The organism is Neobacillus sp. SM06 (genome assembly GCF_050496765.1).
Taxonomy (GTDB): Bacteria; Bacillota; Bacilli; order Bacillales; family Cytobacillaceae; genus JAEVLT01.
On sequence record NZ_JBNWEO010000014.1, the window covers coordinates 1 to 115343 of the forward strand.

Below are 115343 nucleotides of genomic sequence, written 5' to 3' on the forward strand. Positions count from 1 at the left end.
TTCAGCAAACGGGATCTCCAGCACCGGATCTACCCCTACCTACTTCGAGGGCTAAACATTACTCAGCCCGACCAGGTTTGGAGTGTGGATATCACGTATATCCGGATGAAGCAAGGCTGGATGTACCTCTACGCCATCATGGATTGGTATTCTCGCTTCATTGTGGATTGGCAATTGGATCAAAGCCTTGAAATCGGGTTCGTATTAGAGACTATGAGAAGGGCGCTAGCCAAACGCAAACCCGCCATTATTAACAGTGATCAAGGGAGCCACTTTACCAGCCCACAGTACACAGATTTGCTAAAGGAGAACGAAATCCGCATCAGCATGGATGGCAAAGGCCGTGCAAAGGACAACATCGTTATAGAACGGTTCTGGCGTAGCCTGAAGTACAATGAGATTTATATCAACGACTATACTAGCCCGCGAGAAACGAGGCAAGGTGTGGAACGCTATATCCATCTACACAACCACTACTTACCACACCAGTCATTGGATAACCATACACCAGCTGCTGTGTATAACCGGGATGTTGTACTGTTATCCACATGTGAATAACAGTAGCGGTGTTCGTCAAGAAAGTTGTCTTATATTTATATCTAAACTTAAAAAATCCTACCGCGCTTCGCTTGCTGCCCTCTTCATAAAAGATTCGTTCTAACGAACCAATCTTTTATGAAGAGGATGAAATTTTACCAACATTTCAGCGCTTTGGGGTGATCTTGGGTGTAGGAGGAAACCATTTCTCCCACGCCTTCGCTTATACTATGTCCTCCACCTGTGGACAATATCTAATTGGCGCTATTCCCCTCAATTTCCATACAGGAAGAGGAGATCAAGACCCTTGTATTATAGAAATATCTAAGTAATTTAATCTTGTATACACCTTAATTTTTCAAAAAAACTGTCTTGACTTCTTGTAGCACCATATAATGCCTTTTCGCTTATTCACTGAAGAATCCATCTATTACCACCTCGATTGTTTAAGAAAGATAAGAGGAGGAGTTTTGTTCCTCCTCCTATTCTTTATTGATTTGCCATCTTATCATTGACAGTTTGCTGAATTTTCTTCAATTGATCTTTAATAGCTACTTTACCTTGAATCATATCCCATAACGAGTTATCGATTTCACCAAAAATGTAGGAATATCCAGGGTCTGTTACAATTGTAATCGCTTTTTGGCCTTTGTCCGTTTTTAATAAGAAAGATTGTGGCATTTTTGTGTATTCAGTATTATTCAGCATGTCAAGAGCTGTTGGGTTTGCACCTGATTTAATCCATTCTGTTTGGTTGTTACGTAACCAGTCAATGAATTTAACAGTAGCTTTAACTTTGGCATCGTTACGATCTTTGCTCTTAAATAAGGCAAATTGGTCAGCACCGCTTCCTTGAATAATTTTGTTCGCATCCCATTGAGGTGTGAACGTTTCTCCCCAAGTAAAATCTTTAATTTCTTGCATTGTGCTTAACATCCAAGTTCCTTCAGGCATGAAAATGATTTTACCGGTTTTAAATAATTTGGTTGTGTCTTCACCTTTTTTATTCATATAGCCTTGGTCAAGCAATTTCTTAAATTCTTCAACTGTTGCTACAGATGTTTCGTTGTCAATGGTTGGTTTTCCGTTTTCAGAGAATTTTCCGCCCATTTGCAAATAAAGATTACTAAAGTTTTGCATTCCCCAGCTAAAGCCCATCGCAAGAATGCCGTCTTTTTTAGCAGCAGCGCCTGCTTTTTCGATTTCCTCATAAGTAATGACACCATCATCAGCTGCTCCCGGCACATACTTGTCAACTAAATTTTTGTTGTAATACATAACCCATGAGCCTAAGGTAGCCGGTATCCCATACTGTTTGCCTTTAACAGTACCAACATCCCATGCAGCCTTAACATATTTATCCGCAGAAATACCTGTTCCTTTTAAATATGGATCCCATGAATCAAGAACCCCTTGGCTGTTATATGTAGCGACATTTTCGGATGCAATTAGGGCAACGTCAGGTACACCTTGGCGAGAACGTGCGACAGTTGCTAATTTATTATTAAATGCATTGCCCTCTATCCGAACCATTTTTACTTTGTACTCTGGGTTTGTTGCATTGTATTGATCAATGTTTTTCTGAACTAAGTCCCCATCAGGACCGGTCATACTTGTCCATAATAATATTTCTTTTTTGCCAGTATCTTTTGAAGTAGTGCTCTTACCGCCATTGCTGCAAGCCATTAAAACAACGGATAATACGATGATCACCGACAATAGCATAGAAAATTTAAATTTCTTCACAATTGATTCCCCCAATTGATTTTTGGTATAAAACGCTTTCATATTACTTTAAATCTATTTTTCTCTCATTATAGGATGGGCCATCTACTTTTAATTTGCCATCTTCAAAATATAATCGATCAATATTCATTTGTCGGTCACCACTAGGTGCCTGTGGGTCAGTATGTGTGTGATAGATAATATATAGGCTTTTACCGTCAGGGCCCATCGTTACGCTATTATGTCCAGGACCCGAAATTCCATGTTTTAAATCTTTTGCAAGAATTGGATTTTCTTTTGCTTTTTTAAACGGTCCCATTGGACGATCTGAAACAGCATAACCAACAGCATAATCCGAGCTGGCATAATAGTTTGCCGAATACATTAGATAATATTTTTTATCATATTTTAACAGAAACGGTCCTTCATTCCATTGAAAGTCTCCCGCTAAGCCTTCCCACTTTTGATCAGGCTGAAGCAGCAACTTTGGTTTTCCTAGGACTTTGGTTAAATCTTGACTCATTTTCTGAACGTAGATCTGGCTCACATGAATATTATTAATGATATTTTCGGAGTTATCTTTTACATAATATAAATATGGCGTTCCGTCGTCATCAATAAAAATATCACCATCAATAAAGGAACCTTCTTGTTTGATGATTTGAGTACTGATATCTTTAAAAGGTCCTAATGCATTTTGGCTTGTAGCAATCGATATCTGCAGGTGGCCATTATTATCGCGAGCACTGTAGACCATATAGTATTTCCCATTATGTTTTACTACTTCTGGTGCCCAGAAATCCCCTGTTGCCCATTCACTCGATTGTTGAGTGCGATCATATGCAAGGCCTTTTTCCTCCCAATCTACTAAATTGGGAGATTGCCAAACCCTAAAACCGATGGTGGCTGCAGAGGTAGCATACATATAATAGGTATTCCCATCTTTCAAGACAAAAGGATCTCCAATATTGGTGATACCGCCAACAGGATTTTTATATACAATTGTTTTGCCCTTTTGCATAAAATTCCACACTCCGACTCCAATGACTAGCAATAAGATAATCAAAGCGATTATACTTACCATCTGTTTTTTTGATTTTATGCTGCCCATTTCCCTCCTCCTGCGATTTAAAAATAGAGCTTACTTTTCACGAAAGATTATTGGAGAGCTTCTTAACCAATATCCAACTTTCCTTTCTGCAAAAAGTAAGAAGGTTACCTCACTAAACCCAGTCGCATGACAAGATCGGTCTCGTAATTGCCAAATTTTCGCCCGAATAGATTGATTCCTCCGTCATTCACCGCATCCGGCTTGACACCAATTCTTACCGAAATAAACGGGACTTGTTCAATTGAAAGTTCACCTATTGAAACATCTGAAATCGAGCGCCCATCAATAAAGGAACCATGATCTGTAACACGCCAAGTTTTTAAAAGACCGAATTGCGTATTTACTTCACCCCACCAAGATGGTGTTAACACACCCCGTTCTCCGCCAAAATCACCTGGACTCGGCCCATGTCCCTACCTCAATTCCATTAACCCAAAGTGTAATGTCCGATGGCCAATCGAGATTGTGCAAAGGGGCTTCGGAACAAATCTCCATTGATAACTCAAGATTATTCACCTTTGCGCCACGCGGCGTCCTGTTTGGAAAACGGTATTCAACATATCCCTGCCGAAACCAAAGTAATTGGGCGTCTGTTCTCTCTGGTTCCAGGAATGATCCTGGATCATCAAATTCTCCAATAATCTTGGTTTCACTCAAAAGTCCGCAAGTGGGAGTCACATGAAAGTCAAAAAAATGTCCGATTGGCATTGGAATTTCGATAAAATCCTTCTGCTTTTCTTGTTCTACTGCAATTGTTTCAATAATTATTCGACTAAATACTGCAGCACAGACCTTTTGCGTTCCTCTTGTTCCGGGTACCATCTCCGTTCGGATCAATTCGGCATCTTCCAGCTTCTTAATATTTACAGCAGCCGTAGATGGCGGGATGTTAAACATTTCAGCGATTTCGATCACATTCATAGGTTTTTCCAACAACTTTTTAAAAATTGCCACGCGTAAATCCGTTGATAATGCTTTGGCAATCTCCACAAAGTTATCCAGATTTGTTGTAAGAACTCTTGTTGCAGTTTCAGTATTAGTTGGATCGATTTGAAGTTTTGACATAAAATCACTCACCTACGAAGAATTGAAATACTTGAATTGTTTACGCTTTCATCTTAACAAATATCAAAATGTCTGTCTAGAGTTTCAAACAACTTTTTTTAAATGATTAGTAGTTTTTTGTTTTTATTACATGATTCTCCCTATAAATCAGCTATTTTCACATAAATTACTCGTTTTTTGAGATATCACTATGAAAACAAACAAATATTATTGTTCGAAAACAATCTACTTTTTAGAAGTTTACTATGAAATACAATTAGATCAATGGATTTTACACCAAGAACCTTTTGTGGAAAATAAAGAGGAGTGCGGGATCGTGCTAAAAAATCACTTTGTTGCCATTGGGATTTGACTAAAGACACAAAAAACATGCTCAGAAACAAACGTTCTGAGCATGTTTAGTCATTTCAAACAACTTTTATTATTCTATTACTCTTCACTTAGCATGTAACCAACACCACGAATCGTTTTAATATCTGTATGGTACCCGAAAGGCTCCAGTTTTTTGCGTAAGTGATGCATAAATACTTCGACAATGGCAATCGTTGTGTCCGAATCAAAGCCCCAGACCCGATCGTATATTTGTTCTTTTGTTAATATGGCACCTTTATTTTGAATTAAAAACTCGAGCAGCTCATATTGTTTGGCAGTTAGTTTGATTGGCTGCTGGTCGACCAAAATGTCACGTTCTTTTCCCAAAAGTTCAATTCCGCGGTATTGAATTGTTTGATTGGTTGTCAGACTGCCACTTCTTCTTAGTAATGCACGGATCCGCGCTTTTAACTCAGCTGCCTGAAAAGGTTTCGTTAAATAATCATCCCCTCCGGTGTCAAGCCCCTTTACCCGGTCCTCCAATGAATCTCTGGCCGTTAAAAATAGCACCGGTATTTTGGAGCCTCCTTCGCGAAGCGTTGACAATACCTCAAAACCGTCAATTTCAGGTAGCATAACATCTAAAACCATTGCATCATGGATATTTTGCTGGGCTAAAAATAAGCCGTCTTCCCCGTTTGTCGCCTGGTCGACCTCAAATTCATCGGATAACAGCTGAATAATCGATTCAAGTAATGGTTTATTGTCTTCAACAACTAAAAGTCGCATCTATATCGCCCCTTTAAAAGCAATTATATCGAAAACAAAGCGGCCGCCGCTAGGCGATCGCTTTGTTTTTTTATTCGTAACGCAGCGCTTGGATTGGGTTTAATTTTGATGCTTTATTGGCTGGAAACACGCCAAAAACAACTCCGACAACAAGCGAAAATAAAAATGCCAGCAAGATGACGGAGGATGAGAAAGCAACTGTTACACTTAATGCCGATCCAAGAACTTGGCCTAAACCAATCCCAAACAATACTCCGATTAAACCGCCCATCGAACTTAACACTATGGACTCAATTAAAAATTGCAGCAGAATATCGCGACGTTTTGCCCCGATTGCTTTGCGAATTCCGATTTCTCTCGTTCGCTCTGATACAGAGACAAGCATAATATTCATGATGCCAATACCACCGACTAATAAGGAAATACCAGCAATTCCACCTAGCATCATTGTCATTGTCTGCGTTACCGAACTCATTGTATTCATTAAATCCTGCTGATTAAACACGCTATAGGAATCCGTTTTATTAGGAAAAAGAGTGGCCATTTCCCGCTCAACTTCTGCCATGACCATATCCATTTGCTGTTCGTTTTTCGCCTGCAGATAGACTTGATTGATGCTTGTTGTTTTCACTAATCGCTCAGCCGTACTTAACGGCACAATGACAACATCGTCACCGCTTTGTCCTAATGATCCACCCTTTGAAGCCAATACGCCGACAATTTTAAAAGAAACTCCGTTTAGCTGGACTGATTTGCCAACTGGATCCTCGCCAGGGAAAAAAGTTTGAGCGGTTGTTGAGCCGATAATGGCAATTTTTTGCCTGTACTCAAGATCGATATCCGATAAAAATCTTCCGGAACTGACTTGCGTATTTCTGACAGTCTCGTAGTCGGCGTTTGTTCCCATCAACGATACTTGTGCAGTTGTTTTATTTTCTTTCACGCTGACTCGTCCGGAAACAACCGGCGAAACGGCTTTTACGCCCGCTAATTTACTGATTTTTTCAAGCTTTGCTTCCGTTAAGGAGAGATCGGTTCCAAATGTATTAATCGTGAGTAAATTAGTGCCTAAATTAGTAATTTGGCTTGTTACATTCTTCGTGGAGCCTTGGGCAATGGAGACAAGCACAATGACGGAAGATACGCCGATAATAATACCGAGCATAGTTAAAACAGCTCGCAACTTATTGCTTCGAATGCTGCGCAACGCCATTTTAATCGATTGGAAGATTGCCAATTGGTTCACCTTCATTCTCGAACAGCTGCCCATCCTGGATGCGAACCATTCGTTTTGCTTGTTTGGCAATCGCCAAATCATGGGTGATTAAGATAATGGTATGGCCTTGTTCATTCAAGCCTTGCATGACTTCAAGAATTTCAAGACTCGTTTTACTGTCCAAAGCCCCAGTTGGTTCGTCAGCAAGAAGAATCGACGGCTTGCTGACAAGGGCTCGGGCAATGGCTACCCGCTGCTGTTGACCCCCTGACAACTGTGTTGGCAAATGGGCTGACCGATCTTTTAGTCCTACCTTTTCGAGCGATTCCATTGCCAATTTGCGCCTTTCCCTTCCGGACATACCGCTATAGATCAGCGGCAGTTCCACATTTTCAAGGGCAGTAAGCTTCGTGAGCAAATTGAAGTTTTGAAAAATAAATCCGATTTTTCGGTTGCGAATCGTTGCCAACTCATTATCATTCATCCTGCCTATTTCTTTTCCATCCAATAAATACTCACCAGAATCCGGACGGTCAAGACAGCCGATCATATTCATCAAAGTAGATTTCCCAGAGCCCGACGGACCGATAATGGCGAGAAATTCCCCTTGGTCAATCGTGATGGAAACGTCGTTTAATGCATGCACAGTTTCGCCGCCAAGACGATATGACTTCATTAAGTGATTAATGTGAATCATCGACGTGGTCATCCGTTTCCACCTCTTCCACTAATACCGGTTTTATTTCCGCCACCGCCGCCAAGCCGATTTAACCGATTGACACCACCGCCAAATCCGCCTTGGTTGAACCTCCCTTGAGCACCATTCACAGTTGAATTTGTTGCCAGCTGAGGTAAACGAACCGTTTCCCCTTCGGTTAAACCTTCCGTTATTTCCACATAATCTTCATTGGCAAGCCCTGTTTTGATAATTTTCCGTTGCTGCATTGCACCGGTCTGTTCAGTAGTTCCCGCGGATGCTAACAAGACAAACTTTTGGTTGTTTGCTGTGTGAACGGCCTCAAGTGGAATATAAAGTGCGTTGTCTTTGCTTGCTGTAAGAATACTTGCCTCTGTACTCATACCTACTTTTAAGTTTTGAGATTGATCCAAGCCAATTGTAACATCAAAAGTTGACACACCGTTTGTTGTCGTGCCTTCATTAGCAATGGCCGTCACTTTGCCGGTATAAGATTGGTCGGGATAGGCATTCACTTTAAGCGTGGCAGTTTGGTTTAATTGAATTTTTGGAATGTCAAGCTCATCAATTTGAACGACTGCTTTCAAATCACTATAGTTCGTTAAATGGGCAACGACTTGCCCTGCGGTTACTCGCTCTCCAGCTGAAACGGTGATTGTTGTAATGACACCATCGGCAGGGGCGGTGATCGGACTACTTCCATCTGTAAAAGTAATCAGCTCGTCCCCTTTTTTTACAGAGTCACCCGATGAGACAAGTACTTCAGCGATAGAGTTATTGTTGAGGGGCGATTTAATGTCCTCACTTGTGATGGGCTGAATCGTCCCCGAACCGCTAACTTTCACCTCTAATTTTCCTTTTTGGACAGTTGCTGTTCGAATTTGGACAGGGACCTGCTTTGCACTTGATTTCGAAGTATACCATTGATAGCCGCCAAACCCAATTACCATAACTGCAATAATGGTAATGATCCACTTCTTCATTCTCCTTTTCTCCTTTTCCATCCATGGTGAACCCACAGAACTTTTGTTTTTCATAAGATAAACAGATTATGAAGGAGAATTCTTAATTTTTCCTTAAGGAAATGCACACCAAAAGGTTGAAGGGTTTTCTAAAAAATTTTTCGACACACACCGAATGAACGGTCACTATTTTGCTTTTTCACAAAAATATTTACTAAAAAAGTCCATATTCCGATAATTTAAATTTTTTAAAAATTAGTTATATTTAGAGGAATTCTTGTCCATATTGATGGTAACGGTTACTTACTTCGCGGCAAAATATGCTGGGACGATTACGGTGGAATCAAAGTTTACAGATATAAATTTACGAAAAACGGAGGAATTTTATTTCCATATGAGATACGCTAAACTAGTTCAATTCTTAATGATTTTTTGTTTATTGCCGATTTTCACTTTTTTCCCTCAAGAGCAGCAAACAGCCTATGCAAATGCAAATTTATCCAAGGTCACAGTTATTGCGGCTAATCTTAATGTACGGGAAGATGCAGGTCTTTCAGGCAAAATCCTTGGGCTCGTTCACCTGGGAGATACATTTGAAGTCATGCAAGAAAAGAACGGGTGGGATCAAATTAAACTTACAGATAATCAAACAGGTTGGGTGAGCAATCGATATGTCACTTCGGCTAAAAATATTGAAGCAACAGTTGAAGCCAATGCTTTAAATGTCCGTGAAAAACCGACTGTTTTAAGCAAAGCGATTGGTCAATTAAAGCAGGAAGAAAAACTAACGGTCGTGTTTGAATATGGAGGCTGGGCAAAAATGGAATCCGCTTCCGGCATCCAAGGATGGGTAAACACATCTTACATTAAAAAAAACGGTGAAAAACAACTGACTTCCGGCACTTCAGCAACCAATGTAACGATCGAACATCCAGCACCAGCCGAAAATATGGCAGTGCTCAATAGCGAAAAGTCACTTAAGGGAAAAACCTTTGTATTGGATCCGGGTCATGGCGGTGTGGATGGTGGAACAAAAAGTGTTGCGGGAACATCCGAAAAAACTTTAACCTTGGCAACCGCCCAAGCAGTTAAGCAAAAACTGCAAAATGCCGGCGCTAATGTCATTCTTACCCGGACATCAGATTCTTTTGTGCCATTGCAACAACGGCCGTCCATTTCAAAGGAAAACCATGCAGATGCATTTATTAGTTTTCATTATAATTGGGTAGATGATCCTACAGTGAATGGAGTGCTTGGTTTTTACTACCGACAAACAAAAGATAGTCTTTTAGCTTCGACTATTTTAAACGAAGTTGCCAAATCGACAGGGTTAAACAATGATGGGTCAAAATTCGGCAACTTGGAAGTTTTGCGTAATAATTCGCAGCCCAGCACGTTGATCGAACTAGGATTTCTTTCAAATCAACAGGAAGATGCGATTGTCGAAAGTGATGCTTTCCGCGAAAACGTTGCTCAAGGGGTATATCATGGATTACTTGAGTATTTCCAGTCAAAAAACAACTAAAAAAGATAGAAAATCCCCTTCTTCCGTTTAAAACGGAAGAAGGGATCGAGTGTGTTAGTATTGCCAAACTCTTTTGTTGTCTTTTCTCTTTGTCCATCCGAGAGCATCCAGTTTTTCTAAAAATGGAATCATGTATTTTCTTGATAGGCCGAGAATTTCTTTGGCAGATCCTACTTCAAACTCGGCATCTGTCTTATTGCGCAGCGTTTCAACAGCATGCCGAAAATGATCACCAAAATAGGCGAACTGATCATCCAGTGGAACGATCTCTTCTTGGTTTTCGAAATATCGCTTTAAGTCACCAGCGATCGTCTCTGGTATCCCGGCTTTGTCCAAGTAGTCCTGAAAAGGTCGAACCTGCAATCCGTCCTTTTTCAAATCCGCCAGCATATTTTCCGCCCGCTTCTTCCAATTATTTGGGATATGAGGTTCGAAGCTTGCCAGTGATACAAATTGGCCATTTCGATTAAACTTGCCGGTTGTTATCCCATTTTCGACAACATAGTCAAGCAGTGGACGTGGGAAACTTTTTTGCAATACCTGCAACAATTCAGCTTTATTGATCCCTAATTTCATCGGACTCATATGATGAAAACTATGTAGCCGATCTACTAGATCCTCTTTGATGGAGAAAACCAATGTTTTTAAGGTATATTCTTTGGCATTGTAGCAAACGAAATCATCATCCTTCAATGCAGCTCGTAATGTTGGCTCATCTAGGGAGGTTTGCTTCATTAAATCGCCAATGGCAAGTGATTTCTCCTCATAGAGGGCAGCCGTTATTCGTTCTTTTGGAGAACCTTCTTTCTTTTTTTCTAATTCTTCAATTGTTTTATTTCCAAATCGGTATTTTGAACCATTTGGATCAATCACCCATCCGCCGCCGATTGTTTCTTGCGGACTCGGCCTGCGAATAATAAATCGATCGCCGCGCTTTGTTAAAATCTCATCTTCAAGGCGAAACTGACAAAGAATTTCGCCGCTTTCCTCCTTCAATTCATTTCGGTCAAAGAAAACGATTCGGCCCATTACTTCAGCTGTTCCTATATGCAGCTTGATCGGCATCCGCTGCTTCACCATATAATCTAGATCTTCCACTATACGAATAGCAACATCAATTGTTCTCGTAACCACAAAATTTTCAGAAGAAACGAGGACATCGCCCCTTTCTAAATCCTCTTTGGAAACTCCTGAAAGATTGAGAGCAGCTCGCTGACCGGCGAAAGCTTTTTGGGCGGGAAGATGATGCACCTGAATTTGCCTTACCTTAACTTCCCTTCCTTTTGGCATTACGAACAACGTTTGGCCTTCTGTTACGGCTCCTTCGTAAACTGTTCCGCGCACTACTGTCCCTTGCCCCTTTACAATGAATACTTGATCAATGGGCAGACGAAAATCTCCTTTTGCATCCCGCATTTCCTGACCTTTTAATGTTTGGATAATCCTTGTTTTCAATTCATTGATGCCCCTGTTGGAAAGGCTGTCAACGAGGACAACCGGTGATTGTTCAAAAACTGTCCCTTTCAGTTCATCTAAAATATCTTCTTGAACGAGTTCGATTAATTCTTCTTCTACGCGATCGATTTTTGTAATCGCAATGAATCCGTTTTTAATTCCTAAAAATCCGAGAATTTCAAGATGCTCTTTTGTTTGCGGCATGACCCCTTCATCAGCAGCAACAACAAGCACCACGAGATCGATTCCTGCGACACCGGCTATCATCTGCCGGATAAAACGTTCATGTCCGGGAACATCGATCACCGATATTTGAATGTCCTCATCTTCATAGAGAGGGGCAAACCCAAGTTCAATCGAGATTTGCCGTTCCTTTTCTTCCTTTAAACGATCGGTGTCCACATGTGTAAGCGCCTTTGTTAAAGACGTTTTTCCATGGTCAATATGACCCGCCATGCCAATCGTAAAATATCTTTTATCCAAATTTGCCACCTGCTTCATCCTTGTTTCTTTTTTACTGTAGCTTGAACATGGCTAATATTCAAGCAAACGAATTTCCATTCGGAAAACAGCATCCAAGCGATCGACTTTGTCATTACTTTTAACCTAGCTCAGGCGATAGTTTTTGCCATTTTTTCCGCTGTTTGTGATCTGTAACTACCGGGAATAATTCAATTAGACAAGCCAGATTTCAAAATTTCTTCTTACTCAAAATTATTTTTTTGAGCAAAAACATACACAAACAACTCAAAATTTAATATAATGGTTTTAGAAAGTTGCACTAGGGAAACAAATATTGACTAACGAACAAACCTTGCAACAACGAAAATCAAAGAAAGGATGGTGTCCCAAATGGGCCAAACCGATTCGATTGCAATTAAACGAGCCCGAAATGCCGAAAACAGAACCATCTCGGCCGCACGAGATGCCATTAATGGCAAAGTTAAAGGTTTCCGCGCTCTTCTGCCTTTTCTTGGACCAGCGTTTATTGCTTCAATTGCTTATATAGATCCAGGAAACTTTGCAACCAATATCCAAGGCGGCGCCAGCTTCGGCTATAAATTGCTTTGGGTAATCATCCTTGCCAATCTGATGGCTATGCTTTTGCAAAATATGTCCGCTAAACTTGGAATTGCAACAGGGAAAAACCTTCCGGAAATTTGCCGGGAACATTTGCCAAAACCGCTGACCTATTTAATGTGGCTTGTTTCCGAATTAGCAGCAATGGCCACCGACCTAGCTGAATTTTTGGGTGCAACCCTTGCATTAAATCTGCTATTTGGAATTCCGATGATATATGCAGTTATGATTACAGGGATCGTCACCTATCTGATTTTAATGCTGGAAAGGTACGGTTTCAGACCGCTGGAAAAGTTCATTGCAGCGTTTGCCATGTTGATCGGCCTTAGTTATTTAGTTGAAACGATATTGTCGAAACCAAGTTTTACTCAAGTTGCTTATCACAGCGTTGTTCCTTGGCTTGGGAATAATCAAAGCATCATGCTTGCTGTTGGGATTATCGGTGCAACCGTCATGCCGCATGCCATCTATTTGCACTCTAGCCTGACTCAAGGCAGGATCATCCCAAGGAATGATGAAGAAAAATTAAAAATTCAAAAATTCAGTACAAAAGAAATTTTAATCGCAATGACACTTGCGGGATTTGTCAATTTATCAATGATGTATATGGCAGCATCAGTGTTTAATGCGACTGGCAATGAAAACATTGCAGACTTGAAAACAGCTTACCATACATTAACACCGCTTCTAGGTTCCGCCGCAGCCAGTGTATTTTTGATTTCCCTGCTTGCATCCGGTATCTCGAGCTCTGTCGTAGGTACAATGGCTGGTCAAGTAATCATGCAAGGCTTTGTCGGATTTACCATTCCTATATGGGTGCGGAGACTAGTCACAATGCTGCCGACAGTTGTCATTGTGGCTATGGGTACCGATCCAACGCTAACGCTTGTCATTAGTCAAGTAGTTCTAAGCATTGTGCTTCCATTCCCGATTATTGCCCTAATTTACTTTACCCAGAAAAAAGATTTAATGGGCGTATTAACAAATAAGAGGCATGTAACGATTTTATCATCTGTGTTTGCTGCTGTGATTCTAAGTTTGAATGTCTGGTTAATTATTCAAACATTTCTTGGCTGATTGATAGTTAAATAGACTTTTGAACAGGAAGCGAGTCAAGCAATTGATACGCTTCCTGTTTTTTTATTTTACTTTCGAAAACATGCGGATAAACAAACCGGGTTCAACTTCTACATCCCCTACAGCTTGATAGCCATTTTTCAAATACAGCTTGATCGCAGGGATGTTGTCTCTACCCGTTGCCACATTTATTGCAGTTGAATCAGCAAACTGGCGATCTATATAACGAAGTAATTGCTGACCGACACCTTTGCGGAAGTGGTTTGGATGCACAACCAGCCTGCATATGGTTAAGGATTTTTCTTCCTGTATAATTGAAATGGCAGCTGCCAATTTTTCTCCCACAAAGTAACCAAAAAATAGTTCGCCACAAGCTTGAAACTGATCGAACGATTCGTTTAGCGGCGGTATGTTCTTCGTGCTAAGATATTCCGCCTCAACCAAATAGGCCGCACGCTGCAATTCGTATAATTCTCGAACTAATTTGTTATCATGCCGTTCGATCAACCGAATCACGTAACATTTCCACCTCTTTTCCTTTCCTTGAACATACTTATTTGTTTATTAATTGGAAAAAACAAACTGTGTGCGGCTTCCGGTTTGTCCTGCAATGACTTCCAGCCGGGCATCAATTCGTTCCTTTAGTTCGGGGACATGTGAAATAATACCTACCAAACGGCCGCTGCTTTGGATATCCATTAACGTTTCAATCGCTTGATCAAGTGACTCTGGATCTAGAGTTCCAAATCCCTCATCAATAAACATTGTTTCAAGTGAAACCCCGCCAGCATAATTTTGTACGACATCAGCAAGACCCAGCGCAAGTGCTAATGCCGCCTTAAAGCTCTCACCGCCCGATAATGTCTTAACATGGCGCTCCTGTCCAGTATATTGGTCAAACACCAGCAACTCTAATCCACTTTGCACATTTCCTTTTGAACGGTCTTTTTTCCGCAGCAGGAAATAGCGCCCAGATGTCATTTTTTTCAGCCGCCCATTTGCTTCCATCAAGATATCGTCTAAAAAGGCAGCCAACACAAAACGTTCGAACGTCATCCGATACGTATTTTGACCTTTTGCCATCTCATATAGATGGCCGATTAGCTGGTACCGTTCCTCCAGTTTTTTCAACCTGGCATTTATGGTTTCGATCTGCTTATAGATTGATTCATTCGCTTGTTTTTTGATGAGCAGATCGGTTCGTTTATTGCTGAGTGATTCCACTGCCAGTTTCTGTTCTTCTATAGATTTTTTTAGCCCCTCAACATCTGGCACCTCAATATTTTGCAAAAGGTCGGTTAATTCGATAAGGCGATCGGAAACAGAACGTAATTCTTCACGAAAAGCTTGAATTTCGCTTTCAAGCTTTTCCACCTCCTGCTCACTCCGTTTTGACTGCTCGTAGCTCGCAAAATTGGCAAAACCTTGTTCATCCAGTTGGTTTTTAAACACTTGTCTTTCTGTATCGAGCTCGGATTGTTTTGCCATTAAGCGATTTTGGGCATCTGCCAGCCGCGCTGTTTCGGCTGCTTGTTGCTCTTTTACCGTCTGCCACTGTCTCTGGGCTGTTTCAAGTTGTCTTACAAGGGTTTCATGAACCGATTTGGCAGCGGCTAGCGCCGTTTCAAAAGCAGGCACTGATCGCAATCTTTCCGGAATTTGCTCTCTCATTCGCAATAAATCGGTTCGTTTTTCAGTGTATTGAACCGTTAATTCCGTTACTTTCTCAGAAAACTTATGAATCGATTGCTGTAGCTCGGTTTTCATTTCGTCCAGACTCGACAATTCGGCCTTTATCTTGTCTAGCTGTTTCAATTGCTGTTGTAACCGTGCTTGCTCTTTCTCTAACTCTGAAATGAAAGCTGTTCGTCGTTCCTTTTCTTCCTTTAAATATTCCGGTTCAAAACCGGGATTTTGCAAACGAATTTCCATTAGAAGGTCGGTTGCTGCTTCCCTTGCGCTTTTTTCTTCTGATTGGCATTCGTAAAGAGTTGATTGTGCCTGCGCCTTTTCTGTTTCAAAGCGCTGTACTTGAGCTTTGGCGGCTTGTAAATCTTCTTCTGCCGGAACAATTCCATCATGAACTAAATTTGGAGATGGATGGTGCACAGAACCGCATACGGGACATTCTTTTCCTTTTTCAAGCCTTTGAGCTAGCAGTGCGGCCTGACCGGAAATCCAAGAATGCTCCATATCTTCCATCAGGATTTTGGCATCGTAGAAGGAGGATTCAGCCTTCTCAAATCGGCCAGCAGCATGCTTCAAATCGGTTTCCTTTTGATGATGACGTATTTTTACCTTTTCAAATCGGGTCAATTTTTCTAATTCCGTAGCCAACTTCTCTATTTTTCGCTCATTTTCAAAAAATACAAGCTGCCCCTGTTCCATTTCCACTTTCTGCGCTTGCTTTATTTTTTGATTTTCCTCCATTTGACGAAGCTGATCTTCTGCCATTTTATACTTCTCTTTTGCTTTTTCAAGCAATTGGGCTACTTGATTGGCAGCTTGTTCAAACGCGGCAAAGGAATAAACACCTTCCTTTATATTTTGCAGCCGAATAATTTCAGCAGCTGCTTCCTGACGCTCATTCTCCTTTTTTTGCTCCTGTTGCAGCTTTGAATGGGACTCGATTGAACGCTCTTCTAATGATTTAACCTTTGAAGAAATCGCTGCAGTTGATTGCGCGAGGTGGTCGGATTCTTTTTTCAGGCGGTGGCAAAGCTCTTCCTGTCGACCCAAAATCGCTGCTTTTTGGGCAAACCGAACCTGTTGCTCCTTCTCAGCAAAGGCCTCTTTCTGTTGCTCAAGCTTACGTTTTTTTAAAGTTAGCTCTTCTTTTGTCTGAATTTGCTTTAAAATTGCCTCTGCTTTAAAAAGTTGCTGGTTAAGCTGATCCTGCTGCGTTTGTTTTTCCTCTAGCTCAGATGTCAATTTAACAATCACAGCAGCCATCTCATCAATTTCTTCGTTTAAAAGTGGCAAAATGATTCCATCATTTACACTGCCTGCTTTCAAATAATCTTGAAGCTCATTACAAAAAATGGCCTGAATGCGGTGGATGGCTTCGTTTCGGGAGTTTAGCTGGTCTTCAACAGCTCTTTTTAATTCTCCAGCTTCTTCTTTTAATTTTTCCTCAATCAGCTTAAAAATCTGTGTATGAAAAAGGCGTTGGAGAATGCCTTCCTTATCCTTGCTGTCAGATGTGAGCAGCTTGCGGAACTCTCCTTGGGGAATCATTAGAATCTGGCGAAACTGATTGCTGTCAATCAACATTATTTCCTTTATTTTTTCATCGACTTCATTGATTTTTGTAGCAAGCAATTTTTTACTGCCCGAATCATCCCAGATATATAGTTCAGCCTTTGCGCCAGTCGTTGTATAACCTTCACCCTTTTCTTTTTTCCTTAGCTGCTGCGGTGCTCTCTTGATCGAATAGATCTTGCCACGCAGGGAAAAGTCAAGGGAAACTTCGGTTGCCAGGTCATCATTTGCAAATTGGCTCCGCAGCTCAGGTCCGTTGCGATCCTCACCGCTAGCTTTTCCGTAAATTGCGTAGCTGATGGCATCAAATATCGTTGTTTTTCCCGAGCCTGTTTTTCCTGAGATGACAAACATCGTTCGATTTCCAAGTGTTGTGAAATTAATCGTCTCCACTCCAGCATAGGGTCCGAACGCCTGGATCATTAATTTTATGGGCTTCATTTCACTTCCCCCTCTTTTAAGGCTTTTTCAATCACTTCCACCATCACTGCCTTTTTTTCTTCCGTGAACGTTGCAGTCGTCATTTCTGTATAAAACTGCTCAAATAATTCAAGTTCGGACTTTTTTTCGGAGCGGCCCGACGAAACGGATTGTTTCTTTTTTAAATCGATTGTTTCGATTTTCCGCTCAAGATGAAGAACGTTTGGGTATACTTGGCGTAGCTTATTAATCGGATCAAGCAGGGCGCCTTCGTCAAGCAGGTTAATTTTCAAAAAGTCATGCGTTTGTTGCTTTTCGTAAAAAGAGGGATCAAGCAGTTCTTCAAGATATCCTTCGATTTCCCTCATGTCGTGGGTTGGCTTTAGTGAGCGGCAACGGTGCTGAAAGCTGCCATTCTCATTCATTTCAATTATGGAAATAGATTTCTTCTGCTTCGCTTCTGAAAAAGAATACTTTAATAAAGAACCGGAATATTTCACTGTTTCATGACGAATCGCATCCGGGCTGTGAAGATGACCGAGTGCCGTATAGGAAAAAGGTGAAAATAGGTCTGCGCTGACACAGCCGGAACCGCCAACAGCAAGCGTGCGTTCTGAATCTGAGGTGGAGCCGCCAAGAACGAAAGCATGTCCAACAAGGACATTCGGTTCATGCGGGTTCAAGTTTTGCTCGATTTTGCCAATGATCGCTTTCATTGCATCTTGATGGGTGTGGATCGAGTCATCGTTGAGTATATCCCGGACAATTCCCGGTTCAGCGTAGGGAATGAGGTAAAAATTTACACCGTTCAGTTGAACTGGGGTTGGAATTTGTTCAAGCTTGCCGGTTAAATAAAACTGGCTGTGTCTATACCAGGAGCTGCCAAATGATAATCGCTCGGCGCTATCATGATTGCCCGCAATCGCTACAATTGGTGTCTCTAACTCAACATTGATTTTAAAAAGGATTTCATCCAGCAGGTTGACCGCATCTATCGGCGGTACGGAACGGTCATATAAATCACCAGCAATAATGACAGCATCCGGTTTCTCTTCTGCAACGACTTCGATAAACTGGTTCAACACCTCGCGCTGGTGCTCCGTCATATAAACTCCGTGCACCAATTTTCCTAAATGCCAATCTGCAGTATGAATAAATTTCATGCTTCCACCTCAATTTTCTTCATTGCTTATCCAATGTTACTATTATAGCAAAATTGTATTTTAAGGAGTTCTTGAAAATGAAGGGATTTCAGTTTTAGGAACATTTGTTCTATTAAATTGTAGCATAGAAGAGGATCTATTGGTAAGAAATTTGTGAAGTATTTGTGAATTACAAAATTCAAAATAAAACAACCCGGCCTAATTGACCGGGTTGTTATTCACTGGTTTCACAACCATTATTATTTCTTCGTTACGTTAGCAGCTTGTGGTCCACGAGCTCCTTCAACAACTTCGAAAGAAACTTCTTGGCCTTCTTCTAATGTTTTGAAACCTTCAGTTTGGATTGCAGAATAATGAACGAATACGTCGTTTCCGTCTTCAGCTTCGATGAATCCGAAACCTTTTTCAGAATTGAACCATTTTACTTTACCGTTTTTCATGTGAAAACTTCCTCCTATTGGCTTACGTCAAAGCCATGTGTAAAATTCACCAAATTACAACGTATATAGCTTTACTTTTCATTACCTCATCCAAACGTCGGTTAAACATTGAACAAGCTTGTTACATAAATCTAACACGTGCAACGGCTTCTTAAAATTTAACATTTTTTAGTTGGATTGTCAAGAAAGGATCATGACAAATTCTCATTTGTTCATTCTTCCGTTCCGATAGACGTTGAATGGATGACAACTCAAATCCTTGCTTCGAATTGATGGAAAAAGTGTGTCGTGAATTATTTTCCGACAAATTGAAGGAATAGAAGTGCAAGAAAATTGGAAAGTTAGCAGTAGGAAAAATTGAAGGGGGAAATAGACTTGACTGGAAGTCAACCTTTTCGGTGGAAACGTGCCCATTTGTCCACTTTAACTACTTCTCAGCTACATTTACGAAATCCGTGGATTCCTGCGTTCTTCTCCTTTTCATTTCCCGGCTTTGGCAATTTGATGCAGCAGCGTTTGCTAAAAGGCTTTATTTTAATTGGATGGGAAGTCTTTATTAATACAAAAGCAAAAGTAAACTTAGGTATTTTTTATTCACTCTTAGGTGAATTTGACAAAGCGAAGGAAGTCTTAGATGAAAGATGGCTGATTTTGTATTGCGGAATATATATGTATGCCATTTGGGACAGTTACCGGGCAACCGTTGATCTGAACAAGTTTTATCTTCTTGCCGACCGTGAAGATGCGCCAATCGAACCACTAAAACTCTCAACTTTTGACTTTAATTTTCTTGATAAAAGACAACCTGTAACTGCTTTGTGCTGGTCAATCATTGCCCCTGGGCTTGGTCATCTATACGTTCACAAAGTGTTAACAGGGCTGTTTATTTTCGCCTTCACCATTTTCCTTGTTTATCATTCACATTTGACAGAAGGAATTCATTATATGATGCTGGGGAATTTCACAAAGTCACGGGCTGTGATTGATATGCAATGGATGCTCTACATCCCCTCCATTTATGCCTTTATTTTTTACGATGCTTATGTAACGGTAATTGAAAACAATAAGCTATTCGAAAAAGCTCTATCCAACTATTTACGCCAGCATTACCAAGATTTACGGTTCAAATTTCCAATTTAGTCAGGTGGAATTTTATGCTTGCCATTGCAACGTTTGAAAACTCCCTTTTTATTGAATTAGCGATTTCGTCGATTGAACAAAATGGAATTCCAAAAGACCAGATTTCCGCTGTCCCGCTCGATAAACGAACAGAATCCAGGCAGCTTTTCGATACGATTCACCGGGCGGATGGCTTTAGTATGTTTGATGTTGCTGCCATTTTAGGAACTTGCTTTATGTTGCTTGGTGCCATATATGGGTATGTGCTGAAATGGGGACCGATTATTTGGAGCATTATCGGTGCTGTTGTTGGTGTGTTGCTTGGTTTCATCATTAAGCTTTTATTCATTAAAAAAAGACTGACTGGATCAAAACAGATTACTTCTGAAGTGATTCTGATGATTCGCTGTGATACCCATCAATGGGAAACCGTTGAAAAAATACTGTGGGATCATTTGGCTTTAGGTGTGGCGAAAGTGAAGCAATAAAATAATCTGTGAGCTTTTTCCTAATAGAATATTTTAAATGGAAGAAAGATCATAAAAGGCAGCAGAAATCCTGCCGCCTTTTTCGGTTGTTTTTATATTTATTCTTGTAATTTGTCTAGCATCGAAATGGTGTCGACAAGATGGTTATTGAAAATTTGCTTTGCAACCTCAAGCAATTCAACAATCATCGGATCTCTTAACGTATAGATGACCTTATTCCCATCTTTTGTTCCGGAAACAATATTTTTGGCCCGTAAAACAGTTAACTGCTGAGAAACAGCAGATCCTTCACTGCCAATTAATGTCTGAAGTTCATTTACGTTTTTATCTCCCTCAGCCAATAGCTCGAGGATTCGAATTCTTAGCGGATGTGCAAGGGCTTTAAAAAATTCCGCCTTAAAGCGCTGCATTTCAAGATTCAATCCATCATCTCCTTTACACTCTAATATGTTGGTGTCAGTTTCCTTGAGGTTTCAATCCCTTCTGATTGGGAGAGCTCCTCACATTCATGAAAAGCAAAATGCTTGCAGCCAATGCATCGACTCTTCTCTATTTTGGCAAGAGCAAAATCAAGCGCCTCGCCCGTATGGTCAAAGAAATGGTCTTCTCCGATTTTTTCGTATAAACCCGTTTTTTTCAATACCGTTTTCGGCTGCGAATTAACTCCAGATAAGAGTACTGTACCATTTTTTGAAAAATGTTTCACAATGCTTGCAAGATTTGCCTCGCCCGTTGTGTCCATCAAGGGTACTTTGCTCATTCGCAGTAAGAGGATTTTCGGCCGATAGTCGATGGCGCTCATAATCGTTTTCTCAAACGTCTGTGCTGCACCAAAAAACAGCGGTCCTTCAACATTAAAAATACTAATTTGAGGACAATCATGCGTATCTGTAACCATCTTAGTTTGCATCTTCTTATGTCTGTGTTCATGGTTTGGCAACGCTTTTTCCGTTATCATGACATCGCTCATCCGCTTTGCAAACAGGACAACAGACAAGGCTAAGCCTACCTCTACTGCGACAGTCAGCGTAACAAATACAGTTAATAAAAACGTCACTAATAAAACCAAAGAATCACTCGTCTTTGTTTTTAAAATATGAGAAAAAACATGGTGTTCGCTCATGTTCCATGCAACCACCATTAAGATTGGTGCCATGCTCGCTAACGGAATATACGATGCGTAAGAGGCAAAAAAAATCAAGACAAGCAGAACGACGATGCTGTGAATAACCCCAGATACAGGAGAAACAGCGCCATTTTTGATGTTTGTTGCCGTTCTTGCAATTGCGCCTGTCGCAGGAATCCCCCCAAACAATGGCGCAATCATGTTGGCAATCCCCTGACCAATCAATTCTTTGTTGCTATTATGTTTGCTGTTTGTCATTCCGTCAGCCACTACTGCGGACAGGAGTGATTCGATCCCCCCCAGCATTGCAATCACGAAGGCAGACGGCAAAAGCTTACTAATTAACCCAATATCGACTGTTGGCATGTGGAAATTCGGAAGAGAATTTGGAATTTCTCCATAACTCGTTCCGATGGTTGCCACTTGCCCCGGATAGAAAATTGTCGCAATCACAGTTGAAAGCACTAGTCCGATCAGCGGCCCCGGGATTTTCGGTGCGATTTTGGGTGTAATCAATACGATAACTAAGCAGAGGATGGCTGTTAACACACTATAGAAATTGATCGTTCCAACATGGAGGAAGATTTCCTTCATATTCAAAAAGAAATCTTCCTGTTTCTTTAAACCACTCAAGCCGAGAAAACTAGCGATCTGTCCGGTAAATATGGTGACAGCAATCCCCGCGGTAAAACCGATCGTCACTGGACGGGGAATAAATTTAATCAAGGTCCCCAACTTAAATAATCCCATTAACAGCAACAGGATTCCTGCTAAAAAACCGGCAATTAACAGATTTTCATACCCATAGGTCATAACGATTCCAAATAAAATGGGAATGAACGCACCCGTTGGTCCACCGATTTGATACCTCGATCCTCCGAACAGCGAAATCAAAATTCCGGCAACAATGGTGGTGTAAATTCCATACTCTGGCTTAACACCCGAAGCAATTGAAAATGCCATCCCTAAAGGGATCGCAATCACTCCAACAATCAAGCCTGAAAGAACATCCTTTCGAAAACTGCTTAAAGAATAATGACTGAACCTTCTGTCAAAGAACATAAGCACCCTTCTTACTCTGTATATTTGATTATTTGAATATATAGGATTATAAGTAAAGATGCAATATTTTTTTACAAAAATGTGAACAAAAATATTTTGTCTTTATCCCTCTAGCAAATGTGAAAAAAAGGATTTTTTACAACCTTGCTTTTAGCTAAGCAGCCATGGTATAGTATTTGAGCGATGAGCTGATTGTGTAAGCCGAATAACATTCCTTTTTGGAACACACAATGTGGAGTGTGGTTATTCGCCTCAATTTCGTAAAAAGCCGCTTGTTTTTCGAAACAAGCGGCTTTTCACTTGATCAATCCTATACAAATATAAGGTAGAGATTGCAAAATCCTAAATTAAAGTTAGCACTTTTTTAGCTAATCTTTTAAAATAGGTATGAAAGGAGTGGACAGGAATGAACAATCACGAAATTGATTACAAAATTTTTGGCGATGATATGCAGTTTGTCGAAGTTGAACTTGACCCACAGGAAACTGTTGTGGCTGAAGCAGGCAGCTTTATGATGATGGAAAATGACATACATATGGAAACGATTTTTGGTGATGGTTCTACTGGCGGCGGATTGATGGGAAAGTTATTCAGCGCCGGCAAGCGGATTCTTACGGGAGAAAGCTTGTTTATGACAACATTCACAAACCAGGGAAATGGTAAACGACATGTTTCATTTGCAGCGCCCTATCCCGGGAAAATTCTTCCAATGGACTTAAGTGAGCTTGGCGGCAAAATTATTTGCCAAAAGGATGCCTTCCTTGCTGCCGCGAAAGGTGTTTCAGTTGGAATTGAATTCCAGCGCAAACTGGGTACTGGATTCTTCGGCGGTGAAGGTTTTATCATGCAAAAGCTTGAAGGTGACGGCCTCGCGTTTGTTCATGCCGGTGGAACGATTATCCGCAAAGAGCTGCTACCCGGTCAGCAGCTTCGGGTGGATACTGGCTGTTTAGTGGCAATGACCAGCAGCGTAAGCTACGATATCGAGTTTGTGCGCGGTGTAAAAACAGCATTATTTGGCGGTGAAGGTTTGTTTTTTGCTACTTTAAGAGGGCCTGGTTCTGTTTGGATTCAGTCGCTTCCATTCAGCCGGCTTGCCAGCAGAGTGTTTGCAGCAGCAAGCCCTGGCGGAGCGAAAGACGAGGGCAGCCTGGCCCGCGGCATTTTCGATGTATTTGGCGGTGATTAACAAAAATCGTAAAGTTGAAAAGTAAGACTTTGAAAAGTCTTACTTTTTATGTTCTAGGATTTTAGTCCCTTCGAGAAGGCCGTGCTGCTTTTATGGCATTTTGCGCGTCATGGTGGCCCTCCTCTTGTCACCCGCTTGCTTTTAACGGAACGTATGCAGTTTAGTCTGTTAATTTTTTAAGTGCTGCACTCGCTTCTTGGTGCTTCAAGTTAGCCGATTGCCAAGTTCGGTTCTCCCATGTAACCTCCCTTTTCCTTTCTCGTAAAATTTCTTTTAACCCTGGTAAATCCGGATTTTTTTCATATAGCTGAATGAGCCCTAGTACCCCTGTATACGATAGATGGTTCAAATACTGAAGATCGATTTTTCCCGTTTGTTCATAGCGAACAAGATTTTGCTGGACAACAAGGCGATCCAAATCAACCACATTGATACCTGTATAATAGAGGAGTGCACTAATAAAGTAAAAATGAAAGAGCGATAGTTTTTCAAACCAAATTTTTACCAAGGTATACGCAAAAATAACCACAAGAAATATCATGAAAGAATGGGCCAACACCCGAGTGAAGGTAAAACCATAAGCTTTTTCGTATAGATACATTCGTAAAAAAGCAGAGACAAGAATGACACCGCTCGTTAAAATTAACAAGCTTAACGAGATTTGCAGCCATTTTTTCAACAAGGCACCAGTCTGTTTCACTCCCGAAAGAATGCTGACGGTCAAAGACAAATTAATGATCGAGACAGCCAGCAATTCGAAAAAACCTTTGCGGGCATATTGAGCGTATGTGTACGATTCTTGCAAAATACCGCCAAAAAAATATTGAAATTGAACAATAGTAAAAAGGAGATAGACAGCATTCATTAGCACTAACACAGTCAACGCAATCACCCCGTCAAGCGGGATGGAAAAAGAATTGTTCTTTTCGATGACTGTCATTTTCTTTTGTCCCAGCACGTACAATACACCGAAAAAGGCAAACGTATAGCCGATAATTACAAAAAAGCGAAAAACGGTCTCCGGCTTTACTTGATGAATCCATTCAGGCAAATTTCCGACAATTTGCTTAAAATTGTCGTCTGCAGTGCTTAGTAAATATAGAACGATTCCAAGAACAGGGAGTGAGAGAATGATTCCAATCAATACCTTTTTCCAAACCATGATTTTCTGATTATCTCCCTTAAAAACCTTTAGAAAAGAAGCGGAGAAACGAAAATCGAATCGAATCGCTTCGATCATCCGCCCAAAAGCATACTTTACAAATGAAAAACTGGTCCAAGGCAGCAATTTTGGACGAGTGATTAACAAAAAATGAAAAAGGACTAATACAGGAACAACCATTATATTCAAAACGTAAAAGAACATGTTGTTGCTTATATAAAAACTGATGGACAACAGCCAAATACAAATAGCGACAAGATATCCAAGACGCTGGTTCGCAAAGGGAAAGCCATAGAATCGCCAGAAAAACACTCCATACATCACAACGATAAAAACAATAGTGGAAATACCAATTTGACCGCGAAAAAAGGATTCTTCCGCTAAAATTCCCAGTACGAAACAAACAATGAAAAACAGAACATCCGATTGCTGCAAATCTTTTTTCATAAAAACCCTCCATACATCAACTTTCTATATACATTGTTTATCTATGTATATAGGTAAAAAAAATGAATCATATCGACACTTTCTTTCCCCACCGAAAACCAAGTAAGCTCACAGGGTAAAGAATAATTGTAAAAAAGATACAAATAAGAATAAACTGTTTCGTTAATAGCGGTGCAAACCAATTATGCGGAATAATTTGAAAAACGATTAGCAGCATTAATAACAGATTAGGGAAAAGTGATATGATAAATGTTTTTTTCAAAACTTTCCTACCGCCATGACCAAATCCCTTGCCAATTTCATAGCCCAATAGCATCCAGAAAACCATGTAAACTAGCGCAATTAAAGTTGGAAGCGCAGTCAAACTCCGCCAAACGTTCGTAAGCCATATCCATTCAAAAAGATTGTGAGCCAGCGTCAGTAAGCTGCCTCCTGCAAAAAAGACTAAGTTCACGAGGATAAATAGCCATTTCATCCGGCTAGGTGTCACAGCTAATTCTTCAAGCCACATCCCGGCAATTTCTTGCGGCGTACCAAGCCGCTGAACAATTTTCTCCATGATAGCGGCTTCGTTTTCCATCGTAAAATGTTCAAGTAAGATCTCATCAATATGGGTCTCGTATTCAAGCAGGATTGCTTCTTTTTCAGGATGATTCCCTAGTCTGCCTGCCAATTCTTTTAGAAACTTAGTCTTCGATTGGTCCATGCTTTGATCTCCCAATTACTTTATTCATTACCTGGACAAAATCGCGCCATTCCCGCGTTTTTTCTGCGAGCATTTCCTTTCCTGGTCCGGTTATTCGATAATATTTCCTTGCCGGACCTTTTTCCTGCTCAAGCCAGTAGCATTCGATGTACTCCTGCTTTTCAAGCTTGTGCAGTGCCGGATACAAGGTTCCTTCTTTTACACTAAATCCATTGTCGCTGCGCTGCTCAAGCTCTTTAACTAACTCGTAACCGTACATATCCCGTTCATTTAACAACTGAAGCAAAATGAGCGATGTACTACCCTTTACCAATTCACGGTTAAACACCTTTTTCACCTACCTAGAATTTTTAGGTACATAGAAATTCTATAGTAAATAATATCCGTTGTAAACCCTATTTTTAAAAAAATTCAACTTTTCTCAGGTAACCATTTTTGAACTCTTGCCAACATGTGAACGACCATGCTGATTAAGGAGCCGATAATCGCACTTCCAACAATATCAGATGGATAATGATGCCCCACCCAAATTCGGGACAAACCTGTAAGAAAAGACAATACAGACATGATCGAGCCGAGGAAACGCCTATAAAAAATGAGCGTAGTTGAAAAGGCAAAAACGAGTATAGTATGTTTACTTGGAAAGGAGGAATCTGTTTTAGAGGGAATGAGGATTCCAACTTTTCTTTTTAAAAAAGGTCTCGGTTTGAAATAAACTAACTTAATAAGAAAATGGCTGATACAAGCGAATATTACAGATACTCCTGATTCAAACGAAATTTTCTTGCAACTTTTTTTGAACCACATCACAATAAAAACAAAGAAAAAGACATATCGCATTTTCGTTGAAAGAATGATCATTAAGCGATCGAGTATGAATGATCTGCTTGAAGGGAAATTTATATCACGAAATAATTTCGTACCCATCAAAATTCACTCCTGTTTTTTTTAATAAACTGACTAATCCATTGATTGCATTCCTTCCAAGCTTTTGTTGGAATCTGATGGCTAACGTTTTCAATGAATAGCAATTGGTTTGATGGTAAATTCTCATGTAATATCTGGGCATAGTTATAAAATTGCTTATCTTTTTTACCATAGATAAGCATGCACGGAAGATGAATGTTGTTCAGTTGAGCTGTACAATTATAGTTTAAACTGTAGTCATAATATTGCTGTATATTTCTGTGGTCTCCATCTTTTGCATCATTAAACATTTTTTCGAACAGTATTTTTGTATCGGAATTGCTCTTTGCAATCGACCATGCCAAAAAAGTCACTGTCCCCATTTTCGCGAGCCTTTTTGCAAAAAAAACCCTATTTTTTAATCGCCATGTATTTATTTCCGATATTCCGCTAATAAGGATTCCGCCTAATGAACGTTCTTTCACGTTTAACAAAAATTCCAAGGCGATCGATGCCCCTGTTGAGTAGCCGCATATAAAGGCCTTTTCGATTTTCAAATGATCAAAAATTTGTTTTATGTCATTCACGATCAAAGGATAGTTGATTGATTTTGTGGAATACGAACTTTTTCCGTGTCCACGTATATCGAAAGTGATGACTTGAAAAGAATGCGATAACTCCTCCATTTGGTATTCAAAATTTACAGAAGTAAGTACTGGAGGATGTATCAAAACAATCGGGATTCCCTTTCCTTTTACAGAGAAATAAATATGATCTCCGTCCACATTCAACATTGGCATGTAACTCTTCACCTCAGGTTTAACATAAAAGACTTATTTATCTTGATCCACTGTTCTGTTTCTATTCAAAATGCGGCGATCCTTTTGACCGCCGCTTTTGCTTACTTCTTTTTACGTGCTTGAAGTTTGATATTTTGATCGCGCTCGCCGCCGTCTGCCAGTTCTTCAGAAAAAGCATGGTTGCCAATTAGTTTGGAAGTGCGAATCGTTTGGGCTGGCAAATTATTATTCGGTGCAGACTGTTCATTCCATTTTCCCACTTAACTCATTCCTTTGCTTTTTTCTTAGTATAAGATAAATTCGCCAAACTATGCTGACTGTTATAAAGGGCTTGGCACGGTTTTTGTCGAAATGCATATGCTAATCAGAGGAGAACGCTTACACTAAACTTTTCTTTTCTTCTGAAACCCGAAAGAATAATTTTCCAATTTTTAGAGATACTAAAACTAGTTCAGAAGCTACATGATCGAGGTGATCACAATGGGATTGCTAAATTCCTATAACCAATGGAAAGAAACCCGGCAGCAAAACTATGTAAACAAAATGAAAGAACAAGGCAAATGTCCGGATTGTCACGGGAAAGGCTATACTGTCTATCCATATAATGAATTTGCCTATTTCAATTCCTTCGAGTGTCCCGGCTGCCAGGGAAGCGGTCTTTACAGCGATTGGGAACAGTTGAGGTAAAACATTAATCAAAAAAAAAGCGTCATAAACAGCTGCACCTCCGTTTATGACGCTTTTTTTATCTTTTTAAATACAAAGCTAGATATTCCTGATTCTTTTATAGTCCTTCTGACATCATATTTATCCGCTACATCGGCAATTTTACGTAAATCTTCCGAAGTGGTTATTAAAAGAATTGCGAATATTGTTTATAGTCACATACTTTTCTGTTTCTGAACATTTTTGTGTTAGAAAAGCTTACATCTTTTTTTATGTTTAATGTATTGGAAATATTGAAATGGTGATCAGAAATCGTTCTTGTTTAAGGGTAAATCAAATACATCCAAAACAAAAAAAACGCACGGCAACATCTTTCTTTACCGTGCGTTTTTGTTAAGATGGAGGTATTTGGTTGTCAAGATTTAATGCCTGTTGGATGACTAGCTCCTGAACTATACGATGGCTGCCAAGCGAACCTGTGTAAACAATATCCTGCTCCTGGTTTTTTCTTTTTTTGATTTTCTGAATGATGACATTTAACAACACACCAGAAAAAAGCAAATAAGGGACAACAATCACCCTTCCATCCGTTTGTTGTGAAATCATTTCGAGTCCCTGCTCCAAGTCAGGTTTTGCGGCGGCGAGAAAGCAGGCAGACACATGTTCTGTTCCAAGCCTTTTGCGAATTCCTTCGACAATCTGATCATACGCCGAATAAATCGTTGGATCGCTTCCGCCCGTACCGACAATCAAGATCGAGTCATCCTTGTTCACGTCCACCACTGTATTCCGAACTAGTTCCACAACACCATCAAGAATTTCACTTTGGACACCGAATGGATTCCTTATATCCACCTTGATGGCAGGATGCTTCTTTTTCAGGGAAGTAATGATTCGGGGGATGTCTCTTTTTATATGGCCTGCTGCGAGCAAAAACAGCGGAACGACGGTGATTTCGGCGGCCCCCTTTTCAACACAGCGGAAAAAACCTTGTTCGATTGAAGGCTCAGTAAATTCAAGAAAACTCATTTCCTGTATCGGTGCCTTCACTTTCTCCATCACCTGTTGCATGAACGCTTTTGCTTCTTCAGCTCCTTTTTTTGCTTTTGTGCCATGACCGATATATAGAATCGCTTTCATCCTATCCCCTCTTTTTATCAATTCTACATTTTAAATTGTTCAAAGTGTCTTTGAGTCTTGTTTCCAGACCCACCACTTTCCGCAAGCGTTCGAAAATTTCCGATCTCCATACTGCCGCCTTTTGCAACCAATTTGCTGCATTTGAATTATTTTCTGGTTACAGCACCTTACTCCCTTGCTCGGCAAGCGCATGGTATATGCCATGCTGCAAGTTGGAAAAGCAGTGCAAACTGGACAACTTGTAATCGGATTCTGTGATTTTAATGGCTAGTTCCGGGGTAATCCCCACCGGCATAAACACCGCTTGTACCGCTTTGATCCAAACCATTATACCAATCTTCTGTTAATTGACAGAATTTTTCGCAAAAAAAGTATACAGATCTTGATTAATGTGCATTTGTCCTCTCCTTATCTTCCAACGATTGATCAAGGTGTCAGTATTTTCATTTTACCTCAAAGGATCAAACCGTGTCGATTCGGAAGGTTGTTTGCCTTTCAATCCCGCTTTATCGGCAGTGTGATTATCCCTACCCATTGCTGTTGCAGAACAAAAGGCGATCATCTTGATCGCCTTTTTTATTGACTTTTTTGTTGATTGTTCATGACTTCGTTTACTAAATTCTGGGTTGCATCCGGCGTAGGTTGCTTTCCTTTTTCAATGGCCGTTTGCGTATAGTTCAAAACTGATTGCTCCATATTAGGAAAAATGTGCATTTTGTTCTCGACAACATTGTTAGGGGTATTGATCATTTTCTGCCATCCTTAAACCCTCTCTGTTTTTTAAAAATCAATCCTCATCTTTTTCATAAGCGATTACAACTAGTTTTTTATTGGTTTGCTCAGCTAATTTGTTTTCAAACAATTTTAGTTCATTCACTGCGTTCGGTGAAAGTTGTGCAGCAACATATTGATTCTCTTCACCCATTCCCATCGCTCCTCTTAGCTGTTTTTAAAAATTTCTCATGCACATCTCTTATAATTTGCCTGTTTTCGTTTGCCCTATGCATTGTTTCCTCGAAGCTTTTTAAAGAAATGAATGAGTTTCAACAGAACTCGGCCTCTTTTCCATTTTTCATAAAAAATTAGTGAATTCCGCATGCTTCTGCCAAAATTTCAACTAAATGCATACTTTTCATTTGGTTGGAATGCCCCCTTCGCTGAATACCGAGATTCATTTGCAATTGGCAGCCCGGGTTGGAGGTGACAACAACGGTTGCTTCTGTTTGATTAACTTTTTCCATTTTTAGATCAAGGATTTTCATTGATTCCTCAAAATGTAGCAGGTTGTATATTCCCCCCGAAGCACAGCAATGAGCCGCATCCTCCAGTTCGACGTAAGTTATTCCGGGGATCGACTGCAAAATCTTCCTCGGTTCATTGACGACGTTTTGCACATTCCTTAAATGACAGGAATCTTGGTAAACGACAATGCCGTGCCATGGCTGTTTAAAAGGGAGGGGACCATACTCCATTAAAAGCTGGCTAATATCCAGTGATTTCTCCACGAATGCTTTCGCAGCTTCTTTCCACTCCCCTTCTTCTGCTAACAGTTCGTCGTATTCATGTAGGGCAGCTCCACAGCCGCCGGCATTATTGATATAAAAGTCAGCCTCAGTTGCTTGGAATGCCAAAATATTCCTTTTTGCCAATTGTTTCGCCATTTCCCTTTCTCCCTGATGGGCATGTAAGGCACCGCAGCATGCCTGGTTTACCGGAACCACCACTTCAAAACCAATCTCTCTCAACAGTTCCACTGTTAAACGATTGATTCGCGACATGAACGCATCCATAATACAGCCCGCAAAAAAAGCGACTTTTCCTTTTTTCTCGCCTTTTGCTGGATAAATTTTACCTTGTTTGATTCTTTTATCCGGGATTTCAATTAGTGGCAAGGTTCGTTCGAATTGTGCGAGTGGTTCTGATGCCTTTGAAAGCCAATTTGTTTTCCGGACAAATTGATGCAAGCCGGTTTTTTGATAAAGTCGTATCAGATTACCCGCTAATTTCATCCTGTTTGAATGGGGTATCAACTTATTTAATGCCGATTTTTTCAATTGATCTGCTAAAGAGAGATGTTGTTTGGATTCCGCGATGATTTCTTTAGTAGCTTCAAGCAGGCGGCCATATGGGACACCAACCGGACAGGCTGTTTCACATGCCCGGCAACCGAGACACAGGTCAATCGGTTCTGCCAGATGCTCTTGAATCCCGATCCGCCCTTCTGCAGCCATTTTGACAAGATTGATCCGCCCCCTCGGGGAGGCTGATTCTTTTCCCATCGATTCATAGGTCGGGCAGGCTGGCAAACAATAGCCGCATTGCACGCATTGATTGGTCCATTCATACGTCTGTTCAAACAATTTTTTTGCAAGCGGATTGATTGCTTCTTGCTGCTTGATCACCGTTTTCATCATTCACACAAGCGCCACCTTTGTCTTCCCTGGTACAGGAAAAATTTTTCCTGGGTTTAAAATATTGTTCGGATCCCATGCCTCTTTGATTTTTTTCATCATTAACAAGCCTATTTCTCCCAGCTCCATTTCCATATAAGGCGACTTCATTAAACCGATGCCATGTTCCCCGGAAAGGGTACCTCCAAGCTGGACAGCTGCTTGAAAAATTTCACTGACTGCATTTTCTACCTTTTTCATTTCCGCTGTGTTGCGCTGATCGGTAATAATATTGGGATGAAGATTCCCATCGCCGGCATGGCCGAAAACAACCAAATTTAATTCATATTTTTCACGAATTTCTTTGAGCTTTTTCATCATCTCGGGGATCATGCTTCGCGGGACGGTGGCATCTTCGGATATTTTCGTCGGACCCATGCGGGTGATTGCCGGAGAAACCAATCTTCTCGCTTTCCAGATTGCAGCCCGCTCTTCTTCTGAATTTGCAATCTTCACTTGGCTTGCGCCTGTTTCCAGACAGAGATGCTGGCATTTTCTTATTTCTTCATCCACAGCGGATAGATGACCATCCACTTCGATAATCAGGAGTGCTTCAGCCTCAAGCGGCAGCCCGCTCGGACGATAATTTTCAACGGCGTGAATGCACGCCTGGTCCATTAATTCCATTGCGGAAGGCAAAATGCCTGATGACAATATTTTGGTGATTGTCTGACCGGAATCAATTAATTTTGGGAAAGTTGCGAGTAAAGTTTTTCGTGCCCCGGGCTTTGGAATTAACCTTAATATGGCTTCTGTAATAATTCCTAACGTACCTTCAGAGCCGACAATCAATCGGGTTAAATCGTATCCGGTTACATTTTTAACCGTTTTACCGCCGGTACGAATGATCTCTCCTGTTGGCGTTACCACTTCTAGTCCGATAACGTATTCTTTTGTTGTTCCATACTTCAATCCTTTTGGCCCGCTTGAATTTTCTGCTAAATTTCCGCCAATCGTCGCCACAAGGGAACTACTTGGATCAGGCGGATAAAAAAGACCTGCTTCTTCTGCTTTTTGGTGAATTTTTGCGGTCACGACACCCGGTGAAACGATTGCAAGCATGTTTTCGCGATCGATGATCAGTTTTTCATTCAAGCAGGACAAATCAAGAACCATGCCGCCATGGACAGGCAATGGCCCTCCACTTAAAGAAGTAGCTGCTCCTCTTGGATAGATCGGGATTAAATGGCGGTTTGCCAGTTTGACCAATTCACTGATATCGCTTGTGCTCTGCGGCTGAACCACAATGTCGGGAAGGTATTGACCAAAGGAAGCATCATAACTATAAGAATACCTTTCTGCCAAATCGAGAAAAATTCGCTCTTTTGGAAGAATCGCCTCGATTTGTTGGATGATTTCTTTATCCACCCCCAAAAACCTCCTCATTTTATCAAATCACCAGCCGGTAAGATGCCAGCCGATCAACGACTTCTTTTCCAATTTCGATCGAAGCGGTTGCTGCAGGTGATGGGGCATTGCATATATGAATGGAGCGGCTTCCGTTTAGAATATAGAAATCCTCTACTAATGAGCCGTCCGCTTTTAATGCCTGTGCCCGAACCCCTGCCGGCCCGGGCATTAAATCCTTTTCCCCGACATTCGGAATCAGGTTTTGTACGCCTTCAACAAATTTCTTTTTAAAAAAGGAGCGAATGATTTCTTCCGTCCCTTCTTTACGATACGCTCTTGCCAGCTTCCAAAAACCGGAATAGGTTAAAACTTCAGCTGTATCCCTGAGGCTAAACGACGTTTTTTTGTATCCTTCTCGTTTCAGACTAAGTACCGCATTTGGCCCTACATCAATCGTGCCGTCGATCATTCTTGTAAAGTGAACGCCTAAAAAAGGGAAGTTCGGATTGGGAACGGGGTAGATCAAGTTTTTTACGAGATAGCGTTTTTCTGGCGCCAGCTGAAAGTACTCCCCCCTGAACGGGACAATTTTTATATTCAACTGACAGCCTGCCATTTTGGCAATCCGGTCACTGTGGAGGCCGCCGCAATTGATAAGCATTTTCCCGCGGAGGGACTGGAAGTTGCTTTCTGCGACGACTTCTGTTGCCAGTTCTTGAATATTGACTACCTCAGTATTTAATAAAATGTCTCCACCCCTTTCACGAATGATCCGGGCCATGGTTTCACACACTTCTTTATAGTTTACGATTCCAGCCATAGGAACATGGATGGCTTCTTCCCCATTCACAAATGGTTCGATTTCCAGTAATCTTTCTTTGGTCAGTTTGCTGATTTTCAACCCATTTCGCAGCCCCCGCTGAAAAAGGTCATTTAGTAATGGCACCTCTGTTTTCGATGTAGCGACAATTACCTTTCCGCATTCTTCATAATCGAGATGATAGTTTTTGCAAAAGGTTTTCATCGAACGATTTCCTTCTCTTGCTAAACGTGCTTTTAAACTGCCTGGTTTGTAATAGATTCCTGAATGGATGACACCGCTATTATGTCCGGTTTGATGGGAAGCAAGTTCGTTTTCTTTTTCCAAAATAGCGATTTTGGAATGAGAAAACTTTTCTGTTAAAGCCATTCCAACTGACAGACCAATAATTCCGCCGCCAATAATGATATAATCATACATACTCATTTCTCCCCCCTTTTTGCAAAAATTGTTAAACGATTTTTCTGCTTTCTTGCTGACTGTTCTTACTGAGTTCTCTTCTCTACGCGTTTTTCTAACTATCAGGATCCTTGCAATTCATCCCCTGTTCAATGAGAACCGCCAAATACCTTTCCAACTCCCTGTAATTTTTCCAACACAAGAATTAAAATAACGGAAATGAAGATGACAACAGTAGAAATCGATGCAACAAGCGGATCGTAGGCATCCTGCATATGCGAAAAAATTTCAATCGGAAGTGTCCGCATATCTGGTGAAATCATAAATAAGGAAACCGTAACATTATCAAAGGATGTCAAAAAAGCGAAAAGGCCACCTGAGATCATTGCCGGACGAATTAACGGCAACGTCACTCTCCAAAAAACAACAAGAGGGTTTGCACCAAGGATTGCGGCCGCGCGTTCAAGATTGTAATCAAATCCACTTAATCCTGTCAAAACAAGGCGGATGACATAAGGAATACAAATAATGATATGGGCAATTAAGAACCCAATCGCAGTGCCCGCAAGCATCATCGGCGTAAAATAAATCAAGAGGGCTATTCCGAGGACGAGCTGCGGCACACTTAACGGTGCTGTTAACACCGATGTAATAAAGGTTTTCCCAGGGATATCATACTTAGCAAGCGCCAGGGCTCCAAGCGTTCCAAATATGACGGAAAAGAATGCCGCCAAAAAGGCGAACTTTGCGCTATTCATCATTCCTGCCAAAAATTCTGGTCGGTCAAGGAGCTTTGTATACCATTGAAATGAAAAGCCGACAGCCGGAAAACTCGGGTAGTTTTGGCTTGTAAACGAAGCCGGAATGACAACGATCAATGGAATGAGAATATAAATAATGGATACAAAGGCTAATAGGATGCGCAGCCAACCCAATCCCTTGTTCATCGGAACACCTCCCGGAATTTACTTACTTCAAATGTACGTGTAAACACAAAAACAATGACCAAGGTTGTTAGTAATAAAACGTATGAAAGTGCAGAGCCAAAAGTCCAGTGCAATAAATTCGTAATCTGATCATAGGCTACCACCGGCATGACCGGTACATTGGCACCACCCATTAGAGCCGGGGTTACATAGGCGCTCATCGAAAGGCTAAACACAAGCACACAACCTGAGATTACCCCTGGCAGACTGAGTGGAAGGGTGATCGAGTAAAAATTGCGAAGCGGACTGGCTCCGAGGATGGCGCTTGCTTTTTCCAAAGATGGGTCAATAGTGTATAAACTGGTTGCAATCGCCAAAACCATAAATGGCAAATACGCGTTTGAAAGCCCTATGACTACACCAAGTTCAGAAAACAGCAATTTCAACGGCGTTTTTATGATTCCAACGGAGAGCAATAAATGATTGATTGTTCCGTTCGGCAAAAGCAAGAGATACCAGCCAAAATTGCGAACAACAATACTGATTAATAACGGTGATGTAACCAATAAAGCTATATAGCCTCGTACTTTTGGGGAACTCTTTGCCATCGTAAGGGCGACAGGATAGGCAAGTATAAGAGAAACCAAGACTGTGTATAAACTGATTTTGACGGTTAGCCATAGAGACGATAAATAATATCGATCTGTAAAAAATTGCGCATAATTTTTCAGGCTGAATACTGCCTGTGAACCATTTAGCTGATCGGTATTGATAAAGCTTAAATAAAGAATGTAGAGCATCGGAACAATAAAAAATCCAAAAATAAAGAGGAGAATGGGCAAAAGCAGAAGCAGTCCCCTGCCCCATTTTCTCCCCCTTTTCCTTGTTACCTTAGGTTCTGGTAAAACGGATGCATTTCCCGTGGTCAACTTTATTTCTTGATCATCATCAAATCGGACGGATTCCATCCAACCAACACCTCGCTTCCCGGACACCAGTTTGCATCGTATTGCGGTGTCAAAATTTGAATTGATTGATTTAACAACTGAACTTCTACTTCCCATGTTGTCCCTAAATAGTTCAACTGCGAGATTTTCGCCTTGTGAAGATCCCATAAAGGTTCAGGTTCTTCATCCGTTGAAAAAATCCGTACTTTTTCCGGACGTATATACAACTTCACAATCTCGCCTATTTTGCAATCAGAACATCCACCCATAACATTGCCTCTATCTACATAGGTAATCCCATCATTCATTTCCACTGTAACTTTACGTTGATCAACAGCGGCAACTTTGCCTTCAAAGGAATTGGATTTGCCGATAAACTGAAAGACGAACTCTGTCTCTGGATGTTTATAAATCGATGTTGGTGTGCTGATTTGCTCGATTTTTCCTTGATTCATGACAACAACACGATCAGAAAGCGAAAGTGCTTCTTCCTGGTCATGGGTAACAAAGATCGTTGTTACACCAATTTCCTTTTGCAGCCGTTTGATTTCAGCGCGCAATTCATGACGCAATTTCGCATCCAAGTTGGAAAGCGGTTCATCTAGCAAAAGCAGTTCTGGTTCCACCACAAGCGCCCTGGCAATGGCAACACGCTGCCGCTGTCCGCCTGATAATTCACGGGGATATCTTTTTTCAAGTCCGGCCATTTTTACGAGCTCAAGTGCCCTGGCAATCCGCTTGTCTTTTTCCGGGTTTGCCACTTTGCGCAATTTCAGTCCAAAGTTCAAATTTTCATAGACAGTCATATGCGGGAATAGCGAATAAGTCTGAAAAACCATCCCAAGATCACGTTTGTAAGGAGGTATTTTCGTCACATTTCTTCCTTTAATATATACGGCGCCTTCATCTGCCTCAAGGAACCCGGCAATCAGATTTAAGGTAGTCGTTTTCCCGCAGCCAGAAGGACCAAGCAGGGTGAGCAATTCACCCTGTTTGACATCAAGATTTATTCCATTTAACACTACATTGGTTCCATATCGTTTATATGCGCCCTTAATTTCTACATCATTGGCGATTTGCATAAATGGAATCCCTCCTTCAGTTCTCTATTTAACTAGCTTTCCAAGCTCAGGTGTTACTTCTTTTGACCATTTGTCGGACATCTCAGCACGTATTGCAGCAAACTTGGCAAAATCCGGCTTAAAGGTTTTATCTGTGTCCTTTAATCCAATTGAATCTTCATATTTCTTGGCAATTTTCATACCTTTTGCAACCGGGTAGAAACCCTTGTCAGCAATCAATGCTTGTGCTTCTTTGCTGATAATGTAGTTGATAAACTTCGCTGCAGCTTCCTTGCGCGGATCATTTTTGACGAGCGCAGCACTGAATGCTTGAAGCGGGACGCCCTCTTTTGGAACTGTCATTTTAAGCGGAACTCCCGATGCAGCAAGTTCAGCAATAGCGTAGCTGCCCATGACCGTAACATCAGCTGCACCTTGTTGAATGGCCGGCATCATTTGGGTAGAATTTTTATAAAAGGTGCTGGAATAACCCGCTAATTCTTTTGCTTTCTTTAATCCAGGAGCCATGTTGTCGATGCTGCCGCCGTTTGCAAGTGCGAGCGCATACAAAGTATTAAATCCCCAATCATTATTTATATCTGAAAATGCCGTTTTTCCTTTGTAATCAGGGCGAGCCAGATCATTCCAAGATTCAATTGGCTTAATCTGATTTTTCTTAAAGGTTTCTGTATTGTAAGCTGGTGCAATGACAAGACCAAAGACAGGCGCCGCTGCTTTATCAACAGCCACAAACCGAGGGTCAACATCCTTCATGTTCGCAATCGTCGTTTCATCAATCGGCTCTGTTAAGCCTTTGTCAAAGGCTCGTTGCACATCAACTGGCACGAAGAAGGCGACATCAATTTGTGGTGCATTTTTTTGCAATTCCACTTTTGATAAAATCTCCCCGGAAAGCCCGGCAATAAAATTAACTTGGATCCCTGTTTTCTCTTTAAATTTTGGTGCGAGGACATCGCGGATCGTCTTTTCAATTACCCCGCCGTTTCCGGCAACGGTAATTTCTTTCACATCGCTGCCGCTTGCAGTATTTGCTTTTGCCGCCTCGCCCGGTTTTTTTGGAGTTGGATTGGCACAGGCCGCCAGTGCAAACAACATCATAATCGTGATCAAACTCATTATTTTTTTCATTATTTGAAAAACCCCCTGTTATTCATTTTTCACCACTAAACCTTTCTCTTTAAAAAATTTTCTTGCTCCCGGATGAAATGGCAAAGGAATTCCTTTAACAGCTTCTGACATGGGCATGGTTTTAACAGCCGGATGTATTTGCTGCAATTCATCGATATGTTCATAAAGCGTTTTCACAAGTTCATATCCTTCATTGGTGGAAAGCGTTTTATTGATAAGCAATACGTTTTTTACGGATAGAGTTGGAATGATTTCCTGCTGTGCTGTGTATGTTTCTTGAGGTATTTGATTGTGTTCATAAAATCCGTATTTTTGCTGAAGACGATTAACAACTTGTTCGGAAATCGGCACAAAAGTAAGCGGTATTTGGTTTGAAAGAGACAAGATCTCCGGATTCGGAAGCCCTGATGAAAAAAAGGCCGCGTCAATTGTTCCGTTTACAAGGGCATCGGCAGACTGCGAGAAGGATAGATAGTGTTTTGCCATCGGGACATTTGTCAGGCCGGCAGCCTCTAATGTCCGTTCAGCCATAATTTTCGTTCCGCTTCCGCTTGTTCCAAGACTGACTCTTTTTCCTGCCAAATCGGCAATTGAATGAATGCCACTTTTTTTCGTTGCAATGACTTGCAGAAAATTGGCATATAGTCCTGTCAATGCTTGAAGATTTCTTTGCTCAATCTTATTGCCCATCTGCAAAACGTCCACCGTCGAGAAGCCGAGATCCGCCTTTTTTTCGCTAACCAGCTTCATATTTTGAATGGAAGCATGGGTTACCTGAGTGCCACTTGCTGCCCCATCATACATTTCAAACAATTGAGCTAGTGCCTGCCCTAGCGGAAAATAAACGCCTGACATATCACCGGTTGCAATAATCACCGTTCGCTCAAAACGAACGTTTTTTTGAATGGTCGTATTTGCAGGAGAAGAGATTTCCTGCCGGCTATTCGCAGCGTTACATCCATTCAAGGTCAAAGTGAAAAGAGCAGTTAGCGCGAATAGCAACTTGATTTTCATTCTTGATCCTCCTTCCCTATCTTTTTTAATGCAAGAAGTGTGCCAAATTTCAAATTAAACACAATGTATGCGTTTACAATTTTGTGAACATTTTTTCAAACAAAGAATCGGCAATTTTTTCCCGGTGTTGCCGGCAAAAATTGCCGATTCTTTTTCTTATCTTTGCGCACTTTGAGGATTGATGGCATAAAGCTTAATTTTATCCCGTAAATTTCTTTCTGAAATTTGCAAGATCTCGGCCGTTTTTTGACGGTGGCCATTGCACTCTTCAAGTGTGGCCTGGATTATCACCTTTTCAACGTCCTTTAACGAGAGGCCGATGGGGATTTGCACGGATCGCTTTACCTCATCCGATTGTTTCAAATGTAAAAATTGAAGACTTTGCTCACGAACATTCTTCGGCAAGTCCTCCTCCGTTATTTCATCTTTCATTGAAAGTGCTACTGTGTATTCGATAATGTTGCCGAGTTCCCTAACATTTCCGGGGTAAAGGTATTCAAGCAGCAGACTTCGAGCATGTGGCGAAAAGGTTAAAGGGCTGCGACTCATAAGATGACAATATTTTTTCACAAAAAAATCGATTAACAGCGGCAAATCTTCTTTCCTTTCTCGAAGAGGTGGAACTGATATGGGTATGACATTTAGGCGAAAATATAAATCTTCACGAAAAGTCCCTTCCAGCACCATTTGTTCGAGATTTTTGTTCGTTGCGCTCAATATTCGGACATCCAAAGCAATTTTCGCATTTGATCCTAGCGGTGTGATTTCACGCTCCTGTAATACGCGCAACAGCTTTGCTTGGAGTGGAAGCGGCATTTCACTAATTTCATCCAAAAATAATGTTCCGCCATTTGCTGCAGCCCATTTTCCAAGCTTACGCTGGGTTGCTCCAGTAAAAGCCCCTTTCTCATAACCAAATAATTCCGACTCAAGCAATGCTTCCGGAATGGCCGCGCAATTCACCACTTCAAACGGGCCATTTTTTCTTTTCCCGCTTGAATGGATGCTTCGCGCGACAAGCTCTTTGCCAGTCCCACTTTCACCCATGATCAAGACGCTTGAATCAATGTTCTTAATTCGCTCAATCATTGAAAAAACCCGCTGCATTGATTTGCTTCTTCCGATAAAGCTTTCAAAACCCCTTCTTTGCTCCAACTCTTCATTTAGCGTTTCCAGCCTTGAAGATATGGAGCGGAATTCCATTGCCCGCATCATTAAGACATGGAGTTCATCAATATTGATTGGTTTTTCAATATAATAGTAGGCTCCTCTTTTAATGGCCTCAATCGATGATTCAATTGAAGCATAGGCTGTCATAATAATGACAGTGACCGATGGCGAAATTCGTTTTATTTTTTGCAAAAGATCGAGGCCGCTTTTGCCTCCCAGTCTCAAATCAAGCAGGATCATATCAATGCTTCTCCGCTCAACGATGGTCAATGCCTCATCTGCGTCAGATGAAGTTGTGATTTGATAATCATCTTCGAGGGCAAATTGTAAGGATATGCAAATGGACTGTTCATCATCAATCACGAGAACATGTGGTTTCATTCTAAACTTCCCTCCCTTTATACAAAGGTAAGAGAACCGTAAACGTGGTTCCAATCCCCGCTTCACTTTGAACCACTATTTCGCCGTTATTTTCCTTCACCAATTTATAAGATAAAGTAAGTCCCAATCCGACACCTCTTTCCTTGTTTGTGTAAAATGGTTCGAAGATTTTTTGCAGATGATCCTGGCTAATCCCTTTTCCAGAATCGCTTACAACCACTTTGCCTTCAAAATCGGTTTCTTTTTCTATCTTGACAAGTATTTTCTTGATCGGTTTCGTTTCCACCGCATCCATCGCATTGAGCAAAATATTCAACAGGACTTGACGAATTTGTTGTGGATCAAGAAAGAAGACGATGTTGTCATCTTTTTGTTCTTCAAACACGATTTCTTTCTTTTGCATCGTTATTTTGAGAAAATTGAAAAAAGAAGTCAGTTCTGCAACAGAACATTTCTGTTTAATCGGCTGGCGCGGCCGGGCAAAATCAACGAGATCCGTTACGATCGTATTTAAGCGATTGACTTCTGCCGGCAAATGCTCAAGCAGCATCTCACGAAATTGCGGCCGATCATACTTGGCAGGCAGTAAATCAATGAATGTTTTAATGGAAGTCAATGGATTGCGGATCTCATGAGCGACACCGGCAACAAGCTGTCCAAGGGCATGCAGTTTTTCTTGAGTTATCAACTTTTGTTCCAATTTCATTTTTTGCGTCACATCATTGGCCGAAAGGAGGTACCCTGTTTTTATTTCTTGAGAATCATAGAGTTCCAAAAACCGATAGTGAATGACTTTTTTGGTACCGTTTTCATTTGTTTCATAAATGTGTGGAACAAGGAGAGGTTCCTGTTCCGCCGGCTGCTTAAAATAATCCTCTAGTAATTGGTTTAAAAGCTGCGATGGATCACAGTCTCCATTCTCTTTGGGGTGTAAATTCAGAATTTCAATCGCACTTACATTACAGCTTGTCAGTCTATAATTTAAGTCAAAGGTAACAATTCCTGTATCGACATTGTTTAAAATTGATTCTTTAAAAGCGTTGCTATCAGCAATTTTCTGCTGTTGCCAAATCAGGCTTTTATTTAAATGCCAAAGCTGGTTTGTTTGATGATAAACTGCCTTCTTTAGCCGCTGATTCCATATGTAAATAAATAATAGTATGGCCGCAACAGCAATCAGAATACCGGAAAGTATGCGGATAAATTGTTCAAGGCGGATGACTTCGGCATTCTGTTCTGGCATAATCCAGCGGTCAACCAACGAGTTAAGTTCTCCTTTTGCCTTTAAATTGGTCAGCGTTTTATTGATGACGTTGAGAAACGTTCCATCACCTTCACGGACAGCAATTGCATAGTCGGCTGGTTCAATCACTTCTTCTAAAATAGTAAATTCTTTTTCCTTGTCTAGCCGTTTTAAAAAATAAGAAGACGTCCATTTGTTGCCGATAAAGGCATCTGCCCGTCCCTCGATTAACGTGAGCAAGCCTGAATATTGATTAGTAGCAAATGTTAAATTGGTGTTACGCATATTGAGCAAGTCTGCCACAATCGTTGTGCGATTTTCAAGGACAACATGTTTGTTGCGAAGGTCGGTTATTTTTTGAATCGAATTTTTGGATTGACTTGGTATGATGATGGAGTAGGACATTGTAAAATAAGGTACCGAAAAATCAAATTGCCTGTCTCTCTCTGTACTGTAGGTGATACCGCCAATGGCATCAACCGTTCCATTATGTAAAGCTTTTTCTGCCTCCCTTTCTGTCATCGGTAAAAACGTGAAATGCAAGGCATTTTCCCGAGCAATTTTACGCATCAGTTCCACACTGAACCCGGATAATTTTCCTTTTTCGTCGATAAAAGAAAAAGGAGGAAGTGACCTATTAATCGCAATCTTGTACATCTTTTTTTCGGCCATTGCCCTCGGGACAAAAAGGCTGAATCCTATACTAGCGATGAGAGCGAAAACAAACATTATTTTTATCGGCATTTTTTTGATCCATAGTCCTCCCCTCTGCTTCCATGCATTTTATTTTATTATAACCCATAGATTGAATAATTTGAATTTTCATTAACTAAAAGACAATTCTGACAATATAATAAATGCAGCTGATCATTCAGCTGCATGGGCAAGTATTTAAGTATGAGCATCAACTATAAATGTACGTTTATGCTTGAAATTGCTCTTTTTCATAGATTGGTACCCATCCGGCAGTAGTAACAAAGATTCGGATGGCAACCACTTGACGGTCTTCTTGAAGGGTGAAATAGTGACGGACATTTTCCGGAACAGAAATGAGATCACCAGGATTTAATTCGACATCAAACCATGTTCCATTCTCCCCTTCAATCGCAAAAATACCGTGCCCGCTGACAATAAAGCGAACTTCATCATCGGAATGATGGTGCTCACGCTTAAAATTGACAAGAAGTTCATCCAGATTCGGGGTTGCTTCCGTTAAAGAAATGACATCTTGTGCTTTGTAGCCGCGGCGGGCAGAAATATCGGAAATTTCTGATCCGAAAGTTTCTAAAATTTGTTCCTTTTCTTCATCAGATAACAAATATTTCTCTTTTAGTTCTTCTGGCAGTTTGGTGATGTCCCATTTTTCAAAAATAACCCCTTGCGAATTTAAAAATGCTTCAACTTCAGTTTCTTTTTCAATTCTCTCATTTGTTGCGTGAAAACGAATTTGTGCCATTTTGCTAGCCTCCTATAATTTATTAGCGGTTAATGATCGCTGTACGAATAACGAATAAGTTTTTTGCCTTGCATATGTCAAAATGATTATTCTTTTAAATGCACTTTTGCTTCTTTTAAATATTGATAACCTTTCTCAGTGACCCATTACGGCTTTTTTTCGCTCTGACGGGTCTTGACAGCCTCTCTCGGTGACGTGCTCCCTCGCTTTTTGACCACCATACGTCATGACCTCTCTTCTCATGACACGTCAACTGTATTTTTGACCCACCAAGCGTCATGGAGGCTCTTTTAAAAAACGATTTTCCAAATTAAGCTTAACATAGTCGGTTTCCAGCCTATTTGGCTAGAACGACACTTCGCAATGACAATAGTTTCAAATGGTATTGAAACAAAAATTCACATGCTTCCAAATATTTTTTCGCGCTGAACGCATCTTCACCCCAGACCGTGATGCCATGGTTTCGGATCAAGACAGCGCCCTTATCAGCTTTGACATGCTCCCTAAACGCCAAAGCCAATCGCGGGATATCAGCATGATTTGGAATTATCGGAATCGTTAACGAAGCGTCGTCCTCCCAGTAGCCAAACGCTTTAATCAGCTCCTGGCCGGTAAAAACGATTTCGCCGCTATCCCCGTAGAGCTCGGAGACAACATTGTTGTCCACTGTATGAACATGCAAGCTGCAGCCAGCATTCGACCGATTGTACACTTCTACATGTAGCAGCGTTTCGGCTGAGGGTTTTAACGAAGTCGGTTCCGCAGGTGTACCGCTCGCATCGACTAATAAAAAATCTTCCGGAGTGTGTTTTCGCTTATCCTTTCCGCTTGCAGTAACAAGAAACGTGATTGGATCCTCCTCTACTTTGATCGAAAGATTTCCACTTGTCCCGGGAAACCAATCCCGCTCGGCCAGCTCCCGCTTAACATCTGCAAGCTCATCCCAGCGCGACTGCAAAAGGCTCATATACCCACCTCCGCTTTCTTTTCCAGAAACTCCATTACATCATGAAAAGTCACAAATTCTTTATGCGGAAAACCCAGTTCACGGCATTTTTCCAAAAGAAAATCTCGTGCGATGACTTGATCGGCCAATTGACTAATCGCTAAATCCGTAACAGAATCGCCTATGACGAGCTTGTAATCTTCCTTGGACGTCAATTTCCGTAACAATGAAGGCTTGCAGCATCCACAGCCATTATCACACTGTTCATCACATTCATGCGGCCAAAGAATTTTAATTGTCTCCCCGCTAAAATCAGCACCATTGCAATAAATTCGCTCAGGCGGAACCAAACCTTCCAATAATGGATAGACAAAAAAATCAATTCCGCCGCTCACGATGAATAGTTCATAGCCATTTCCTTCTGCATACCGGACAAATTCCTGGAAGCCAGATCGAATGCTGGCAGTTTCTTTCAGAAATCGGATGATCTCTTCTTTCAGCGAAGAAGGCAGCAGGGCAAACATCTTGCCCACCCCTTCTTGAACAGAAATTTGCTGGCTTAAAACACCGTCTTTCAACGCAAGCCACTCAGGTGGAGCGAATTTTTTCATAATTGCAATAATGTTGTCATTGTTGGTGATCGTCCCATCAAAATCGCAAAAAATCACGTTCTTTGTCATACCTTCACCTCTTGTACGCCCCAAAGATCAAGGGCCTGTTTTAATTCGGAACAGTTTTCAGCGGCCTCTTGCAAATTTTTCCCTTCAAGGCTTGCGGAAATTGCTGCACGGAAAGCCTTCCCGCCGCCCACTGCACCGCCAGGATGTCCATGGACACCGCCGCCAGCATTGACGATATGGTCAATGCCAAAATCCTGAACTAGCAATGGGACTAAACCGGGATGAATTCCGGCGGAAGGTACCGGAAAGGCCCGATTCAAGCCGTGTTCTCCCTTCGTTGCCACATCCGCAATCCTGATTGTCTTTTTCCTTGGAATCGCTACACTGCCATAAGGAGAAGGGAATAAAATCAGATCCGCCCCAGCATAGCGTAGCAGTTTTCCCAACAACAGGTGATGACTGAAGCCATAAAACGCCGATGAAGTCAACGCCCCGCTTACAGCCGGGTGAGCCATAATTGGCAAGCCTATTTCATCCGCTTCCCGTAATGACTGCAAAACATCCAATCCATAGGCAAATCCATTCAATAGCAGCATGTCTGCGCCAAGTTCTCCTGCCCGCTTCGCTTTTTCCTTTAACTCAAACGTTCTGCCTGTTAGATTCACTGCATAAAGCGTGCGGTGACCGGTTTCAGCAAATACCTCATCAAGAATCTTCCTGCCTGCTCGGATCCTCTCTTCAAACGGTGTCAACGGATTGTCAAACAAGATTTCATCGTCTTTCACAATATCAATACCGCCTAATGCCTGTGCCCGCAATTGATTTTCCAAAAAGGCAAGATCCCGGCCGATCACTCCTTTAAAAATACTCATCAAGAGTGGACGATCGTGCACCCCTAGTTTTGCGCGAATGCCCTCAATCCCAAAGCGGGGACCTGGAAACGCCGCTGCAAGTTCGGCTGAAAATTTCAAATCAAGCAACTTAATTTCTCCATCCAATGAAAGTTTACCAAAGACCGTTGTTAAAATCGCCGGCAAGTCCGAAGAAAAATTAGCAGCTGGATAAGCGATCCGGATCAATCCTTTTGTCAGTTTCTTACCAAAATAAGCGTTTGCCGATTCATCGTCCGCCAGCCGATCGATACGGACGACCGTTCCTTTATGCTTTTTCAACTGTTCTTGTTCAAGATGCGGCAAATCGGTCCAGGAACCAACCGTTAACCCAAGTGCGATTCCCTCTGCTTTCTTTTCCAACTGCCCGTTTGCATCGTGCACCAAATAGGTAGCTGTGATTTGTGACATTTATACTTCCCCCTGCCTTACATAAAACCAAATTTTTCCCAAAAATAAAACCCCTTCAACAAGAAGAGGTTAGACGAAACGCTAGCATCTTCTTATCTCTCAGCGAATGCTGCAAGAATTAGCACCGTGCTTTTAACGAAAAGTCAAAGTCGGTTGCCGGGCTTCATCGGGCTCGTCCCTCCACCTGCTCTTAATAAGAAAAATCTTTTAAGAATCTATTAAATTGTCATAGTTTTTCAGTAAATTCATTTGGATTATGACAGGTTTTTACCATAATGTCAATGAAAAACTAGAAAATATTTAATCCTTTGATTCTTTCAGCTGCTTCGAGTAACCGGCATTCATCTGTTAACAGTCCTACCCGAACATAGCCCTCGCCATATGAACCAAAACCAATTCCCGGCGCCACAGCAACTCCGGATTTTTCAAGCAACAAATCGGCAAATTGCTCAGAAGTATAGCCATCCGGAATTTTTAGCCAGGCAAAAAATGATCCTGCCGGCGCATTCACTTTCCAGCCAATTTCTCTCAATGCGTGGATAAACGCATTTCGGCGCGATTCATAAAGAGCCGTTACTTCATGAACACATTCCTGCGATGATAATAGCGCGGTTACGGCCGCTTCCTGTACCGCACCAAACAGGCTGACATACAAATGATCCTGAAGCAGATTAATCGCTGCAATTACACTTGGATTTCCAACTGCAAAGCCAACGCGCCATCCGGCCATATTATACGTTTTCGATAATGTATAAATTTCAATGCCAATATCCTTTGCCCCATCTGCCTGCAAAAAACTGATCGGTTTTTTTCCATCAAAACCAATCGCACCGTAAGCAAAATCGTGGACAACACAAAGATCATGCCGCTTGGCAAGGGCAACGGTTTCTGCAAAAAATTCCTCCGTCGCAATTGCACCTGTCGGATTATTCGGATAATTCAAGAACATCAGCTTTGCTTTCTCAAGCGCCAGATCCGAAAGTTCACGGTAATCGGGAAGAAAGCCGTTTTCTTCCTTTAGAGCCATCCATTCCATTTTCGCCCCGGCAAGCTCAATCCCCGACCAATAATCCGGATACCCCGGATCGGGAACCAATACCAAATCCCCAGGATTCAGTAAACATTGCGGAATTTCAACCAACCCTGCCTTACCGCCAAAAAGAATCGCAACTTCTGTTTCTGGGTTAATCGTCACGCCATACTCCCGATTATAAAATTCAGCGGTAGCCTGTTTAAAATAAGCAAACCCTTGAAATGGAGAATAGCGATGGTTCACCGGGTTGAGTGCTGCCTGTTGCAATGATTCCACAATATGTGGCGGGGTAGGCTGATCAGGATTTCCCTGACCAAGATTAATAACATCTGTTCCGGAGGCAATGACCTCTTGCACTTTTGCAACAAGTGAGGCAAAAAACTGCTTCGGCAGCCGTTTTAACAGTTCCGATTGCTCAAATTGTTTCATTTTCTCCACCTACTTAAAAAATTCTTGAAATTCTAGTCATCAATCATATATCGTTAAAAGCAAGATGTAAAGATAATTTTTAAAGGGAGGGTTTAGGCATGCCCTTACGTGTTGCCTGTTTGCAAATCGACATTGCTTTTGGCGATCCAAAAGCAAATTTTAAAAATGTGGAAAAACAATTTCAAGCGCTTGAAGCTCATAATCTCGATGTGGTAGTGCTGCCGGAATTATGGACAACGGGTTACGATTTAACCCGGCTTGAGGAAATTGCCGACCGGAACGGAAGCGAATCAATCCATTTTCTTAGCCGACTCGCGAAAACGCATCAGGTGAATATCGTGGGAGGTTCCATTGCAAAGCAAACCGATCAAGGAGTGACCAACACGATGTTTTTCTTTGATCGGACTGGTACCGTTGTCGGCGAATACAGCAAACTTCATCTATTTCAACTGATGGATGAACACTTGTATTTGCAGCATGGCGAAAAAACCGGCCTTTTTCATCTTGAGGGCACGGCAGCAGCCGGTGTGATTTGCTATGACATCCGCTTCCCGGAGTGGATCCGTACCCATACAACCAAGGGTGCAGAAATTTTGTTTGTCGTCGCCGAATGGCCTCTGCCGCGTTTGGCGCACTGGCGCTCGTTGCTGATAGCAAGAGCAATTGAAAACCAATGTTATGTGGTTGCCGCAAACCGCGCAGGCTCTGATCCAAACAATGTCTTTGCCGGCCACTCGCTTGTGATTGATCCATGGGGGGAAATCGTTGCCGAAACAGGTGAAGATCCCGCAGTGCTTAGAGCCGTTATCGATTTGGAATTGGTGCAAAAAGTCAGAAAGCAAATCCCGATTTTCACCGACCGCAAACCGGAGTATTATTCATAGTAACGACCGAAACATGCAGTAAAGTTGAATTCACCACATTGACACTATGAAAATTTTTAAAAAAGCTATTGACAGATTACCAGAAACCTTGCTATCATCGTCATCAAGAAAAGTTACAAGCTTTTGAAAATTTTAAAATCAACTATAATCATTCTCTTATCAAGAGTAGGCTGAGGGAAATGGCCCAATGAAGCCCAGCAACCGACCGTAATACCTTCGTGAGAAGGGGCGCGCCCAATGCGCCAAAACATCCCTGTTTTGCAAGGCACGGTGCTAATTCCACAGAAAGCAATTTGACTTTCTGGCAGATAAGAGGTACGGAGCCTTGTTCTCATGCCTCTTTCTGCGGAAAGAGGCTTTTTATTTTTTCACAAAGGAGACAGAAACGATGACAGTAACGGTAAAACAAGCATATGAACCATTAACAGAATCAACGGCAATTGCTTTGGCAAAAAATCTTGAGCTGTTTCCGCAAGAAACTGAACTTACCTGCAAAGAAATCGGTGATGGAAATCTCAATCTCGTCTTTCATATCATTGATCAACATACCGAAAAAGGAATCATCATCAAACAAGCATTGCCCTATGCAAAGGTAGTGGGAGAATCCTGGCCGCTGACGATCCACCGTGCAAAAATTGAAAGCGACGCCTTAAAAAAGTTTGCTCAGTATGTGCCGCAGCTCGTCCCGGAAATCTATCATACTGATGAAACGCTGGCCATCACGGTCATGGAGGATCTCTCCCGCTTAACGATTGCCCGTAAAGGCTTAATCGACGGTGAAAGCTACCCGCTTATTTCGGAACATATTGGCACCTTTTTAGCGAATACGCTTTTTTATACTTCTGATTTTTACTTAACAGGAAAAGAAAAAAAGAATTTGGTCAAACAATTTTTCAATCCTGAGCTTTGCAACATTACCGAAGACCTTGTGTTCACGGATCCGTTCTTCGATATTGACACAAACGATTTTGAGCCAGAATTGCGGACAGATGTTGAAAAACTATGGAATGACCAGGAACTCAAATTGGAAGCGGCAAAGTTTAAGCATAAATTTTTAACGGAAGCCGATGCCCTGCTGCACGGCGACTTACATACCGGCAGCCTGTTCGCAAGCACGACCGAGACAAAGATTATTGATCCCGAATTTGCAGTTGTCGGGCCATTCGGATTTGATCTTGGCCAATTTATTGCCAACCTACTGCTGAATGCAATTGGGCGTGAAGACAGCCAGGCTGTTTTGTTCAAACATATCAACCGTACATGGACGGTGTTTGAAACGACCTTCCGAAAACTTTGGGAATCTGAAGGAAAAGATCCTTATACAAAGGTTAACGGCTATGTTGATGTTGTTCTGAACAATTTGTTTGAGGATGCCCTCGGATTTGCCGGCTGTGAAATCATCCGCCGCACAATCGGTCTTGCCCATGTAGCTGATTTGGATGGAATTGCGGACAAAGAAAAGAAGTTGGCAGCAAAGAAGCATGCACTACGATTAGGGCGCGCCCTGCTAATTGAACGAATTTCCATTCTCAATACGATCCATATCCAAGAAATTTTTGAAACAACGAAGGAGTGAATACCATGCCGATCACCGAAACAGTCCCCCACTCTGTTGAGTGGAACGAAACTTATATCACTGTACTTGATCAAAGAAAGCTACCGCTCGAGACCATATTTGTCGAGCTGCATTCCATAAAAGATGTATGGGATGCGATTGTTACGTTAAAAGTTCGAGGCGCTCCAGTGATTGGCATAACAGCTGCCTATGGACTTGCATTAGCAGCATCCCGCTACGAAGCCGAGTCGATTGAGGAGTTTCAGCAATTGCTGGAAAAAGATCGGGAGTATTTGGCCAGTTCACGCCCAACCGCTGTAAACTTGTTTTGGGCGCTCAACCGTTTAAGTACTAGTGTCAAAGGAGTCACCTCCGTGAATGAGGCGAAAACCACTCTTATTCACGAAGCGATTTGCATCCAAGTGGAAGATGAAGATACATGCCGGCAAATCGGTGAGCATGGCCTGTCTCTTTTTTCAAGCGGCGATAAGGTATTGACGATTTGCAATGCCGGCTCGATTGCGACCGCCCGCTACGGGACAGCGCTTGCCCCTTTTTATCTGGCAAAAGAACGGAATATTCCGTTAAAGGTTTTTGCATCAGAAACGCGACCAGTACTGCAGGGGGCGCGGCTAACAACATGGGAGCTGCTACAGGCGGGCATCGATGTCACCTTAATTACCGATAATATGGCCGCCCATACGATAAAGGCAAAAGAAATCAGTGCGATTATTGCCGGTGCCGACAGGATTGCCGCAAATGGCGACACCGCCAATAAAATCGGCACCTTCGGCCTCGCTGTTTTAGCCAAGCATTTCGATATTCCTTTCTATGTGGCAGCCCCGCTTTCGACTTTTGACCCTTCCCTGCCAAATGGGGAAGCCATTCCGATTGAGGAGCGTAAAGCGGAAGAAGTGACTAGGTTAAACGGCATACAAATCGCTCCGCCCGACGTTCACGTCTTCAATCCGGCCTTCGATGTCACGCCGAATGAACTCATCACCGCCATTATTACCGAAAAAGGCATTCTGAGAGAAAATTATTCGGAAGAAATTCAGCAATTATTTCGTTAAAAAACAGGAGAGAATTTTTCTCTCCTGTTTTCAATAAAAGACTCTGTTGAAAAATACATGATAAAGTTTTTTAGACTGCTGCAATGTTATTCTGTGCATCCAATGATTGATAAGGAAAATCCAAGTAAGTGGAAAGCTTTTCCTTGACGTGATGGCTCCATTTAGATGTATCAATTCCAGCTTGAGTTAAAATGGCATACGAGTACGTCCACGCTTTCATTTCCACATTCAGTCGGTAAGCCGAGTCGTTCCTCCATAAATCATAATCCAATTCCTGATCCAGATGATCTTTCAGGTGACCAATTTCATGCGCCAATCCATAAAGATCTTCCAACTCCCATTTATATGGTGCTTTTATGATAAAAGTCTCACTATTGAAACTCAGTTTGTCCGAAGTGAAATGCACTCGGCCGCCCAGCGCATTTGCTAGTTCACAAAGCTTACCTAATTGTTCTAGACTCATTTCCATCGCCCTTTCCGTTCAAAAAAAGCATAGTCTATTCTACTTGAATTCCACCGAATTTACAAGCCTTGTTATTGCAAACCGTTGTGAGTGACTACAGATTCCACTTTCATCATTTGCCTAAATTTTTTGAAAAAAAAGTGGATGTTCCGAAAGTTGTGTTATATAATATAAACAAACAATAATATCTGTTATATAATAATATCGAAAGGATGTTAAGCGAATGAACAAAACGGAATCCATTGCACGGAAAATTTTCGGTTGGAGTCTTAATCGCTGGGATCGCTGGTATGATTATGAAAAAGGTATTTTTATCAAGGATGAAGATTTTCAGCCAGAGAAAAACTTACAGCACGCTATGCTCATCGTTGAAAGATTAGAGGAGTTTGGGTATCACTACGATACCGATGGAATTTCAGTGGCAAGTTTTAATCATATACGGGCTAAAGGTGAAACATTGGCACAAGCTATCACAAATGCTGCCTACACCCTTATCGAGCAAAACGCAATGTTCGGCAGCTCCAAACTATGGCGGAAACTTTGCTAAAAAAAGAGAGCACTGGGTAAAGTTCCTAGTGCTCTCTATTCATAATGGAGCGCGTCAATCGGATTTAGTTTAGCAGCCTTATAAGCTGGTACTATCCCAAACACTAAACCAATCATAATCGAAAATAGAAGCGAAACCCATAGAACAGCCATGGAAATAACCGCTTCAATACCAGCAACGGACTTCACGGTGAAAGAACCTGAAATGCCAAGCAAAATGCCGATTAATCCTGCAATAACGGTAATCAATACTGCTTCGGTTAAAAACTGAAAAAGAATATCTCTTCTTTTCGCGCCAAGCGCCTTGCGAATTCCAATTTCCCTCGTCCGTTCTGTAACCGAAACAAGCATAATATTCATAATGCCGATCCCGCCAACCACCAGGGAAATAGCAGCAATTCCGGTAAGCATATACGTCATTAAATTGGAAACTGAGTTCGCCGTATCGAGCATATCCTGCTGATTCAGCAGCTTATAACTATTGGTATCATTGCGGAACAACGCCTTTAACTTTTTATCAAGATTTTTTAAAACCGGTTGAACCATTTTGCTGTTCTGTGCTTGTATAAAAATTGATTTGATCCCTTGGGCGTAAAACGTTCTTTCCGTGGTGCTTGCCGGAAGCAGAACACGATCGTCATCAGAACCGGCAATCGAATTGCCCTTTGGCTTTAATACACCAATTACCCGAAAGGTAACTCCGTTAATTTGAATCGTTTCTCCAATCGGATTTATAAAACCAAAGAAGTTTTGCGCAATGTTGGAACCTAATACCGCCACACGCGTTCGGTAGTCAAAATCAAGCGGTGAAATAAACCTTCCTTTTTTTAACGACAACGCTCTGATAGCTTGATAGCTAGAGTTAATCCCAGAAATTTCAATCCCATCTGCAAGCTTTTCACTTCGCTTAACGGTTGCTGTTTCGCTGATTACCGGCGAGATTGCTTGAATGCCTCTCAATTGGGCAAGATTCATCGTTTCCTCATAGCTTACTGTATTTTTGCTGCCCCGGCCGATGATGTTCACATAAATCAAATTGGTGCCAAGGTTTTGGATTTTCCCTTGAACCTGTTGTTTTGTTCCATTACCAAGCGATACCAAAATAATCACGGAGGAAATGCCGATAACAATTCCAAGCATTGTCAAAAAGGTTCTCAATTTATATGAAATAATGGTCTGAAACGCTGTTTTCACAGCTTCGCGAGCATTCAACCGCACCCCTCCTTCCGTTTTTTTTCGCATTCTTAAAAAAAGCAGCTGGTTTACTTTTGTTTTCCTTGCTTATTGCCACCGCCAAACATTTTCTTTAAAGCATTATTGTTCTTTTTCTTGTTGTTTTTATCAAGGGTGTAGCTTTTCGGAATGACGACTTTTTCTCCTTCCTGAACGCCTGAAACAATTTCAACAAATTGGTCATCGTGAATGCCTGTCTTTACTTTAGTCAGTTGCTGTTTGCCATCAGTTGATTGCACCATTACAAACGGATGACCGTTTTTTTCTTGAATGGCTTCAAGCGGGAGCAAAAGAATATCCTTCTTTTCAGAGGTGGTAATATACGCTTCCCCTGTCATTCCCGGTTTTACATCTGTCACTGTGTTTAATTTGACAGCAACCGAAAAAGTAGACACGCCATTTAGAACTTCCCCGATATTGGAGATAGAAGCAACCACACCCGTTAGCGAAGAAGTTGGCATTGCATTTAAGCGCACTTCTACGTTCTGTCCGTTTTTTATTTTTAGAATATCAAGTTCATCGACAGAAAGGGTCATTTGCATGTTGGTTAAATCGGCCACTTCAACTAGCGGATCTCCTTTCTGAACGGTGTCGCCCGGCTGCACCTTCACATCCACAACCGTCCCCGAAAATGGCGATTTTAAGGAAGGTATTTGTTCATTGGCCTGAAGCTGATTCAGCTTTGCTTTCGCCTGCTGCAGCTGGATTTCTGCTTTGGCCGCTTTATCTTGAAGGCTTTGATCTTTTTCCAAGGTAGCAAGAACGGCTCCCTGCTGAACTTCTGCACCTTGTGTCAGGGAAAGACTGGCTATTTTTCCAGAAGCTTTGGCTTGGACCTCTACTTTGTTGCCGATGCTATCCTGAATAGTAGCCAGAACGGTATTGTCCTGAACATCTTCGCCAATCGCTCCACTTATCTCAAGCACTTTGCCTGATACCGGACTGTTTATACTCCGATTTGCATTGCTTGTGGCAAGATCCCTCTGGGCACTTTCAGCATCAATTTCAGCCGCTTGCACATTGCTTTTTGCATCCAAAATACTTCCACTTAGATCATTTCCTTTAAAGGTAATGAAGTCTTGACCCGCTTTCACTTGTTCCCCAATTTGAGCCTTGACATCTTGAATGGTTTCCGCTGCATCTGCCTTAAATAGTTTCATTTCTGCAGAGCCGACCGTTCCTAGAGCATGTACCTTTTCCTGAATCGACCCTTTTTTGACTTCAACCGTTTTGGCCGGTTGGGAACCTGCACTTGCTGTTGTTTGCTTTTTATTTAAATAAAATGCGGCAACGCCAACAAGCAATACGAGCAAAGTCGTGAGCAAGAGCCATTTTTTCGGTCGTTTTTCCACCGTTACGCCCCTTTCTTGTTCTCAATTTGTTTCGTGATCGCTTTGGTCCATGCCTGTTTTTTCTGATTCAGCACATCTTGGGTAGCGTTTGGATGACTCTTTTTGAAACTTGCCTCGCGTTTTTGCAGCAAATAATCGATTACCTGCTGCTCTGTCTTATTTTTTTCCTGAGCAATCTCAACAATGCTTTTCCCGTTTTTCCGCTCTGCATTAAAGTCCTTCCTGGTCATGTCTAGAAAGTTTACTAGACTGCGGGTTATCCCTTTCTTCTTTTTCTGCTGCTTTGCTTTTTGTTTTTGACCTGTTTGTTTCGTCTGCGCCTGGTTCGGTTTGCTGCTGCTTTGAGTGTTTGAACAACCGAAAACCAGAACTGCAGAGAGAGCAATGACCATGCTGATGACAATGAATTTCCATTTCATCGTTTATACCTCCAAAAATTCATTTTCCAACGAGGAGTATACATCCCGATTGTTTCAGAAATATTTCAACCTAGGCATTACTCATAAAAAAACCTGCTCTATAGGAGAATCGGGCATTCGGGAAGCTAGTAGTGACCGGTTTACACACGATCGACACCTCTTTCGACCTGGTTTTCCCCATTTATTAGTCTGGATAATTAAGTTGTGACAAAAATTCTGATATTATAAAGAAAACTCGCCGATTGGCGAGCCTTTAGCGAAGACAGAGGCATAGTTGCCCTTATGCGTTCAGAATTTATGGATATAAATTAACCAAAAAAGTACGCATCCAGTAAGATGCGCACCTGGTAATATTTTATCCTTTTTTATAACTGTACAATGTTTGAAAACAATCCAAACAAAACGATTTGTGGTGATACAGAACCATTTCATTTTCAGCGAGTTCGTGGCTGCATTTTGTGCATCGGGACTTGCCATCGTGAAAAGGACCAATTGATTGCGCGTTATCCTCTACGAAAGTTTCATTATCCAATTCTTCACCCCAGAGGGTTTTCTTAAATTCCCTGCGCACTTGGTCGAATTTCATTTTATCGCCTCCCCGATTCATACCTATGCACCAGGTCGCTATTCATGCCAATAAACCATTAAAAAATACACGGAGAGCATCCCCGTGTATCGACTCTTTTTAATTTTTGGTTTCTTCAATTTGTTACTCCACTTTTTCAATATAAGGAGTCAAATCTTTAACAATTGAACTCCTAAAACGGTCAATTGAAAGTCTAATCGATCTTGACCAGTTTTAATGTCTTGGAGTTCCCCAATATCTGTCCCAATATTTTCTCCACATTGAAACCTCCTCCATACTCCTTTTCTATTAGGCATCAAATGAAAGTTTCGGTGGAACTTTTATCGTATTTCTCCTTTTTTCAGAATGATAGGAGAAGATGATTCAGATTGTCATTTAAACCATAATTTTGCAAATATCATTTGTAAATTCAACTGGGTCTTCAATCGGCAGCCCCTCAATTAACAATGCCTGATGATAAAGAAGGTTTGTGTAAAGAGCCAGTTTTTCCTTATCTGTTTCAAAAGCAGTTTTCAAGGCATTAAAGACTTCGTGGTTAACATTGATTTCCAAGACGCGATCCGCTTTCACATCTTGGCTGCCTGGCATTGCTTGCAACACTTTTTCCATTTCTAATGAAATTTCACCGTCAGCCGTGATGACAACCGGATGCGACTTAAGCCGTTTGGAAACACGCACATCCTTCACCTTGTCCTTTAAAACATCTTTCATGTACGCAAACAGTTCTTTATGTTCCGTTTCTTCCTCAGCTGACTTGGTATCGTTGTCTGCATCAATTCCTAAATCACCGCTTGAGACCGATTTGAATTCTTTATCTTTGTAATTCATCAACATACGGATCGCAAATTCATCAACATCATCGGTGAAGTATAAAATTTCATAGCCTTTTTCGGCCACCAATTCTGTCTGCGGCAACTTGTCAATTCGCTCAACCGACTCCCCGGCCGCATAATAAATGTATTTTTGCTCGTCCGTCATTCTGGAGACATATTCATCCAGGGTGACAAGCTTTTTCTCTTTTGAAGAATAGAACAGCAGCAGGTCCTGCAATGTTTCTTTATTGGCGCCAAAGTCACTGTACACACCAAATTTCAACTGACGGCCAAACGCTTTGTAAAATGTTTCGTATTTTTCGCGGTCATCTTTTAGCAAGCTGAGCAATTCACTTTTAATCTTCTTATTAATATTTTTGGCAATGAGTTTTAGCTGACGGTCGTGCTGGAGAATCTCCCGTGAAATATTGAGCGATAAATCTTCCGAATCCACCATTCCTTTGACAAAGCTGAAATAGTCCGGAAGCAAATCAGCGCACTTGTCCATGATCAGAACGCCATTGGAGTAGAGCTCGAGCCCTTTTTCAAACTCTTTTGTATAGTAATCAAACGGCATTTTTTCCGGTATAAACAAGATTGCGTTATAGCGAACAGCACCGTCCACGCTGATATGAATGTGTTTTAACGGCTTGTCAAACCCATAGCGCTTTTCCGCATAAAAGTTATGGTAATCCTCGTCGGTCAGTTCTTTTTTGTTTTTCCGCCAAATCGGCACCATGCTGTTGATAACTTCTTCTTCTTTGTATTGCTCGTAATCATTTTCGCTGCCTTCTTTTAACCGGCTTTTCGTCACATCCATTTTGATCGGGTAACGGATGAAATCGGAATATTTTTTAATAATCGCCTTTAAGCGGTATTCCTCCAAATATTCATCAAAGTCTTCCTCTTCGGTGTTTTCTTTGATTTTTAAATGTATCTCCGTACCGGCTTCATCTTTTTCACACGGTTCAATCGTATAACCGTCGGCACCGCTCGATTCCCATTTGTATGCTTCATTGCTGCCAAATGCTTTGCTGATTACGGTCACGACATCCGCCACCATAAAAGCGGAATAAAAGCCGACACCAAACTGACCGATGATATCATAGCCGTCTTTTAATTCTGTTTCTTTTTTAAAAGCAAGGGAACCACTTTTTGCGATCGTTCCAAGGTTTGTTTCAAGTTCTTCTTTCGTCATTCCAATACCTGTATCGGAAATCGTTAAAATGCGTTTTTCTTTGTCAGCTGTTACTTTTATGTAGTAGCTGTTTTGATCAAAATTCACGTTTTCATCTGCTAAGGCCTTATAATAAATTTTATCAATTGCATCACTCGCATTGGAAATTAGCTCGCGCAGAAAGATTTCCTTGTGAGAATAAATTGAATTAATCATCATTTCCAACAGCCTTTTTGATTCGGCTTGAAACTCTTTCACTGCCATGAAACATTCTCCTTTCAATCTCTTTTTTTCTTATAAATTAGCACTCATTGAAGAAGAGTGCTAACATTATTTTAATATCACATCCTATCCTTGATGTCAAATAACTTTTTTCTATATAAAAATGACTTATGGTGCTACTAATTCATGATTTTACTAACAAAAAAAGCTTACGAAAAAGAAGATTTCTCCTTTTTCATAAGCTTTCGTTTCGTTAGATTCCTTTAAATGCCTTGCGGTAGATTTCAGCAAGCTCAGTCACAAGTGGAAGTTTTGGATTGGCGGTGGTGCACTGATCTTCAAATGCACGGTCTGCCAGTTCATCCACTTTGCTTTCAAACACTTCTTTTGTCACTCCATTTGCTTCGATGCTCATCGGAATATTGAGTTCTTTTGCCAAATCAATAATTGCATGGACTAAGCTTTCAACACCTTCCTCCGTTGTCCGGGCCGGCAAACCGAGGATCCGGGCAATTTCCGCATACCGTGCATCGGCAATAAAGCTTTCATACTTCGGAAATGCGGTGAACTTTTTCGGTTTTGTCGCATTGTAGCGGATTACATGCGGTAGCAAGATCGTATTGGCACGGCCATGGGCAATGTGGAATTCGGATCCAAGCTTATGGGCAAGGCTATGGTTAATTCCTAAGAAAGCATTGGCAAACGCCATGCCGGCAATTGTTGAAGCATTGTGCATTTTCTCCCGTGCTTTTTCATCGCTGCCATCCCGGTATGCCCTTGGCAAATATTCAAACACTAGTTGAATCGCTTTAATTGCCAGACCATCCGTATAATCATTGGCCATGACCGAAACATATGCCTCAATGGCATGGGTTAGGACATCCATCCCGGTATCAGCAGTAATATGCTTCGGCACTGTCATCACAAATTGTGGATCAATGATTGCGACGTCCGGTGTTAACTCATAATCTGCAAGCGGGTATTTGACATTGTTTTCTTTGTCGGTAATAACCGAGAACGAAGTAACTTCTGAACCTGTACCGGAAGTAGTTGGTATCGCAACCATCTGTGCTTTGCTGCCAAGCTTCGGAAACTTAAAGACTCGTTTGCGGATATCTAGGAATTTTTGCTTCAAGCCATTGAAATCCGTATCCGGATATTCATAGAACAGCCACATTCCTTTTGCCGCATCCATTGCCGACCCGCCGCCAAGAGCAATAATCACATCCGGCTGGAATTTTTTCATCGCCTCAACGCCTTTTGCAACTGTATCGGTTGACGGATCCGGTTCAACATCGGCAAAAATTTCACAGTGCACATAATCCGGACGCTTCCGCAAATAGTACAGGATTTTATCGACATAGCCAAGTTTCACCATTCCTGGATCTGTGACAATAAAAGCTTTTGAAATGTTTGGCATTTTCGATAAATATTGTGTTGAATTTTTTTCAAAATAAACTTTAGGCGGAACTTTAAACCACTGCATATTCACATTCCTCTTCGCCAATTTTTTAACATTGATTAAATTAATTGCTCCGACGTTTTGTGAAACCGAATTGCCGCCGTAAGTTCCGCATCCAAGCGTTAATGACGGCATATACGCATTGTAAATATCGCCGATTGCTCCTTGAGATGATGGCGCATTGACAATTAACCGCCCTGCTTTCATTCGGTTCCCAAACGCGCTAATGACAGCCTCATCTTCTGAATGGATTACCGCCGAGTGGCCAAGACCGCCAAATGCCAGCATTTCTTCCGCGCGCGTCAGCCCTTCATCTGTATTCTCTACCCTGTAGCAAGCAAGCACAGGACTTAATTTTTCTCGGGAAAGAGGGTATTGCGGCCCAACGCCTTCAAGCTCAGCAACAAGAATTTTCGTATCGGCCGGGACATCAATTCCTGCCATCCGGGCAATTTCAAATGCCGGTTTACCGACGATATCTGCATTAACCGCGCAAGTATGTTCATTGATGACAAGCTTTTCTGCCATCTCTCTTTCTTCTTCTGTTAAAAAGTAGCAGCCATTAGCAATCATTTCGGCTTTCACTGTTTCGTAGATTGGTTCATCAATAATGACAGCCTGTTCCGATGCACAAATCATACCATTATCGAACGTTTTTGATAAAATTAAATCATTCACTGCACGTTTTATATTGGCTGATTTTTCAATATAGCACGGTACATTTCCAGGCCCTACTCCCAATGCAGGTTTTCCTGAGCTGTAAGCTGATTTCACCATCCCTGCGCCGCCTGTTGCCAAAATCAGCGCAATACCTGGATGGTTCATCAGTTGCCGGGTTGCTTCTAATGAAGGCGTCTCAATCCATTGCACACAATTTTCCGGTGCCCCTGCTTTGACGGCAGCCTCTAGTAAAATTTTTGCCGCTTCGCTGCTGCATTTTTGTGCTGATGGGTGGAAGGCAAAAATGATAGGATTTCGTGTTTTAATAGAGATAATCGTTTTAAACATTGTCGTCGATGTTGGATTGGTTACTGGTGTAACACCTGCGATAATCCCAACAGGCTCAGCGATTTCGACTACGCCTTCGTGTTCGTTTTCCCGGATAATGCCAACGGTTTTATCGTATTTAATATTATGATAGATATACTCAGTTGCAAAAAGGTTTTTGATGATCTTGTCTTCATAGACGCCTCGTTTTGTTTCTTCAACAGCCAACTTAGCGAGCGGCATATGCTGATCAAGTCCTGCCAAGGCCATTTCTTTCACGATCGTATCAATCTGTTCTTGATTAAAGTTTTTCATTTCTTTAAGAGCTTTTTCTGCGTTTTTTACTAAAGTGTCAACCATTTCAGCGACTGATTGCGTTTCATTCAACACTTTTTCTTCGACCGCCATAATCCAAACCTCCTAAAAGTATGTTTGTGAAATAATTCACTTACCTTGTTTACACCTTTAGTATAATCGACGATTCAAAGATAGTGTTTGTCTAGTTTGTGAACTATTGAGCATTTTATTCAAAAAATATTCACTTTTCTCCGGTGTAGTTTTGAAAACGTTTACAATTTATAGGATTTAATATGCATGTGTTTGAATTTTTATTCACACAGCTGTATTGTATTGTATTTCATTTAATAGAATAAACTAATTGAAGGGATCTTATGAATAGATCATTTGATTTAATAGGAGTGTTTCGTGTGCCCATATATGTGTATCAGACGTTTGTATTAAAACAGGAAAAGTTTAAAGAAGGAATTGAAAATTTACGGGAGATCAAGAAATTTCGCAATGATCACTACAGCCATCATGTAGAAATTCTCACACCTGTTTCGGGAGAGCACGATAAATATGCCCTTTTAACTACATATGATGGTTTGGCTGAAATGGAATTACAAAGCAAAAAAATGTTTGATGATGAAGACTATTTAAAGCTGATTGGAGACTTTTTTCTTGAAAATATTGTTCAGGGCAGCATGTATACACAAATCTACCGTTCAATAAATGAAAAAAATCCCGATAAAAAGCAAGCTAAATAGTACCAGGATAATCGAGAAAGCATCATGATACCACAAGATTTCACCAACAGGGGTCTTGATCTGGACAAGCTTAATCATTTTCAATCATTTCTTCAAAAAGAGCAAAGGGTCACAGGATTTTTCGCTGTGACCCTTGTGCTGCCCTGATTAATGCAAATTCCGCAATTCCACTCGGCGGATTTTTCCCGAGTCTGTTTTCGGAAGATCTTCGACAAACTGGATAGCTCTTGGATATTTATATGGAGCTGTCAGTTTTTTTACAAATTGCTGCAGTTCTGTAATCAATTCTTTTGTGCCAATAACGTTTTCTTTTAACACAACAAATGCTTTAACAATGTTTCCTCTAACTGGATCCGGCGCCGCAACAACCGCACATTCTTTGACAGTGTGGTGCTTCATTAAAGCATCTTCAACTTCAAACGGCCCAATCGTATAGCCTGAACTAATAATGACATCATCATTTCTGCCCTGGAACCAAAAGTAATTCTCAGCATCTTTGATTGCCCGATCTCCCGTCAAAAAATAATTGCCCCGGTATGAGCGTTCAGTCGTGGCCTCATCTTTATAATATTGTTGAAAAAGTGCTGGAAAATCCCGTTTTATCGCGATTGTTCCAACTTGATTAACCGCTAGCGGCTCACCTGCTTCATCCACTACTTCCAAAAACTCCGGCAACAGCGGCTGACCCATTGACCCTATTTTCTCTCGATCCATATTTAAGTTGGCAATTAACAATGTGCTCTCTGTTTGTCCATAGCCGTCGCGAATGTCAATGTCAAATGTATTTTTAAAAATATCTATCACTTCCCGGTTCAACGCTTCACCCGCTGAAACAGCCGTATGAAGATGGGAGAGATTAAAGGTACTAATGTCGTCGAGCTTGGCCATCATCCGATACTCTGTTGGTGTGCAGCATAACACATTGATTTTTTTATCCTCAAGCAATTGCAAATATTTATGCGGCTGAAACCGGCCATGAAAAACAAACCCGGTTGCACCGGAACCTAAGATCGAAAGAAATGGTGTCCAAACCCACTTTTGCCAGCCCGGTGCCGCTGTCGCCCAGACAATATCCTTGTCGCTGATGTTCAGCCATTTTGAAGCAGCCGTCCGCAAATGGGCATATCCCCAGCCATGGCTGTGAACAACCCCTTTTGGCATTCCGGTCGTTCCTGAGGTGTAAGCAAGAAAAGCAAAATCTTTTTTACGTGTTTCCACTGTCTGAAACTGCTGTGATTGGCCATCCATCAGGTTTTCCAGTGAAAGCCAGCCCGGAACCTCTTTTCCAAACGCAATTTTGAATTGTAAAAATGGTGCAGGTTCTTTGATGTTGTCAAATTCTCCCACAAAGGCATGGTAGCAAATCACTGCTTTTGCTTCCGAATGGTTGAGCCGATAGACCAAATCTTTGGCTCTTAATAATTCCGAGGCCGGACTGATTACAATCCCCGCTTTTAAACAAGCTAAATAAATGACATAGGATTCAATCAGTCTAGTTGTCATGACAACAACCCGATCGCCTTTTACCAAACCAAGATCTGTCAACCCATTTGCAAGCTGATTGGCTTTTTGAATTAATTGTTGATACGTAACCGTATTTTGTTCCCCAGCTTCATTTTCCCATAACAATGCTGTTTTTTCAGACAAATGCCGATCAATGTCATCAGCAATGTTGTAGTATTCAGGTGCAAGTAATGTTTGGAGTTCCATGTTTGTAACCTCTTTTCGTAAAAGTCATTGATTATATCCTGAGCTTATGACCTCATCATAATATGTAACAATAATAGGACTTTTCCTCCATGGATGTAAAGTTATAAATGTCATATATCCGACTGCTTTTTCGGAATTTATCCAAATCCACCTCAAATTTAGCTATTGAATTCAGCCTTTTCAACCATCGCCATACTGAAAGTTTTTTCAAAAAAAGCCCGCAAAACAAATAATTTTCAAAGGTACGTGTTATAATTTTTTTAAAAGGAGGGAGAATCGTTATGGGGTTCGGGTTTCGAAAAAGTTTTAAGATTGCACCGGGAGTCCGTTTGAACGTCGGATCCAAAAGTATTGGCGTAAGTGCCGGTGTTAAAGGGTTAAGGTACAGTGTGAACAGTCGAACAGGCAGCAGAGTGACTGCCAGTGTCCCAAATACCGGAATTTACTATACCACTTCTCTTGGAAAAAAACAAAAAACACCTGCCTACAATCGGCAGCGCGAACTCGCTTTAATGCAAAAAGAAGAAGCGCGTTTAAATGAATTGGAACAAGCCGCTTTGGCCGTTGAAACCTATGAAAATACAATCGAGAGAATTCATTCGATACATAAGGAAGCAGATGATCCGATCAATTGGATCAAAGTGCGCAGTGCCAACCCCCCTTTTGACGAACAAAATGGTGGGATCGGGCCAAATGAACAAGCAGCAATTGAAAAAGTAAATCAGTATAAGCCGTCAATTGTTTCTAAATTATTCAAACAACAAGAGAAAGAGTTGGAAAAACTTAAGGACGAAGTAATCGAAGCACGCAAACACGATGTGGAAGACTACCGTTCATGGGAACGTGATGTCCGCGTTGCCACAAAAGTGCTTGAAGGGGATATTGATACTTATTTTGAAGTCATTGCCGAATTCAATCCACTTGATGACCTTTGCGAATTTGGCAGTGGCTTTGAATTTTTCGCCGTTGATTCAAAAACAATGGAAATTGAATTTGAAGTTGAAAGCGGCAACGTTGTTCCAAAAGAACAACTGTCCTTAACGAAAACAGGAAAACTCTCGGTCAAGCAGATGTCTAAAAGCAAATACTATGATATCCAGCAGGATTATGTCGCAAGCGCAGTATTGCGAATCGCCAGGGACATGTTTGCCTTGCTTCCATTGGATACGGTTTACATTCACGCCACCGATAAAATCATGGACACAACAACAGGTTATGAGAAAAAAATGACCATTTTGTCAGTCAAAATCGGTAAAAGAATATTGAACAAATTAAATTTTGAGGCCATTGACTGCTCAGATGCATTGCAAAATTTCCAGCACAATATGAAATTTAAGAAAACAAGCGGCTTTAGTGAAGTTGAAAAATTATCAGTGGAACAATGTTAAAAGGATAAGGGTTCACATCCTTATCCTTTAACTTAAAACTGCATCTTCGATCCACTCAGCTATTTCCTCGATCGGCGGCTTTTTTAGCGCCGACAATCATTGTATACTCTTTAGCGTCCTCTTCTGATGCTTTTAAATGATAGCCATTTAACCATAAAAATTGTTTCATGGCTGCAAATCCAGTTCGTTTATTCGCATTGTGGAAAGCATGATTTTGAACGATACTGGCAAATATTGCAGCAGCTTTTATGTAAATGGAAGGATAGCATCTTCACCAAATACACTTTGTTTTGCCCGATTTATGGCGCTATTTAGCAATGCAAAATCTTTGACTCCTGCCATTTCTTTTGGACTATATCGCTTTATGACCAAGGCATTGATCAGAATAATTTCCTTTTCGGGTAAAAATCTTGTTGATGGCAACTTGCAGTACATAATTACCTACATTGACATCAGCCCCTGCTTGTTTGGACCATCCATAATAATTCTGAGGTGCCGAATGTGGGATATTAAAATTATATATATTTATTATAGATATAACTAACCAAGCCTATTAATATAGATAATGTGCCTGAAAGAAATGCTTTTTTTTCATTAAAATCACCTTTTAAGGCTAAATCAGCTAAGATAATTTTTAATAAAATTAATTTGTCTATCCTTATTAATATTCCTACTAATAAAAACCATATTCCAATCAAAAACCATATAAGGCTGTCTCCTCTAATAACATCAATCATTATTAAAAATAAAATGAAAAAATATAATATTTTTCTAAACAAAGAATCACCACTATTTCTAATTTTTCAAATTATAACTTTAACGTCTAAATATAAAGTTTGGAATATTAAAGCTTTTATTCAGTGCTGACTTAGATAACCACCCGCGTCCTTTGGAAACTTTTTTAAAAGTATACTTGGATAACGTACCTGATGCTCGTTTTATTATTTCTGAGGCTACTCTTGCAGCAATAAAATTTATTAGTATTGGGAAAAAATAATTATTAAGGTATCTTAATGCAAAATAGCCTGCTCCTCCACCTACAGCAAAGGAAATACCAGTACTTACAATAAATCCATAAGTAAGTTTAATTGAAAAACGAATAACTTGCCTTCTCCAACCAATTTTTATATAACTGTTAAATCCTAGATTTATTGCGAAATTACCAGTTGGATCGATATTCATAACAGGATTATTGTTTGTATAGACATATTGGTTTAGGCTTAGTGGATCATTTTGGAATCCTTGGAAAGTATCCCTTGTAATAAATCGACCTACATTAGGATCGTAGTAACGAGCCATGAGATAGTACAATCCAGTTTCATTGTCATACCGGTATCCAGCATAGCGATACGGGTTCGCATCTTTCATTGTCCCTGTTGAAGAAATAATGTTTCCCCAAGCATCATATTGATATTGGGCAACTATATTACCATTCGCATCGTACGTATACGCTTGGCCATTGACAGCTGCCAGCTGGTTGGCAGCGTCATACGTATAATCAGTTGTTGTGCTTGTGGATCCTTGAGTGACTGTTTTCTTAGTACGGTTTCCCACTGCATCATATTGAAAGGCAATCGTTGTACCGTCCAATAAGGTTTCCTGCGTTAACTGGTTTAAAGCATCGTATTGGTACGAAATGGTACCTGAGTTTGTTACCACACTCGTTCAGTTGCCATTTGCATCATACATGTAGCTATATGAATCTGATAGCGCACCGGTGTTGTTGTAGTTTTTCACCGATTTCAAGCGATTAGCGTATGATGTATGAGTGCCATTGGAACGATTCACAGAGATGACATTTCCCTGTTCATCATAGATGTACTTCGCCTGATTTGCTCCATTTCGCGAAAGAGCCGTTACTTGATTTTGGATCGAACGTATACCCTGTAGATATGGATGTTGAACCTGCCAAAAAAAACCTAAGATAGGTTATAACATCTTAGGGGCATACTGTATTTACATAATTAAAAATAATCTAACTTATTATTTATTTTTTGGCTTAAATATTATTTTATCTTCAGATCCTAGTTCCCTTTTGGTTTTTTCTAGCAGATATCTTCCTATTTTGTTATGTTCTTCCGCTGGTATTAAATCATATTTCTCTAACCAATTAGAGAATTCTTCTTTTAATTTTCCAGATAGAGGAAAATCTTCAATATCTAAATTATAACCACATTCATTACACCAAATTGGATCTGCAACATAATCAGCTTCAATTTTTAATGAAAATGAAGCTGATTTACAATTACAATTTGTAACCATCTTTTAAATTAAACCTCCATTTATAACTATTTAATCAACATACTTGTAATCAAAGTTTTACCTACTTAATTCTTTTAAACCTTTTATTAGGTTTAGCCCAAAATACAGTTTTTATTTCTCCTCTTCTAACACAAACATTTAAATTATTATACCAGTACACTGTTGATTTATTTTTGGGATCATAATAAACTCTGCCATTTTTTATTGCTTTTCTATTTCTCTTGGACTTACAAATCTTTCAATCATTCTCTCAATAGCGTGTGTAGTGTATGAAAAATAAATTTTATATGCTATAAGAACTTCTATTAGTCCAGAAGATACACGATCAAGTAAGGATCTAGATTTGTAACCCGTTGGGTCAATGATGCAGACAGTACTAATTGTAGAAGATGAAGATATTTTACGAGAAATTGAAAAGGATTATTTTTCCTCAGAAGGGTATGATGTGTTGGAGGCTCGTGATGGAGAGGAAGCAATAGCTTTATTTGAGCAAAACAATATTAGCTTAATCATTTTGGACATTATGATTCCTGGGGTGGATGGATGGTCTGTCTGCAGACGGATACGGAAAAAATCCAATTGTCCAATCATTATTTTGACAGCTCGGACGGATGAAGATGACACATTACTAGGGTTTGAATTGGGGGCGGATGAATATGTAACCAAACCCTATAGTCCGCCAATCCTATTGGCAAGAGCGAAACGGTTGTTGGATACAAACCGACATTCGCCCCACCAAGTAAATAAGAACTCTTTCTCATTTAATGGAATCCACATCCATATCCCGTCGCGTTTAGTTAAAATAAATGAAGAAAACATCCACTTAACACATACTGAGTTTGAAATATTGCTATTTTTAATCACAAACAAAGGTATCGTTGTCACAAGAGAACAGTTAATTATATCCGTTTGGGGATACGAATTTACAGGTGATGACAGAACCATTAACACCCATATGCGAAACTTACGAAACAAACTCGGCTCAAAAGCCAATATGATTAAAACGATTGTCCGAACAGGCTACAAATTTGAGGATTCAATATGAGAATGGGAATATTAACAAAATTATTTTTGCTGACCACGGCCTTATGCACGTTTATAGTTGCAGCCATTTTAATCGGGCAAATGATCTTTTTTAAATCATTTTATGTAGACAAAAAAACAACCGAGCTACAACTTCAAATGGAAGCCTTTCAAAAAAATTACCTCAAGAACAGCAGGAATCATCAAGAATTAGTGAAACTTAAAAATCAATTTTATAATGACTATAATTCGTGGATAACCGTTCTTGATGGAAATGGAAATATTAAAGGAGAAACTGAGTTTAGCATTGAAATAAGAACCAACCCTTCGGAAAAATCTGATTTAAAATAAGATACGCTTGTTATTCCGTTATACCCATTGATCAACATGAATGACATTTGGAATAACACCACCTATTTAAAGGAAGGAATGTCCGTAAAACTCTTCGGACTCAAGCTGGGAAAAACCTTGATTCCGATCGAACTCAGTTCATCTTTTCCTATTCCCATGAAGAACGATCAACTCCAAAAAAAATATAATCGTTTTAAACCCGGGAATGAAGCAACTGGAAGTACTGATTATTATTCCGCAACTGGAATGATTACAAAAGTAAACTTGCCAAAATTCGGCTCCGTTTCAAAGTCACTTACGACTAACGACCTATTTCTCGATCAAATAAGAGAATTCCAAGCAGAGCTGGTAACAAAACAATCTCTTGCAGCAAGCTCGGAGAAAAGTTCCACCTTCATGATAAGAAATTTCGAAAAAAACGGTGTCAAATATAAATTGTTCATACAGCCATTTAAATCTGATCATGGATCGACTGAATATGTATTCACGATGACTTCCTTGCAACCACTTGATGAGGCAGCTAACATAATGAAAGATTATTTTGTCTATCTTGTTGTTTTTGTTTTCATTCTCATTTTTCTTGCTTCTTTCTATTTTTCAAAAAAGATTGCAAAACCATTATTGCAAATCAATGCGACGGCAAAGAAAATAGCTGACTTAGATTTTAGCGAAAAACTCCCAATCACATCCAAAGATGAAATTGGTGCATTATCTGAAAGCATTAATGTCCTTTCTGGTACAATACAATCTTATATAAAAAAATTAAGGCAAGATATCGAAAAGGAAAAGCAGTTAGAAACTACCCGAAAACAATTCATTTCCGGGGTCTCTCATGAATTAAAGACACCGTTAAGTGTGATGCAGAGCTGCATTTCGATTTTAAGAGACGGCGTAGCCAGCCATAAAAAGGATTATTATTTTGCGGCAATGGAAAAAGAAGTCGAAAAAATGGATCAACTGATCGTCGATATGTTAGAACTGGCTAAGTTGGAATCGGGAACATACAAACTGAAGATGGAGAAATTTTACCTCGACGAGATGGTGGCATACTTGTGTAAAACTCTTTCAAACAAAATGAAACAAAAAAATTTGCATTTACGCTTAGAGCTGCTGCCAGTTGAGGTAATGGCCAATGAACTCAAAATTGAGCAAGTCTTAACAAATTTTATTATGAATGCAATCCGTCATACTCCCGAAGGGGAAAACATTCTCATTTCAATGATAGAAGAAAAAGAAAGAGTGGAAATAGCGATCGAAAATAGTAGAGTCTTTATACCTGCTGAGGATTTGGATAAAGTGTGGGATCGGTTCCTCCCAGTCCCGTGTCAGCCGTCCCCTTGCAATCGGACTCCATGGGATGACCCCGATTTTCTCTTCTTTTACAATATCTGCTCAAAACATTTAAAAGTTTCATTGTTAATAGCCTTTGACACCATTGCCGTAAAAAAGCTGCTCAAGAATTGATTTCTTAAAGCAGCTTTGCCTTTATTGCTCAGTATTCCCATAATGGTAATTCCCGCGGTTTACCGGGGTAAATCCTTTTGGCGTATAAAAGCGCAATAAGTCTTCGTTTACAACCTTATCGGAAATGGAAAGTTTTTGTTCGACAATTTGACTGTCTTTATCTGCCTCGGCTTTTTTCTCCTCCCCTAACGGCTGCCCGGTAGTAGAATCATAATAAATCCCATTAACAGATGTGATAGTCGGACTGACGAAATCGCCATTTCGGAACGGCACAAGCTGACTGTGCTGGTTCGAAAACAGATCGGTTCCAAATTGAATATAATTCTTCGTATCGATCCCGAGCAAATGGAGCAGGGTTGGCAGAACATCAATCTGACCGCCATACTCATGATTGACTCCTCCTTTAATCCCGGGAACGCGGATAAACAGGGGAACCCGCTGCAAGCCAGCGCTTTCTAAAGGTGTAACCTCTTTGCCGATAATTTGTGACATTGTTTGATCATTGTCTTTCGAAATCCCGTAATGATCCCCATACAAGATAATAATCGAGCGATCATACAGTCCTGATTTTTTCAAATACGCAAACATCTGCTTGACCGCTTCGTCTAAATACCTCGCAGTTTGGAAATACGAATCTACCGTTGGAACGCCAGTAGTTGCTGGTGCAATGGTTGCATCCTTTGGATCAATTGAAAACGGAAAATGATTCGATACCGTTATAAATTTGGCATAAAATGGTTCCGGCAAAGATCTAAGCAGTGGAATTGATTGCTGAAAAAATGGCTTATCCATGAGACCGTACTGTGTAAGATCATTCGGATCCATCTGATAGTAACTCGAATCAAAAAAGTAATCGTATCCTAGAGATTTATACATTTCATGACGATTCCAGAAGCTTCCTGAATTTCCATGGAACACTGCTGACGTATAGCCTTGCTGTCCCAAAATGGCAGGTGCCGCTTGGTAAGTATTCAAGCTTTTCGTCATAAAGGCGGAACCTTGGGGTAAACCAAACAGCGAATTCTCAAGCATGAATTCGGCATCCGAGGTTTTACCATGAGATGTTTGATGAAAAAAATGATCAAAATACTGCGTGTTTTTATCTTTTGTCAATGAATTTAAAAATGGCGTGACCTCTTCACCATTCAATTTATAGTTAATAAGAAAGTTTTGAAAAGATTCAAGATGAATATAAATGACATTCATGCCTTTAGCGGCACCAAAATAAGCCGGGTTTGGCTCAGCATAATTCGATTTCGTGTAATTAATCACATCTGTCACATCACTGCTATTCGCCAAAGCTCTTTGAGCAGTTGCTTTTGTGCTTTGCACCGCATCGTAAATAGTATAATTGTAGAGCCCCAAATATTTGACAATAAAGTTTTTATCGAAGCCTCTTGTTAATAATTCCGGCCTGGAAATTTCGGCAAGCCCGATAGTAGTGAATGCAATCGTTAGCGCTAGCGAAAACAGGACGGGAGCTTTATGCCGCACCGATTCATCGGTATTGATTTTGACAAACCGCGCTGCAAGCAGGACAACGAGCAAAATAAAGTCCAGAAAGAAAAAAAGATCATACGGTTTTAATAAGGGGGCAACACTGCTCCCAACTTCACCAAAGTTTTGCGTCTGCATTAATACTTGAATCGTAATAAAATCACTAAAAAAACGGTAATACAAAATATTGCTGTACAAAAGTGCGGATAATAGGAAATAAATAACGAGCAGCCAACTATATTTTTTCCTTGCTTTCGCAAAAAAAGAAAAACCCAAAAAAAACATGGATGATGCCAACGGATTCAAAAACAACAAAAAGTGTTGATATGGGTTTTGAACGCCCAATTTAAACTGGGTGATTTGTGCGATGTAGGTTTTGATCCAAAGAAGGAGGACGGCTAAAATAAAAAAGCCGATATATCGGTTAAGGAACTGGCGACCTCTAAAGATTAAATCTTTCATTACTGTACCTCTCTTTGCCTTTTACTCTCCTCTTACACTATCTTACCAATTAATGATAAACAAGAAAAGCAGAAAACTTCAATGATTCTCTTTCAACCTGCGTTTGCTATTGATAAACTGTACATAAAGATGTACATACTGGTTTTCAATCGGTTTGGAAAGGAGATCGTACATTTGAAAAAACAACCAAATATCCTCGTCTACCATCCTAGGGATTCGGCCATTTACGCTGAGGCGATCCACAATAGCGGGTATAAATCCGTCCGCGCCGCCCAGACGCCAAACGAAGCAGAAAAATGTTTACCGGGAACGGAAGTGATTTTAGGGTGGAAATTTCCAACACATCTTCTAAAAAGTCCAATCGCATCCTCTGTTCGCTGGTTCCAATCGACGGGTGCCGGTGTCGATGATTTCGTTGCAGATCAATCGATTCCCGAAGAAATCAACTTAACACGGATTGTCGGCCAATTTGGCAGCCCAATTGCCGAATATGTTTTTGCCTTTTTGTTATACATTACAAAAGACATCGGCCGCATGCGGGAGTTACAGCAAAAAAGAATCTGGGATTCCTTTATTCCCGGTTCGCTCGCAGGCAAAACCCTTGGTGTCGCCGGAATCGGTTCGATTGGAGCAGAAATTGTTCGAAAAGCTCGAGCATTTGATCTAAATGTTTATGGATTGAGTGCGAGCGGCAAACAGGCTGCCATCGTCGATCAGCATTTTCACCCGAATCTATGGAAGGAATTTGTAAAGGAACTTGACTATTTAGTTTTAACTCTCCCATTAACAACCGAAACAAGGCACGTCATTAACCGGGATCTACTTCGTTCCATGAAAGCAGATGCCTGCATTGTCAATGTTGGCCGTGGCGCATTGATAAATGAAACCGATCTGTTTACCGTCATGAATGAGGGATATCTCAAGGCAGCTGTTCTCGATGTATTTGAAAAAGAACCGTTGAAAAAGGATCACCCTTTCTATTCGCTGCCATCTATCTACTTGACCCCGCATTTATCGGGACCAAGCACTGTGGATGGAGTCAGCCAGTTTTTTCTCGACAACTTGGAACGATTTTTAAACGGTGAGCCTCTCTACGGGATGGTTGATCGTAACCTTGGTTATTAAAAAAAGCTTGGAGACACTGCTGTCTTCAAGCTTTTTTAGATAATATGAACCTTATTTCCTGCCGCTTATTACGGAACCATATTCCCTGCTGCTTTGTAAATTTGATACCACTCTTCACGTGTTAACGGAATTTCTGAACCTTTGCATGCGTCCTGCAGTCGGCTCGGCTTCGTTGTGCCGGTTACAACTTGAATATTGGCCGGATGACGAGTAATCCATGCCGTTGCAATTGCCGTTGCAGTCACTTCATATTTTTTCGCAAGGGTGTTGATAACTTCATTTAATTCTGGGAAGTTGTCCGTATCCCCCAAGAAGACACCTTTGAAAAAGCCATGCTGGAATGGAGACCATGCTTGGATTGTCATATCATGAAGACGGCAATATTCCAGTATACTGCTATCGCGGTTGATTGACTGGTCCATCTGCATGTTGAGTGCAATGCCTGAATCAATCATTGGTGTATGGGCAATGCTAAACTGCAGCTGGTTGACAACCAATTTTTGCGGGACATACTTTTTCAATAATTCAATTTGCGTTGGGTTGAAATTGGAGACGCCAAAGTAGTTGACTTTTCCACTTGATCGCAATTCCTCAAATGCTTCCGCCACTTCCGCCGGTTCCATCAATGGATCGGGGCGGTGCAGAAGGAGAATGTCTAAATAATCCGTTTTCAATCGCTTTAAAATACCGTCTACGGACTTTAGAATATGTTCTTTTGAAAAATCATAATAATTTTCCTTCGCCCGGATACCGCATTTGCTTTGCAGGATCATTTTTTCCCGAATGCTTGCATTCATTTGAATTGCATCTGCGAAAATTTCCTCACATGTACCTGCCCCGTAGATGTCTGCGTGATCGAAAAAATTAACTCCCTCATCCATTGCCGTACGAATAAGCGTTTCGGCGTCTTTTAAAGAAAGCTCTTTCAGCCGCATGTTTCCCATGACAATGTTAGACGCTTTCAAATCGGTATTTGCAATCTGTATGTACTTCATCTTGGACAACCTCCTTTAATTGATGACTCTTCTATTGTAGCATTTATTTCATAATGAACGAACAAAAACGCATCCAAAATGATGAAAATTAAATAATTCCTACTTGATTAACAAGAATAGTTTTTATACTAATGATGAAAACTTATTGCTCCCGCTTCGCTTTTCAGCATAAATCTCTTTCTTAGCGAATAATCGCAGCATATAATAATCGCTTTACTATGGATAATAACTGCAAAAAGGAAGCCGAAATGTGGCTTCCTTTTTGTGTTGACAATTATTTTTCTGGGAGAAGCCGTTCGTCTTTAAAAGATTTCAATAATGAGACAACGATCAGCAGCATGACAACGGTAAACGGCAGTGCAGCGATAATCGACGCCCGCTGCAATGCTTCCAGCCCGCCGGTCCAAAGAAGCAGTGCGGCTGAAGCCGACTGGATAATACCCCAAATAAACTTCACTCGGTTTGGCGGATTGAGACTTCCATTTGTCGTCTGCATTCCGAGCACAAAGGTGGCTGAATCAGCAGAAGTAATAAAGAAAGTGCTGATTAGAAAAATCGCTAGCAACGAAAGCACTGTAGAAAGCGGAAAGTTTTCCAGTACTGAAAACAGCGCCACCTCGCTTCCACTCGTATTAATGACATCCATGATGGCCTTATTTTTAAAATATTCAAGATAAATTCCTGTCCCTCCAAAAACCGAGAACCAAAGTGCGCCAAAAATCGTCGGAACAAGAAGAACTCCGATGACAAACTCACGAATGGTTCTCCCTTTGGAAATTCGTGCAATAAACGTTCCAACAAACGGTGCCCAGGCTATCCACCATGCCCAATAGAAAATCGTCCAGCTTTGAAACCATTCCATCTCTTTACCAAATGGACTCAACTTGAAACTCATAGATGGAAGGTTTTGAAGATATGAGCCGATCGATGTTGTAAACAAATTCATAATAAAGTTTGTCGGACCAACAAAAAGTAAAAAAAGCATAATGGCAAGAGCAAGCACAATATTTAAATTGCTCAAATATTTGATTCCTTTGTTTAATCCTGTTTGCGCAGATAACATAAACAGTACCGTCACAATGGCAATGATGATCAGTTGAGTAGGAAAAGAATTGCTGATTCCACTAAACATATGGGAAAGCCCTCCACTGATTTGAATTGCACCAAGTCCAAGTGAGGTAGCCACGCCAAACACGGTCGCAAACACAGCAATGAAATCAACAATTGTCCCCAATACCCCATCAACCTTATTTCCGAAAATGGGTCTTAATAAGGAACTGATGACACCTGCCTGTCCTTTTCGAAATTGGAAATAGGCGAGCGCAAGACCAATAACCGTGTAAATGGCCCAAGGGTGCAAACCCCAGTGAAAGAAAGAATAGCGGATAGCTGCTCTGCCGGCTTCAGCTGTTTGCCCTTTCATGTAAGGCGGATTATAATAGTGATTCAATGGTTCGGCAACACCCCAAAATACGAGTCCTATTCCCATCCCGGCACTAAACAGCATCGCAAACCATGTTAAATAGCCAAAATCTGGACGGTCACTGTCTTTGCCGAGCCTGATATTTCCGTATTTCGTAAAAATCAAAAGAAGTGCAAACAGCAAAAAAATGGAAGCTGACAACAAGTAAAACCATCCAAACTTATCCAAGATCATTCCTTGTAAAATGGTTGTTACTCGATCAAGATTCGCTTTTGGCAATATGCTTTTTGGAATTAAACCCCAAATAATAAACAGTCCAGTCACAACCACTGAAACAAAAAACACGGGTGTTAATTTTTTCATTTTAGTCACCAAATCCCTCCAATTATAGTACAATTGTTTCCTTTTCCTTTTATTTTATCCAAGGAAATCCGCCCTATCGAAAGTCGCCAAAGATTATCATACCAGAAAAATAAGGTTATTGACAACCCATTTAAGAAACACAGGTTGTCACTTTCGATTCTTTTTAAAATGCAAAAAGCGAACCTTCCGATTCCTTCGAAAGGTCGCTTGAAAGCTATTGATATGGCAAGTATTCCGGCAGAGGAACATTGAATTAAAAAAGCCGCCCTGGAAAAGAGCAGCTTTTTCACAAAAAATCCTTCTTTATTTGGTCGGATTACTACATTCCTATAAATGGAATTACTGAAAAGACATGGGTGCTTTGCCTAGTCAAACACGTTCCCATTCCCGATAGACGCCGCCTGATTTGGCCAAGTTTTTTTGCGGAAGAAAGGAGCGGTTCGCTTTGCGTAGAGCCACTTATAGCTGATCGGAATCATGACGAGACTGATGAGCGTTGAACTTATGAGACCCCCGGCAACGACAATCCCCAATGTTTGTGAAATAAAGCGATCCGTCCGGGTTGACAACGCAAGCGGAAGTACGGTTAAAACAGTGGTTAATGCAGTGGTCAAAATTGGGCGAACCCGCGAAATAGTTCCTTGTAATACGGCTTCATCCACCGCTATTCCAACTTTCAAATTTCGCTCGATTTTATCAACAAGAACAATTCCATTCGTGACAACAATCCCTGTTAGCATCAGTAAACCTACAAATGCAGCAAGATTCCATTCCAGACCAAAAATAAGCATCCCGAACACCGACCCGATAAATGCAAACGGAATGCAAATCAAGACGGAAAGTGGCGCTTTCCAACCGCGAAAAACAGTGCTGACAATAAAAATCACAAGCAGTATGGAAAAAAAGAGGGAGATAGCCATTTCGGATACCATTTCATACACTTGCTGCGGCGCCCCTGCAAGAGAAACCTTCACACCCTCAGGTAGCGGAAGAGTACGCAATGCATTCTTGACTTGTTTGGTCACTTTGCCAATATCTCTTGAAGTAATCGTAGCTGTCACAACTGCAAAAGGTTTCCCATCCTTTTCTTCAAGAGCGGATGAACCCGCTGGCGTGAGGGTTGCCAACTGATCAAGCATTACTTTTTGCCCCTCTTGGCTTAAAAATGTCTCCCCGGCCATTTGAGAAAAAACATCTTTTTTCAGGCTTCCCTGCTTATCAGAATGAATAACGACAGGGATCAAAGTTTGATTCAATGAAAATGCCGCGCTTTCTCCCTCAGCAGTGTAGTTTTGAATCCGGTTTAAAACTTCTTCAAGCCGAATCCCATACTTTTCAATTGCTTTCCTATTTAACGTGATTCGGTATTGTGTTTGCTGTTCTGCCGTATCAGCGGTACCCTCAACAGCAAGACCTGGAATTAATTTCAGCTGGTTCCGAATCGATTGCGCCATTGATTCCAGCGTCTGACTGTCTGAACCAGTCAGATTGATTTTTAACTGGGAATCATCGCCGGCAATGCTTAAATTTGAAACCGTGTAGACAGCCTTCGTTGACAATGAATTAAGTTGTTTTTGCAGGTCTTGCGCAAAAGAATCGATGTCAGTCCCTTTCTTAACCGTTAGAGATAGATTGGCAATATTCGGCTTTTGAATCCAACCTCCTCCAGTATCAAATACATCATCCGATTGAGGAGTAAAATCGGAACCGAGTCCTAAAGAAAATGCGCCTACTTTCGGATTTCCTTTCACTACCTCTTCCAACCGTTTTACTTCTGCATCTACTTCTGCCAATGTAGAAGTTTTCGGCAATTCCACTTGAATCCCCAACTGCCCTGTTTTAGTCATCGCCGGTAAAAAATTCACTGGCAAAATTGCTGCCCCGATGACTGCTACCAAAAACAGACCAAGCAAACCAGCAGCTATTTTCCCTTTATGCTGAAACACAAATGGGAAAATTTTCATTGCAAAGGGCGCCAAAGGGTCACCAGCTGCAAGCGGTTTTCCCTTCCAAAAAAGGTAGTATAGGGCGGGAACAACAAAGACGGAAACCAATAAAGAAATCACCAATGAGATAACAACTGACCAAGCGAAACCCGAAAAAGCGGCGCTTATCATTCCGCCGATCAGCGCGATCGGCAAGTATACCGCAACTGTTGTTGCGGTAGATGAGACAATCGCTGGAAGCATTTCGCTTGCTGCTGTGGAGATCCACCCGATCCTTGTTTGCCCACCTGTCTCATGCACTTTCCGATTCATATTGTCAAGAATCACGATCGAGTCATCAACAACTCGGCCCATGGCAACAATCAAGCCGGAAATGGTAAGTATGTTTAAGCTAATCCCCATTGTATTTAAAATACCCGTTGTGGCGAGCAGACAAATAGGTAACGATATGGCAATAACAACGGTTGAACGGACTTTTCGGAAAAACACAAAAACGCTGATCATGGCGAAAAAGGAACCGAGCAGTCCTTCCTTTACAAGACCTTTCAATGCATCATTCACTTGCTCCCCTTGATTAAATAGAACCGAAAGCTGCAAATCTTTATTTTTCAATGCTGGAATTTCGTTCAATTTGCTCTCAATTCGGCTCGCAACATCTGTGATATTGGATGTCGGTGTCTTTAAAATATCCAGCAGGACACTTGGTTTTCCATCTGTTCTTGATACCGTCTGCAGATTAACGACCGAGTTCGAAATATCAGCAACTGTCGAAAGTGGAATGGTTTTACCGTCCCTCGTATGAAGAGGCAACTGCAAGAGATCTTGCTGATTGATACTCCAACCGCTCACTTGAATCGGAAGCGAACTCTGGTTGTTTGAAACCATCCCCTCTATTTCTGTTGTATGGTTTTCTTTAAGCGAGCGTTTGATATCTTCGATTGTTAATCCGGCTTTGACCAAATCTGCGGTACGAATGTTGATGGCGTAGCCAGCCGACCCTCCGCCTGTGACGCGAACATCTTGAACACCGGGAATGGATTTTATCCTGTTCACTACATCTTCTTGAATGCTGGTGCGGAGCGTGTTTTCCGAAATCGCTGCTGAGCTGCTTATAAGGCTGATTCTCATAATTGGAAGCGAATGGGTGCTCAAACGTGTCACTTGCGGTTTTGCCACTCCTGATGGCAGTGAAATGCCATTTAAAGCGTTTGTTACCTGTTCCTCGGCCCGCGCCATATCATACTTCATCGGAAAATTGAGGCGTATTAATGCTCCGCCTGTAAACGAACTCGTTTCTACATCTTGTAGTCCATCTACGACACGGACAGCTTGTTGAATTGGCTGCGTTACCCTTAGTTTTACTTGACCAGCTTGGAATTTTTCAGCTCTTACGGCAATGGTTAAGGTCGGATTATTGATTTCTGGCAAGTAATCACGCTGTATTTGCCATGCCGCCAATCCACCCCATGCCAAAAGAAGAACAATCATTGTTCCAATCAGAACTGCCCGTTTCATCGTTTCTTCTATTAATCGATTCATCGCCATTTTTATTCAGGCAAACTATTTGCCCGAATTCGCTCACCTCGCTTATTAGTGTTTGCTTCATAACAATAGCTACCCATATTGGTAGCTATTGTTTTGTGCAACTAAATTAGTCATTTTCGGCTGGAGATGGCGCATAGCTTTCAGGCTGATTGGCCACTTCATCCGGCGTATGAACATTTTTCTCGCCTGGATATGGTTTGTCAAAGCCTTTAGTTGCATACCATACAGCATGGTTCAGCATATTGGCGTTCACATCATCTGGCGACGCTTTTCGCCCTGTTAACTTATCCTTGTTTTTATTGGACCATTCTGTCCATTTTTTCGAAAGCTCTTGAGTCTCTGGTGTTACTTTTTCTGTGCTGGCAAGCGCGGCAGTATTGGAATTCGGCTGTCCGTTTAGCGTATCGAGCGGTATTTGATTTGCCTCGAACGTGTACGGCGTAAAGTCCGGTTTATTTGTAAAAATCTCACTCATTGGCTCTGCTGCAGCATCGTTCTGATTCATCGGCTGGATTCCAAGAATCTGCTCTATGCTGCGAACCATATTGATCACCGTCCAGTAACGGCTGTCGGTTATGCCCTTTTTCACCCACGGACTAATAACATAAGCAGGTTCACGATGGCCATCAACATGATCCAGGCCATTTTGCGAATCGTCTTCCGTGATAAAAATAACTGAATCTTTCCAGTACTTGCTATGGGAGATTAAATCGACTATTTTCCCAACAGCTAAGTCATTATCTGCTACCATCGCTTGCGGTGTCGGCGTTCCAGTGGCATTGCCCGCTGTATGGTCATCTGTCACCCACAACGTATTAAATGCCGGCAAATCATTATTTTTCACATGGTTTTCAAATTGCTGTTTAAAAATTTCAAATCGATACTGATCTGGGATATTCATATCAAACGTTGGGAACGGTTTATACGTAATCGGTCCAAGCGGCAGAATATCTGTTGTTGCCTGATAGTTGCCAATTGGCACATGCAGGTTTCCTTGTTTTTGGCCGGAAAGGATTAGTGAATCGTTATACCAATCCGTCCAGCTGCCAAATGGAGCAGAACCGGTAAATCCTGTTGTGTCTTCACCAAAGTTTTCAACTGAAATTCCTTGTTTCATGGCTTGATCCCATAAGTGGCCGGTAGGTGCGTAGGCCATTGCATCGCCTGCGCCGCCCGGATAACTTCTTACGTTAGCCGTATCTGTTTCCTTATCTTCGTAATCTGTGTTTGTTCCCTGCATTACCCACTGGTGACCGCTGGCAGACTGAATGCCGGAAGTATAGAAATTATCAAGCAGCGGGTACGTTTCAGCAAGCTTGTGAAGGTTCGGCGTGACTTTTCTCGGGAATTGGGTTAATCCCGGCTCTCCGTTCCCTTTTCCCAAATCGCCTAGCACTTGGTCATATGTCCGGTTTTCTTTAATAATGTAGAAAACATGTTTAATGGTGGATGGTTCCCCAATGCGCTCTGGCATGGCAACAGGTTTTTTATTTTTCCTTGGTTTGGCATTTAAGTTCTTTAAGCCAAACCAGTTATTGTTTGCATAAACTTGTTTGGTTCCTTTCACAAGATCTTCATTAGATGGAAACGGAATTAGTGAAAGGGATCCTATTTGAGCGTATGAAGAATGGCCTGTTACTTTAATTCCCTGAATCGTTAAATCGCGTGCCGGTCCAAGGGAACCAACGCCATCACCATTGGCAACTACTAGTTGTTTGTTTGCAGGATCAACAGCAATGTCGACTGGAAACCATGCGGTTGGTAAAAGACCTTTGAGTTCCGCTTCTTCATCAGGTCCATTCCAGTCATAAACAGCGATGGCATTGTCACGGCCCAGGCTGACCATTAATTTGTTGTCAACGACTTTCACAGCATTTGGTGCAGCACCTTTTTTCGCATTTGGATAAGGTTGAACGTTGATCGTTTGCACCACTTTATTCGTTTTCGTGTCAATAACGGAAATCGAGTCGCTGTTCGTGTTGGCTACAAATAGGTACTGACCCGATTGTGTCATCCGTTCCGGCTGTACACCCACTTCGATATTTTTGACAACCGTATTTGTTGAAAGGTCAACAACCGAAACCGTTCCAGTTGAGGTGGCTCCGGTTTTCGGATCTACAACCACTTTGGTTCCGGAAGAACCAACAGTCGTATCACCCGCTTTTGCTACTCTGCCGCCTTGGTTTGTTACATAGGCAAAATTCCCGTTAACCAAAACGCTTGTTGGTGCGTTTTCAACAGAAATCTTTGCTGTTACGGAACCTGTAGCCGGATCAATGACGCCGAGGCTATTGTCACGGTTAAGTGCTACAAGCAGCTGCCCTTGAGGTCCTACTGCTAAATCGAGCGGATTGATATTGCCGCCAACCGCTGCATTCGGCAAGTTAAAACTGTTTTTGATTGCGGGATTGCCATTATCATCAATCGACATGACGACAACCTTTCCAGTTGTGCCAGAAGATCCAGTGGCATAAAGCTCTTTTCCGTCCTTCGAATACGCCAATCCCCACATATGTGAGAGACCTAAAGAGACATCGCTGGTCTTTAATTTTCCTGTTGCAAGATCAACAATATTGATTCCTTTTCCTCCGTAATTGTTACGGCCAACAATGGTTGCCGCTGTCTTCCCATTCGGATTCATTGCTACTGTAATCGGGTTTCCACCAAATTCAATTTGTTTCCCGGCTGGTGTGATCAATTGGTTCACCGGTGTCTGTACCGATCCATCTGGCTGCCTTCCAACAAGGTTGCTACCGAAAGCTCCATCCTGTGCCGCATAAACTCCTGCAGATCCGAGTAGAAAAATGCTTAATGTAAGTCCTGCCAACAACCGTTTCTTTTTCTTTAACTTTTTCAACATCTCTTTTTCACTCCCATCCTTGATCTGATTTCAGAATACTCCTAATTTATTAATCTACTATTGTTGGAATGTAAAAGAGTGTTAAAGAAAATTCTGCCTTTTAACCTAGGTTTTTTTAACCAATTCTCTTCCTTCACGATGTCTCTCTACCAAAAGGAAAAAGGAGTGAAACCCTTTTAAACAAAAAAACACACAAATCCAACTATTTTGCTCATGTCATCTATTTCATTCACAATGAAAATAAAAATGGCAAAAGACCTATTTTAATTATAAAAATTATGTAAATTCCATTGGTCGCTATCTCGTTAATATAGCGCATACATTTTATGTTACTCGAGAGGGTAAACTATTTTGAGTTTTACCCTCATCCCCTACCACGAGAAAATACTAGAATTACAGAATATCGTAGGAAATACAAATCGGTTTATCTGTTCTTGGATCTTTTGCTATTTGAGCATCAATTTGAAATACTTCTTCTAAGACTTGATGTGTCATGACCTCTTCGGCACTTCCTTCTTTGACAACTTTTCCTTCCCGAAGTGCGACCATATAGTGGGAAAAACGTGCAGCAAGATTTAAATCATGTATAACCATGACAATCGTCCGCCCCTGCTGCCGATTTAATTTTTCAAGAAGCTGGAGGATTTCCAGCTGATGAGCCATATCTAAATAGGTAGTTGGTTCATCCAGTAGCAGTAAGTCGGTTTCTTGGGCAACGGCCATGGCAATCCACGCCCGCTGACGCTGCCCGCCGGAGAGAGCATCAACAGGATGGTTTGCAAACGCTGTTAGATTTGTAACCTCTAACGCCCACTGAATCACCTTGCGATCCTTTTCTGACAATCTTCCAAATCCTTTTTGATAGGGGGAACGCCCGAACGAAATCAGCTCATAAACGGTTAATCCACTCGGTGCCTCAGGACTTTGTGGAAGAACCGCCATCTTCTTGGCAATTTCTTTTGTTGGAATTTGGTGAATGGTTTTTCCATCAAGGTAAATTGCACCCGATTTTGCCGAATGAACTCGTGCCATTGTTTTTAAGATCGTAGATTTCCCGCATCCATTTGCTCCGATAATCGTCGTTATTTCTCCTTTATTGATCGTTAAATTCAATTCTTCCACGATAATCTTATCTCCGTAGCCGATCGTTAGGCTCTTTGTTAAAAGTGAAACCATTTTGAACATATCTCCTTTATTTAGCAAATCAAAAAACGTTGTCGCGAGAAACCGGTAAAATTTCATTTAACTTTCATTAAGAGAAAAATAAAATAAGGCGCACCAAGAATGGCAACAACAATGCCAACCGGTATTTGGGTTGGGGCAAGAAGATTTTTGCCAAATGTATCAGCAAACAGTAATAAAAACGCACCCAATAACGCCGCAATCGGCAAAAGGAGCTGATGGGCAGGCCCGATTAGGCGTTTAGCAATATGCGGGGCGATCAATCCGAGAAAGGCAATCCCCCCACCTGCAGCAACACTAACCCCCGCCAAAGCCACAGAAACAACAAGCAACTTTTTTCTTTCTCTTTCCACACGAATGCCTAGACCAGTGGCAACTTGATCACCCAAATTTAGGATATTTAAGCTTGTTGACTTATAAATGGTATAGGGAATGAATATTAGAAGAATGACTGCCAGAATCGACACGAGAATCCAATTAGCTCCCCAAATATCCCCGGATAGCCAAACAGCCGCCTGCATAAAATCTTGTGGATTCATTTTTAGTTGAAAAATGATAATTGCGGCACCGAAACCTGAATTAACGCCAATTCCAACTAAAACAAGTCGAACAGGGTCGATTCCTTTTTTCCACGCCAATAGATAGATCGATAAAGCGGCCGCAAGTGCGCCTGCTAAAGCAAAGAGCGGCAATAAGAAGATGCCTAACGTACTGATCTGATTCATTGATCCTTGGAAATAATAGATAAACAGAATTACAAAAAGGCCGGCTCCACTATTGATCCCAAGTATTCCCGGATCAGCTAGTTCATTTTTTGTAATTCCCTGAAGAATCGCCCCGGAAACCGCTAACCCTGCGCCGATCAACAATGACAATACCATCCGAGGCAGCCTTAAATCCATTAAAATCAAGCGATCACGTGGTGTGCCAAAACCGATAAGCGTGTTAAGCACATCGAGAGGAGCAATCCGGACTACCCCCAAATTTAAGCTTATTGTAAAAAGAACAACGGTTAAGATGAATAATCCACTAATAATGCCAAAAAACGTTTTCTTTTTTAATTCAAAACCGTACATTAGATCCCTCTCCTTTCTCCACGGACAAGAAATAAGAAAAAGGGAACCCCAAGAAGTGCCGTTATTGCGCCGACAGGGGTTTCATAAGGGGCATTGACCATTCTTGAAGCAAGGTCGGCCAGGACAAGCAGCAAACCGCCGAAAATTCCCGAAATCGGAATGATCAAACGGTAATCCGAACCGATAAGAAATCGGACAATATGTGGAACCACAAGTCCAACAAATCCGACCGGGCCTGCTACAGATACTGCCGCTCCGGTTAATAACATCACGACCAAAACCCCCAGTATCTTGACTAGAGCCGTATTTTGTCCGAGGCCTTTTGATACTTCATCTCCAAGACTGAGGATGGTTATTGATTTTGAAATGTACATTGCCACCACTAAGCCGATTCCGCCAGCAAGAAACAGAATTTTAATGGATGTCCAATTAAGTGACGTTAACCCTCCTGCATACCAAAAGCTCATATTTTTCGCCACTTGCGTTTGCAAAGCAATTGCGCTTGAAACCGCACTAAGCATCGCACCGATGGCAACCCCGGCAAGTGCCAGTTTTACGGGCGTTAAACCTCCCTTGGAAAAAGCGCCAATGGTAAAAACAAGCGCAGCACCAAGACCTGCACCGACAAAAGAAGAAAAAGTCATACCTGCTATCGTCACAGATGGAAGAACGGACAAAGTAATAACAAGTGCGAAAGCGGCTCCGTCTGTTACCCCCATGATCGAGGGTGATGCGAGCGGATTCCGCGTCAGGCCTTGCATAATGGCACCCGATACGGCCAGGAATGCTCCCACCATCACAGCGCCAAGCGCCCGCGGCAAACGAATTTCTTGAATGATTTGATGTGAGGTAATGGTTGGATTAAAATTGGCCAGCGCCTCCCAAACTGTAGTCAGCTTGATCTCAGCAGCACCGTAAGATATCGAAAATCCAACAAAAATGATTGTAAAAAGCAATAGGAGAACGAATAAAAAAATACCTTTCAATTGCATCATTGATCCGTTTTTCTTTTCATTCAACTTTTTATGCATAACAAGACGAAACAAAAATCTGACACCCTCTCCAGATAAAGAACACTCTTTTTTTATAATGATAATCATTATCAACTAGTATAAAATAGACGACAACTTCTTTTCAATAACTCGATCGAATAAAATTGCCATCCAGAAATATCCTTCAAAATTTATTCAAAATTTTTTTATATCGTTTATTGACAGCTTTATTGAAAATGATTATCATTTGCATTAATGAAACGTTATCATAGGAGGAGAAAAATGTTACGCAAAAAACAATTCTATTTGGTCTTGACTTTATTATTGATGTTTGGCTTGGTAACTGCTTGTGGAAGCTCCGGAGGCTCTAAACCAACCGAACAGAAAAATACTGCTACTACACTAAAGGATGCAATGGGTGAAGTCGCCATTCCAGCAAATCCAAAACGAATTGTTGCACCTTATTTGGAAGATTCACTCGTTGCTTTAGGAGTGAAGCCAGCAGCCCAATGGTCGATTGGTGAAACGGTTTTAGACTATTTACAGCCTGAATTAAAAGGAGTTCCAAAAATCAGTTGGGATCTTCCGCTTGAACAAGTGATCAGCAAAAATCCTGATTTACTGATTTTCAGCTCCCCTTCTGCTATTCAAAAAGGGCAATATGAAGAATATAAAAAAATCGCTCCAACATATGTCTTTAAAGAAGAAGTCAGCGCAGATTGGCGACAGCAACTTTCTGAAATGGGGAAAATAGTTAACAAACAAACCGAAGCCAAAACATTTCTTCAACAATACAATGAAAAAGCAGCAGAAGCAAAGGCAAGAATCAATCAATCAATTGTCAATCAAACAGCGGCTATTTTATGGGTAATGGGCGATAAATTTTATCTTTTTGAAGGAAATCGTTTTGCCGCAAATGTTCTATACGAAGATCTTGGTGTGAAAAAGCCCGCCTTTGTTGAATCGATTGGCAATGCAGCTACTCAGTGGAATCCAATCACACTCGAAAAATTACCGGAAATTAAAGCCGATCATTTGTTTCTTATCAGCAAAAAAGGCGAGCCTGGATTGGATATTTTAACAAAAAGTTCCGTATGGAACGGGATCGATGCAGTGAAAAAAGGAAAAGTCCACGAAATCAATGACCCAAGCTACTGGACAATCAACGGAGCAATCGCCAGCAAAAAAGTCATTGATGACGCCGTTACGGCTTTAACAAAATAGGTTTCGGGACAAAATCACCAAAAAGGAGTCACTACTAAAGCGACTCCTTTTTGAAAAACTTCCTTCTATTAACTAATCTCTCCGCCGACGGCAACAATATCCGTTTCATTTGTGATTGTCGCTTCAATCGAAAGTTCCAATCCTTTCACAATCAGCTCCAAACTCATGCTTGGCTGTCCGGGATTGCGGACAATTTGTTCCGGAAGAAAAGGAATATGGATAAAACCGCCGCGAATTCCCCTGCCATTTGTCTCCAAATAATGCATTAGGCCATAAAAAATATGATTGCAAACGAAGGTTCCCGCCGTGTTGGAAACGGATGCAGGAATGCCATTGTCATTCAATTTTTTCATGATTGCCTTGACTGGAAGTTTGGAAAAATAAGCAGCAGGTCCGCCCGGAACAATTTCGCGATCAATCGGCTGGTTATTCTCGTTATCTGCAATTCTTGCATCGTCAACATTGATCGCAATCCGCTCAGGTGTAATTGCAGAACGGCCGCCAGCCTGGCCGACGCAAATCACGATAGCCGGATTAACATCCTCAATTGCTTCGTTCAACCTCACAATCGCCTTGCCAAAAACAGTCGGGATCTCTTTTGTAACGATTTCAAAACCGGTTATTTCTTTTCCATTCAACAGCTTCACTGCCTCAAGCGCCGGGTTGACCGGTTCTCCGCCAAACGGATCAAAGCCGGTAACAAGTACCTTTTTCATAGCAATCCCCTCCTCATCATTTACTAGAAATTATACACCAAGAAATACATCAGCAATATATTGATCACCAACAGAGGAATAGCTATCGGAATCTGCGCTTTGATGACGGCATTTTTATCCTTGAGCTCCAACAGCATTGCCGGGACAATATTGAAATTGGCGGCCATTGGTGTCATCAATGTACCGGTGTAACCGGCAAACATGCCAATTGCGGCCATAATTGCCGGGTTTCCGCCATGCATATGCACAATCAATGGCAAACCGATTCCGCCGGTGATGACAGCAAATGCAGCAAATGCATTTCCCATAATAATCGTAAATAGCGCCATACCTATGCAATAAGCAGCAACGGCAACAAATGGGATATTTGTTGGCAGTACATCCCCAACCATCTTCGATACAACATCTCCAACACCTGCTTTTGCAAAAATCCCGCCAAGTGCCGACAGCATCTGCGGCAAAATAATTGCCCAGCCAACCGCCTGCATTAACCGGCTTCCCTCATGCATCGCAGTCGCTGGCTTCGCTTTAGTCAGCAATTGTGCAACTACATAGGCTAGGATCGTACTTAGACCAAGTGATATTAAGGTAACCATTGCCGGATCGACAAGAAAAACGTTCCCAAATTGAATTTTCCCAAGAGTTAACGAGCCAATAACAGTGAAAATAGGTATAACCAGTGCCGGGATAAAAATCTTTCCTTGCAAGCGTGAGGCATGCTGTTCCCGCTCTTTTTTCGGCGCCTCGTCCTGATTCCCGCTTTTCACCTTGCCGATTGCCGCGATCACAACCATTGCAAGAACAAGATATCCAACGGCAATAGAGGGAACCATTTTTCCAAATAATAAGGTAAATGCAAAAATTCCCCAAAACAAAGTCGAACCGATTCGGCTCGGATGGTTTTTATCCATCGCTACTCGGATTGCTACAAACGCAGTAATAATTCCCAATAAATAATAAATATATTCAAGCGTGATGATTTTCATGTATGTTTTGCCCCCCTTATACCATCTTGCTGTTCTCTTTGTTTGCCATTTCCCGTTGAATGCGTTTGTCCATTACGCGAAAACGCCACATAGATAGGAAGAAGGCTGAAATCGCCGTTGGAATTCCCCAAAGCGCCATATCCCAAACACTGACATTCATCCCTACGGAGTCATAGAACCCTTTCATCAATAATATTGCTCCGGTTGCGATAAAAATGTCCTCGCCAAAAAACCAGCCGACATTTTCAGAAGCGGCCGCATGCGCTTTAATGTCCTCTTGAAGTTTTTCCGGAAGTTCCCCGTGTTTCGCTGACGCCGCACCTTCCGCCATTGGAGCGACAAGCGGCCGAACCGTCTGGGCATGACCGCCTATGTTAAGACCTAGCGACGCGCTCAATTCGCGAATCAGCAAATAAGACATTAACACTTTCCCTGCCGTTGCACCTTTTGCTTTTTTAATCAGCACTTCAGCCCTTTCTTTCAGACCGTAACGTTCCAATAGTCCGATTACGGGCAAACTGAGGATAATGGGCAAAGACATATAACGGTTATTAATAAAAACCTGGCCGAATTGGCTCATGACTTCGTTAAACGACATGCCTGAAACCAAACCAGTAACCACTCCAGCAACCATTACAACAAGCAGCGTATTCAAACGAAAGCCGAATCCAACTGCCACCAACAATATTCCAATAAGTTTGATCATCTTCTCATCCCCTTTAAAAAAAGCTACTTCCCTGCAGCCTGTATTTGTACATTTGAAGCATTAAGCTGTTCACGAATTTTCTGGGCGAAACGCAATGCATGGACTCCGTCGCCATGAATGCAAACAGTGTCGGCCTGAATGGCAATGTCTGCCCCCTGCCGCGACCGTACTTTACCTTCTTTTACCATTCGAACAACCTGAGCAATTGCCAATTTGTCATCGGTAATCAGTGCATCCGCTTGCCGTCTAGGCGTTAGCGACCCATCCGCTTGATACGTCCTGTCAGCAAAAACTTCACTTGCCGTTCGCAGGCCAACCGCCTTCCCCGCTTTTACGAGCTCACTGCCCGAAAGTCCGAATAAAATCAATTCAGGATCCACTTTATATACTGCTTCGGCAATTGCTTCAGACAGATCCTTATTTTTTGCTGCCATATTATAAAGTGCGCCATGCGGCTTAACATGCTGCAGTTTCCCACCCGCCGCTTTCACAAAACCGTAAAGCGCGCCAATTTGGTATACAACCATGTCATACGCTTCCTGCGCCGAAAGATCCATATTTCGGCGGCCGAAACCAGTCATATCCGGCAAGCCAGGATGGGCGCCAATGCCGATTCCCTTTTCCAAAGCCAGTTTCACTGTTTTCCGCATTGTTGCCGGATCTCCTGCATGAAAACCGCAAGCAATATTTGCTGATGTCACGTAAGCCAATATTGCTTCGTCCGTTCCCATTTTGTAAACACCAAAACTTTCTCCCATATCACAGTTCAAATCCACCCGATACAAGGAAATCCCCCCTAGTTTAATAGTTTTCTTTATTTCTAATCGGAATAGCTATCTTTTTAAACTTAATCCTTGTTTTAATAAGCGTAATTCCTTTTCTCGCGAACGAAGCAGTTCTTGCGCTTCTTCCAGTTGTATCTTCTGAAAGCGAATTTTTTCCCCCGGTTTCATTTGTGCCAGAATAGGGAGATCAATTGTGGCGACCTGGGCAATCTTTGGATAACCGCCCGTTGTTTGCCGGTCCGCCATCAATACGATCGGATTGCCATCTGAGGGGACTTGAATTGTTCCCGCTGTTACTGCTTCCGACACAAGCTCTTTCGTCTCCGTTAATTGAAGCTTGGGACCACTTAATCGATAACCCATTCGATCCGATTGAGGCGTTACGAAAAAGTTTTCCTTGAAAAATTGTTCTCTTGTTTGTGGCGTAAACCAATCATATTGACCACCGGGAATAACGCGGATTGTCGAGGAGGGGAAATAGTCCGGCAAAATCTCCTTACTGACAGACCAATCGCTTATAGAGAATGAGCTAGATCCCGCTTTTTCCGAAAGCCAGTGCATTCTTCGGAGTGCCAGATTTGAAGGCCTCTTTAGCTTTAATACATCACCATTTTTTAAAGCACGACCGCAAAAGCCGCCAATCCCTGCACGAAGATAAGTGCTTCGACTATTCATCACTTTAGGTACCTTCATTCCACCCGCAGCTGCCAAGTATGACCTGCACCCTGATTGAACAGCACCAAACGTGAGTTGGCTTCCTTTTTTCACGAATATTGGACGCCACTGAGATATTGCATGTCCATCAATTGCAGGGGATAAATCACCACCGCAAATCGCAATTAATGAGTCTTCCATAAACTGCAGTATCGGACCTTGCATCGTGATCTCAAGTACAGCCTCCCCCTCCTCGTTGCCTACCAATAGATTGGCAACACGGAAAGCGAACGCATCCATTGCACCGCCAACAATCACCCCGTATTTTTGCATTCCATATCTGCCTAAATCTTGGACAGTCGTAAGCAATCCAGAACGAACAACTTTAATGCTCATTGCCGCACACGCTCCTTCCACTGTTCGAATTCACGCCTTGAAATGGGATGAAAACGAACGATGTCGCCAGCTTGGAGTAAACTTGGCACACGATCATTTGGGCGAAAAAGCGCCTCTGGTGTTTTTCCGATCAACTGCCAGCCCCCAGGAGTTTCAATCGGGTAAACGCCTGTTTGCATCCCGGCAATGCCGACTGAGCCAGCAGGAATTTTTAAACGCGGGGAAGGCCTGCGCGGAGCCTGAATGCGCTCGGACATGCCGCCAAGATACGGAAATCCGGGGGCAAAACCAATCATATAGACTAAATAAGCCGTTTCCGTATGAATTTTTACGACTTCATCTTCTGTAAGGCCGTTATGTTTTGCAACATATTCAAGGTCAGGTCCAAATTCCTCTCCGTAGCAAACCGGAATTTCGACTGTTCTTGGCGATTCAGAAGGAATACCTTCCAATCCCGCCGCAATTCTCTCGATTTCGGAACATACCTCCTTGAAGGACCGCTTTAATGGATTATAATAAATGGTGACAGTGGAAAAAGCAGGAACAAATTCCACCATTCCCGGAAATGAATAATCTTGCAAAAAAGTCGCGAGCATCCTTACCTTCCGGTGCGCCGCTGAAGTAATATGGGTGTCGAACTGAATCAACAATGCCGAATCACCCAACGGAACCATTTTCATATAGCCTGAAGCCTCCTTTCCCTTATGTACCATACTTCAAATGAGATCAGGCTTCTGCATGACAAACTTTCAAGCCAACGCCAAAATCCTATTTTTTCGACAAATTTTCCAACTGTACGCTATATTTCGATAATTTTAATTTTAAATAAATCATACATTTTAACGAATAAAAATGCAATCCTATTTTTTTAAAAAACACATAGTAAAATCTGTATCTAAAAAATCCCCGCAGCCATTCCTGCAGGGTATAAAAAAAATCAATAGACTTGTTATTACCAGACTTCTAAACTAATGGATTCTACTTTCTCTTGACGATTACTTCGCATTCCTCTTCTAAGGGCTGAATCACGGCTGACATATCGAATTCGTTTAATCCTATATCTGCAGTATGCTGAAATGCCTGTTCTGCCGTTTGTCCGGTAAATTGTTTCAGCCCGGCTTCTTGTAAAAGCTGATTCGCCAACCGGACATCTTTAAGAACATACTTGACTGCACCGCCGGGCGTGAAATTACGATCAAGCACATAATGCTCCATATGCCGCCGCAATATCCGGCTATCTCCATAACTGACTTTTAAAATAGAAAAAAGCTGCTCAGAATCAAGGCCAAAAGCGGCACCAGCTACTATTGCTTCCGAAGCTGCAAGCGAATGGACGGCAACGAGGTATTGGTTGATCAGCTTAGCAATGCTGCCAGAACCAGACGGGCCAAGAAATTCAATCGTCTCTCCGAAAACTTCAAGAATCGGCAAAACGTTTTCAAACGCCTGCTTATCACCGCCGGCCATAATCGTTAATGTCCCATTTTCGGCTCCTTCAGGCCCTCCACTTATCGGTGAATCGAGAAAATGAATGCCCTTTTCAGAAGCTTGCCGAAAAACCTCTTTGCTTGTTTCCGGCCCAACCGTTGTCAGATCAACACAAATGGTTCCAGGAGGCGCATAGTTGATGACTCCTTCCTTTCCAAGATAAACCTCCAAAACATCCGCTGGCATTGACAAACAGGTGCAAATCATGCCGCATGCTGCAGCAAGGGCCTCAATTGATTCCACATGCAAAGCCCCTTGGCTTGCCAATTCTTTTGCTTTTTCTTTTGTCCGATTAAATACATGTACTTGATACCCGTGTGACAGCAGCCTTTTTACCATTCGAGAACCCATCACGCCGGTTCCGATAAAACCAATGTTCACGTTACATCCCACCTTCCTTTTTCAGCCAAGCAAAGCTGTCTGAACTTTTTTCTAACGGTATATACTCCAGTCCAACATATCCACTGTATGAATTGCTCAAATACTGAAAAATCGTCCGGTAATCGATTTTTCCAGTTCCCGGTTCGTGCCTCCCCGGAAAATCGGCTATTTGGACATGGCCGACATCACCCGCAAATTGCTTGTACAACTCCAGCGAATTTCCGTATATCCTTTCTATATGGTAAAAATCAAATTGCAGCCGTACATTTGACAAGTTCACTTTTGCTAAAATCTCTTTTGCCTGGTGAAGATTATGTAAAAAATACCCTGGCATATCGTACTGGTTGATCGGCTCGATTAAAAGTGTTAAGTCATGCTTCGCCATCTCCGCCCCTGCATAGGAGAGGTTCTCCAAATAAACCTTTTCTGCAGCTCCTCTCTCTGCTTCGGAAACAATTCCTGCCATACAATGCACCTTGGAAACATGTAAAGCCTTTGCATACTCGATACCCGTTTGAATCGATTGTTTAAATTCTTCCGTTCGATCCGAAATTGCCGCCAGCCCCCGATCTCCCTTTTCCCAGGCACCCGAAGGCAAATTCAGTAACACCATTGATAAGTCGTTAAGCTCAAGTTCGTGGCGAATCTCATCTATTGAAAAATCATACGGAAACTGACACTCAACAAACGAAAAACCACATTCCCGTGCTTTCTTAAACCGTTTCAAAAAAGGAAACTCTGTAAAAATTGTCGATAGATTCACAGCAAATCGATTCATCCCAACCTCCAAATAATAAAAATTTTCAGAAAAACAATAATAAAAAATTCGACCTACACATCGTCATTTCCTCTTTAAACGACAAACTTTCTCGTCGACATGACTTATAACAAAAGCGCCTTTGGCAACTAGGGCACAAATCTGTAAGTTCCTAAAATACAAAAACATCCTGGCGCACAGGTCTCCAGGATGTTGTAAGTATTCGATTACACAGTATACTCCACAATCTTGCCGCTTTCATCAATATACTCAATTACAGATTTATTTGTTTTCAAGTCGATCAACAATGTACATTGCTGATCATCTTTTTTCCAGGATAGACGGATTTCATCTTGAGCTGAGTCCAATACGCTAAACTCGCCATTAAATGCCGGATACTCATTTCGAAAACGGATCAAGTTTAACAGTCTTTGAACAACGTCTTTTTCAAGCGATTGCTCAATTTCGGGAAGTGTATAATTGTGTCGGTTGATTTCGCGGCCTTCTCCCATTTCTTTCACTCGTTCAAAATCATTTTCGCCGGCAAGCAGCCCAACATAATACACTTGAGGCACGCCAGGGGCAAAGAATTGAATCGCCCGTGCTGCCAAATAGGCATCATCATCACGATTTAACATGGAATAATACGTACCGCGAATTTGATGCACGTCAAAACCGTCTTCAGCCTTGTGCTCGTCAGATAAAATCAGGCTTAAGTTTGACCCTCTTTCGACACAGACGTCGACCAATTGCCTTGCCTCTTTTGTATCAATCAAATCATCCAAATCTGGCTTTACCGGAACGCCATCATGGCAGTCAAGCATTGTAAATTGTTTGTGCGGGCGGGTTTTCAAGTATTGAAGCAGTTCAGCGCTTCGTTTATTTACAATCGTATCAAGGATCCGGTATGGCAAAATAAAGTCGTATATCCAACAGCCGTGCTCTGCCAGCTTGTATTGCGTCGTATAATGGGCATGTACTTCAGGGAGAAGTTCAATATCCAATGATTTGGCTAAATCCATGATCCAGTCAAGAAACTGATAAATTTCCGGTTCGACGAAAAAACAGCTTGTCCCAAGCTTTTTAATGACATAGCCAACGGCATCCAGGCGAACAATTTTCACATTTTGCTTTTTAAAGTTTGTGAAAAACTCTGTTAAGAGTTGCTTAACCTTTTCGGAGTGGATATCAAGATCAATTTGCTCAGAAGGATCGGTTTTGCCAAACGTTGTCCAAACCTTCTCTTCCTCACCCGTTTCTTCAATTGTAAACGTCGAATATGGCCGCGGTCGGCGCAAAAACATTTTATCAATGTCTTCCTGAACAGGCTTGCCATCTTCCCATAGTTTCTCTACCGTAATAAATAAATCTGCATATTCCGATTTCCGGCCATTTTTCAAAAAATCCTGAAAATATTCCGATTGACGAGAAATATGATTGACCATTAAATCGACCAATACATCGAATTTTTCACCGATTGTCCGAATGTCAGCCCATGTACCAAAACTTGGTTCAATTTCCAAATAGGTTAATGGCGCAAAGCCTCGATCCCCTGAAGACGGGAATGGTGGCAAAATGTGGACTCCCCCCTTAAAAATATCCGCAAAATGGTTATTCAAAACTTGATTGAGTGTTTTTAAATCCCCACCAAGAGAGTCCGGATATGTTATAAGCTGTACCTGATTTTTTACCGGCATGTTCTTAAACCTCCTGCAATTCATATTGCTGTTTAATTTCTTCAAGAGTTGGCAATTCAACAACCGCACCCGTATATTTTAATTTATAAGCACTGACGGCAAAGCCAAGCTTTAGGGCATGGCGAATCGTATGTCCTTTCACAATTGCCGCATAAAAGCCGGACCAGAAGGCATCGCCAGCACCAGTCGTATCGACCACTTCTGTTGCCAGTGTCTCAAATGAAGCCGTTTCTTTTCCATTGGAAACAATGGCCCCATCTTTGCCCAATGTCATAATGACAAGTTTCGCCCCAAGTTTTAAAAACTTCTCAACCTGATTTTCCGGTGTATCTTTGCCAAACAATCGTTCCGCATCATCTTCAGATGGTTTCACAATATCCACCTTACGAACAATCGATTTCACATACTCTACGCCATCCTCGCCTTTTTGCCAAATCATCGGATGGTAATTCGGGTCAAAAGCAATGAAGATACCATTTTTTTCAGCCTCAGCCATTACCCGTTCGATTGTCTGACGAACCGGCTGCATGGAAATCGGCCAGCAGGAAAAATGGACAATTTTTGAGTTTAGCAACGCCTCTTCGAGTTTCGGTGTGTAATCCAAATGGTAATCGGCACCGCGATAAAAGATTGGAATCGGGGTTGATCTACTTTTGGTCACTACAACCATGCTCGTTGAAGCCTCTGCTTGCTGAACGCAGCTTGTGTCCATGCCGGCATTTTTCAAATGATTTGTTAAAAATGTTCCAAATCCATCCTTGCCGACAGCTGATGCCACAAGGGAACGGATCCCTAATTTTTTTGTGTTCATGGCAATATTCGAAGGTGAACCCCCGAAAAATTTTTGGTACGTGCTGCTTTCAAAATTCACATCATAATCGGAAGAGATCATGTCAATCAGCAATTCCCCTACTGTGAGAAGATCATTTTTTTTGGTTGGAAAGTTGATTTTTTCATCTAACGCAAACATTATGCCACTCCCATTTCCGGGCATGATACCCGACCTTTCTCTGTTAAAAAATTACTTTACCGCAGAAATCTCCCATTCTCGTTGAATCGAAAGTTCCGCTGCCAGCTTTTTCAAGTCTTCAAGCGGAAGTCCGCGTTTTTGCGCAGATTTTTCGATCAATTCGATCTCAACATTCATGGCTTTCGATAAAATCTCTTGCTCTATATTTCGATTGATATAGTAATAGAATTGTACCAGTACTTCTGAAGGCAATTGCTCATACAAGCTGCACAAAATGGACACTCCTTAGGTAAATAACTTAGTCGTTTAAATGCGATCCATCTACGTAAACGCTTACGATGCCTTTATCATATGTCAACCGCTTTCATATGTCAATCGGTTGACACAAAAAATTACACTGTGGTTCCTTTTTTTATGGAAACTGGAATGGTTTCTTCGTATTGACGCTCAAACTGTTTGCCTTCAATTAAATCAATTAGCATGGAGACAGATTTTTCCGCAATTTGTTTGATCGGCTGCCGGATTGTTGTCAAATGCGGCAAGCAAATTTGGACGGTTTCCGTGCCATCATAACCAATTACCTTCAAATCATCCGGTATTTTCCTTCCAATTCCGTAAGCTTCAGCCAAAATGGATGCAGCGATTAAATCATCACTTGCAAAAATCCCATCAATATCCTGATGCTCATCAAAAATTTTATGAATCATCCGAATTGTGGAGGGTTGTTGAAAATTGACCGGCAGTTCATAAATGACCGGTTCGATTCCATGGTTTTTCATGACATCCTTAAATGCATTCGTCCGCTGATTGGCAGGCGTTTTCAATTGCTGTGGACCGCAAATATGGATAATTTTCTTGCAACCGCTTTCCAATAAAAGCTCAGCGGCTATCTTTCCGCCTTGATAATTATCAGAGGAAACGACCGGAATCGAATCTGATAGATACCGATCAATAGCAACGACCGGAAAGCGGATTTTCTCATAATTCAACGTTCCTTGGTTATGAGTACCAACAATGATTCCATCTACTTGATTTCTTTGCAACATTTCCAAATATTCGCTTTCCTTTTCTTGGTCATTCAAACTATTGCAAAGTAAAACCTTGTACCCTCGCGTTGAGCAAATTCGTTCGATGTTTAAAATTAATTCGCCGAAAAAAGGGTGGCTGGTGGTTGGAAAAATAAGTCCAATGAACTTCGTACTTTTTCTAAACAAAGAACGCGCGACATCATTTGGGAAATAATGGAGCTCCTCCATTGCCTGGTACACTTTATTCCTTGTTTCCTCACTAATATATCCGCGATTGTTAAGAACCCTCGACACAGTTGTTGCTGACACCCCCGCAAGCGTGGCAACGTCCTTTATATTTGGTTTCATCCCTTTTACCCCACAATCCATTTCTCCAAAGTAAACTTTTTTCGATTCCTATCTTAACTAAAAAGCGGAATGATTCAATTCGATTAGTGTTTAATTGTTTGTTTAAATTTAAAAATGCTCTTTAAATCAGCCGGATGCCAATAGGCAATTCCAGTTCCGATTAAAAGGAGAATCCCTGTTACTGCAAACACGCTTTGCACCGGAAAAACGCCGCCAAGAAAGCCGCCAATCATTGGTCCGACCATGCCGCCGATCTGATTGGCAGTCTGATTTAAGCCAAATGCCCTACCGCGGAAATTTTCGGAAGTCGATTTGACAACTAGCCCGTTTAAAGCTGGGAAAACTGCAGAGAAAAAGATGCCAAAGATAAACCGGATAATTGAAAATCCCCAAATATGGCTAAAAAAAGTTTGCGCCAGCATACCGAGCGCACCGCCAAAAAGGCCAATCACTAGAACTTTGTTAAACCCTGCCTTATCGGCCCATTTCCCCCAGAATGGCGCGAAGATTGCACTAGCAATGCCAGGAAGCGAGAAAACAATCCCTGCAATTAGTGAAGCATGGGCAGACGATCCGCCCAATTTAACCACATATAATGGCAAAATCGGCTCAACCGTCATGACAGAACCGGAAGCAAGCACTGTCAAAACGATCACGAGCATTAACGGATGATTGAGCCATGCGGCTTTCAAGTCATTTCTGACGGATCCCTTTTCCTTGCTAGGTGTGAAATTTTCTTCGATTACCCAAAAGATGATTAAAAGGGTCGAAATAAGTACAATTAAGCCAGCGGTGGCAAAAGCCCAGCGGTTCCCAATTAACGAAGAGATTCCACCGCCAAGCAATGGTCCCACAATCTGCCCAGATGCTGAAGCAGTCGAAATCAAGGAAAGCGCATAACCGACTTTATCGTTAGGTGTATTCGTTCCGATCAAGGCAATTGCCCCCGGAATAAATCCACTCAGCAAACCTTGAAGAATCCTAAGCACCAAAATTTGATACGGATTTGTGACGAAGGCCATTAATGTATAGATGACAAACAGGACAAATCCAGCTCGAACGATCATAGGTTTTCTGCCATATTTATCGGCGACGCGCCCCCAAAAAGGTGAAGCAATCGCACCTGCAAAAAAAGCAGAGCTAAAAATGAGACCCGACCAAATTTCTGTATGCTGCTGTACCCCGATTTGCAGCAAAAAAATTGGCAAAAAAGGAATAACCATTGAAAAACTTGCCGCTGTAAAAAAAACACCAACCCACAATACCCATAAATTCCGTTTCCATATCAGCATATTCTTCGCTCTCCACCCATTTTGAATCAATTTTAAAAAACAGCCTATATGGGCGACTGCAAAACCCTTCCATCCACAGAAAAATTATTAAAGTCATCATACCATATGTAAAATTATTTTTATACCCGAAATAATTTCTTGTGAAAAAAAGGGCGATCCCGTTTGTTTTTTACGAGTTGAGCGGATTTGCGGATTCATGCGTGGGCTTGGTTTCTTGTTCGATGTCTTTGGATGGGAATTCGACGTGGTTGATCTGGAATTCGACGTGGTTGACCCGGAATTCGACGCGGTTGCCGGTTGATTCAACGTGGTTGACCCGGAATTCGACGGGTTTGCCGGTTGATTCGACGCATTTGGCCTGGAATTCGACGTGGTTCCTGATTGATTCGACGCATTTGATCCGGAATTCGACGCGGTTGCCGGTTAATTTATAATGCTACATATAAACTAGACAATAAAAAAGGAGTTTCTTAGTTGTATGTCAACCACTCGAAGAAAGTTTAACCCAGAAGAAAAAGCGCAAATTGTACTGGAAATCCTAAAGGAAGAAAAGTCAGTTTCACAGCTCGCTTCTGAGCATGGGATCCATACCAATGTCCTCAACCGGTGGAAATCCGAGGTGGTACAAAACCTCTCACAGCTGTTTGTTGATGATCGTAAAGGTATCACCAAAATGAAAAAAGAATATGAACAACAAATCAATGAACTCTACGCCGAGGTTGGTAAGTTAACCACCCAATTGTCGTGGCTTAAAAAAAAATCTGGCCTCTAACTTTACTCGTGAAGAGCGTATTGATCTCATAGAATGGGATTGCTCCGAACACTCCATCCTCGTACAAGCGGATTTACTTAATCTAAACCGCACCAGTCTTTACTATAAGCCGGTCCCTCCCTCTCCGGAGGAAATTCGCCTCAAGCACCGGATTGATGAGCTATACACAAAGCATTCTTTTCTGGGCTATCGAAAGATAGCTGCCATTATGAATCGAGAAGGGGATCTTATTCACGAAAATACAGTAAGAAAGTACATGCGAGAGATGGGTATTATGGCTATCTATCCCGGTCCGAACCTTAGCAAACGGGATCTCCAGCACCGGATCTACCCCTACCTACTTCGAGGGCTAAACATTACTCAGCCCGACCAGGTTTGGAGTGTGGATATCACGTATATCCGGATGAAGCAAGGCTGGATGTACCTCTACGCCATCATGGATTGGTATTCTCGCTTCATTGTGGATTGGCAATTGGATCAAAGCCTTGAAATCGGGTTCGTATTAGAGACTATGAGAAGGGCGCTAGCCAAACGCAAACCCGCCATTATTAACAGTGATCAAGGGAGCCACTTTACCAGCCCACAGTACACAGATTTGCTAAAGGAGAACGAAATCCGCATCAGCATGGATGGCAAAGGCCGTGCAAAGGACAACATCGTTATAGAACGGTTCTGGCGTAGCCTGAAGTACAATGAGATTTATATCAACGACTATACTAGCCCGCGAGAAACGAGGCAAGGTGTGGAACGCTATATCCATCTACACAACCACTACTTACCACACCAGTCATTGGATAACCATACACCAGCTGCTGTGTATAACCGGGATGTTGTACTGTTATCCACATGTGAATAACAGTAGCGGTGTTCGTCAAGAAAGTTGTCTTATATTTATATCTAAACTTAAAAAATCCTACCGCGCTTCGCTTGCTGCCCTCTTCATAAAAGATTCGTTCTAACGAACCAATCTTTTATGAAGAGGATGAAATTTTACCAACATTTCAGCGCTTTGGGGTGATCTTGGGTGTAGGAGGAAACCATTTCTCCCACGCCTTCGCTTATACTATGTCCTCCACCTGTGGACAATATCTAATTGGCGCTATTCCCCTCAATTTCCATACAGGAAGAGGAGATCAAGACCCTTGTATTATAGAAATATCTAAGTAATTTAATCTTGTATACACCTTAATTTTTCAAAAAAACTGTCTTGACTTCTTGTAGCACCATAATTCGACGCGTTTGGCCTGGAATTCTACGCGTCTCCCGATTGATTCGACGCATTTGACCCGGAATTCGACGTGGTTGCCGGTTAATTCAACGTGGTTGACCTGGAATTCGACGCATTTCCCGATTAATTCGACGCATTTGTCGAATAATTCAATCCGACACCTTTACCAGGACAAAAAATGGCCCAGCAGATAACTAGGCCATTCTATTATTCAATACAGAGCGCTAAACTCTTTTGGTTTGCAATTCCTGTTTTTGATCAACCCGTCCCTCTCTATCCCAGCTATTTTTTCTGCAACAGGTCATACAAGGTCAAAGCAACAATCTTAGTTGCTTTTATTAAATCTTCTATTCTGACATTTTCATCGGCACGATGTCCATTTGCTTCTGCCAATGTTCGCGGGCCTGCTCCAAATAACACTACCGGGATTCCAGCTTCATAGAAATGCCGCGCATCGGTATAAAGCGGCGAACCGCTGACAGGAAGTTCTTCTCCGCCCATCAGTTCTCGCCAATTGGTCTTAACCGCTTGGATTAAAGGGGAATCGACAGAAATAGGACCAAAACTCTTCGCTAACAAAACCTGAGTTACTTCCGGATCAACTCCTGGAAAATTTTTCAGCGTTTCTGTAACAATCTCTCGGATTTCCGACTCTGCTGCTGCAGGATCTTCCTCTGGAATTAAACGCCGATCCAACCGGATTGCTGCTGTATCCGGAACAACATTCGTATTGATTCCTCCGGAAATTAAGCCCACTACTAAACTAGGAGACTCGATCCCGGGAACAGCCGATTTTATTTTTGAAAATCCTTTCCTGTACTCATACAATGCGCTTAAAACACCGTTCATCGCTTCAAGGGCATCATGCCCAAACTGCGGTTCTGCCGCATGAGCAGATTTCCCCTTTAACTTAACTTCTAAATGCAGACAGCCATTGTGGGCATTGACGAGGGAATACGTGAATCCCGGGCAAATTGCCATATCCGGGTGAATCAGCTTTTTTTCAAGCAGCCATTTCGGGCCAATTTCCCCGCCTGATTCTTCATCAAAAGTAAACGCCAAAGAGACTTTTCCGCTTAAATGATCTTTGACTTCTCTTAATGCAAGGGTAGCAAAAGTAAAGGAAGCAATATCCGATTTTGAAACAGCGGCACCACGGCCGTACATTTTTCCATCGACAATCTGACCGCCATACGGATCCTGCATCCACCCTTTGCCGGGAGGGACAACATCCCCATGCGAGTTAAGGGTAATTTCCAGACCATCATTGCCAAATGATTGAAAACCAATAACATTTGCGGTTTTCGTCATGCCAACGGCTTTTACTTTTTCCTCTTCAACTTGATGGATGAAAACATTTTCAAATTTGAATTCTTCAAGCCTTCTATATAGATGTTCCGCAATTCTTTGACAATCTCCAGGTGGGTTATCAGAAGGAATCCCAACAAGCTGATTTAAAAAATCGATTAAGTTTTCTTGCTGGTCATCAATGAATTGAAGGATTTGCAGTTTCTCTAAAGATAAGGTCTTTGTATTCATACTGATCTCCTGTCACAATTATAGAAAGTAATTTTAACACGATCTGGCATACGATTAACCATAGTCATTTATGAAAAAATAATTTGTATTAATAATATCACTTTTCAGAAAAATGGCAATCCCTTGCTTATTTGAAGAATAGCTGCAATTTGTGTAAAAAATCGAACTCATCTATTGATCTATGACATTTTTGTGGAATCTTTGTTTTCTGATTTTTTGGCGATCGATCGGTGGTATAATGAGCTTAAAGAACATGTGAAATACTGAGCAATATTAAAGGAGATCGATGAGATGCCACAATACAGCTGGTTGGAAGCGATTGAAGTAACCGATGAAATGCTTCAGCAAACGGATACCCGATTGCCGGTCATTTGGATCAGTGCTTTGGACTGTACCGGGTGCAAGGAAGCGTTCACTCGTTCGTTTGAACCATCCACCTTGGATACGATGCTGAACTTTATTTCACTTGAATACAGCGAACTTCTTTCTGCGGCAGGCGGATACCAAGTGGAAGAACACAAGGAAACCATTTTAGAAAAATATAAGGGCCAATACGTTCTTGCGGTCGAAGGAGGAATTCCGGGGAGCGATGAATTTCTGATGATCGCTGGGAAATCGGTCAGAGAAGAAATTATCCATGCAGCAAAGCATGCAAAGGCAGTCATTGCTTTCGGGAGTTGTTCTGCATGGGGAGGCATTTCAGCAGCTGGGCTCAACCCTACCCATTCAGCTGACATTCGCTCGATTGTTCCCGAGGATGTGCCTGTTGCCCTTGTCCCCGGCTGCCCGCCGATTCCGGAAGTAATTATCGGTACCTTGCTGCACGTCCATTTCCACGGGGAGCTGCCAGAACTCGACAAGAAGCTTCGTCCAAAAAAATTCTATCAAACAACCGTCCATTTGACCTGCCACCGGAAACCCTTCTTTGATCAAAAATTGTTTGCCGAGTCATATGACGATGAAGGGGCGAGAAAGGGCTATTGTTTATTTAAATTAGGATGCAAAGGTCCAACAGCCTTTAATTCGTGTGAAGCACTTGGCTTGGATCGCTGCATCTCAGCTGGGTTCACCTGTATCGGCTGCTCTGAAAAGGGATTCTGGGACAAAGGATCCTTTACCGGAAAAAAGAAAAAATAAAGAAAACTCGCCGATTGGCGAGCCTTTAGCGAAGACAGAGGCGTAGTTGCCCTTATGCGTTCAGAATTTATGGATATAAATTCTGATTAGCTAATAAAGCAAGCACCTCAACTTGAAAGATTCCAAGAATGAGGTGCTTTTTTGATTTAATTTCTAAATAAAAATGGATTTCAAGGTACGAAGGTTCCCTCTATTTTGTATAGAGAAAGGTTGCTATTTCCTTTAAGTTTTTGCACTCTCATTCTACCATTCTATTTTTGTTATGCCCGTACCACAAGACCATCAACTATATAGTTAACAATCATTTCGATTTCATCTTCATCCCGCCCATTTATCTCTTGGTCTAAAAGAAATTTGAATACGAAAAATCCTACCATCGTGGTAATGATTAACCTTAATGCGGTTTCCGAGCCATTCTTTATACGATCGTCTTTTTGCCCTAATTTACCGAACAAATTTTTAAAGTCTTCATTTAAACTTCTAAGGTTTACTAAGAAATACGGTTCCCAGATTTCTTTCCGGAGAGTCAATTCGTGTAAAAGTATTTTGACAAGCGGTGAATACTTTTTGACCATATCATACCTTTCTTTTATAAATGTTGAAATAAAATCTTTAAGATTCTTGTACCGGTTGTCAAATCGTTCTGTTTCATTCATTCCATTGCCATGAATGGTTGTTAATTTTGAAATTGTTTTTTCCATTATCGATTGGAGTAAATCCTTTTTTGTTCGGTAATATCGAAAGATCGTCCCTTCAGCAACCCCGGCATTTATGGCAATTTCTTTCGTAGAAGAATCAAAAAATCCTTTCGTTGAAAAAATTAGGACGGCTGCTTCTATAATTCTTTTCTGTTTTTCCGTAAGGTGTTCATCTTTGAATAAATCTTCAACCATCTCTGAAATTGACATGATTTTTTTCCTTTCTCCCTAATAACCAACACCACTTGTTGCAATCTGATTTTTATATTGAAGCAACCTTTGAGCTTATAAATTTGCTTTTAGGGAATTTAAATGATAACGCAATAGTTCTTCCTTTTTTTGGGGATCCAGTTCATTATAAGGAACATCCTTTATAAACAAAACATTGCTGAGAAGAATTCCCCCAATATGCTGGGCAAACAATCCGGCATCCGCTTTTATATTCTGCCGATCAAAATGGAGCTGGACGCCTTTTTTTAACCCGTTGAAAATAAAGGAGGGAAAGTTTAATTCTTCTGATAAGTTTCCTACAAGACTTTCAGAAAGAAGCATTTTAATCATTTTTTGGTTTTTCGATAATATTTCAAGCCGGTTGTCCAATACTTTCAAAAAGAAAGAATCTGTATCTTCTTCGGCAAATTTAAGAATCTTTGTTTGAAACTGATTTTCCAATACCTTTTTAATCACTGTTTCAAATAAATTTTGTTTAGTGGAGAATTTCCGATACAATGTTACTTCGGCAACATCCGCTTCCCGTGCAATCTCCTGAGTGGTTGCCTGTAGGAAGCCCTTCTTCATAAACACGTTCATAGCGGCCTCAATAATTTGATCTGTTTTATTTCGCAAACTTCTTTCACTCCTCTGCTGCTTGTAATTTGCCCTTCTTTACTTTAACAAACCGATCAAAGATGATTAATATCGCAGGCATTACAATGATCGTACTAAGGAGGGCAAAGAACACATTCAATAATGTCATCATACCAAAATTGCTCAAAATGACGAAATCGGAAACAAGTAAGGCACTGAACCCGCCGATCACAGATAATCCAGAGGCAAAAACCGCTCGGCCAATCTTTTTATTCGCAATGATGATTGCTTCCATACTTGCAAAACCTTTCTTTCGTTCTTCATAAAACCTTTCCATTATTAAAATGGTAAATTCCGTCCCGATTCCGATAATTAAAGCACCCAGGGTTGCCGTAAGAGGGGTATAAGCAATGCCGAACAAATACATGATTCCCCCCGACCAGCCGACAATAAAAAGAATGGGAAGTAAAGGGATGAATGCTTTTAGTGGATGACGGTAAATGGCAAGCAAACCGAGAAACACAAGTCCAACTCCGATTAGAGTCATTTTATGCCTTCCTGTCGTTAAGGAAGAAACCATTTCAACATCAAGGACGGATTTTCCAGTAACTGTAGTGGTCAGTCCAGCCAATTGATTTTTTCCAACATAGGATTCCAAGTAACCGATAAAGCGTTTTAGATTCTTTGCTTCTAAGTGTTTAATCCCTACCGTGATGACTCCTTCGGTTTGTTCTTTATTTACAAATAGTTTCAATTGATCCTCTGGCATACGATTTATGACTGATTTTGGATTCTCTGGCACTTTCCCTCCATTTGCTTTTTTCAAGAGTGTGGTAATGGATTGGGAATTCACCACGACATCAGGAAACTTTTTTTGCAAAGTCTCCGTCATGTCATCTGTCCATTTTAATATATTGTTATCAAGTACATGCTCTGCGCTATACATAATCGATACTTGATCGGTAGTTCCCAAAATCTCTCTCAATTTATGAATATCTTTTAACTCCGGTGTATTTTGTGGCATAAAAGTCTCTACATCTGTCTCGACGCCTGTGTTTATATCTCCCCAAATACCAAGTCCTGCAGTAATCAATGCAAGGAAGATGACAACCCATTTAAAAGAAATGACGGTTCGTGTTATTTTTTCAAGTAATCTTTCAACTTTTGAAGTTCCCTGAACTTTTGGGTTTTTACCATTTTTTTTCGTAAAAAAATGGTCTCTTGTGAATAAGACTGGGATCAAAATAAACAGGCCGACAAAAAAACTGATCACAATCCCAATCGTCAGCATTTTCCCAAAATCCTGAATCATTGGCACAGGTGATGTGTACAATGCAATAAAACCAAGTCCAGTTGCACTAATTGCTGTTAAAACAGCTGGAACCATATTTTTGACTGTGCTGTTTAAACTTGATACACTTTTTTGTTCTTTTTTATTTTTCATTAAGCCTGTTCCCTTCTTTCCATTTCTTCATTGTAACGACTTTGGAATTGGATAGCATAGTCGATACCAAGCCCAATTAGGATTGGAAAAACGGCCATTGAAACCATTGTCATTGGAATGCTTAACCACCCCATTAGACCAATTGTGCCAATGACAGCAAGCAAAATGACCAGGAGCGGAAGGAGTCTCCACCTAACTTTAAATACGATCGTGAGCACAATGATCATAAAAATTATGGATAGTCCTATCATTTTTTTCATACTTGTTTTCATAGATGTCCGAATGGAATCATCCAGCACCGGTTTCCCTGATACCATTGTGTTGATTGATTGAAGCTTATTTTCATTTAAATAGTGTTTGATCTCACCAGCGACTTCACTTTTTGTCGAATCCTCCACGTTTCCTTTAAATTTCACGATAAAGAGCATGTTCTCTTTCCCTACGATGACATTACTAAATAAATCTCGTAAATTACCATTATCATCATAAATCATTTTATCCAATGTCCTTTGGGTCTTTGGAAGTCCTGGCGACATATTGTCGGAATACGTCAGCATGGTTTCTAAATTATTGCTTATTGTGATTAACTGGTTTCCCATTTCAGAAAGACCATTCGCTAATTTTTTCAGATCATTTGTTTGCGCAATTTTTTTCTCGTTTAATTCTTGCAAAGAAGACTTTTGGCTATTAAGGCCTTGCTGCATACCGCTTAAACCGGAAATGGTATTGTCAGAAATGGCCGTTAGTTTTGCCCCTTTTTCTGAGGATATGATCATTTGTTTTGACAATTCTTCAAGCTGAATAGTCCCTTGACTTAATTGCTGCAGTTGTTTTTGCCGCTCCGGATTTGCAGCAAGCGATTTCTCTAACTGGTAACTCACGCTTTTCATCCTTACTGCTGCTTCATACAATTGATTTCCCATTTTTGAATAGCCATCTGTTAGCTGTAATGTGCCATTTGATAATTTTTTCTGCCCTTCAATCATTTTGCCAATTCCATCATTAAGATTTGCCATGTTTTGTTCCAGATTATTGCTGGCAGATTGTGGGGTCATATTTTGGTTAAGTTTGGTACTAATTTCATTAAGGTTGCTGCTCATCTTGCTTAAACCTGCTGTTACTTCCTTTAAACCCTCTGCATACTTTTCTGCCTGGTTGATCGATAGTTGATGAATCATTGTGTTGGGGCTGACAATAGAAAAGATCTCATCGTATGAATCCAGCTTTTTTTCCAAGCCTTCCATATTTTGAATGGACTGAATTGTCAGCAGATCTTTCGGATTTTTTGCCTGATACAGGACAATGATTGACTCGCCGCCAAATTTCTTTTCCAATGCCATATTATTTTGAAAAGGTTTCGTATCTTTCTCAATCAAAGTCTCATTCCCAGTCGCCAATTTAATACTGGCTGCCCCTGCAGCAAAAAGCAAAATCACAACCATTGTTAAAAGAATCAGTTTCATCGGATTCTTTCTAATGAATTCAGACATTTGTGTGAATATCTTCATGTGTTCCTCCTTTAATTTTGTTAGTACTAACATACATAAAAGATTTAAAAAGTTTGTTAGTGATAACTTACATTTAATATAATTGTTTTTCATACTACTGTCAATCTCCAGTATTTTGAACAGTAAAAAAACAATGGTATCGAAACCGCATACCATTGTTTATACGTAAGAATTTTCAAACTCTTTAAATACTGAACATCTTATATTCCGGATTGTAATTTTTTATAACCAAAATGTTTTATAGTGAATGCAGCAATGATACCGAAAATTGCAAAAGCCAGAATACTTGAAATAACGGTCCCCATTCCTGCATCCCATGGTAATTTTACTTTTCCTTGTGCAGCGTTAAGCGGAATAACAATAACCCAAACAGCAACTCCCCAAAAAACTCCAATAATAAATGTTCCCCAATGCTGAACCGCTCTCACTTTCCTTATGATTAGAAGCAGTAAATAGCCGGCAATTTGACCTGCAAGAATATGGAGAAGCAATTGGACAAAAGTTAAATTTGCTTCTAAATGGGATATACCTGTTTTTTCAGCGAACATAACAATCCCTGCTTGAATTAATGAACCAATTAAAAAACCCAATGAATACTTAATGTACATCACTTTATCACCCTTTTTATTTTAGTTTTAAGTAGATGTACAATCTTTATACAAGCAGGGTATAAAAATTATTCATTGATGACCGATAAAAAGTGAGCATCAATGCAGTACTGTTTATTATAGAAATAAATACCTTTCCTAACTGTTACAACTATTCGAACAATGAGAAAAGGAGGCGGAAAACAGTCCATTAATGCTCGCGATTGACGATATAATCGAGCAATTGTTTAAGAAATGGAGTCTTTCGTTGCACTTCTTGCAGCACTTCAATCCCCTGGCAATAATGTTTCCACATTTTTTTTCGCGCTTCATCAGCCCCGAGGAGGGTCACAAAGGTTGACTGGTTGTGCTCGGCATCTTGACCAATCGGTTTTCCGAGCAGGTTTCGATCCCCTTCAAAATCCAGCAGGTCATCTTTAATCTGAAAAGCAATGCCCGCATGATAAGCAAACTTTTTTAACATTTCGGTTTCCAATGCATCCTTCTCTGCAAGAATGGCTGGCATCATCAGCGAAGCTTCAAACGCAATTCCGGTTTTATAAAAGCAAAGCGCCTCCAATTGCTCAAGAGTCAGTGGCATCCCCCTTGAGTTTACGTCCATCGTCTGACCCATGCACATTAACTCTGTTACTTTAGTCGAATAGTGAATCAATTGAAGCACCATCCTAGAATGAAATCGGGCAAGTGTTGTTTGCTCCCCAATCGCCTTTTGCGTCAGAAACAGACCGGTTAACTCGGCTGTCGCCGTGTTATACAGTTTGTGCACGGTGGGACGGCCCCTGCGAAAGGACGCATTATCCTGGGCCGGCAAATCATCAAAAATGAGTGAAGCAGTATGCATGTATTCCAATGATCTCAAAAGCGGCAAAATAGAAAATCGATCTAACCCGTACTCATTTACACCCATATACCAGGCAATGATCGGCCTCAATCGTTTTCCATCCCCTTCAAGGCAATAATTTGCAGCTTCAATGATCGGAACTGCCGTTAAAGAATCATTCCCGATTGTTGAAATTGGTAAAACGCTATTAATCTGCTGGCGTACTCCTTTAATCGTTTCCGAAAATTCTTCCCGCTCCCTCCGTTCATCTTTCAATTGTGAAATCATCTGATCCCGAAGCAGCTTATCAAAAAAATCCACATCAACAGCTTTATCAACCATTTTTTGAAGAACACGGTTGAAGCCCGGGTTGCTGGCAGCAAACAGTTCCATCACTTCATTGTATGTTTTGTTTCCCATTCGTCCTTTAAAGCGTTTAAGTCCGTTGATCGCACGGTCAAGAATTACCTCACGAGTATCCGGTTCTGAGTAATAGACGTGATGGATCAAATGAAAAATAACCGTCCAATAGAATTCAAACGGGTTGATAAGATCCGGACGCCGTTGGTGGTATTTGAGATAATACGTATAGGGCGTAACCGCACCCACGTTCAAATCCTCAAACATGTCGGCAAAATCATCTGCAAGCTGATTGTAAATGCCGTAGAAAAAGGTTCGGTTTTCGAAGCCCTCATCTTCAGGTGCATTCATAACCGAGCGGGCAATTAAGCGGGAATAAGAGGACTTTAAGATGATTGGTATATAAATCTCCTCATTTGTATAGTGAGGATTGGACAATTCCTTGACCCGATCTACTTCCTGCGATTGAAAAAAAACATACGATTGTTTGAAAAATGACCGTAAAGTGTCCGGACGGTGATTGTCTTTTATGTACTCAAATGCTTCCCTCAGTTCCTCATGAATAAAACGAATGAAACTCAAGTGATTCCCTGGCCATCTTTCTAATTCTGGAACAATACCAGTCACAAGCGCTGTCCGAATTATATTTGAATATTCTGCTTTTTCGTTTTCTGACAAAACATTTGCATCAAGAAGGTCATCAATGTATGGATAGGTAAGACCGTAAGAATAGCCGAGCCGAATCGCTTTAGCAAGACTTTCGGCACGTTCTGTTGGTGAATCCTTTTTATCCATTTCCACAAACTCATGCATGAGTACGCCAGCAATGATTTTTAACAATTTTCTCTGGGCATGATCCGGATCCATCCCCTTCGGAATAGTAGCTGAAACCGTCTTAAGTTTATCGATCAGCCAAATGATTGTCGATTCGATGCCTTCTTTCTCGCCCCAGCGGTACAACTGGGCGATGCTAAAATCCTTCTGATTGCGTTCCCGTTTTGTCAGATGCTTTTTTAACTGGTCAACCACACGCCGCACCTTGTCCCGCGTTTCAATGGAATCCAAGGTTTTACCCAAATCCCGTATAAAAAGATAGGAAATGCTTCGATTTAGGTATGGATCCAATTTTCCTTTGCGCGCGAGCCATTGGATATATTGATGATCATTCCTTGAATCCGGCTCTCTCATCCTGTCAGTCAAAAAGGAAAACAATGAAGGTCTATGGTTTTGTTTCCAGGATTGCAAATCTTCAATTAAGGTTGAGACAAACGTCTTTTGCAAGACTTGCTGTTTAAGAGTCTGAAAATATTGGTCAGCTTTTTTTACAGCCATCCGATAGCATTCATTTGGATTTTTGACAAACTCCTCACTCATACTTTGCGTACCTCAACTCATTTGGTTTCACTTTCTAAGCTATATTTTAACCATTCTATTAAGTATAGTGCCAAAATCCCCTCTTTATGCCAATAACCGCATTCGATATATTCCTTTAATCCATAAAAAACGCATTGGGCTTCTTCATTGAAATCCAATGCGTTTTTATACGTGAATGCTTTTTTTTTATGATAAACGCGTATTGTCATATTTAACCCATATAGAGCCAATCATTAATTGAAGCCTTGTAACCGTCAAGTGAAAATGAACACTTTTTGCTAATTAATTTTGGACACTTTTTCGCCCAAAAATTGAAGAACGATGTTTCATACGATAACTTTCTTCTTCTTTAAAATGGATCACTTCTGCTCGATGGATGAGTCTATCTAAAATAGCTGTAGTAATGCCAGGATCCCCTAATAATTCGCCCCATTCCTGAGGGCTTTTGTTTGATGTTATAATGACGGAGGCTCGATCGTACAAGTCATTAATCAAATGAAATAACAGATTAGCTTCCCGAGTGTCCATCGCCATGTACATCAAGTCATCAATAATGACCAAATGGGAGTCTCTAATTCGTTTCATCCTTGTCTGTGACTTTCTTGTAAATTCCTCCGTTTTCAATGTGTGTATTAATTCCCCCATTGAGATAAAGGATACTTTATATCCTTGATGAATAGCCTCTATTCCTAGTGCCGTCGAGAGGAGGGTTTTTCCCACCCCTGTCGGCCCTAGAAGTATAAGGTTGTACAGTTGATCAATCCAAGTGAATTCCTGTAATTGATTAATTTGCTTCATGCTTAGGGATTGTTGCTCATTGACGTTAAATGCATCAATTGTTTTATAAAAAGGAAACCCTGCCCACTTTAATCGCTTTTCAATTTGCTTCTCATCACGACGCTTTTGCTCATAAGCCGTCAGGTGCTCGACAAACATCCTGTATGTCCAATCCTCCGATTCGGCTTGGGAAATTAGCGTAGGAAGATAGGTGGCGCTTTCCGACCACCTTAATGAACATAAACGTTGTTGCAGTTGTTCTAGAGACAAGCTCAATTGGGTATACCTCCTTGTAAAATCGCAAAATAGTCATTCATATCTCGAATCTTTGGTTTCGTTAATAGGACGGATTTATCAGCTGCTTCCAAAGGCTTTATCGGGGCTTTTTCTGGCTCGGCTTGTGCACTGTCCTCTTGGCGCTGTCGTTTAACATATAGGATAATATCACTAAATTCAGTCGCACTATACAAGCCTCTATCCATACACTCCTTTAAAGCCTCGCATGCAAACTCTGGAGCCGTTTTAATCGCTTTTGATATAAGCTGAAGCTGATCCCGAATATATCGCGGATATCTACTATGGACTTCAGTTAGAAATTCATGTGCGAGCTCAACTTCTTCAAATTGCTTAGAAACACTCGCGATGTAAGCAGGAATACCTTTGGTTCGGTCTCGTTTATGTTGGCGGTCTTGGATCAATCTGCCCTTTTCTTGACAAATAATATGATCCGCAATCACAGACCCTTCCTTTTCCTCTCGAACAAGGAGATGGCTCTCATCCGTCACTTCTATATAAACATCTTTATCTTTCTTATAGGTTCCGAGAGGAACAGAGTAGCGATTTGACAAGTAGAGAATGGTGTTGTCCTTACGAACGGTTCTTGTTATACTTGAATCAACGTTTGAAAGTACAATTTCTTTAGTGACTAGTCGTAAGTGTTGTTTTTCTATGGCAAACACTTCGACTGGTCTTTTTTTGGTTGTATTGTGAACTTTACCATTCCCCGTCCTTTCTAGCCAGGCGATACACTGTTCATTCCACTGATCGATCCCACCGAATACCCGATTTTTAGCGAAGTTTTTCTTTATAAATCCAACTACATTCTCAATCCGACCTTTACTTTCAGGGTCCGCTTTCCGACAGACGTGGAGGACTAATTTTCTTTCTTCACGGTAAGCTTGAAATTCTCCCGTAAGTATTAAATCACCTGAATTCTCACTGACTACCATGAGAGAATCCTGATCATAAACAAGTTCATGTGGAATGCCTCCATAAAACTGAAAGGCGCTCTCATGCGTTCGAATAACATCTTTCGTTGTGAATGGCCTGTCCAGCCATTCGACGTACTTAAAACGAGAATGTGACAACACAAAGCTAATGAAATATAACTTAATCTCCTTTCCTTCCGGTGTTTTTTGTACGGTTTGGCCAAAGTCGACCTGCGCCTGTCTTCCCATTGGTGGATCTGGAATGGCTTCATAGACCCGCTTTTCTTCGACTTTAGGAATATTGTATTTCTCACGTAATCCTTTAACGTAGCCACGCACTGTACTCTCGCCAATTTGTAATGTCGGATTCTCTTCTCGTAACCAATCATGGATTTGGGAAGAAGAGAGATCAGGGTGCTCGCTTAACCATGTGTGAATGAGCATTTCATAAGGATCCAATTTTTTATACCTCGTTTTTGTAGATGCCATCCATGCACTCATTTCCTCTGGTGATTTCTCAAGGTATTTATACACGGTAGTCCTAGAGATCCCTAATTTTCTAGCAATTCTTCTCACCCTAAATCCTTGCTGCTTTAATTGATAAATTTCCATATACACTTTCCACTTTTCCACCTTTCAACTTCCCTCCACCTGAATTGATAGTCTAATAACCTATCATATTATACAGGTTTATGGGAAAACATTTAATAGTATGGGGAAGGTGAGCGCGAGCATTGAAAAGGGTGCCGCCCCTCCCCGGGGCGGCACCCTTTTCAATGCCAAATCCCCTAAGCCCCTAGGTTAAAAAGTGTCCATTTTTATCTAGCGGAAACTGTCTACTTTAGTATAGCAGTTACAAGCCTGTCTTTGTATCGTGCTGCCTTAAGAAAAAGGAAGATTCGGTCAGGAACGGAGAAGGGAATTTGAACGAATTCTCCAAAACTGCCAGCCGAATCAGCTTAACTTTGATTTCCTTACTAAGAGCAAGCCATTCCGAATTATCGATTCTCATCTTAAACGCCTCCACTCAAACTATTTGTATTAACATTGCCCAACATGCAAAGCATTTCAATACACTCACGGATTCCAAATGAATTTATATTCATTCTTTTCCCTATAAATGGATTTCCTAACATCTTTTTATCTGTCAAATTATATGAAATTTCTACAGAATTCTACCGTATTGTTTTTTGGGTTTATCCCTTGTAATGAGTTATCGTTTTTCTCTTGCTTTATGCTTTTTGGGCGTTGATGAAGGATAAATTTTCCCACTAATATTTGAGTATATTTTATTTTTGGTATATACCCGTGGCAGAGGTATTTTATGATAAAATCGCTTTAAAAACAATGCAAAAATTAGAGAAATAATTGAAATCAATATCTTGCCAGTCAATAAACTTAAAATGAATAGTACCATTGCTGCAACAACTCCTGCATACCACATCCACTTATTCATTCAAATTCCTCCATAAAAATAATTAACCATGCTAAAATTTGTAAAATTATTGCTATCTGCCTTACGATGTTGTAAAATAAAAGGGGTTCCTCTGCATAAAGAACCCCTTACGACTGATTTTTTTCCTAGACAGTACTCTCAGCATTTTCATCTTCAATTTTTAGGGACCTGGCTTTCATGCCCTTATAATACCAAACATATAAGGCTAACCAAACGATTGCACCCAAGATTCCGAAAATTTCACCATTTGCCGCATGTGCAAAGATATAGCGAAAATCAGGATATTCCAGTGTGCTCCACGAAATCATTTGCCCTTTCGGAACTTGAACAGATTTTGTTTCAATGGCTAGGTTTGTG

The 115343-nt window shown here is 41.2% G+C and carries 104 protein-coding genes, 1 pseudogene and 2 riboswitches (1 of these 107 running past the window's edge); of the genes and pseudogenes, 20 read left to right on the top strand and 85 right to left on the bottom strand.

Annotation, left to right across the window (positions count from 1 at the left end):
- Window positions 1–558 (top strand): IS3 family transposase (locus ACQYAD_RS08595; RefSeq protein ID WP_430237254.1); only part of this gene is annotated, 558 nt, incomplete at its 5' end.
- 468 nt (window positions 559–1026) lie between these two features.
- Here the strand turns inward: ACQYAD_RS08595 and ACQYAD_RS08600 are convergent.
- From ACQYAD_RS08600 to ACQYAD_RS08635, 8 genes are all read right to left on the bottom strand, one after another.
- Window positions 1027–2283 carry an ABC transporter substrate-binding protein gene (locus ACQYAD_RS08600; protein WP_430237256.1) on the bottom strand — a complete coding sequence of 419 codons (1257 nt, stop codon included), beginning with the start codon at window positions 2281–2283 and terminating at the stop codon, window positions 1027–1029.
- A gap of 43 nt (window positions 2284–2326) precedes the next feature.
- Complete coding sequence (locus ACQYAD_RS08605; RefSeq protein WP_430237259.1) at window positions 2327–3373, bottom strand: glycoside hydrolase family 43 protein; 1047 nt, start codon at window positions 3371–3373, stop codon at window positions 2327–2329.
- Between the two features lie 104 nt (window positions 3374–3477).
- On the bottom strand, window positions 3478–3744 hold the full coding sequence (locus ACQYAD_RS08610; protein WP_430237261.1) for a hypothetical protein: 267 nt from the start codon (window positions 3742–3744) through the stop codon (window positions 3478–3480).
- Between the two features lie 19 nt (window positions 3745–3763).
- Entirely contained in the window at window positions 3764–4438 is a 675-nt protein-coding gene (locus ACQYAD_RS08615) for an ArsR/SmtB family transcription factor (RefSeq protein ID WP_430237263.1), read from the bottom strand.
- A gap of 429 nt (window positions 4439–4867) precedes the next feature.
- Window positions 4868–5539 carry a response regulator transcription factor gene (locus tag ACQYAD_RS08620; protein WP_430237264.1) on the bottom strand — a complete coding sequence of 224 codons (672 nt, stop codon included), beginning with the start codon at window positions 5537–5539 and terminating at the stop codon, window positions 4868–4870.
- Between the two features lie 70 nt (window positions 5540–5609).
- Window positions 5610–6776, bottom strand: coding sequence for an ABC transporter permease (locus ACQYAD_RS08625; protein ID WP_430237267.1), 1167 nt, complete (start codon window positions 6774–6776; stop codon window positions 5610–5612).
- Window positions 6754–7464 (bottom strand): ABC transporter ATP-binding protein, encoded by a 711-nt coding sequence (locus ACQYAD_RS08630; protein WP_430237268.1) that lies wholly within the window; start codon window positions 7462–7464, stop codon window positions 6754–6756. Before ACQYAD_RS08630 ends, ACQYAD_RS08625 begins: the two co-directional genes overlap by 23 nt.
- The gene (locus ACQYAD_RS08635; protein WP_430237270.1) at window positions 7461–8435 is read right to left on the bottom strand and encodes an efflux RND transporter periplasmic adaptor subunit; all 975 of its coding nucleotides are present in this window, start codon (window positions 8433–8435) and stop codon (window positions 7461–7463) included. The genes ACQYAD_RS08630 and ACQYAD_RS08635 overlap by 4 nt, the downstream gene beginning before the upstream one ends.
- 256 nt (window positions 8436–8691) lie before the next feature.
- On the opposite strand from ACQYAD_RS08635, the gene ACQYAD_RS08640 reads away from it, so the two are divergent.
- On the top strand, window positions 8692–9939 hold the full coding sequence (locus tag ACQYAD_RS08640) for an N-acetylmuramoyl-L-alanine amidase (protein WP_430237271.1): 1248 nt from the start codon (window positions 8692–8694) through the stop codon (window positions 9937–9939).
- Between the two features lie 54 nt (window positions 9940–9993).
- Here the strand turns inward: ACQYAD_RS08640 and selB are convergent, their stop codons facing one another.
- A complete protein-coding gene (gene selB / locus ACQYAD_RS08645; protein WP_430237272.1) occupies window positions 9994–11895 on the bottom strand; it encodes a selenocysteine-specific translation elongation factor in 1902 nt (633 codons plus the stop codon).
- A gap of 351 nt (window positions 11896–12246) precedes the next feature.
- On the opposite strand from selB, the gene ACQYAD_RS08650 reads away from it, so the two are divergent.
- Window positions 12247–13551, top strand: coding sequence for an Nramp family divalent metal transporter (locus tag ACQYAD_RS08650; protein WP_430237274.1), 1305 nt, complete (start codon window positions 12247–12249; stop codon window positions 13549–13551).
- A gap of 63 nt (window positions 13552–13614) precedes the next feature.
- Here ACQYAD_RS08650 and ACQYAD_RS08655 read toward each other — a convergent pair whose 3' ends face one another.
- From ACQYAD_RS08655 to ACQYAD_RS08670, 4 genes are all read right to left on the bottom strand, one after another.
- Window positions 13615–14067: a GNAT family N-acetyltransferase gene (locus ACQYAD_RS08655; protein ID WP_430237277.1), complete on the bottom strand. Its 453-nt coding sequence runs from the start codon at window positions 14065–14067 to the stop codon at window positions 13615–13617.
- Window positions 14068–14115: 48 nt separating this feature from the next.
- A complete protein-coding gene (locus tag ACQYAD_RS08660) occupies window positions 14116–17253 on the bottom strand; it encodes an AAA family ATPase (protein ID WP_430237280.1) in 3138 nt (1045 codons plus the stop codon).
- Window positions 17250–18395 carry an exonuclease SbcCD subunit D gene (locus ACQYAD_RS08665; RefSeq protein ID WP_430237282.1) on the bottom strand — a complete coding sequence of 382 codons (1146 nt, stop codon included), beginning with the start codon at window positions 18393–18395 and terminating at the stop codon, window positions 17250–17252. The genes ACQYAD_RS08660 and ACQYAD_RS08665 overlap by 4 nt, the downstream gene beginning before the upstream one ends.
- A gap of 239 nt (window positions 18396–18634) precedes the next feature.
- Window positions 18635–18835 (bottom strand): cold-shock protein, encoded by a 201-nt coding sequence (locus tag ACQYAD_RS08670; protein ID WP_007083969.1) that lies wholly within the window; start codon window positions 18833–18835, stop codon window positions 18635–18637.
- Between the two features lie 375 nt (window positions 18836–19210).
- Between ACQYAD_RS08670 and ACQYAD_RS08675 the strand changes: the two genes are divergently transcribed.
- Window positions 19211–19975 (top strand): hypothetical protein, encoded by a 765-nt coding sequence (locus tag ACQYAD_RS08675; protein WP_430237283.1) that lies wholly within the window; start codon window positions 19211–19213, stop codon window positions 19973–19975.
- A 14-nt stretch (window positions 19976–19989) separates the two neighbouring features.
- Window positions 19990–20442 carry a hypothetical protein gene (locus ACQYAD_RS08680; RefSeq protein WP_430237285.1) on the top strand — a complete coding sequence of 151 codons (453 nt, stop codon included), beginning with the start codon at window positions 19990–19992 and terminating at the stop codon, window positions 20440–20442.
- A 98-nt stretch (window positions 20443–20540) separates the two neighbouring features.
- On the opposite strand, the gene ACQYAD_RS08685 is transcribed toward ACQYAD_RS08680, so the two are convergent.
- Both ACQYAD_RS08685 and ACQYAD_RS08690 read right to left on the bottom strand, forming a co-directional pair.
- Window positions 20541–20864 (bottom strand): ArsR/SmtB family transcription factor, encoded by a 324-nt coding sequence (locus ACQYAD_RS08685; protein WP_430237286.1) that lies wholly within the window; start codon window positions 20862–20864, stop codon window positions 20541–20543.
- A 20-nt stretch (window positions 20865–20884) separates the two neighbouring features.
- Window positions 20885–22630 (bottom strand): SulP family inorganic anion transporter, encoded by a 1746-nt coding sequence (locus ACQYAD_RS08690; protein ID WP_430237288.1) that lies wholly within the window; start codon window positions 22628–22630, stop codon window positions 20885–20887.
- A 406-nt stretch (window positions 22631–23036) separates the two neighbouring features.
- Here ACQYAD_RS08690 and ACQYAD_RS08695 point away from each other — a divergent pair, with 406 nt between their 5' ends.
- Window positions 23037–23819, top strand: coding sequence for a TIGR00266 family protein (locus ACQYAD_RS08695; protein WP_430237290.1), 783 nt, complete (start codon window positions 23037–23039; stop codon window positions 23817–23819).
- Between the two features lie 160 nt (window positions 23820–23979).
- Here ACQYAD_RS08695 and ACQYAD_RS08700 read toward each other — a convergent pair whose 3' ends face one another.
- The 6 genes from ACQYAD_RS08700 to ACQYAD_RS08725 all read right to left on the bottom strand — a co-directional run bounded on the left by ACQYAD_RS08700 (window position 23980) and on the right by ACQYAD_RS08725 (window position 28100).
- The gene (locus tag ACQYAD_RS08700) at window positions 23980–25428 is read right to left on the bottom strand and encodes a DUF4153 domain-containing protein (protein ID WP_430237292.1); all 1449 of its coding nucleotides are present in this window, start codon (window positions 25426–25428) and stop codon (window positions 23980–23982) included.
- Window positions 25429–25495: 67 nt separating this feature from the next.
- Window positions 25496–26134, bottom strand: coding sequence for an HAAS signaling domain-containing protein (locus tag ACQYAD_RS08705; protein ID WP_430237294.1), 639 nt, complete (start codon window positions 26132–26134; stop codon window positions 25496–25498).
- Window positions 26115–26462 (bottom strand): PadR family transcriptional regulator, encoded by a 348-nt coding sequence (locus ACQYAD_RS08710; protein ID WP_430237295.1) that lies wholly within the window; start codon window positions 26460–26462, stop codon window positions 26115–26117. Before ACQYAD_RS08710 ends, ACQYAD_RS08705 begins: the two co-directional genes overlap by 20 nt.
- An 83-nt stretch (window positions 26463–26545) precedes the next feature.
- Window positions 26546–27061, bottom strand: coding sequence for an undecaprenyl-diphosphatase (locus tag ACQYAD_RS08715; protein ID WP_430237296.1), 516 nt, complete (start codon window positions 27059–27061; stop codon window positions 26546–26548).
- On the bottom strand, window positions 27061–27840 hold the full coding sequence (locus tag ACQYAD_RS08720) for an alpha/beta fold hydrolase (protein WP_430237298.1): 780 nt from the start codon (window positions 27838–27840) through the stop codon (window positions 27061–27063). Before ACQYAD_RS08720 ends, ACQYAD_RS08715 begins: the two co-directional genes overlap by 1 nt.
- A 101-nt stretch (window positions 27841–27941) precedes the next feature.
- Window positions 27942–28100, bottom strand: a complete 159-nt coding sequence (locus tag ACQYAD_RS08725) for a hypothetical protein (RefSeq protein WP_430237299.1) — start codon at window positions 28098–28100, stop codon at window positions 27942–27944.
- A gap of 220 nt (window positions 28101–28320) precedes the next feature.
- Here ACQYAD_RS08725 and ACQYAD_RS08730 point away from each other — a divergent pair, with 220 nt between their 5' ends.
- Window positions 28321–28527 (top strand): methionine aminopeptidase, encoded by a 207-nt coding sequence (locus ACQYAD_RS08730; RefSeq protein WP_430237301.1) that lies wholly within the window; start codon window positions 28321–28323, stop codon window positions 28525–28527.
- Window positions 28528–28899: 372 nt separating this feature from the next.
- On the opposite strand, the gene ACQYAD_RS08735 is transcribed toward ACQYAD_RS08730, so the two are convergent.
- The 19 genes from ACQYAD_RS08735 to ACQYAD_RS08825 form a co-directional block, all read right to left on the bottom strand.
- Complete coding sequence (locus ACQYAD_RS08735; RefSeq protein WP_430237303.1) at window positions 28900–29646, bottom strand: sirohydrochlorin chelatase; 747 nt, start codon at window positions 29644–29646, stop codon at window positions 28900–28902.
- A gap of 157 nt (window positions 29647–29803) precedes the next feature.
- Window positions 29804–29974, bottom strand: coding sequence for a hypothetical protein (locus tag ACQYAD_RS08740; RefSeq protein ID WP_430237306.1), 171 nt, complete (start codon window positions 29972–29974; stop codon window positions 29804–29806).
- Between the two features lie 248 nt (window positions 29975–30222).
- Window positions 30223–30396, bottom strand: a complete 174-nt coding sequence (locus ACQYAD_RS08745) for a hypothetical protein (RefSeq protein ID WP_430237307.1) — start codon at window positions 30394–30396, stop codon at window positions 30223–30225.
- Window positions 30397–30433: 37 nt separating this feature from the next.
- A complete protein-coding gene (locus tag ACQYAD_RS08750; protein ID WP_430237308.1) occupies window positions 30434–30571 on the bottom strand; it encodes a hypothetical protein in 138 nt (45 codons plus the stop codon).
- 157 nt (window positions 30572–30728) lie between these two features.
- Entirely contained in the window at window positions 30729–32060 is a 1332-nt protein-coding gene (locus tag ACQYAD_RS08755) for a (Fe-S)-binding protein (RefSeq protein ID WP_430237309.1), read from the bottom strand.
- Entirely contained in the window at window positions 32061–33482 is a 1422-nt protein-coding gene (locus ACQYAD_RS08760) for an FAD-binding oxidoreductase (RefSeq protein WP_430237311.1), read from the bottom strand.
- Between the two features lie 4 nt (window positions 33483–33486).
- Window positions 33487–34686, bottom strand: coding sequence for an L-2-hydroxyglutarate oxidase (gene lhgO / locus ACQYAD_RS08765; protein WP_430237596.1), 1200 nt, complete (start codon window positions 34684–34686; stop codon window positions 33487–33489).
- A 128-nt stretch (window positions 34687–34814) separates the two neighbouring features.
- Window positions 34815–35612: an ABC transporter permease gene (locus ACQYAD_RS08770; RefSeq protein WP_430237313.1), complete on the bottom strand. Its 798-nt coding sequence runs from the start codon at window positions 35610–35612 to the stop codon at window positions 34815–34817.
- Window positions 35609–36559 (bottom strand): ABC transporter permease, encoded by a 951-nt coding sequence (locus tag ACQYAD_RS08775; protein ID WP_430237315.1) that lies wholly within the window; start codon window positions 36557–36559, stop codon window positions 35609–35611. Before ACQYAD_RS08775 ends, ACQYAD_RS08770 begins: the two co-directional genes overlap by 4 nt.
- On the bottom strand, window positions 36523–37620 hold the full coding sequence (locus ACQYAD_RS08780; RefSeq protein WP_430237317.1) for an ABC transporter ATP-binding protein: 1098 nt from the start codon (window positions 37618–37620) through the stop codon (window positions 36523–36525). The genes ACQYAD_RS08775 and ACQYAD_RS08780 overlap by 37 nt, the downstream gene beginning before the upstream one ends.
- A 24-nt stretch (window positions 37621–37644) precedes the next feature.
- Window positions 37645–38748 carry an ABC transporter substrate-binding protein gene (locus ACQYAD_RS08785; RefSeq protein WP_430237320.1) on the bottom strand — a complete coding sequence of 368 codons (1104 nt, stop codon included), beginning with the start codon at window positions 38746–38748 and terminating at the stop codon, window positions 37645–37647.
- A gap of 18 nt (window positions 38749–38766) precedes the next feature.
- Window positions 38767–39762, bottom strand: a complete 996-nt coding sequence (locus ACQYAD_RS08790; RefSeq protein ID WP_430237323.1) for a TAXI family TRAP transporter solute-binding subunit — start codon at window positions 39760–39762, stop codon at window positions 38767–38769.
- Window positions 39763–39918: 156 nt separating this feature from the next.
- Window positions 39919–41313, bottom strand: coding sequence for a sigma-54-dependent transcriptional regulator (locus ACQYAD_RS08795; RefSeq protein ID WP_430237326.1), 1395 nt, complete (start codon window positions 41311–41313; stop codon window positions 39919–39921).
- A 1-nt stretch (window position 41314) separates the two neighbouring features.
- Window positions 41315–43300 carry a transporter substrate-binding domain-containing protein gene (locus ACQYAD_RS08800; RefSeq protein ID WP_430237328.1) on the bottom strand — a complete coding sequence of 662 codons (1986 nt, stop codon included), beginning with the start codon at window positions 43298–43300 and terminating at the stop codon, window positions 41315–41317.
- 178 nt (window positions 43301–43478) lie between these two features.
- Entirely contained in the window at window positions 43479–44012 is a 534-nt protein-coding gene (locus ACQYAD_RS08805; protein WP_430237330.1) for a 1,2-dihydroxy-3-keto-5-methylthiopentene dioxygenase, read from the bottom strand.
- A 337-nt stretch (window positions 44013–44349) separates the two neighbouring features.
- Complete coding sequence (locus tag ACQYAD_RS08810; protein WP_430237333.1) at window positions 44350–44979, bottom strand: methylthioribulose 1-phosphate dehydratase; 630 nt, start codon at window positions 44977–44979, stop codon at window positions 44350–44352.
- Window positions 44976–45638: a 2-hydroxy-3-keto-5-methylthiopentenyl-1-phosphate phosphatase gene (mtnX, locus tag ACQYAD_RS08815; RefSeq protein WP_430237336.1), complete on the bottom strand. Its 663-nt coding sequence runs from the start codon at window positions 45636–45638 to the stop codon at window positions 44976–44978. The genes ACQYAD_RS08810 and mtnX overlap by 4 nt, the downstream gene beginning before the upstream one ends.
- Window positions 45635–46879, bottom strand: coding sequence for a 2,3-diketo-5-methylthiopentyl-1-phosphate enolase (gene mtnW, locus ACQYAD_RS08820; protein WP_430237339.1), 1245 nt, complete (start codon window positions 46877–46879; stop codon window positions 45635–45637). Before mtnW ends, mtnX begins: the two co-directional genes overlap by 4 nt.
- Window positions 46880–46968: 89 nt before the next feature.
- A riboswitch (SAM riboswitch) is annotated at window positions 46969–47079 on the bottom strand.
- A gap of 89 nt (window positions 47080–47168) precedes the next feature.
- Window positions 47169–48341, bottom strand: a complete 1173-nt coding sequence (locus tag ACQYAD_RS08825; RefSeq protein WP_430237341.1) for a pyridoxal phosphate-dependent aminotransferase — start codon at window positions 48339–48341, stop codon at window positions 47169–47171.
- A 98-nt stretch (window positions 48342–48439) separates the two neighbouring features.
- Between ACQYAD_RS08825 and ACQYAD_RS08830 the strand changes: the two genes are divergently transcribed.
- The 3 genes from ACQYAD_RS08830 (at window position 48440) to mtnA (ending at window position 51853) form a co-directional block, all read left to right on the top strand.
- The gene (locus tag ACQYAD_RS08830; RefSeq protein ID WP_430237344.1) at window positions 48440–49225 is read left to right on the top strand and encodes a carbon-nitrogen family hydrolase; all 786 of its coding nucleotides are present in this window, start codon (window positions 48440–48442) and stop codon (window positions 49223–49225) included.
- Window positions 49226–49378: 153 nt separating this feature from the next.
- Window positions 49379–49540, top strand: a riboswitch (SAM riboswitch).
- Window positions 49541–49613: 73 nt separating this feature from the next.
- A complete protein-coding gene (gene mtnK / locus ACQYAD_RS08835; protein ID WP_430237346.1) occupies window positions 49614–50801 on the top strand; it encodes an S-methyl-5-thioribose kinase in 1188 nt (395 codons plus the stop codon).
- Between the two features lie 5 nt (window positions 50802–50806).
- Window positions 50807–51853, top strand: coding sequence for an S-methyl-5-thioribose-1-phosphate isomerase (gene mtnA / locus ACQYAD_RS08840; RefSeq protein ID WP_430237349.1), 1047 nt, complete (start codon window positions 50807–50809; stop codon window positions 51851–51853).
- A gap of 70 nt (window positions 51854–51923) precedes the next feature.
- Here the strand turns inward: mtnA and ACQYAD_RS08845 are convergent, their stop codons facing one another.
- Window positions 51924–52316, bottom strand: coding sequence for a hypothetical protein (locus ACQYAD_RS08845; RefSeq protein ID WP_430237352.1), 393 nt, complete (start codon window positions 52314–52316; stop codon window positions 51924–51926).
- A 223-nt stretch (window positions 52317–52539) separates the two neighbouring features.
- On the opposite strand from ACQYAD_RS08845, the gene ACQYAD_RS08850 reads away from it, so the two are divergent.
- Complete coding sequence (locus ACQYAD_RS08850; protein WP_430237355.1) at window positions 52540–52863, top strand: BC1872 family protein; 324 nt, start codon at window positions 52540–52542, stop codon at window positions 52861–52863.
- Window positions 52864–52898: 35 nt separating this feature from the next.
- Here ACQYAD_RS08850 and ACQYAD_RS08855 read toward each other — a convergent pair whose 3' ends face one another.
- From ACQYAD_RS08855 to adhE, 6 genes are all read right to left on the bottom strand, one after another.
- Complete coding sequence (locus ACQYAD_RS08855; RefSeq protein ID WP_430237357.1) at window positions 52899–54074, bottom strand: ABC transporter permease; 1176 nt, start codon at window positions 54072–54074, stop codon at window positions 52899–52901.
- 50 nt (window positions 54075–54124) lie between these two features.
- Window positions 54125–55447 (bottom strand): efflux RND transporter periplasmic adaptor subunit, encoded by a 1323-nt coding sequence (locus ACQYAD_RS08860; RefSeq protein WP_430237360.1) that lies wholly within the window; start codon window positions 55445–55447, stop codon window positions 54125–54127.
- 2 nt (window positions 55448–55449) lie between these two features.
- Window positions 55450–55866: a hypothetical protein gene (locus ACQYAD_RS08865; RefSeq protein WP_430237362.1), complete on the bottom strand. Its 417-nt coding sequence runs from the start codon at window positions 55864–55866 to the stop codon at window positions 55450–55452.
- Between the two features lie 355 nt (window positions 55867–56221).
- Window positions 56222–56452, bottom strand: coding sequence for a hypothetical protein (locus ACQYAD_RS08870; protein ID WP_430237365.1), 231 nt, complete (start codon window positions 56450–56452; stop codon window positions 56222–56224).
- A gap of 375 nt (window positions 56453–56827) precedes the next feature.
- Window positions 56828–58705 (bottom strand): molecular chaperone HtpG, encoded by a 1878-nt coding sequence (gene htpG, locus ACQYAD_RS08875; RefSeq protein ID WP_430237368.1) that lies wholly within the window; start codon window positions 58703–58705, stop codon window positions 56828–56830.
- Window positions 58706–58916: 211 nt separating this feature from the next.
- Complete coding sequence (gene adhE / locus ACQYAD_RS08880; RefSeq protein ID WP_430237371.1) at window positions 58917–61520, bottom strand: bifunctional acetaldehyde-CoA/alcohol dehydrogenase; 2604 nt, start codon at window positions 61518–61520, stop codon at window positions 58917–58919.
- A gap of 299 nt (window positions 61521–61819) precedes the next feature.
- Here adhE and ACQYAD_RS08885 point away from each other — a divergent pair, with 299 nt between their 5' ends.
- The gene (locus ACQYAD_RS08885; protein ID WP_430237374.1) at window positions 61820–62158 is read left to right on the top strand and encodes a hypothetical protein; all 339 of its coding nucleotides are present in this window, start codon (window positions 61820–61822) and stop codon (window positions 62156–62158) included.
- Window positions 62159–62305: 147 nt separating this feature from the next.
- Here ACQYAD_RS08885 and ACQYAD_RS08890 read toward each other — a convergent pair whose 3' ends face one another.
- Window positions 62306–63868, bottom strand: coding sequence for an acyl-CoA synthetase (locus ACQYAD_RS08890; RefSeq protein ID WP_430237376.1), 1563 nt, complete (start codon window positions 63866–63868; stop codon window positions 62306–62308).
- A gap of 281 nt (window positions 63869–64149) precedes the next feature.
- Here ACQYAD_RS08890 and ACQYAD_RS08895 point away from each other — a divergent pair, with 281 nt between their 5' ends.
- Window positions 64150–65256: a DUF4236 domain-containing protein gene (locus ACQYAD_RS08895; RefSeq protein WP_430237378.1), complete on the top strand. Its 1107-nt coding sequence runs from the start codon at window positions 64150–64152 to the stop codon at window positions 65254–65256.
- 55 nt (window positions 65257–65311) lie between these two features.
- Here ACQYAD_RS08895 and ACQYAD_RS08900 read toward each other — a convergent pair whose 3' ends face one another.
- From ACQYAD_RS08900 to ACQYAD_RS08915, 4 genes are all read right to left on the bottom strand, one after another.
- Window positions 65312–65512, bottom strand: coding sequence for a type II toxin-antitoxin system death-on-curing family toxin (locus tag ACQYAD_RS08900; protein WP_430237597.1), 201 nt, complete (start codon window positions 65510–65512; stop codon window positions 65312–65314).
- A gap of 259 nt (window positions 65513–65771) precedes the next feature.
- Complete coding sequence (locus ACQYAD_RS08905; RefSeq protein WP_430237380.1) at window positions 65772–66035, bottom strand: hypothetical protein; 264 nt, start codon at window positions 66033–66035, stop codon at window positions 65772–65774.
- A 37-nt stretch (window positions 66036–66072) separates the two neighbouring features.
- Window positions 66073–66846 carry an RHS repeat-associated core domain-containing protein gene (locus ACQYAD_RS08910; RefSeq protein ID WP_430237382.1) on the bottom strand — a complete coding sequence of 258 codons (774 nt, stop codon included), beginning with the start codon at window positions 66844–66846 and terminating at the stop codon, window positions 66073–66075.
- 393 nt (window positions 66847–67239) lie between these two features.
- Window positions 67240–67518 (bottom strand): hypothetical protein, encoded by a 279-nt coding sequence (locus ACQYAD_RS08915; protein ID WP_430237385.1) that lies wholly within the window; start codon window positions 67516–67518, stop codon window positions 67240–67242.
- Window positions 67519–67879: 361 nt separating this feature from the next.
- On the opposite strand from ACQYAD_RS08915, the gene ACQYAD_RS08920 reads away from it, so the two are divergent.
- From ACQYAD_RS08920 to ACQYAD_RS08930, 3 genes and pseudogenes are all read left to right on the top strand, one after another.
- Entirely contained in the window at window positions 67880–68563 is a 684-nt protein-coding gene (locus ACQYAD_RS08920; protein ID WP_430237387.1) for a response regulator transcription factor, read from the top strand.
- 2 nt (window positions 68564–68565) lie between these two features.
- Window positions 68566–68892, top strand: a complete 327-nt coding sequence (locus ACQYAD_RS08925; RefSeq protein WP_430237391.1) for a hypothetical protein — start codon at window positions 68566–68568, stop codon at window positions 68890–68892.
- A 528-nt stretch (window positions 68893–69420) separates the two neighbouring features.
- A pseudogene (locus ACQYAD_RS08930) lies at window positions 69421–70146 on the top strand (HAMP domain-containing sensor histidine kinase); the annotation flags it as partial.
- A gap of 231 nt (window positions 70147–70377) precedes the next feature.
- On the opposite strand, the gene ACQYAD_RS08935 reads toward ACQYAD_RS08930, so the two are convergent.
- Window positions 70378–72315, bottom strand: a complete 1938-nt coding sequence (locus tag ACQYAD_RS08935) for an LTA synthase family protein (protein WP_430237394.1) — start codon at window positions 72313–72315, stop codon at window positions 70378–70380.
- A 174-nt stretch (window positions 72316–72489) separates the two neighbouring features.
- On the opposite strand from ACQYAD_RS08935, the gene ACQYAD_RS08940 reads away from it, so the two are divergent.
- Window positions 72490–73440 carry a D-2-hydroxyacid dehydrogenase gene (locus ACQYAD_RS08940; RefSeq protein WP_430237397.1) on the top strand — a complete coding sequence of 317 codons (951 nt, stop codon included), beginning with the start codon at window positions 72490–72492 and terminating at the stop codon, window positions 73438–73440.
- Window positions 73441–73508: 68 nt separating this feature from the next.
- Here ACQYAD_RS08940 and ACQYAD_RS08945 read toward each other — a convergent pair whose 3' ends face one another.
- From ACQYAD_RS08945 to ACQYAD_RS08975, 7 genes are all read right to left on the bottom strand, one after another.
- Window positions 73509–74435 (bottom strand): aldo/keto reductase, encoded by a 927-nt coding sequence (locus ACQYAD_RS08945; protein WP_430237399.1) that lies wholly within the window; start codon window positions 74433–74435, stop codon window positions 73509–73511.
- A gap of 274 nt (window positions 74436–74709) precedes the next feature.
- Window positions 74710–76221, bottom strand: coding sequence for a glycine betaine uptake BCCT transporter (locus ACQYAD_RS08950; RefSeq protein ID WP_430237599.1), 1512 nt, complete (start codon window positions 76219–76221; stop codon window positions 74710–74712).
- A 365-nt stretch (window positions 76222–76586) separates the two neighbouring features.
- The gene (locus tag ACQYAD_RS08955) at window positions 76587–79706 is read right to left on the bottom strand and encodes an efflux RND transporter permease subunit (protein WP_430237401.1); all 3120 of its coding nucleotides are present in this window, start codon (window positions 79704–79706) and stop codon (window positions 76587–76589) included.
- Between the two features lie 112 nt (window positions 79707–79818).
- Entirely contained in the window at window positions 79819–82572 is a 2754-nt protein-coding gene (locus tag ACQYAD_RS08960) for a bifunctional YncE family protein/alkaline phosphatase family protein (RefSeq protein WP_430237404.1), read from the bottom strand.
- 393 nt (window positions 82573–82965) lie between these two features.
- Window positions 82966–83748: an ABC transporter ATP-binding protein gene (locus tag ACQYAD_RS08965; protein WP_430237407.1), complete on the bottom strand. Its 783-nt coding sequence runs from the start codon at window positions 83746–83748 to the stop codon at window positions 82966–82968.
- A 62-nt stretch (window positions 83749–83810) separates the two neighbouring features.
- Complete coding sequence (locus ACQYAD_RS08970) at window positions 83811–84830, bottom strand: FecCD family ABC transporter permease (protein WP_430237410.1); 1020 nt, start codon at window positions 84828–84830, stop codon at window positions 83811–83813.
- The gene (locus ACQYAD_RS08975) at window positions 84830–85861 is read right to left on the bottom strand and encodes a FecCD family ABC transporter permease (RefSeq protein WP_430237600.1); all 1032 of its coding nucleotides are present in this window, start codon (window positions 85859–85861) and stop codon (window positions 84830–84832) included. Before ACQYAD_RS08975 ends, ACQYAD_RS08970 begins: the two co-directional genes overlap by 1 nt.
- Before the next feature lie 243 nt (window positions 85862–86104).
- On the opposite strand from ACQYAD_RS08975, the gene ACQYAD_RS08980 reads away from it, so the two are divergent.
- Window positions 86105–87046 carry an ABC transporter substrate-binding protein gene (locus tag ACQYAD_RS08980; protein WP_430237412.1) on the top strand — a complete coding sequence of 314 codons (942 nt, stop codon included), beginning with the start codon at window positions 86105–86107 and terminating at the stop codon, window positions 87044–87046.
- A gap of 68 nt (window positions 87047–87114) precedes the next feature.
- Here the strand turns inward: ACQYAD_RS08980 and pcp are convergent, their stop codons facing one another.
- The 13 genes from pcp to ACQYAD_RS09045 all read right to left on the bottom strand — a co-directional run bounded on the left by pcp (window position 87115) and on the right by ACQYAD_RS09045 (window position 99250).
- On the bottom strand, window positions 87115–87762 hold the full coding sequence (pcp, locus tag ACQYAD_RS08985) for a pyroglutamyl-peptidase I (RefSeq protein ID WP_430237415.1): 648 nt from the start codon (window positions 87760–87762) through the stop codon (window positions 87115–87117).
- Window positions 87763–87785: 23 nt separating this feature from the next.
- Window positions 87786–88748 (bottom strand): DUF979 domain-containing protein, encoded by a 963-nt coding sequence (locus ACQYAD_RS08990; protein ID WP_430237418.1) that lies wholly within the window; start codon window positions 88746–88748, stop codon window positions 87786–87788.
- 16 nt (window positions 88749–88764) lie between these two features.
- The gene (locus tag ACQYAD_RS08995; protein ID WP_430237420.1) at window positions 88765–89454 is read right to left on the bottom strand and encodes a DUF969 domain-containing protein; all 690 of its coding nucleotides are present in this window, start codon (window positions 89452–89454) and stop codon (window positions 88765–88767) included.
- A 23-nt stretch (window positions 89455–89477) separates the two neighbouring features.
- Window positions 89478–90239, bottom strand: coding sequence for a LamB/YcsF family protein (locus ACQYAD_RS09000; RefSeq protein WP_430237422.1), 762 nt, complete (start codon window positions 90237–90239; stop codon window positions 89478–89480).
- A 48-nt stretch (window positions 90240–90287) separates the two neighbouring features.
- Entirely contained in the window at window positions 90288–91289 is a 1002-nt protein-coding gene (locus tag ACQYAD_RS09005; protein ID WP_430237425.1) for a biotin-dependent carboxyltransferase family protein, read from the bottom strand.
- Entirely contained in the window at window positions 91286–91969 is a 684-nt protein-coding gene (pxpB, locus tag ACQYAD_RS09010; protein WP_430237428.1) for a 5-oxoprolinase subunit PxpB, read from the bottom strand. The genes ACQYAD_RS09005 and pxpB overlap by 4 nt, the downstream gene beginning before the upstream one ends.
- A 298-nt stretch (window positions 91970–92267) precedes the next feature.
- On the bottom strand, window positions 92268–93158 hold the full coding sequence (locus ACQYAD_RS09015) for an NAD(P)-dependent oxidoreductase (protein WP_430237430.1): 891 nt from the start codon (window positions 93156–93158) through the stop codon (window positions 92268–92270).
- 1 nt (window position 93159) lies between these two features.
- Window positions 93160–93936 carry a TIM barrel protein gene (locus tag ACQYAD_RS09020; protein WP_430237433.1) on the bottom strand — a complete coding sequence of 259 codons (777 nt, stop codon included), beginning with the start codon at window positions 93934–93936 and terminating at the stop codon, window positions 93160–93162.
- A 206-nt stretch (window positions 93937–94142) separates the two neighbouring features.
- A complete protein-coding gene (gtfA, locus tag ACQYAD_RS09025) occupies window positions 94143–95612 on the bottom strand; it encodes a sucrose phosphorylase (protein WP_430237435.1) in 1470 nt (489 codons plus the stop codon).
- 4 nt (window positions 95613–95616) lie between these two features.
- Window positions 95617–96582, bottom strand: coding sequence for a carbohydrate kinase family protein (locus tag ACQYAD_RS09030; RefSeq protein WP_430237438.1), 966 nt, complete (start codon window positions 96580–96582; stop codon window positions 95617–95619).
- A 51-nt stretch (window positions 96583–96633) separates the two neighbouring features.
- Window positions 96634–96855, bottom strand: coding sequence for a hypothetical protein (locus tag ACQYAD_RS09035; protein ID WP_430237440.1), 222 nt, complete (start codon window positions 96853–96855; stop codon window positions 96634–96636).
- A gap of 119 nt (window positions 96856–96974) precedes the next feature.
- Window positions 96975–97958 (bottom strand): LacI family DNA-binding transcriptional regulator, encoded by a 984-nt coding sequence (locus ACQYAD_RS09040; RefSeq protein WP_430237442.1) that lies wholly within the window; start codon window positions 97956–97958, stop codon window positions 96975–96977.
- An 83-nt stretch (window positions 97959–98041) separates the two neighbouring features.
- The gene (locus ACQYAD_RS09045; RefSeq protein ID WP_430237444.1) at window positions 98042–99250 is read right to left on the bottom strand and encodes an MFS transporter; all 1209 of its coding nucleotides are present in this window, start codon (window positions 99248–99250) and stop codon (window positions 98042–98044) included.
- A gap of 478 nt (window positions 99251–99728) precedes the next feature.
- Between ACQYAD_RS09045 and ACQYAD_RS09050 the strand changes: the two genes are divergently transcribed.
- A protein-coding gene (locus ACQYAD_RS09050) for an IS3 family transposase (protein WP_430234555.1) occupies window positions 99729–100878 on the top strand; the annotation gives its coding sequence in 2 pieces (ribosomal slippage) (window positions 99729–100003 and window positions 100002–100878; 1152 coding nt in all).
- A gap of 654 nt (window positions 100879–101532) precedes the next feature.
- On the opposite strand, the gene ACQYAD_RS09055 is transcribed toward ACQYAD_RS09050, so the two are convergent.
- A complete protein-coding gene (locus ACQYAD_RS09055) occupies window positions 101533–102789 on the bottom strand; it encodes an ArgE/DapE family deacylase (protein ID WP_430237447.1) in 1257 nt (418 codons plus the stop codon).
- Window positions 102790–103080: 291 nt separating this feature from the next.
- Between ACQYAD_RS09055 and ACQYAD_RS09060 the strand changes: the two genes are divergently transcribed.
- Complete coding sequence (locus ACQYAD_RS09060) at window positions 103081–103926, top strand: hydrogenase small subunit (RefSeq protein WP_430237450.1); 846 nt, start codon at window positions 103081–103083, stop codon at window positions 103924–103926.
- A 260-nt stretch (window positions 103927–104186) separates the two neighbouring features.
- On the opposite strand, the gene ACQYAD_RS09065 is transcribed toward ACQYAD_RS09060, so the two are convergent.
- The 11 genes from ACQYAD_RS09065 to ACQYAD_RS09115 all read right to left on the bottom strand — a co-directional run.
- Window positions 104187–104834 carry a TetR/AcrR family transcriptional regulator gene (locus tag ACQYAD_RS09065; RefSeq protein WP_430237452.1) on the bottom strand — a complete coding sequence of 216 codons (648 nt, stop codon included), beginning with the start codon at window positions 104832–104834 and terminating at the stop codon, window positions 104187–104189.
- A gap of 75 nt (window positions 104835–104909) precedes the next feature.
- Window positions 104910–105470, bottom strand: coding sequence for a TetR/AcrR family transcriptional regulator (locus tag ACQYAD_RS09070; protein WP_430237454.1), 561 nt, complete (start codon window positions 105468–105470; stop codon window positions 104910–104912).
- A gap of 7 nt (window positions 105471–105477) precedes the next feature.
- Complete coding sequence (locus ACQYAD_RS09075; RefSeq protein WP_430237456.1) at window positions 105478–106875, bottom strand: efflux RND transporter permease subunit; 1398 nt, start codon at window positions 106873–106875, stop codon at window positions 105478–105480.
- Window positions 106875–108383: an MMPL family transporter gene (locus ACQYAD_RS09080; protein ID WP_430237459.1), complete on the bottom strand. Its 1509-nt coding sequence runs from the start codon at window positions 108381–108383 to the stop codon at window positions 106875–106877. Before ACQYAD_RS09080 ends, ACQYAD_RS09075 begins: the two co-directional genes overlap by 1 nt.
- Before the next feature lie 200 nt (window positions 108384–108583).
- Complete coding sequence (locus ACQYAD_RS09085) at window positions 108584–108991, bottom strand: hypothetical protein (RefSeq protein WP_430237462.1); 408 nt, start codon at window positions 108989–108991, stop codon at window positions 108584–108586.
- A gap of 190 nt (window positions 108992–109181) precedes the next feature.
- Window positions 109182–111545 carry a polyprenyl synthetase family protein gene (locus tag ACQYAD_RS09090; RefSeq protein WP_430237464.1) on the bottom strand — a complete coding sequence of 788 codons (2364 nt, stop codon included), beginning with the start codon at window positions 111543–111545 and terminating at the stop codon, window positions 109182–109184.
- Window positions 111546–111827: 282 nt separating this feature from the next.
- The gene (istB, locus tag ACQYAD_RS09095) at window positions 111828–112598 is read right to left on the bottom strand and encodes an IS21-like element helper ATPase IstB (protein WP_430237467.1); all 771 of its coding nucleotides are present in this window, start codon (window positions 112596–112598) and stop codon (window positions 111828–111830) included.
- A complete protein-coding gene (istA, locus tag ACQYAD_RS09100) occupies window positions 112595–114163 on the bottom strand; it encodes an IS21 family transposase (RefSeq protein ID WP_430236091.1) in 1569 nt (522 codons plus the stop codon). Before istA ends, istB begins: the two co-directional genes overlap by 4 nt.
- Window positions 114164–114383: 220 nt before the next feature.
- Window positions 114384–114542: a hypothetical protein gene (locus ACQYAD_RS09105; protein ID WP_430237470.1), complete on the bottom strand. Its 159-nt coding sequence runs from the start codon at window positions 114540–114542 to the stop codon at window positions 114384–114386.
- 201 nt (window positions 114543–114743) lie between these two features.
- Entirely contained in the window at window positions 114744–114986 is a 243-nt protein-coding gene (locus ACQYAD_RS09110; protein ID WP_430237472.1) for a hypothetical protein, read from the bottom strand.
- Window positions 114987–115111: 125 nt separating this feature from the next.
- Window positions 115112–115343, bottom strand: the 3' end of a protein-coding gene (locus ACQYAD_RS09115) for a PTS galactitol transporter subunit IIC (RefSeq protein WP_430237475.1). The gene runs 1130 nt beyond the window's last position; only the last 232 of its 1362 coding nucleotides appear in the window; its start codon lies beyond the right edge, outside the window; the stop codon is at window positions 115112–115114.

What these genes read in the sequence shown, in the direction of transcription:
- ACQYAD_RS08870 (WP_430237365.1), bottom strand. Translation starts at nt 56,452, where the DNA reads ATGAAATTCGACCAAGTGCGCAGGGAATTTAAGAAAACCCTCTGGGGT.
- ACQYAD_RS08665 (WP_430237282.1), bottom strand. Translation starts at nt 18,395, where the DNA reads ATGAAATTTATTCATACTGCAGATTGGCATTTAGGAAAATTGGTGCAC.
- ACQYAD_RS08935 (WP_430237394.1), bottom strand. Translation starts at nt 72,315, where the DNA reads ATGAAAGATTTAATCTTTAGAGGTCGCCAGTTCCTTAACCGATATATC.
- ACQYAD_RS08845 (WP_430237352.1), bottom strand. Translation starts at nt 52,316, where the DNA reads ATGAGTCTAGAACAATTAGGTAAGCTTTGTGAACTAGCAAATGCGCTG.
- ACQYAD_RS08795 (WP_430237326.1), bottom strand. Translation starts at nt 41,313, where the DNA reads ATGAAACCACATGTTCTCGTGATTGATGATGAACAGTCCATTTGCATA.
- ACQYAD_RS08790 (WP_430237323.1), bottom strand. Translation starts at nt 39,762, where the DNA reads ATGAAAATCAAGTTGCTATTCGCGCTAACTGCTCTTTTCACTTTGACC.
- ACQYAD_RS08705 (WP_430237294.1), bottom strand. Translation starts at nt 26,134, where the DNA reads ATGGACCAATCGAAGACTAAGTTTCTAAAAGAATTGGCAGGCAGACTA.
- ACQYAD_RS09075 (WP_430237456.1), bottom strand. Translation starts at nt 106,875, where the DNA reads ATGAAAAATAAAAAAGAACAAAAAAGTGTATCAAGTTTAAACAGCACA.
- ACQYAD_RS08890 (WP_430237376.1), bottom strand. Translation starts at nt 63,868, where the DNA reads ATGGAACTCCAAACATTACTTGCACCTGAATACTACAACATTGCTGAT.
- ACQYAD_RS09045 (WP_430237444.1), bottom strand. Translation starts at nt 99,250, where the DNA reads ATGCTGATATGGAAACGGAATTTATGGGTATTGTGGGTTGGTGTTTTT.
- ACQYAD_RS09085 (WP_430237462.1), bottom strand. Translation starts at nt 108,991, where the DNA reads ATGTACATTAAGTATTCATTGGGTTTTTTAATTGGTTCATTAATTCAA.
- ACQYAD_RS08715 (WP_430237296.1), bottom strand. Translation starts at nt 27,061, where the DNA reads ATGGGTACGAAATTATTTCGTGATATAAATTTCCCTTCAAGCAGATCA.
- ACQYAD_RS08620 (WP_430237264.1), bottom strand. Translation starts at nt 5,539, where the DNA reads ATGCGACTTTTAGTTGTTGAAGACAATAAACCATTACTTGAATCGATT.
- ACQYAD_RS08680 (WP_430237285.1), top strand. Translation starts at nt 19,990, where the DNA reads ATGCTTGCCATTGCAACGTTTGAAAACTCCCTTTTTATTGAATTAGCG.
- ACQYAD_RS08695 (WP_430237290.1), top strand. Translation starts at nt 23,037, where the DNA reads ATGAACAATCACGAAATTGATTACAAAATTTTTGGCGATGATATGCAG.
- ACQYAD_RS08950 (WP_430237599.1), bottom strand. Translation starts at nt 76,221, where the DNA reads ATGAAAAAATTAACACCCGTGTTTTTTGTTTCAGTGGTTGTGACTGGA.
- ACQYAD_RS09030 (WP_430237438.1), bottom strand. Translation starts at nt 96,582, where the DNA reads ATGTTTGCGTTAGATGAAAAAATCAACTTTCCAACCAAAAAAAATGAT.
- ACQYAD_RS08975 (WP_430237600.1), bottom strand. Translation starts at nt 85,861, where the DNA reads ATGCATAAAAAGTTGAATGAAAAGAAAAACGGATCAATGATGCAATTG.
- ACQYAD_RS08730 (WP_430237301.1), top strand. Translation starts at nt 28,321, where the DNA reads ATGGGATTGCTAAATTCCTATAACCAATGGAAAGAAACCCGGCAGCAA.
- ACQYAD_RS08650 (WP_430237274.1), top strand. Translation starts at nt 12,247, where the DNA reads ATGGGCCAAACCGATTCGATTGCAATTAAACGAGCCCGAAATGCCGAA.
- htpG (WP_430237368.1), bottom strand. Translation starts at nt 58,705, where the DNA reads ATGGCAGTGAAAGAGTTTCAAGCCGAATCAAAAAGGCTGTTGGAAATG.
- ACQYAD_RS08760 (WP_430237311.1), bottom strand. Translation starts at nt 33,482, where the DNA reads ATGAGGAGGTTTTTGGGGGTGGATAAAGAAATCATCCAACAAATCGAG.
- ACQYAD_RS08850 (WP_430237355.1), top strand. Translation starts at nt 52,540, where the DNA reads ATGAACAAAACGGAATCCATTGCACGGAAAATTTTCGGTTGGAGTCTT.
- ACQYAD_RS09105 (WP_430237470.1), bottom strand. Translation starts at nt 114,542, where the DNA reads ATGAGAATCGATAATTCGGAATGGCTTGCTCTTAGTAAGGAAATCAAA.
- ACQYAD_RS08805 (WP_430237330.1), bottom strand. Translation starts at nt 44,012, where the DNA reads ATGGCACAAATTCGTTTTCACGCAACAAATGAGAGAATTGAAAAAGAA.
- mtnK (WP_430237346.1), top strand. Translation starts at nt 49,614, where the DNA reads ATGACAGTAACGGTAAAACAAGCATATGAACCATTAACAGAATCAACG.
- ACQYAD_RS08770 (WP_430237313.1), bottom strand. Translation starts at nt 35,612, where the DNA reads ATGAACAAGGGATTGGGTTGGCTGCGCATCCTATTAGCCTTTGTATCC.
- ACQYAD_RS08670 (WP_007083969.1), bottom strand. Translation starts at nt 18,835, where the DNA reads ATGAAAAACGGTAAAGTAAAATGGTTCAATTCTGAAAAAGGTTTCGGA.
- ACQYAD_RS09005 (WP_430237425.1), bottom strand. Translation starts at nt 91,289, where the DNA reads ATGAGCATTAAAGTTGTTCGTTCTGGATTGCTTACGACTGTCCAAGAT.
- mtnX (WP_430237336.1), bottom strand. Translation starts at nt 45,638, where the DNA reads ATGACAAAGAACGTGATTTTTTGCGATTTTGATGGGACGATCACCAAC.
- ACQYAD_RS09065 (WP_430237452.1), bottom strand. Translation starts at nt 104,834, where the DNA reads ATGTCAATTTCAGAGATGGTTGAAGATTTATTCAAAGATGAACACCTT.
- ACQYAD_RS08740 (WP_430237306.1), bottom strand. Translation starts at nt 29,974, where the DNA reads ATGGTTTGGATCAAAGCGGTACAAGCGGTGTTTATGCCGGTGGGGATT.
- ACQYAD_RS08735 (WP_430237303.1), bottom strand. Translation starts at nt 29,646, where the DNA reads ATGAAAGCGATTCTATATATCGGTCATGGCACAAAAGCAAAAAAAGGA.
- ACQYAD_RS08970 (WP_430237410.1), bottom strand. Translation starts at nt 84,830, where the DNA reads ATGTACGGTTTTGAATTAAAAAAGAAAACGTTTTTTGGCATTATTAGT.
- ACQYAD_RS08830 (WP_430237344.1), top strand. Translation starts at nt 48,440, where the DNA reads ATGCCCTTACGTGTTGCCTGTTTGCAAATCGACATTGCTTTTGGCGAT.
- ACQYAD_RS08700 (WP_430237292.1), bottom strand. Translation starts at nt 25,428, where the DNA reads ATGAAAAAAGATTTGCAGCAATCGGATGTTCTGTTTTTCATTGTTTGT.
- ACQYAD_RS08825 (WP_430237341.1), bottom strand. Translation starts at nt 48,341, where the DNA reads ATGAAACAATTTGAGCAATCGGAACTGTTAAAACGGCTGCCGAAGCAG.
- ACQYAD_RS08960 (WP_430237404.1), bottom strand. Translation starts at nt 82,572, where the DNA reads ATGTTGAAAAAGTTAAAGAAAAAGAAACGGTTGTTGGCAGGACTTACA.
- ACQYAD_RS09040 (WP_430237442.1), bottom strand. Translation starts at nt 97,958, where the DNA reads ATGAAACCAAATATAAAGGACGTTGCCACGCTTGCGGGGGTGTCAGCA.
- ACQYAD_RS08945 (WP_430237399.1), bottom strand. Translation starts at nt 74,435, where the DNA reads ATGAAGTACATACAGATTGCAAATACCGATTTGAAAGCGTCTAACATT.
- ACQYAD_RS08615 (WP_430237263.1), bottom strand. Translation starts at nt 4,438, where the DNA reads ATGTCAAAACTTCAAATCGATCCAACTAATACTGAAACTGCAACAAGA.
- ACQYAD_RS08690 (WP_430237288.1), bottom strand. Translation starts at nt 22,630, where the DNA reads ATGTTCTTTGACAGAAGGTTCAGTCATTATTCTTTAAGCAGTTTTCGA.
- ACQYAD_RS08660 (WP_430237280.1), bottom strand. Translation starts at nt 17,253, where the DNA reads ATGAAGCCCATAAAATTAATGATCCAGGCGTTCGGACCCTATGCTGGA.
- ACQYAD_RS09020 (WP_430237433.1), bottom strand. Translation starts at nt 93,936, where the DNA reads ATGAATCGATTTGCTGTGAATCTATCGACAATTTTTACAGAGTTTCCT.
- ACQYAD_RS08605 (WP_430237259.1), bottom strand. Translation starts at nt 3,373, where the DNA reads ATGGGCAGCATAAAATCAAAAAAACAGATGGTAAGTATAATCGCTTTG.
- ACQYAD_RS08955 (WP_430237401.1), bottom strand. Translation starts at nt 79,706, where the DNA reads ATGAATCGATTAATAGAAGAAACGATGAAACGGGCAGTTCTGATTGGA.
- ACQYAD_RS08745 (WP_430237307.1), bottom strand. Translation starts at nt 30,396, where the DNA reads ATGATCAATACCCCTAACAATGTTGTCGAGAACAAAATGCACATTTTT.
- ACQYAD_RS08965 (WP_430237407.1), bottom strand. Translation starts at nt 83,748, where the DNA reads ATGGTTTCACTTTTAACAAAGAGCCTAACGATCGGCTACGGAGATAAG.
- ACQYAD_RS08995 (WP_430237420.1), bottom strand. Translation starts at nt 89,454, where the DNA reads ATGATCAAACTTATTGGAATATTGTTGGTGGCAGTTGGATTCGGCTTT.
- ACQYAD_RS08895 (WP_430237378.1), top strand. Translation starts at nt 64,150, where the DNA reads ATGGGGTTCGGGTTTCGAAAAAGTTTTAAGATTGCACCGGGAGTCCGT.
- ACQYAD_RS08800 (WP_430237328.1), bottom strand. Translation starts at nt 43,300, where the DNA reads ATGCCGATAAAAATAATGTTTGTTTTCGCTCTCATCGCTAGTATAGGA.
- ACQYAD_RS08780 (WP_430237317.1), bottom strand. Translation starts at nt 37,620, where the DNA reads ATGCAAATCGCCAATGATGTAGAAATTAAGGGCGCATATAAACGATAT.
- ACQYAD_RS09110 (WP_430237472.1), bottom strand. Translation starts at nt 114,986, where the DNA reads ATGAATAAGTGGATGTGGTATGCAGGAGTTGTTGCAGCAATGGTACTA.
- ACQYAD_RS08720 (WP_430237298.1), bottom strand. Translation starts at nt 27,840, where the DNA reads ATGCCAATGTTGAATGTGGACGGAGATCATATTTATTTCTCTGTAAAA.
- ACQYAD_RS08630 (WP_430237268.1), bottom strand. Translation starts at nt 7,464, where the DNA reads ATGACCACGTCGATGATTCACATTAATCACTTAATGAAGTCATATCGT.
- ACQYAD_RS09055 (WP_430237447.1), bottom strand. Translation starts at nt 102,789, where the DNA reads ATGAATACAAAGACCTTATCTTTAGAGAAACTGCAAATCCTTCAATTC.
- ACQYAD_RS08810 (WP_430237333.1), bottom strand. Translation starts at nt 44,979, where the DNA reads ATGAGCCTTTTGCAGTCGCGCTGGGATGAGCTTGCAGATGTTAAGCGG.
- ACQYAD_RS08980 (WP_430237412.1), top strand. Translation starts at nt 86,105, where the DNA reads ATGTTACGCAAAAAACAATTCTATTTGGTCTTGACTTTATTATTGATG.
- ACQYAD_RS09080 (WP_430237459.1), bottom strand. Translation starts at nt 108,383, where the DNA reads ATGAAGATATTCACACAAATGTCTGAATTCATTAGAAAGAATCCGATG.
- pcp (WP_430237415.1), bottom strand. Translation starts at nt 87,762, where the DNA reads ATGAAAAAGGTACTTGTTACCGGCTTTGATCCGTTTGGCGGAGAACCG.
- ACQYAD_RS08785 (WP_430237320.1), bottom strand. Translation starts at nt 38,748, where the DNA reads ATGAAAAAAATAATGAGTTTGATCACGATTATGATGTTGTTTGCACTG.
- selB (WP_430237272.1), bottom strand. Translation starts at nt 11,895, where the DNA reads ATGAAGCAGGTGGCAAATTTGGATAAAAGATATTTTACGATTGGCATG.
- ACQYAD_RS09060 (WP_430237450.1), top strand. Translation starts at nt 103,081, where the DNA reads ATGCCACAATACAGCTGGTTGGAAGCGATTGAAGTAACCGATGAAATG.
- mtnW (WP_430237339.1), bottom strand. Translation starts at nt 46,879, where the DNA reads ATGTCACAAATCACAGCTACCTATTTGGTGCACGATGCAAACGGGCAG.
- lhgO (WP_430237596.1), bottom strand. Translation starts at nt 34,686, where the DNA reads ATGTATGATTATATCATTATTGGCGGCGGAATTATTGGTCTGTCAGTT.
- gtfA (WP_430237435.1), bottom strand. Translation starts at nt 95,612, where the DNA reads ATGCCGGTAAAAAATCAGGTACAGCTTATAACATATCCGGACTCTCTT.
- ACQYAD_RS08915 (WP_430237385.1), bottom strand. Translation starts at nt 67,518, where the DNA reads ATGGTTACAAATTGTAATTGTAAATCAGCTTCATTTTCATTAAAAATT.
- ACQYAD_RS08990 (WP_430237418.1), bottom strand. Translation starts at nt 88,748, where the DNA reads ATGAAAATCATCACGCTTGAATATATTTATTATTTATTGGGAATTATT.
- mtnA (WP_430237349.1), top strand. Translation starts at nt 50,807, where the DNA reads ATGCCGATCACCGAAACAGTCCCCCACTCTGTTGAGTGGAACGAAACT.
- ACQYAD_RS08775 (WP_430237315.1), bottom strand. Translation starts at nt 36,559, where the DNA reads ATGGAATCCGTCCGATTTGATGATGATCAAGAAATAAAGTTGACCACG.
- ACQYAD_RS08865 (WP_430237362.1), bottom strand. Translation starts at nt 55,866, where the DNA reads ATGAAATGGAAATTCATTGTCATCAGCATGGTCATTGCTCTCTCTGCA.
- ACQYAD_RS08750 (WP_430237308.1), bottom strand. Translation starts at nt 30,571, where the DNA reads ATGGGTGAAGAGAATCAATATGTTGCTGCACAACTTTCACCGAACGCA.
- adhE (WP_430237371.1), bottom strand. Translation starts at nt 61,520, where the DNA reads ATGGCGGTCGAAGAAAAAGTGTTGAATGAAACGCAATCAGTCGCTGAA.
- ACQYAD_RS08755 (WP_430237309.1), bottom strand. Translation starts at nt 32,060, where the DNA reads ATGATGAAAACGGTGATCAAGCAGCAAGAAGCAATCAATCCGCTTGCA.
- ACQYAD_RS09090 (WP_430237464.1), bottom strand. Translation starts at nt 111,545, where the DNA reads ATGAGTGAGGAGTTTGTCAAAAATCCAAATGAATGCTATCGGATGGCT.
- ACQYAD_RS08925 (WP_430237391.1), top strand. Translation starts at nt 68,566, where the DNA reads ATGGGAATATTAACAAAATTATTTTTGCTGACCACGGCCTTATGCACG.
- pxpB (WP_430237428.1), bottom strand. Translation starts at nt 91,969, where the DNA reads ATGAAAATGGTTCCGTTGGGTGATTCGGCATTGTTGATTCAGTTCGAC.
- ACQYAD_RS08635 (WP_430237270.1), bottom strand. Translation starts at nt 8,435, where the DNA reads ATGAAGAAGTGGATCATTACCATTATTGCAGTTATGGTAATTGGGTTT.
- ACQYAD_RS08920 (WP_430237387.1), top strand. Translation starts at nt 67,880, where the DNA reads ATGATGCAGACAGTACTAATTGTAGAAGATGAAGATATTTTACGAGAA.